Origin of the sequence: Mesorhizobium tianshanense (assembly GCF_007830515.1) — a bacterium.
GTDB classification, from domain to species: domain Bacteria; phylum Pseudomonadota; class Alphaproteobacteria; order Rhizobiales; family Rhizobiaceae; genus Mesorhizobium; species Mesorhizobium tianshanense.
The window spans coordinates 1-84755 of the sequence record NZ_VLKT01000035.1 but is presented as its reverse complement, the minus strand read 5'-3'; the positions used below and the strand labels follow the sequence as shown (position 1 = coordinate 84755).

The following is an 84755-nucleotide window of genomic DNA, read 5'->3' as shown; positions in this document are numbered from 1 at the left end:
CGTCTCGATCTCGCCGCGCGGCGCCTCATAGGCCGCCCGCGCATAGGCGTCGTCGGCCGGCGCCGGCAGCGCCTTGCGATCGAGCTTGCCGTTCGGCGTCAGCGGCAGCGCCGCCAGCCGCACGAATGCCGTTGGCACCATGTAGTCCGGCAGCCGCCCGCTCACATGTGCGCGCAAGGCGCCGGCAAGCGCGCCGCCATCGTCCTCCTCCGCTCCGGCCTCGGGCGCGCACACGACATAAGCGACAAGGTGCTTGTCGCCGGCGCGGTCCTGGCGCGCCACCACCACCGCCTCACGCACCCAGGCATGCTCGCAAAGCCGCGCCGCGATCTCGCCCGGCTCGATGCGGAAGCCGCGGATCTTCACCTGGTCGTCGTTGCGGCCCAGGAACTCCAGATTGCCGTCCGGCAGATAACGCCCCAGGTCCCCGGTCCGGTACATCCGGGCGCCTGCCTCATCGCTGAACGGATCGGCCAAAAACCGCTCCGCCGTCAGCTCGGGGCGGTTCAGGTAGCCACGCGCAACGCCTGCCCCGCCGATATAGAGCTCACCCACCGCCCCGAACGGGACCGGCGCACCATGCCCGTCCAGAAGATAGATCCGCGTGTTCGCAATCGGACGCCCGAGGGGAGGCAATTGGGGCCAGCATGATGGGTCAGCTGCAAGCCGGTGCTCGGCAATGACGTTGATTTCTGTCGACCCGTATTGATTGATCAATCTCGCCTTTGGATGTGCTTCGAAGAACGCCCTAAGCCGTGGAGTGGCCTGCAATTGCTCACCCGCTGTATAGATCTCACTTAGAGAGGGCAGCTGCACTTGCTGCCCGCCCCAGACCTCCGCAAAATGGTTCAATGCTACGAATGGAAGGAAAAGCCGCTCGATCGCCTCCCCCTTCACGAATTCGAGCAAGTCGGAGAAGTCCCTACGGGTTTCTTCCCGCACGAGCACGAGCAGTCCACCCTCCTTCCAGCAAATGAACAATTCCTGGGAGGACACATCGAAGTTCAGGGTCGCGAATTGAAGTGTGCGTAGTTTTGACGTGCCAACCCCCGCGAGCGAATTCACAAGCGAGCCGTGGGACATTTCGACGCCCTTGGGGGTTCCGGTTGAGCCGGAGGTGTAGATGACATAGGCGAGATGGCGTGAGGTCAGGCCAAGCGTGCGCGGCTCCGGGTCCGAAGGCGGCCGCTCGGCCCAGGCCGGGGTGGCCGTATCCAGATCGACCACGCTGACATCGGCCAGCGCCTCGGCGCCCAGTGCGGTTCGGCCGGCGGCATCGCAAAGTAGCAGTTGCGGTGCAGCATCGTCGACAATCTGCCGCAGCCGCGCCGAGGGATAGGCCGGATCCAGCGGCAGATAGGCACCGCCCGCCTTCAGGATCGCAAGCACCCCCACCACCATGGCCGGGCTGCGCTCGACGCAGATCGCCACCGGCTGGTCCGGCTTCACCCCAAGCCCGATCAGATGGTGGGCCAGCCGGTTGGCGCGGGCGTTGAGCTCGCCATAGCTCAGGCGCTCGTTCTCATGGACCACCGCCACCGCCCCCGGCGCCTGGCGCACCTGCGCCTCGAACAGCTCATGGATGCACCGCTCCGACGGATAAGGCGCCGCCGTCCGGTTCAACTGCTCCAGTAGATACGTGCGTTCGTCGGCCGGCAGGATGTCGATGCGGCCGACCGGCTGCCCCGCATCGACCATCACACCATGTAACAAAGTTTGCAAATGCTGCGTCATGCGGTCGATCTGCTTCGGCGCTAATCGACTGGCATCAAAATGCCAACGAAAGCTCCCATCCAGAGCGCAAACCTCAAAGGTCAGCAAATCACCGGACAGGGTTGTCTCAGAACTCGCGTTCGAAGCTAGATTGCCAGCGGCAGAACAGCTATCTGCTGTAATCGTGATGCCAATCGACCAGGGCCGGCGCAATTGTAGCACCTCCACATCCCGCAATGTCGGGCAGCGCGCGATAAGATCCTGGGCAAAGCTAGCGTGCGCCCTAAGCTGAGCGAATTCGGCCGCCACCGTTTTGCGCATTTCCTCAAAATCATGTGCAAGATCAATGGTAACTTCCATCGGCACGACAGAGGCGATAAGCATCTCCACCGCCTTCAAACCGGCTTGCGATCTATCCGATGCAGGCGTCCATCCCAGTTGAAGCTCTGCTTCTCCCGTGATGCGGGCGAGATAGATCAGCCAAGCCGTTACCAAGTATTCCGTGCGATCGAGTGGCGACAGTTTAGCCAAAGCACTTGGAATGCCCCCCGAACTCGACTGCCATCTGGGCGGCGTCTCAGCTACGGACGACGACACGAAGGGAAGCTGCGATGTTTTAAACTGCTCTAGCCGCTGTCGCCAAAAATCCTCCCGAGGCGCCAGCAATTCATGGGTGGCAGTTATGCTCCGCACGTGTTCATCGCTCAAGATCGGCAGGCGACTACCTTCATCCAGATTGGAGTGCCTAGCGAGGGCGCTCGCGTCCAGCACCTGCCCGTCGGGGCCGCCAAAGCAAACATCGACATCCTGCGTACCCGTCGCCACACGCCAATGGCTGGAGTGAACTTCAAGCAGGCAACCTGCCGGAACGCCCGAGCGTCGAGCCAGCACCTCCACGCGTCTGACTGTGACAACCTCTTCGCCTATGAGAGCCTTGGGCAGACACAATGGATTGGGATGATATGGCCCAAAGTCCAGGGCCCGCGTCATCGCTGACAGGTCTTGCGCGGATCGATCCCATCGCAGACAGCCTGCCGCATCTGGGCGTCGATGTCTCGGAAAATAGCTTCGGTTCACCAGCGCTTGCGGATAGCCAGTAAGCTTCCCGCTCTTGAGGCCAGTCAAAAGCTCGCGGAAACCCTCGACTGCAGCTTCATAGCATTTGAGGTTCAAGCTCAACGCCGTATCGGTGGGCGCAATCAGCACTTGGCGCTGAACCACGACGTCACCCGTATCAACACCATCATCGATACGATGCCACGTGATGGCATGTTCGGTCTCTTGCGCCAGCAGCGCCCAGGACGTCGCGTGCGTTCCCGCATATCGTGGCAATGGACCGTCGTGGTAATTGAAAGCACCTTGACGCACCCGCCCGAACACATCCACCGGCAATATGAACGGATTGGCAACGGAGAAAATCCAATCCACCGGCTCGGTGTTCAGGAACGTCGAGAGCTCTTCAACAGTCGCAACGCACAAGATGTTGGCGCGAGCCGCCCACTCTGCGAATATGGCGTCACCACACAGGGCCGCACCAATGACGTGGCCCATCTCCATTGCCAGCTGAGCGCACCTAACTGCGAGCGTACCACTGCCAACAAAGACGCTGGAGGAGATTGATCGCGCTGCAGGATGCCTATCCCGATCGCCTGGTTCGCAAGCGCTTGCGCGCGCCGGAGAAGACCGATATGCCATCTTCACCCCTCCAGCAGTTCACCCACCAAGCTGGGCAGTTCCCGCCCTAGGCGCCGCCCCACGTGATCGGTCACACTGGTTCGGATCTGCTCGGGGGCGCCCACAATCGCTTGTGTAATCTGGCGTGCATTTGCGGTAACGAAACTCTTGCGCGGAGCCAGATCTTCCCAATGTCCCTGCCAAGCTCCCACGTCACCAAATATCGTCGCCGGCAGTATCGCAGCTGCCACCTTAACCTCGTCTGAGCTTCCGATGAGCGTGATCATCGGACGGCTTCTCCTCAGTCTATGCGCCTTTTTAGAGGACGACGCATGTACCGTGCCAAAGGTGAAATCGTTCTCAATCAATATGATAGCAATAATACTGCTATGTCACTTATCCGACATTGCCGGACATCGTACCATTGAGCGCGCTGTCAATCGGCACAAGCCTTCCGGAATCTCGCCCGATGTTGCATTGGAAGGTGTTCGAAACGAATACGTTCGCCTGATGGGAGCGGTGTGAATCGAGAGGTTCATGCACCGTTCTGCGAGAGGCCGGCAGGTGAAATTCCTCCGGCCTACTCACCCGGGGCTTTCCACGAAGATGTCCCGGCTACGCGGCGGCAGCCCGCGTGGACAGCGATGCCGTTCTGGCGTTCCGCATGGTCATTGGAAACCGCGACATTCACGGGAGCGCTTGAATGTTCCTCGCAATGAGCGGCGGTTTATATGAGATCTGGCGTTTGTTCGCCTTGCTCAATATGCCGAGCCTGCCGGGTCGTTGAGCTTGTGGCGCTCGGTTCCGTTGAGGGGCGGGTTGAAGATACTGACGAGGATCAGGTCCTTGTCCCGGCCCCCGCGCAGAAGATGCTTGTCATGCTTGTCAAGCACATAGATGTCGCCCTTGCGAATGGGGAAGACATTACCGTCCATGTCCTCGACCTCGCCCTCTCCGGCGATGCAGTAGCAGGCTTCGAGATGATTACGGTATTGCAGAAGCGAGACGGTGTTAGCGCGCACTACGGTGTGGCAGATGCTAAAGCCCATGCCGTCCTTATCCGTCAGGAGGCGGTGGCTAGTACCATTGCCCCAATCGACGAAGTGATCGGTCGCTTCAACATCCTGCAGGCTACGCACAATCATAGCGCTATCCTTTTGTATTCCGGAGCCGAGCCGGAGTCGGGCGCGTACTACCGTGATGTTCCCACTTCTGCGCGGTATCGCCGCCGGCGTTGGCAATGCCGTTGATGATGTTACCGGCCACATAAAGTGTTTTCGGTCGCAGATCTGGCAAGTTGTTTCCTTCCTTTGCTGTACCTTGCGACACGAATACGGCTCCGAAGCCTGTTAGCTAATGAGCAAATCTCGTGCCACCCTGGCAGACAGATAAGGATAAAATTTGTGGCTGTTTTTCAGATAGTTAGAGAGTGACGGATTAGCAGGGCAGTGAAGATAACCTGACAAACTGCCAAGAGATGGCGGACACAATGCTGTCCGGTACGGTCAAACGCGCGAAGAGAACCGGCAGGACGGTGCGGCTGACCTTTGTCGTTGATCCCGCCAGGGAAGAGCCGCAGATCGAAGTCAAGGATGCGGCTCCAACGCAGCCCGATGCACTCGTCCTCGCCCTCGAGACGGCAAAGATACGAGGCGCGGAGCGCGTCGCCGAGATCCTGAAGGGCGCGGGCCGGCTCGGTTGTTACGAACTCTGGCTGATGACCGGCAAGTGGACCGGCGGCGGCCGTCACACAAATGATCCGCTTCCGGCGTCGATGGAGATTCTGCAATGAACTTTGTACCGCCTCGCCGCTCAGAACGAACGATTCAGCACGCGCGCTTCAAGCAACCTTGCTCCAAGGATCGCCTGTTTCGAATTCTCTCGATTGATGGCGGAGGAATCCGAGGCGTCTTTCCAGCCGCGTATCTCGCAGAAATCGAGAGGCGCTTCCTCGGAGGACAATCAATCGCCAGCTATTTCGACATGATCGCCGGCACTTCAACCCGTTTTGTTGCAACAAAACCCTCGCCAGTTGTCGCCGTCCGCCACATGCGGGCAAGTGTCAGTGGACGTCTCGTTCGCCACCTGTCAGGTTATGGAGCTGAAGGAAGTGCATCGCACATTGCGCGGCGAACGTGCTCCGCAGGGATTTCCGGCAGAAGCTCTGTTGCGGTGGGGCCGAACAAGGGGCGTACTTCTTGCCGGGCCTGCGCCAACACCAGAGTGCGTTCAGGGTCCGAGACAAGCTGTGCTTCGAGTGCTTCCCGTAACCACACGAAAACTCATTCCCGACCGCCTGTGCCGATGATCCGGGGATACGCCAGGACGCCGGCTTGATTTATGCGAGAGTCTGCCGATTACGTCGCTGTATGGGTAGCGCGCCACAACTTGAGACGGTTTTGATCGAGCTGATTGTCCAAGCTGCAGACTTTCCGGCGGCTAGCTTCGATTCCGTAGCAGGTGACTGCGCCGATAAATCTGGAGGGCGAATACTCTTCAATGTTCGCGTTGAGAGCCATGCGGACGTTCAGCGGCTTGCCGCGATCGCGATCAAATCAGACGGAGGGGTGACTCCTCTGCTTTTGCTGTTGGATCGTACGGGGACGTCGATCAAGATCCATGAGGTGGCGGTTGAAGACTACCCATTGGTAGTCTCGATCGCCCGTTGGGCCAATCAGCCCCTTCACTCGCAAGCAATTACCAGCGTTAATGTCGAGGTTATCCTGCTCCTGGAAGCTGTCGTATCGGAAGCACGGCCGGATTAGCGGATTAGCTGAATTGTGCACCCAGCCGATGTTGGCCGGGCCTCAGCGTTGTGAAGGGTCCTTCCCCTCCTGCTGCTTAGCGCGTTCCGCACTGCCAATTATGCGACTACGGAAGAACAGAGCACGAACATCTGACCGCAGAATGTCTTTGCTGCGAACAGCAATGCGGCATCGAAGGTCTCGGCTCGCCGTTAGCGAACTGGCGGCTTACGGCGTGCGAAAAACGATAGCGGACGTTCAACCGAGAGAAAGGTCTCAGAATGCCCCTTCAGGGGACGTTCGAAAGGTGCGCTTGCGAGCCGCAAGCCAGCATTATACTCGGAACGATTTGATTCGAAAGACACGCGTGTCTCCAACGCCGGTCGTAAAGCGCTGGCGATCGAAAGTCGCCGGCGACACGTACCAGGCCTGGTTCACCCTGTACGACGCGCTGAATGCGGCGGCGGCCACGGTCTGAATCTTGTTTCCGGTTAGGCCTATCTCGAAATTCAGCCCGTCGCGGACAGACCACGCCTCGTAGCGCTCTGCCAGGGCTTGGAGGACCATGGCAGGGTCACCGGCGTTGCACGTTCGGATGTTGCCGCTATCTTGCCCGCGCACCGCGACCTCGGCAGCGATCTGCGCGATCTTGGAGCGCGAGTTCTGCTTCTCGCTTACCATCACCTCGATGAGGTCATAGTCGCGCTCCTCCACCAGTTGGATTAGCCGTTCGTGCTTGGAGGATGCGAACGCAAAGAGCCCTCTTAAACGTGTGCCGTCGGAATCATCTGGCAGCTGCGGTGTAGAGCGGTACGGCCCGTCTTCCCCAGTCAGGACACCTTTGAGGGATAGCAGCAGTTGGTGATGGTTGTCGGAGGTGAATGCCTTCACCACCTCGTCCAGGTCGGCCTCCAGCGGGAAGTAGTGTTCCGCGGCGGTGTAAGCGACATCGACGCGACTCGAACTGATCAACGCTTCCCGTATCAACTTGAAGATCGCTGGTTTGGCCAGGCCAGTGACATCGATGACGGATCGCTCGCCGAGCGAAATCGAGGCACCTTTTAGGAAGTCGGCGTAGTCGATGATGCGAACACTGGCCCCGGACTCTTCGACCAGCTGCAGTATATCATTCGAGTATCCGGGCTCGGGATAGCGCAGAGCGACAACCTGCCGTGGCCGGGTGGCTGCGAGCAGGCGGGCGGCCGAAGCCTTAGTACGTTCTTCGAACCCCAGGGCGAGCATCACGACCGTGTCAACGCCGCCTATCGAAAGCTGCGTGAAATCCAACTCCTCGATCGTCGGCAGGGGCAGATGTGAGTCCTTAAGCAAGCGCTCGGTCGTCGTCAAATCCTTCTCTTCAGGAAGCTTGGGCATTGGGAGCGTGAGGTCCAGTGCACCCTGGCGCGTTCTCGATCTCGAGGAGGCGGCAATGGGCGCTTCGACCTCTTCGGCGTCGTCGCCAGCTTCGGAAGCCGATCGCAGATTCCTCATCAGAATCGCCTTGCCGTCCGCGGGGTTGGAAAGCCAGTCCTCAAGGTCCTTCCCGGACAGCTCGAAACGATCGCGCTCCGCCAGACCGATGAAATTCACCAAACCGTAGATCTTCCGGAAGGTGAGCTTGAATTGCTGAGTGGGGTTCGAGTCGCGCGTCTTGGTGCGGGCCGCCCCGCCGGTGAATACGAACACGCCCGCGTCCACTAGCTCGCGCAGCCGTGCCATCTGCTCGTCTGGATCGCCGGTGGTGATCCGCACGTAGATGCTCGCGTACTGCCTAAGGCGCCGCCGGCCGCCGCGCTTTCCGGACTGGATCAGCAGCTCATGGGCGGCTTCCGCGAAGGACTGGGCGACTGCTTTTAAGTTTCCTTCCCGCCGGTCAAGCAGGTAAAGGTGCCGGGAGCAGTAATCCTGGAAGACGTTATTTTGAACGTCGTCCGCAACTGGGATACGTCCCCCCGAGCGCGTGAGCATGTTCTCATAGATGGTAATTACGCTCCCGATGTCCCCGACGCACACGGCCGTCAGTGCCGTCAGGCCCCTGTAGACTCGCTTGCGGTCGTTGGAGTCCGGCTTTGAGCTTGCGATGATCTCCGCTATCTGCTCACGCGGTACGTCGCCCAGCACTTCGGACGGGCGGCCACGGGGATGCCCCGGGTAGAATCTAGCCCGCTGCTGCAGAATCATCTCCACGAATGGCTTGCCCTCGCGGTCCTTCAACCGCTGATTGACCTCCGCGCCGAGGTCAAAGGTGGCGAAGTCTCGCCAGTGCGCGGCCGGGTTGACGGTGCCCGGCGACTTGAGGCTGAGGAAAATGGTCTGCGCCTCGGACGTCATCTTGAAGGCGCAGTTGGGGTTCTGAAAGATCAGGGCTGAAAGCACATCCTCGACGCGATCCGGTTCCATGTAGCGAGTGGATACATCGTCGAGCAGGAACAGCACTTGAGCCGAGGTCCAGAGCGTCGACGCGTTTCGGATTGATTCGGCAAGATTAACGAACGCGTTGGCCGGATGCGAGGCTAGTCGAATATCGCTGTCGCTGCGGCTGAGGTTCACCAGCATGCTGCTGAGGTGCCGCTCCAGCTGTTCGACGGTCGCCAAGTCCGCCCTGGCGGGGCTGGGATCAAGAGCGGCCAGGACTGCGGAGAGGAGCACGGCATGGGCATCGTGCCTGACCTTTTGTGGGGAAATGTCCCGCAGGTGCGCCAGCGCGCGGGCGGCCTCGAGCGCATAGGCGACAAAGAGGCGGGGAAACAGATCCCTAGTCTGCGACTCCGTGCTCTGGCCCACGTTGAGCAGGCGCTGGGCCGATACAAAAAGTCCGACGTAATTATCCTTCGCCAGGCGCGTCATGACGTCCGCGTCGGACTCATCCGCATGCCGCGCCGCACGCGCATGAAACTGCACAGCACGAAGCAGCAGCGTTTTGCCGCAGCCGCGCATACCGGTCATCACCAACGGGCCGGGCGCACTGATCCGCGCGAGCCAAGTGCCATCCGGATCGACGAGGAGCTGTGGGACGTGCCAAGCGTCCAGCGTCTGGGCGTTGTACGATGCATTGAAAGTTTTCAGCACAAGCGGATTGCGCCAGGGCCGCCAAGGCTCAGATGTCTTGAAGTACTGCTCCTCGATCAGATGAACGAAATCATCGGCATCTGGAGTTCGCTGGTTCTCAAGTGCGGGGACGATGCTCTGGGCAATCATCTGAAGCGCGTTGGCCACCCGGCTATCCAAGTCACTGATCGTGTCGGGTTCGCGGAGCAAAACCTCCGTCAAGGCTTGGATGTGCCGCCCGATCCAGTGCAAATCGCCCAGATAGCCGTTCCCCGACCTGCGGTCAGGCGCGACGGAGCCCAGATCGATCGCCACGACCCGCACGGACGCATCCATAGCGCCCTGGCGGTACTTCCCTGGCGTCAGCCGCCCGACGATGATGTTTGAGGCGTGGAGGTCGTTGTGGTTGACCAGCCGGCTCTCTAGCTCAGCCTTGAGCCGGAAGAGGTCGGCGGCGACCTGGGCTGCCGTGCCCGCCAGTAGCTTCTCCGCCCCTGTAAAGAGGTCGGAAAGCGGCGCCCCTTCAACGTAGTCCAGGACCGCGACGTGGCAGGTCGCCGAAAAGTCCCCGAAGACTACGTCCGCGTCGAAGACATCGGAGATGCCGACCACGTACTCCGCGCCGTCGGCCACTTGCGCATGGCGCGCGCTCTCGGCGTTGAAGTCCTTTTTGAAGTACGTGTAGAGAGACGTAGGACTTACCTTGAGAACATGCTTTGTTTTCAAGGCGCCGGTCTTCTCGGCGACGTAGGTGCAGGCATAAAATCCCCGCCCGAGAGGCTTTATGATCCGATACGAGCCTATGGTTTCAGGCGACGCGCTAAGGGGAAAGCCAAACGGACGGTTGCAGGTTGGACAGCATTGCTCGAGCGCCTTCTCCGCAAAGTCGTTGGCGGGGCAGGCGAAACAACAGAACTTGGCCAGCTCGGGCATTGATGCATCCCACGGTTTGCTCGTCCTTTGGTAACATGATGCGAATGCATTCGCACAGACACGCGGCAAAGGTGACGCGCATCTCAGAAGGGCAGCGAACACTTGCCAGTGGCTACCCCCGTCTCGACCAGGATGCCGGGCTGGACCAGCAGCCTCACGCCTGCAAGATGCGGAAGGCCGTGTCTCCCTTAGGTTCGCCCTGGAACGCCATGACGGTCGTCTCAGCGGCCACGAACAGCGATGATGGACCACCAGCGGTGCTCTAAAGCTCGGACTGAAGTGCCACCCCAGGCGAGAGTCTCGCTCGCGTCCTCGGAAGCAGCCGAGCAGGATAGAGCTCACGATGAGTGTCGAGGGCTGATGTCACCCGACGCGGTGGGCGCTATAGATCGATGAAGTCGACGCCCACACGCGACAGGTGTTGACCGGCCGCCAGCAGAAAACGGGTGGCGAACGTCCCCCGAAGCTGCGCGACCACGGTGAACGCGGTGCCGCCTTCACTATGGGCGGCTGGCGCGGGCTCTCCGGCCTCGGCTGGCGCCTCAATCACCGCCTCTGCCGCCGCAGTGGGCGGGGCCGCTCCAACCACTGTCGGGCCGAAGGCGCTCGGTGCCATCGTGTACGCGAACCATCCAGTCAGCATAGGAGGGGCTTTTCCATCGCGGACGACGCCGGCGCCATTTGGAAGCAGAATCACCTTCAGCGAAGGCTGTCGGTTGAGCGCGTTCAACGCCGTCAGCACGGCCGGCCCCTTTTCCGTGGCGATGACGATGTGCTCGCCTGTGGAATATTTGTCCGTCGATGGCCGCGGGCTCAGCCGGATAACCTGCATAAGCACCGGCCCGGTCTCCCTCGGTTCGAGGTCACAGGCTGGCGAGACGCAGAGCCAATAGTGAGCCCCATCTGATTGTAGAACCGAGCCCGTCGTAATGTGGCCACCGCGGAATTCGTCGGACATCATGAAGGCGTTGACGGCGGGCAGGACCTTCTCCTGCCAGTCGCATGCCGTATCCGCGGCTACGTGGGCCAGCTGCCGCGCCCTGACATGGCGGCTGCTCTCACCCGGCCCCGGCGCGCTGAGCGCAGTCGACAACCGCGCCGAGAGCATGTGGGTTGCGGTCTCGGTGATCTTCAAGTGCGTTGCCAGCCTACGGCGGATGAGGTCGACGAACCGGTCGATAAGGCTCTGAGCCGAGCCTGCCACCGCGACAGCCTCCATCTTGCCGGCGGCCGCGTCGTCGGATTCGAGCAGATAGAGACCGAGACCGAGGCACAGGTTGTCGTCCAACCAAGCCTCATGATCCGCGACGGCTTCTAGTTCCAAGGCGTTCTGGATCTCTGATAGCACGAGACGGTAGAAGTTCGGACGCCATGCTCGTAGGGCTGCACCCACCCGGTTCCAGACGTAGTTACCCTCATCCTGTTCGGCACCCGCCTTCAGCTTGTCGACGACGGCAACGAAGCAGCTGCCGCAGTGGATCCACATCGTGCCTGCAACGCCGAGGTCGCACCGAAGCTCAAGGATTGGCCCCTCGGCAGGCGTGTAACCCTCGGAAACCTGCTGGATCCAGCGTCTCGCAATGTGACTGGTCAGCGGCCGAAGGCTGCGCAGGTGCATGCCAGCCTCGGCCATGGCGGTCTGTATGTCCGCTTTCCACGGCGTCTCGCCGCGGGTGAGGTAGGCCACCAGCCCTGCCGAGTCGACCTCGCGGAACTCCTCGCGGTCCAGGATTGCCGCAGCCTCGCCTAAGACCTCTGCTGTCGGAACGAGCTTCGGATCGGGAGGCGCGACGCCCCGCATCGCCGCTGCCGCCGCCAGGGCGACCTTAGTTAGCGGATCGTTGGTATATAGTACGACTAGATTGAAATGAGCCGAGACGGCGAGGTGCCGAAGGATCTCCAGCGCTGTCTTGGGCCCGCCTGCGCCGAGCTGGTAGTCCAGCACGACCAAGTCACTTTTCCGAGCCTTGTCGATCAGCTCCAGGTCAGCATCCTCCGGATTCCGCCAGTTCTCGATGTCGCAGATGAGCCCGCGTTGATGGAAGAAGCTGTAGAGGTTGGCCGCCCGCCTGAACTCTTTGAAGTCGTCCTTGAGGTTCGCCCCGTGCATCTGAAGATAGGTCGGAAATTGGTCGTCGATCAAAACCGCGGTTCGGATCGCGTCGTCGCGAAAGCTCCGCACCACCGCGTCGGCGAAGTTGGCTTCAAACTGCGCCGTTTCCATCGCCCACCCCCCGAAGTTCGATGATGAAGTTGGCGCCCGGCAGGACGTGGGGGTCCGAGTCCTCGGCATACCTTATCGAGTGACGCCCAGCCTCCAGGTTAACTCGACTCAGATACAGTCCGACCCCCCTACCGGACGAACGCTTCGTGAAGAAGAGCTGGAAAAGTCGCCAAACGTCGTCGCGATCAACGCCCGGTCCCGTATCGGCGACCACTATCTTGCCGTCAACGAAGTCGAGCCGCACCACCCGCTCCGACGATCTCGCCACCCAGTAGATCGCGTTGTTCACCAGATTGATGAACACCGGGAAGATCCGTGATCGCATCTCTGTGAAGCCGATTGCGTCGAATGCGGGTGTCGTCTCGAACAGGATCTTGTTGTCCTCGAAGGTCGAACCGAAGAACTCGCGGACGTAGTCGCCGATCAGCCGACCGGTCATGCGTTCGCGGATCCGCGCCCCGGCGAGCTGCAGGGGCGACAGGAATCGCAGCTTCTCAGTCAGCGCCCTGTGCGCCTCGAGCGCCTGCCGGTACGCCTTGCTGCCCTTCACCTCGGACGGAAGCATCTCGAGGTTCCGACTTACCTCCCCATCGAGCGACTCGAGCTCGTGGCCGATGATCTCTACCGTGATTCCGAGCTGGGCGACTGCGTTCAGATCTCGGACCCTGCGGTCAAGATCCTCCCGATCCTCGTCGACCGCGGCCAGCGCGGTCTCGATGTCGACGCCTTCCACTATACTGCCGACGTTGCGGATGATCGGGCGATAGCGCTCGGCGAATTCCGTCTCCAGCTGGAGACGGTTCGTCTCCAGCAAGGCCAGGACATCGGCGAGGTTCGTCGCCTTTGTGACGTCGCGGACGATGGGCGCGGTCGCCCGCTCGTAGCGGGTGTGGTCGTCTGCCAGGTTGGCCGTCCATTGCTCCATCAGGGCGCGGAAGCCTTCGCGCACCTCTCCCTGATAGCCCTCGAGCACCACGTCGAGCGCTTTTCGATGATGGAGCTGCACGGCACGGGCCACCTCCTTCGGCGATGCTGCGCCCTGCGCCGCCTCCAGTGCCCGGAGCGCCTCCTCCGATAACCGGACCAGATCGGTCGCCTCGTCGATTTCGTCGCGCAAGTTGCGATAAGTCTGCTCCGCCTCGCCGAGATTGTTCGGGACGTCGAGAGGCGTGACTTCGGCGATCTCGGCGCGGGTACGCTCGAGCTCGCCTCTCAACAATGCGAGCGCGTCGCGGTCGGGGAGTGTGTTCGCGTCGTCGAGCTTGTCAGCCACGTTCCGGGCTCGTTGGCTGATCGAAGGCATCCTTACGCTGGCGGAGGCCAGATATTGCCGAAATGCCGACTTTCGCGCCTTGCGGGCCTGATCCGCCGCCTTCTTGCCCTTCTGATTGCGCTTCTGGGCCTCCGCGATGCGCTCCGGTCGCTCGGGTGCGTCCGTGCCAAAATAGTCCGCGGCAAGCTTGATTAGTAGGTCTTGGACCAGCAGCCGTAGTTCCCGACTGGCGCGGTTCTCGACCAACCCTTCACGACCAGCCTTATCACGAAGTCCCGGATTATTGGCTCTGCTGAAGGCCAATCGGCCAAAGCTTCTCCGATGGGCCCAAAAGTACCGACCAGCGTGCTTTTGCCGCTTTTCTTCGAGCGCGAAAAAGTCCGCGTCGGCCGAGCCGTATGGCATGACACGCAGTCCATCTCGATAGACCCTCACACCGCCGTATTTGTCGACCTGATCCGCGAGGTCCTTATGCCGTCGCGCATTGTGGGTCGAATTTGCCGCAAGCTGCTCGAACGTTCCAATCGCGAAGTCGAATGCTCCCGGCTTGTCCCCCCGCCCCTTGGGCAGTGGCCGTTGCGGGGGGATGATCCGCTCACCGAGGTCTTGACCAAAGGCGCGGACGACACCTCGGAACACACCGTTGTCGTCGAAGCGGCCCTCGACCGTATGTTCGAGCTGGTGGAAGTCATCCAGATCAAACACGTCGGTCGACGACAAGACGCGTCGCGGAGTGGCACCGCGGAACGTAAGCACTTCGTATCCAAACTCGACCGGATGATCAGTCAGAGTATCAGTAAAGCCCGTGAGGATGTCGGTCAGGCGCTCCTTAACGTTCTTGGCTTCCTGATCCTCGTGCGATGCGTCTAGCCACACTGATAGCTCATGGTGTGCTCCGAGCAAATACAGAGCGGTGCCTTTCGCCGAGAGGTCGGCCGTGACCGGCCACTCGTCGAGATGTCGCTGATGGAGCGGAATATCCTTCCAGAACTCGACGATACAGTCCGCCGTCGAGACCTTACCATCGGCCTCCTCATCGTTGGCGAACCGTCGCCATGGCTCGGTGAGCTCGCGGATTCCGTCATTGCCGACGGGGCCGAGGTTGTTCAGGACGACTTCGACCATCCGCGGCAACTCGGTGAGGACGGCGACGTCGTCTGCGAATGTGCGAACTGGGATTATGATCTCATCGAGCGAGAGGAACGGGTTCTCAAACAGCCGCCAATCAACAAGAACGGCCGTAAGGCTGCCCCCAAGCTGTTGAGAAAGTACCAGTGTCGCCGGCGCCAGAAAAGCGGCGGACAGTCGGCCGATACCCTTCTCACCCTGTCGCTGGCGGGCGGGCCCCTCGAAGTCGGCCGGGGGTGGCTGGGGCGGGCCGTCGACTTTGGACTCGGTCCCGATCACCAACCATCGGTCGACAAAATCGGATGCGGACATCCCGACCCCATCGTCGAAAACCGCCGCCACCGCGGTCGCTCCGTCGAAGATGTTCAGCGACACATTTGTCGCGTAGGCGTCCCAGGCGTTCTTCCACAGCTCGCTCACCGCAGTCGGCGCGTCGGCGATTTGACCGCGGCCGAGGTGGTCGATCGTCCGCGCCCGCGTCTTAAATGAGACGTTCGACGTCGAGGACGTTGCTATCGGCTCGATCGCGACGTCCTCAGCCATGCGCGACGGCCGATGCACCAGCGAACTGCGGGGCATCCCGCGCGTCCGGCTCCGCGATGGAGGCAGTCAGATGTCGTGAGAAGAACTCTGCGAGCCTTGGAGGCACCGCGTTTCCAATCATTCGGGCGATAGGCTCGATCATATGGGTTGGATAGAAGACGTAGTCGGCCGGAAACGACTGGAGCACCGCGGCCTCGCGCAGCGAAATTCCGCGCAGCTGCTGGACGTCGAAGTGTCCGAACCGGCCATTGGAGATGCTGTGGCACTTGGTCGTAATCGTTGGCGACGGGCGATCGGGGCTCATCCGAGTGTAAACATCGGTGAAACATCGCGTCTGGAGCTTAGCGTTCACTTTGCGATGACAGGCCAGCGACAGGTCCCCGTCTGGCGTGTTTTCCATATAGATATTCGACACGCCTGGCAGGGCCGCCGAGAGGCGCTTCAAGTTTAAGTCGCTTAACGAGCGAGTTTTGTGATTGGGAATCGTCGGGTCGGTCGCGCCAGCCGTCAGGGGCGGGAGATGGCCGATCGCAGTCTGGACCGTCTTGACGACGTTGTCTGGGTCCGCCTCAGGCACGATCAGATCACCCAGGCCGCCGTCGGTGAGAAAGGCAGGGTTTGCCAGCTCGCGCCGAGCAGCGACGAGGATGGAGCGCCGCCGGTACTGGGGAACGCCGAAGTTAGATGTGCAGAGGACCTTGCTGCCCGTAGCGTATCCAAGCCCGCCCAACTGCGCCTTGAAGTCGTCCCAGACGCCGCCGTACTTTGGGTCGCCGATGCCTTGGACGTTTTCGGACAGAACCATCTCCGGCCGGAACCGCGCTACGAACTTGGCCGCCTCGGTCAGGAGGTTGCTGTCGCGCTCACGACCAGCCTTGCGGGCTTCGCTCAGCTCCTTGCGGGAGAGCTTCGTGAACGGCTGGCAGGGCGCGCAGATGGCGAAGAGGAGGGGCGTGCCCGGCACGCGACCGCGGTAGTGCTCGATCAGCCGCTCGAGGTCGCCCTCCAGCTCTGCGTATTCGCCATCCGGATATGCGTCGGTGACGGGAAAGATGTCCCGCCGCAGGAACTTGGGGGGCGCGTAGTCGATGGTCGCATTCGAATTGTTCTCGACGTAGGTCTCCCGGCAGCGCGTGTCCTTGTCCACGCCAGCGATGACGTAGCCGCCCGCGTCGATCAGTCCGCGCGTAGTCCCGCCCGCACCGCAGAAGAAGTCCACGGCGAGAAAGTCCGGGCACCGTTTGACGACATCCTTCTTGGCGAGATCGGTCATTCCACCCCCCCGACGGAGTGGGTGGAAGCCGCGACCGCCTTGATGCGATCAACCTCGCCCTGATCGAAGATGCGCCAGCCGTTCCGATCGCGCCGCGCCGCGTCCGCGATCTTGCCCAGCTTGATCCACCGGAGGAGGGTGGGCTTCGAGATGCCAGCGGCGGCCGCAGCTTCGGCTGCGTGCAGATGATCAGTTTGCATTGTGGCACCCTCGACTGCTATTGACTATAGTCAACAGTGGTCGGGGTCAATATCGTCTCAATGGTCAAGATCGCCCTCGGGCGCCTGCCGACCGTCAAAGTCGAGCCCCTCGATGATCGTGTGCCAAGATCTCCGTCCGCAGCCGCCGCCGGAAGCTGACGAGGAGTCGGACGCTCCGCCGACACCAGCGCGGTCCGCGCTCATGGGGCGTGTTCGGGGGAAGAACACGACGCCGGAGATGGTCGTGCGTCGAGCTGCCCATCGCCTGGGGCTCCGCTTTCGTATTCATCGTCGCGACATGCCGGGCACGCCGGACATGGTGCTCCGTAAGCATCGCCTGGTGATCTTCGTTCACGGCTGCTTCTGGCACCGGCATGAAGGATGCCGACGATGCACGACGCCGAAGACCAGAGCCGAATTCTGGCGCGAGAAGTTCAGGAGGAACGTGGAACGCGATCACCGCCACGTGGACGCGCTCCGAAAGCGGGGATGGAACGTCCTGATTATATGGGAGTGTGAGACGAAAAATCCGAGAGAGCTGGACGTACTTCTCATCGAAGCGACCACGGACCCGACGAGCTAAATGGAGCACGTTGAACGTCCAAGCACATTGCAGACGCGGATGTCTTGAATCTGGAGTGTTCCCAACGTCCGCTCAAGAAACGGCAAAGCTCAACATCCAACTTGGGCGCATTGCCGGCAGCGTTTGGGCCGCAACCGGACAGACAACTGTCCGACGGCCTGACTGCGAAAGTGGGTACCTCTAAGCGGCCAACAAGGTTTCCGGGCCTGGCAAGCAAACCTTAGCGATTGGCCAGCGCGATGCAGCCACGCCCCTCGAAGTCTACGGCCTCGCGTAGCTCGGAGCGAGAAAGTATTGCTGCCGCCTCCCAAACCAGACTAGGCGGGCAGGAAGATCATAGGCCGGATAGTCTATGAGGTCCGGCCAGTTTGGATGTGGGCGGTTCCTGCGCGGAGTCGCATGGTCCGTCTTGAACCACCTGTTCATAAACGTGACGCTGCGCGGCGGCAGCGCCTTCGTCTTCTTCTCGTTCAGCGGCAGCTGTAGGAAGCGGGCGTGCAGCCACTCGGCGTAGTCGAGTGTGGCCTTGGTGACCTTCAGCTTCTTGCCAGACGGCTCCGCCGTCGCGATCTCGCCGAGCCACATCTGGCGCTCGCGAGTCACATTCTGGAGCTTGTGATGGTCCTCCTTGAGGCGCGTGTGCACGTTGTTACCGATTCCGATGTACTGCATCGCCCGCGCCCGCTGGTACGGCTGCCGCCCCAAGCACATGTAGAGTGCGTGCGCGTAGTCGGACCTCGCAGCCTCCCACGCGCCGCCCAGATCGTAGGAGCCGAACCAGTCAACCGCAATCATTAGGTGTTTCGGCATGCCTATCTTCCCGCCGCGTCCAGGAGAAGACGCCGTATTCGTTCGGCCTCGCTCCCAGTGCAAAGCCTGCGATCGAACGCAGCCTCGTCCTCATGTCCGTACGAGAAGATAGGGATGCGCTGTTCGAGCGTCTGAACCAGGGTGATGCAGGGCCTTGCTGTCACCAAGACCCGATGGATCACGCCTGCCTCAAGCTTGTAGGTGGCCCGCGCTGCGACCTCGAAGGAGGCGATCGCGTGGAGCCGCCCCCTTCTCCCCGATCGCGTCAGGATGGACTTCTGCCCTTCATAGGCAACCGCGTATTCCACATCGGGACCCTCCGCCTCCTCTTCGAACCGGAACAGCTCGCTACGCATCCTTCCTGCGATCATCAAGGATTCGATGCCGAACGAATGCTGGTGGCGGTCGTTCTCAGGCCGATCCGGCCCGTCCGGAAGCCATATATGGACGCGCCGTGTCCTCCCTTCGCCTGCGCCGTCCTGGAGGTAGAAAAACCCAAGAGGGTGCAGGCGAAACTCGCGGGCTCGCCCCGCGGCCTTGGCTAGCTCCTTCATCCGTAACGGTGCGGGCGGGTCTTGACCAGCCGCGCCACCTCCTGCTGAAGCCCGTCAACGTTGTCGACCTTTATGCTGAACGCACTCAGCGTCTTCGCGTCGCAGCTCTTCTCCTCCAGCTTCAGGCCGGCGAACAGTTCCTTGTCCCACGTCACCTCGCGGGAGACGTCTCGCTCGTTCGTCACAGTGCTTCGGAACATGTCGTAGAACTCGGAGCCGTAGTCGAAATAGAGCGCCGACTTCTTCTTGTCGTCCTGCGTCAGGATTGCGCCGTTGTCGGAAAGGTCGACGCGGAACGCCGGGAGAAACCGGGACAGGTGAATCTTGATATCGAGGTGTTTGTTGTTCGAGGACACGATCGCGCAGGCCATGCACGTCGCCAGAACGTTGGGGAGGAGTGGGTTTTCCCCGGCCTCCTCGCCGAGCGCCTTCAGGATGTCCCGATAGGACTTGACCAGCCGCTCGTCGTCGGGGTCGGGCAGCAGCACATCGACCACGATGTTCCGCTTGTTTTCGCGGGCCTGCTTATTCAGCTCCAGCAGCGGATAGGACCGGAAAAAAGAACCGGACCTGCCCCAGAACATGTAGTGGCGGACATCCTGCGGCAGCGCGCGCATGCGTTCGCTGATGTCCTGTGGCCGCGTGACGTTCACCTCGCGCACGACCGTGTTCGCGCCAATGAAGTAGACGTAAAGCACGTAAAATCCGAGGATAATGAGGGACCCCGCGACGATCTCGATCAGGACTGAGACAATGATCTCTTTTGTGATTGCCCACGTGAAGTTCGTCTCCGCAACCCAAATCATCAGTAGGCAGATCGCAATGAGGACGCTGAACCCTAAGAAAAACCTCTTGCGTGCATAGCTTGATGTCAGATCATCAAAGAAATCGACCGCTGTTATCTTCGATGCTCTCAATTCGAGGCCCCCCGGTTCAGCAGAGCGTAAGGCTGTCTAGGCATCTGCACAATATGAGTGCCGAGAAAGCACACAGAGCAATCAGGAGGCCGCTTCGGCCCAGCCGGTAGAACCAGCGGTGGACGAGGTTGAGGTAGACTTCTTCGCACAGCCGATGCTCCGATCGGATGCCAAGGCAATAACAATGATCAGCATAGGGTTCATCAACCCGGATCGATCGATGGCCGACTCATGTCGCTGTAATAAGGACGCAGATGCTTGCGGATATCCGCCAGATCGACGAACCGTCGATCGATCGAGCAAGGAATTGAACTGTGGGGCCGACATGTTGGGCGCGTCAAAGCCTCTCGGTCTCATTGTTGGGAAAGCAAGTCCATGAGTGTCCGAAACTTGTCGCATATTTCAGACTTGCGCCTTGCCACCGTCCGAAACTTGTCGCATATTTCGGACATGACTACAGTCGAAGCCGATAGCGACCTTCGCTCGCGCCTGCTTGCACGGATCGAGTCCAAGCCCGATGAGGTCTGGACCCCGGGCGACTTCGCCGATCTCGGCGCACGTGCGGCAGTGGACAAAACTCTGCAGCGCCTGACCGCTGCCCAAGAGCTGCGCCGGATCGACCGTGGCCTCTATGACCGGCCGCGTACGAACAGTCTGACCGGGCGAGCCACCGTGCCGGACTATCGCGCCGTCATCCGTGCCGTGACCCGCCGCGATAACGCGCGCGTTGTCATCGACGGCATGACGGCCGCCAACGACCTTGGCCTCACGACCGCCGTGCCCGCCAGGATCGAAGTGCTGGTCGACGCGCGATTGAAGCCGATCAAGCTCGGCAGCCAGGAAATCCATTTCAAGTACGCAGCCCCAAGCCGGCTCTATTGGGCGGATCGGCCAGGGATGCGGGTCGTCCAGGCCTTGCACTGGATGCAGGACATGCTGACCCGAGACAGCGAACGAAAGCGGATCCAGACGACGTTGCGCCGCCTGCTTGCCGACCCCAAGCACGGCGAGGCGATCCGCGAGGATCTGCGCGCTGGTCTCTCCGCTGTGCCGATCTGGATGCAGGAGTTCCTGCGCGAACTCCTCAGCCTAGCCGCTCGGCACGAGGGCAAGCCATAAGCACCGACGCCTACCGCCAAATCATCGCAGCGCCGCCACGTGACCGGCTCGACCTGTTCCTCGCCACGGCCAATCGCATTGGTGCCCCGGTCGGTAATGTCGAAAAGGACTTCTGGGTCTGCTGGACGCTCAATGCGCTCTATCACGAACGGCCCGCGGGAGAGCCGCGGCTGCTCTTCAAGGGCGGCACGTCCCTGTCGAAAGGCTATGACCTCATTAAGCGCTTTTCCGAGGACATCGACGTCACCGTGTTCCGCGACGACCTGGAGGAGCCAGCCTCGGTTGAAGAACTTGAGGCACTGTCGAACAAGAAGCGCCGCGCCAAACTCGACGCCATCCGGGACGCATGCCGTGCCTATATCTCTGGCCCCCTGCGCGAATTTCTCGCCGCTCAACTTGCGGATGTTACCAACGGGATCGGCCGGGTGGAGATCGATGAAGCCGATCCCGATGGGCAGACCCTGCTGCTCTGGTATCCCGAGGTGGAGCCGCGTGACGGGGCATATGTCCGACCGGCGATACGTCTCGAATCCGGGGCGAAATCGGCGCTCGATCCCCACAGGCCCATCACGATCACCCCCTATGTCGCCGAGGAAGCAGCAGGCATCGACTTTGCCGTGTCCGACGTGACCACGATCGAGGCGACGCGCACCTTCTGGGACAAGGTGGTGATCGCCCACGGGTTGCGCCGCTGGTATGAGCGGCGCGGCGAACTGCGGCAGGAAGGCCAGCGCGTTTCGCGGCACTATTACGACCTGCATTGTCTCCTGCAGTCAGAAACCGGCAAGTCCGCGCTCGCCGACCTCGATCTCGGCGCCGATTGTGTGCGACACGCGCGCATGTTTTTCGATCGTCCTGACTATGATCTTGCTTCCGCAGTGCCCGGTAGCTTCGCAGTCGCGCCGGCGCCCAAGATGGTCGATGCGCTCGCGCGCGACTACATCAATACGACCGCCATGATCTTCGGCACTGCGCCGAGCATCGAGGAGATCCTGTCATCGGCCGCTGGGATCGAGAAGAACATCAACGACCGAGCCTAGTCCCCCGGTCGACGACTGAGCCATAGGTGATGGCGCCGGCAGTTGCGGCCCGATTAGACGTGCTAACTTGTCGATGACAATTTCGTCGCTGGCATTGAACTCTGTGAAAAGCACCTCCTCGCCCAAGAGCAGCAAGGTGTTGTCCCACCGGGTCTCAAGTTTGGGCGACCACGAATTTTGGGCGACAGTGGTGCAGAGGCCGCATATCGCTGCTTAACGCCACTGACCGGATCGATGTCCCAAATTTGCCTACACATTTCGGACATCGACGCCCTGGGCGGCAGATTGGTCATGGAAAAGCCGGCCGTAAAGCCCAGTGGCCGTAGCGTCGGCAGCGTCCAGCTATTCCTCAATATCGACGCCGACATCCTCATGGCCGCCAGCCAACTCTGGCATGATTTCACCAGCCAGCAACTTCTCTTTGCTCAGCAATCCGGCATCCTCGAGCGCCTCGAAATCCGGCAGATCGCGCAGCGTGTCGAGCCCGAACTCCAGCAGGAATTCTTTTGTGGTCACATAGGTGTAGGGCGCGCCGGGCGTCGGGCTGCGCGGACCGGAAGCGATCAGGCCGGCACCGCGCAGATGGCCGATCAGGTCGCGCGAAACTTCCTTGCCGAAGAACGATGACAGTTCTCCGCGCGTGATCGGCTGGAAATAAGCCACGCACATCAGCACCAGCACCTCCGCCTGCGTCAGGTTCACGGCCTTCTCACTGCTGCCGACAGCCGCACGGATGGCGTCGGCATAAGCCGGCCGGGTCAGGTGCCGAAAACCGCCGGCGACGGCGATCAGGTCGTACGGGCGCCCGCGCAGCTCTTCGCGAATGTCGTCGATCAAAAGGTCGATGCTGCAGCTCTTGCCGACGATACGGGCAAGTGCTTCGCGACCGACCGGCTCGCTGGCCGCGAAAATGGTTGCCTCGACGCGGCCCATCCATTCCCGCCAGCGCGCCTCCGGCGGCAGGTGATCGAGCTCACGGTCGAACAGGCGGTCGCCTGATCGATCGTCATCTGGCCGACCCTTCCCTCGTCTGCGCGTCGCTTCCGTCATGTCTTCAGAGCCCGTAGATACGGAAGGTCGGGCGGCCGGACAGCTCGCGCACGGCGCCGAGATCGACGAGTCGGTCGAACAGGCGCCGCAGGCCGCGGTCGCTCATCCCAGCGATTTCTTGCGACGCCACGAGCCCATCGTCGGACAGGAGCTTTTCGACAACGGCGTCCGCCGCCTTGGCCCGGAGTTTCGGCGCGACGGCGAGCAACCGATCGGCTCGACGCCCGAGTTCCGCGGACAAATCGATCGCGCGCAGCGCGGCCCGCGCCTGGGCGGCGAGCAGACTCTTCGCACGGTCGGCTTCATCCTCGATGCTCGCCGCCGCTGTGACAGTTGTCGAACGGCGGATGCGGCCGGGACTTGAGCCCAAGGCCACCTCCGCGCCCAGCAACGGCATCGCATGGGCCCAGCCCGACCGCTGCGCCAGCAGGGCGTCGGCGAGCCAGGCTCCGACGGCGCGCCCAAAACCGTGTCGTTCGGCGGCCATGAACGTACCTGTCAGTATTGCGACCATTCCGGCACCGGCGGCGAGCTGCCGAAGCTCGTCCGCCAGATCGCTGACCACCTCGTCATTTTGTCCGTAGCCGAACTCTTCCAGCACCGCAGCGAGGTTTTTCTCCGTCAGAAGATCCTCGGCGGGCCGGGCTGCCAGCCGGCGCCAGGCCACAAGCATCCGGCCGGCGGGCCCGACATTGTCGCCCGGTCGTGTGAGCAGCACGGCGTCGCGCAGCGCGCTTTCATCCTCGACGCGGCCCGCCTGTCGTGCCGTTGCCGCGGCCGCCGCAAGTGCGAGGCGCTGCCGCCAGGCCCCGGCCCACCGCTCCTGCCGGCGCACCACCGCATCGAGCGCGCCGATGGCGGCACCGGCAGCGAGTGCGACGTCCTCAAGGGCATTTAGCCCCACGCCTTTTCCCGCAAGGCTTTGCGCATCCGGGACAGCCCGGCGCAACCAGGTCGGCACCGTTACCATCGGCACGGTCGAAGCGGCGCCGGCAAGCGTGGCGTAGTGGCGTAGGGAAGGTTTGGGACGCAGAATCATCGAAAACAGGATGAATCATCGCGGCGCTTATAGCAATCATTTTATGCCCTAACCGCCGCGCTTGTCGTGGACAAATAACGAACGATAATATTGCATTATCAGTCGTTTTGGCCTTTATAGAAGAAATGATAGAAGAAATGGACGTTTTCGTCGAGCAGAGGCCCAAAAAACACCCTCAGCGACCCTCCGGAGCGTCCCACAGCACGGCGGCCGGAGATGATCGATCGGACGCGCGGCTGCCGGCCGAGCCTACAGTGCCGATCGGTGACCACGGTCTTGATAGTGAGTTGCCCGACATCGTCGATCTCGTCATGGAGATGGGCCGGCCGGCCGATGATACCTCGGACGGGCCGCCATCACCTGCCCTGCCGGCCGCTGCGCCAAATCGCGTGCCGGCGCGTCTGGAAACACTCGCAGATCACGCGCGAAAATACGTCGAGGCAGCCAGTTCGGCCAACACCCGGCGCGCCTACGCCGCCGATTGGAAGCATTTTTGCGCCTGGGCGCGCCGCCAGCATCTCGATGTGTTGCCGCCCGATCCGCAGGTCGTCGGCCTTTACATCACGGCCTGCGCGTCCGGTAAGGTAACGGGCGACAAGAAGCCGAACTCCGTCTCGACAATCGAGCGACGTCTCTCTTCGCTGACCTGGAATTTTTCTCAGCGTGGCCAGCCGCTCGACCGCAAGGATCGCCACATCGCGACCGTCATGGCCGGCATCCGCAACACCCACGCCTCCCCTCCCCGGCAGAAAGAAGCCATTCTCCCGGAGGATCTGATTGCCATGCTGGAGACGCTCGACCGCGGCACGTTGCGCGGCCTGCGCGACCGCGCGATGCTGCTGATCGGCTTCGCCGGCGGCCTGCGCCGTTCTGAGATCGTAGGGCTCGATGTCGGCCGCGATCAGACCGAAGACGGCCGCGGCTGGATCGAATTTTTTCCCGACAAGGGCGTGCTGGTGACACTGCGTGGAAAAACCGGCTGGCGCGAGGTCGAGATCGGCCGTGGTTCATCGGATGCCACGTGCCCCGTCGTTGCCCTCGAGACCTGGCTTAAATTCGGCCGCATCGCCCACGGGCCGCTGTTTCGAAGGGTGACGGGGCAAGGCAAAAAAGTCGGCGCCGAACGGCTCAACGACCAGGAGGTCGCCCGGCTGGTCAAGCGTGCTGCCCTAGCGGCCGGCGTGCGCGGCGATCTTTCCGAAGGCGAACGGCAAAAGCTGTTTGCCGGCCATTCGCTGCGCGCCGGCCTTGCCTCCTCGGCCGAGGTCGACGAACGCTACGTGCAGAAGCAGCTCGGCCACACGAGCGCCGAGATGACCCGCAAGTACCAGCGGCGGCGTGACCGTTTCCGCGTCAACCTCACCAAGGCGTCCGGACTCTGAAAAGCCCCCTCCCCTCCCCGTCTGACGCGTAACGTGACGGTCGGACGGCGCGAGAATTTCATTCTGAGCGGTTCACTTGCAATCGAGAGCAAAGCCGACACCGGGCCGGCTTATTTTTTGTAACACGTTATGCTAAATAGAGGCATGGATACACCCAAGCGCCCTCGGGGCCGCCCCCGCAAGCCGGACGCGCAAACCCCCGCCGAAAGGCAGCGCGCCTATCGTGCGCGATTGGCCGCGGCCGGCAAAGCGCCCCCCGTCCGACATATCGGCGACGTTGCGTTCGACCCGGAGACACAGATCGTCGTCGAGCGCGCCTTCTTCGAGGAGCAGCGCCATACTTTACATAACGCGTTACTCAAAATAGAACGTCTTGATGAAGACCGCGCCCGGCTCGACAGGCGAAATGTCTATCTGGAAGGCGAGCTGAAGCGGCTGGAGCAACTGCACACCATCTCCCTGAAGGAGATTGTCGTGCTCAAGCAATCTCTGGCCGTAAAAAAATAGGCGGGGTTGAAGGCCTCGGGCGCCGGCGCCGATCGTTGGCGTAGCGGTTCCGGATTAGACCTCGTCTCCAAGCTCTGATTGCCCCCCTCCTCCGACTGGAGCCGTAAGGCAACAATCGCAAGGGTGGATTTTTTGAGCTCAGCGCTTCGATTGAAATCGGGAAGCAAAACCGACAGCGGCAAGAATCATCGTTTAGAGACCCGGTTGCGGCGCCGACCTCCATCTCCATCAGCCGCTCGGCGGCAAAACGATCATTCTCGCGCAGAAGTTCGACGTCAGGGTCTTCACCACGAGCGTGCGCAGGTTCATCATGTCATCGGTGGTTCCTGCGAATCAGGTTGGCTTGAGCAACCTGACCCTACCGGGTCGATGACCGCCGCTACGCCGCTTGCTCGCTACAGCGCTGAGGGCGCGCTCGCAAGCGACTTCGTCACCGCCGATCTACACCACGCGGCGGGCATGATCGAGAACAGCTCTCGGTGCCGACCTCTGATGCGTTGGCTCCGCGCGAATCTACATGGGACGCCGAACGACAATGCCTGTCAGCTTTAAAGACATATTGTTAGCTTTCGAGTTCGTCAGCGCTGGGAGCACGGGAGAACATCAGGCATTTCTGTGCAAGCAGTCCGGCACGCTCTATTGGCATTCCGAATTTACGGGCGACTCGGATGAATTGCCGGATGATATCGAGGACAGTGACAAATACGTCCAAATACCTGACAAGCGAGAACTCGACCTAGGCAAACCGCTCGTGCTGGACTTCGCCCGCCAGTTCCTGCCAGACGACGTCGGTGGTCTTCAGCAAATTTTCAGGAAAAGAGGCGCTTACGCAAGATTCAAGGATTTGTTGCAGCGAAGGGGTGCCCTCGATCGGTGGTACGATTTCGAAGCGAATGCGGAGGAAAGAGCGTTGAGGATGTGGTGCGATCTCAATTCGATCGAGGTCGGTGACTGATAGCGCCCACGAAATGCGCCGCGACACTTCAACGCCGCGTTGCCGAGGCCGGGCTCTATCCGAAATGTTTCTCCGCCCACAGCCTGCCCGCGCGGACAGTTCCAGTCAGTGAGGCGCTGCAGGTGAAGCGCGCGTTTCGGCGATCTGACGATTTTCCCCAGATAGCGCTCGCAATACAGCTTCCGGCTCCCGCTCCATGATCCGAAGCAGCGTGCGCGCAGCGCCACTGGGCTGCCTCTTTCCCTGCTCCCATTTCTTATAGCCGGACGGACTGGTCCCGAGCACGGTCGCCATCTGGTCCTGTGTAAGCTCCAGCCTCTTGCGGATCGCCTTCGCATCAACTGTGCCGACATCGACCGCATGCACCTGCATTCCCGGAACGTCCTTGCCCTGAGCGTGAGCCAGCGCCTCGGACATCGCCTGGATCAGATCCGCTCCAAACTTCGTCATCTCGCTCATATCTTGCTCCTGTTCGCTGCCTTGATCGCTTTCGCGAACGCGGCTACAGCCTTGGCCTCTTCCGGCTTCAAGTCGGTCTTCTCGTTCTTTCCATACGCCAGAAGCGCATAGATTGGCGCCTCGTCGCTGTACCAGTAGTAAATCACGCGGGCTCCACCGCGTTTGCCCTTTCCCTTGGCGCCGAAACGCCATTTGCGAACACCACCCGCACCGGGAATTTCATCACCCGCTTGGGGGTTGGCCGCCAGGAAATCGATCAGTTCCCTGCGCTCCTGTTCGGTGAAAAGTTCAGCGGCCTGCTTGATGAATAGCGGCGTCTCGGCGACAGTCTGCATGCTGCTCCTATAACCCAATGGGTTAGTAAATGGCTTGTGCATAGGGAAAAGTCAAGGAGTGTTTCGCGACACTTGTTGCCGCCAAGCGCTTCCAAACGATCGTTTGTTGATATCTTCGGTGTTTGTACAACCCTCTTCCCGATGCTGAGAGACGCCCAATGGCCCGTGAAGCGCAAAATCGACGCTCCGGTCGACCACAGGGCCGGCAAATCGGCTACGCGCGCGTGTCGACGGACGAACAAGCGACGGAAGCGCAGGAAATTGAGCTACGATCGGCCGGCTGCGACGTCGTCGTTCAGGAACATGGATCCGGTGCGTCGAGAGCCCGCCCTGCCCTATTGCGGTTGATCAGCGACATCCGCGCCGGCGATGTCCTGGTCGTTGTTCGTCTCGATCGCCTTGCGCGCTCTGTCAGCCATCTTCTTCAGGTCATCGAGGATCTGACCGACAAAGGCGCGCACTTCCGTTCTCTCCGAGATCCGATCGACACGTCGACGCCACAGGGCATGTTTTCGCTGCAGGTCCTCGGCGCCGTTGCCCAGCTCGAGCGTGCGTTGATTTCGGAGCGGACTAAGTCCGGCATCATCGCTGCGCGATCGAAGGGCCGGCTGCCAGGCAATCCTGGTATCCGGGAGCGCAGGCCCGAAGCCCTGGCGAGGATGACCGCGGTGCAAAAGGCAGCGTATGGCCGACGGATACAATCAACGATGAACCAGTGGCTTCCGACGGTCCGTCGGATGCGACCAGACCACAACTGGGATGATATCGCTCGGGTCCTGAAGCAGCGCGGCCTCGACTGGACGCCTGAACGGCTGCGGCGGGCAGTGAAGTGGCTCGTCACCGAGCGCCTAGCCGATCCCACCTTGCTAAAACGGGCGTCTCCGCAGCTTCCCGAAGATCGCCTGATGACCCTCGTGGCAGGGATTTCGCAATCCGCTGTCAGCTCGCGCCAGCCACGCCGCGCGATCGGATTCGGCAAGTGAGTTCCACCACACCATTCCGGCGGTTTCATCGGGCGTCGGTTCCCGGTCATGTTCGTTTTTCATGCCGTCGCATGCTCTCATAAGACGCTCGTCCCGACAAGCGCGCAGCGACCGCCTAAGCCGTAGCGCGGATCAAAACTGGCGCGCCTCATCATGATCCGCGCACCGGCTTGTCGAGACTGCGGCGCAACGCATCGCTAATTTCCAGACGCGATTCGGTGCGAAAGACCTTCCCCGCGGTTTCCAGATCGACGGCAGCCGCTTCAGCTCCGTTTCCGGCGGCTTTCGACGCCTCAAGCTTTGCCCGCAACAAGGCCATCACCATCGGCCAGACCGAGAACTTTCCGGCCTTGGCCCGATCGGTCAGGCTGCGCAAATAGCCGCCGGCGCTGTTGATCTGGTCCTGGCGCTGGTAGATCGCGGCAATGGTAATCGCCGCCTGCTGCTCACCCAACGCCGTTCGCGCTTCCTCCCAGGCGCTCGGGCTGATGCCCATGCTTGGCCGGGCAACCTCGGCTGCGGCCAGAAAGTCACGCCAGTTGCGGATTCCGCCGCCGCCCTTCACCAGCCAAAGCATGTTCGGGCAGGCATCCAGCACGATCCCCAACGGCAGCTCACGCTTCGGCAGGCTCCGTACGTTGTCGGTGTCCGCAACGTTGCCGCCCGCTTCATCCTTATTTCCTAAGCCATTTTCAGATTCAAATTTAGAGTCTGGTTTTGAATTCTGTATGTGGCGACCATTTCGGGACTCATTGGCGTCCACTTTCTGTGTTTTTACAAATGATTCCAATGCTTCACGCACTTCGGCCCAAAGGCCTTCAAGCTCCTCGGCGATGGCCTCGAAAGTCTGTCTGGGTGCGGTGCGTGGTATCTGGCCGACAATCGCCTGGTAGGCCTGCTGGACCCGGCCCCAATTCGCCGGCACGCCCTCCTCAATGCCGGCGTCGATCATCTTGACGATGTCGCGCCGGCATATGGTTAGCCGCTCCTTAACGAGACGAAACGCCTTCTTCTCAGACCTGACCGCTTCCGCAAGATCCTTGAACTCCTCAGCGCGCGCGACGATCGGCGAGATGTCGAAGCCATAGGCTTGCTCGATCTCGCCCCCCTGCCCTTTCCGGGCGAAACGCTTGCCGTTTGGGCTGTCGCGACGGATGATCAATCCACACTCGACCAGGACGGCCAGGTGCCGCCGTAAAGTCGTTGGCGGCATTCCGTTGGCGCGGCGGATAAGCTGCTCGTTTGATGGCCAGACGATCAGCTCGCCGTCGGCATAAAGCGCCGTGTCCGGATGGAACGACAACAGCGCGTCGAGAATGGCCAAAGCACGATCAGTGGCGCCCAGAGCGACCCTGGCGTCCTTGATGTCTTGGAAGACCTGCCACTTGTGCGCCACAGCGTCAGGTGAAACCGCCTTGGCGGTCATCTGGCTTGCAATATGGCCAAGCGTCATCGGCCGCCGCCCAAAGGGCGTCGTCGAGATATGCGTCTGCATTTCCTTTTACCTTTCGATGGGCAAAAGAAATTTGCTCGCCAAAACGACGCTTTCCCTATCGGGACTCTTGACTGCGATTCCTGGAAATGCGATTCTCTAAGCTGCGAGACTATAGAGAAGGTCTTCCGGAACGCCGTTTCGGGGGGCCTTTTTCTTTTGCGGTTAGAGGTGGTTCATCTCAATCGAGCTAGGCTCGGCCTTGATGGACGTCTCACTGTTGGTCGGCTTCGCCTCCTTCGCTTGTTTCAAGGAATTGGGTGTAAAGACGATCCAACTGGTCAGCGACATATTCCCCAAAGGCAGGCACCAGCTTCTCGTCGAAAATCAAAGCTGTTCGCCCGGCTTCTTGCCGGATCCGGGCCGCCTTTTTGCCCTTTGGCGTACTCCATACCTTTACCTTCTTCCTAGCGGGTGACTTCGAAACCGCCTTGAATACGAGGCCGAAGCGGGTATCGCTATCTGAGTTCCTGAACTGTTCCGACTCAAGCACCACGTTGATCGCGTCCATTGCCTTGGGTCTCCCGAGACACTCAGCAAGGGAGACCCAGCGCGATCGACCGGCTTTGGACGCCGGGCCGATCCGCGTGGCAAGGTTTATAGGTATGCTTCTGGCGACGGCGATGTAGCGGCTTAGGTCAGACTTGTCGGTGGAGAGCGCCGCAATGATTGTTGCACGATCAAAGCCCGCGTCTTCGAGCCGAAGCGCAAAGAGCGCCTTTTCAATGAAAGAGAGGTCGGCACGGTCGAGATTTTCCCGGCCCTGAGCCACGACCAATTCACGGTCCGTGAGATTTCGAACAATTGCAGAAACATCTCGCCCCAGATTTGCGGCAACGCGCAGTCGCCGCCTTCCATATACGATCTGATATCTACCGGCAGTCTCAGGATGGGGTCGAACAAGGATTGGAACTTGCTGCCCCTCTTCCGAAATGCTCGCCTCGAGCTGCTCGAACTTCGGATCGATCGCAGCAGGCAATCGATCCGCGATCGGTGACCCGTCGATCGCGGAAGGATGCAGGGACACGACGGCCTCGCCCGAAGCCAGCTGGTCCTGTAGCCGAGCTGCGGTTTTTGCTCCCTCAGCCATCTCTTGTAGCGACGAACCCATTGCGGAGATCGCGCCGGTGCGCACACGAACGGCTGACTTGTCCGTGGCAGACTTCTCGTTCGCAGTTGGCTTCTTGAGGAACAATGAGTCGATTGCGTCTTTGCGGCTCATGGCATCGGTGCCTTCAGATTATTGCCCAGGCATCGCTTTCCCAACGGAAAAAGCAGTTCGTTGGGAGCTCCCAACACACCGCGGCTACTGCGCACGGGCCCGCGATACATGGGCCGAAAAAGACTTGAAATGAAGTAATGCAGCCCATTGGGGCCCGTCTGGAAACGATAAACGGCATGTCTGTTGGGAGCTCCCAACATCATCAGCGGAAGGACGTTGGCGGCCATCATGACCGCCCCCACGCGGTCTTGATCAAAGCCTCGATCTCGGAGTTCACTGCATCGAGAGATTCCATGGCCCGGTCGTACGTCGATCGTGTCAGATTCTCTCGGCCGATTTCATAGAGCGTCTGCTTCGTCAGGCCGGCATCGGATACCGCCGCTGATTTCACCATCGGATTGGTAAGAACATGATCGTCAAACATATTGCGCAGCAGCGCAGCGACCTTCGTCTGCGGCGCATCCTGGGGTTCAAACCGGGTCAAAAGATAGCGGATGAAATCATACTGGAGATTTCCCCCGGCCTCCTTCACGACGCCGAGAAGATCACGGGTCATGAGCAGGAACTGACTCATGGAAGCAACATCAAGCATCTGGGGATGCACTGTGATGACCATTGATGTCGCAGCACACAAGCCGCTGAGCGTCAGAAACCCAAGCTGGGGAGGGCAGTCAATAACAACGACGTCGTATTCATCGGCGACCTCGTCGAAAGCCTGAGCGACGCGGGTGAAGAAAAGCCCGTCGCGAGCGCCGCGATCAGTCAAAGCTTTAGGGGTGGTGTGCTCAAACTCCATAAGCTCCAGATTTCCAGGAACGAGATGAAGGCCATCAAAGTAAGTCGGCCGGATAACTTCTTTGAGCGGCCGCTTCGAGCCGTCATACCGGATGGCTGCGTATAATGTTTCGTTCGATCCCACATCCGTTTCTGGAAGAACGCCGAGTAGTGCCGAGAGGCTGGCCTGTGGATCAAGGTCCACGGCAAGCACTCTGTAACTCTGCAGCGCGAGATACTGTGAAAGATGAGCTGACGTGGTCGTCTTACCGGAGCCGCCTTTGAAATTGGTCACAGCGATGACCTGCAAGTGTTCCGAACCGCGCCGATGAGGTACAAACTCGATGCTTTCGCGTCCACGAGTAGAGCCCGCCAGCATATGCCGGATCTCATTTATCTGACCCAGTGTGTAAAAGCGTCTCCCGTTGCTGGCGAGCTCCGGTTGTGGCCCTTCGCCCGCCAAGGTCATCTTCCGAAGGGTCGAATCAGATATTTTCATGAGGCGTGCTGCTTCACCCGATGTGAATTTGCGCAAACTCTTGTGTGATGTCGGAGGAAATAGGGCCTCGCTCATAGCCTGGAGCTGAGAGCTTAGCTGTTCAGCGTGCTCACCAATGGTAACATCTACCGAAGGGCGATCATTTCGGGATATGGCAACAGCTTTGCTCACGGTGGAATCTCTTGTCACGGTTAAACGGCATGTAATGCCATTTTTCCGTGACGATTACTGAATGCGTGTTCGGTTGCAAGCCGTTTTTGGTTAATCAAAAGTTAACGCGATTTTGCCTGCTTCAGGCCAAGCGGGGATTCGTCGATAAATATCTGCTAGTTAGCCTGATTCCTGCTGTGTGCCGGAGTGAGCGGGAAATGCAGATCTGCACCTCTTCATCAGCACTTTAGTCCCTGCCTGCCCTTGCATTTCCGTAGCTAGACCATCGATTCGGCAGAATCACCGGCTGCAGATCTGCACGTAGGCACAAGCCCGACGAGATGTTTTGTCTCCGCATGACCTGTTCATGCGGAGATCATGATGCGGATACTGACCGTCTCGCCCGACCAATACGAACGCCATCCAAGTTTGCTGAAACAGATGTACCGTCTCCGCGCAGCGGTGTTCGGTGGTCGTCTTGAATGGGACATCTCTGTCACCGAGGGGGAGGAACGCGATCAATACGATGGTTTGAAACCGACTTACGTTCTGGCGATCACCGGGAGCGGGCGGGTCGCCGGTTGTGTCCGCCTTCTTCCGGCTTGCGGGCCGACGATGCTTGAGCAGACTTTTCCCCAACTGCTCGAAAAGGGTTCACTCGCCAGGCATCCAGGAATGGTCGAAAGTTCGCGCTTCTGCGTCGACACGTCCCAGACCGCGGGCAGGGAAGGGGGCCAATTACATCTTGTGACGCGAACCTTGTTCGCCGGCATCATCGAATGGTCGATGGCGAACGGTTACAGCGAGATCGTCACCGCGACCGATCTCCGCTTCGAGCGGATCCTCAAACGGGTCGGCTGGCCGATGCGGCGGCTCGGCGATCCTGTTGCGATCGGCAACACCATCGCCATTGCTGGAAGCCTGCCGGCCGATCGCGTCAGCTTCGAGCAGGTCTGCCCTCCGGGCTACCGTTCGATCCGTCAGAGCAACAGCGCACCCGTCAGGAGCGCCGCGTGACCCAACTGCGCTCCCATACACGTCTCGTCCGCAAACTTCAGGACGCCCTCGGCGACCAACTCTGCGTCGCACTCGACGACGCGACGGTGGTCGAGATCATGCTCAATCCCGATGGCAAGCTGTTTATCGAACGCCTGGGTCATGGCGTCGCTTCAGCGGGCGCGATGAGCCCGGCTGCGGCAGAGGTGATCATCGGCAGCGTCGCCCACGCGCTGCAATCGGAGGCCGACGACGAGCAGCCGATCATCTCCGGCGAACTGCCGATCGGCGGGCACCGCTTCGAGGGCTTGCTGCCACCGGTCGTTTCCGGACCGGCCTTCACGATCCGGCGGCGCGCGTCGCGGCTGATCCCGCTTTGCGAATACGTGAAGTCGAAGGCTATGACCGAGGCGCAGGCCTCTGTCCTGCGCAGCGCGATCGCCTCTCGCATGAACATCGTGATCTCCGGCGGCACGGGCTCAGGCAAGACGACGCTTGCCAACGCGGTCATCGCCGAAATCGTCGCAAATGCGCCGGGCGATCGGATCGTTATCCTGGAAGACACCGCCGAGATCCAATGCGCCGCCGAGAACGCGGTATCGCTCCACACGAGCGACACGATCGATATGGCTCGGCTCCTAAAGAGCACCATGCGGTTAAGACCTGACCGGATCATTGTCGGCGAGGTCCGCGACGGCGCGGCGCTCACGCTGCTCAAGGCGTGGAACACCGGGCATCCCGGCGGCGTCACGACCATTCACTCCAACACGGCGATGTCGGCCCTGCGCCGGCTCGAGCAACTGACTGCGGAAGCGAGCCAGCAGCCCATGCAGGAGGTGATCGGAGAGGCCGTCGATCTCGTCGTTTCCATAGAACGGACGGGGCGGGGGAGGCGGGTCCGCGAGGTTATCCATGTCGAGGGCTTCAGCAACTCCCGATACAAGACCGAACACTACGCCCAGATCGACGAGGATAGCCATGTCGCGTAAGACACAAATCACCTGGGCCTTTGCGGCGTTGGCCGCCTTCTCCTGCGTCAGCCTGGTGGACCCGGCCCTTGCTTCCTCAGGCGGCGGCCTGCCTTGGGAATCTCCCCTGCAGCAGATCCAGCAGTCCATTACCGGGCCGGTCGCTGGCTTCATTGCACTCGCCGCCGTCGCGATCGCCGGCGGCATGCTGATCTTCGGCGGCGAGCTCAACGATTTCGCGCGGCGGCTCGTATATGTCGTGCTCGTCGCCGGCATCCTGCTCGGCGCCACGCAGATCGTCTCCCTGTTTGGCGCTACGGGCGCCTCGATCGGAGAGGTGCTGTCACAGGCCTCGACTGCAGCGGCAGGGGAGGGGGCGGATGGCTGAGTCCGGCGCCAATCTCGCGCGTTCACGCGTGCATCGGGCGCTTTCGCGCCCCAACCTGCTCATGGGAGCTGACCGGGAGCTGGTTCTGCTTACCGGCCTCGCTTCGGTGATCCTGATCTTTGTCGTGCTGACCTGGTATGCGGCGCTCTTCGGCGTGGCGATCTGGCTGGTCGCCGTCGCGGCCCTTCGCATGATGGCGAAGTCCGACCCGATGATGCGGCGGGTCTATCTCCGTCACATTTCGTACAAGGCCTACTATCGGGCGACATCGACGCCATGGCGCAGGTTCTGAGGCGCTCGTGGTCGCACTCAAGTCTTTCCGCCAATCAGGACCATCCTTCGCCGATCTCGTTCCCTATGCAGGTCTCGTCGACAACGGCGTCATTCTGCTGAAGGACGGTTCGCTGATGGCCGGCTGGTACTTTGCCGGCCCCGACAGCGAGAGTTCGACGGACACCGAGCGCAACGAGATCTCGCGGCAGATCAACACCATTCTCGCTCGCCTCGGATCGGGCTGGATGATCCAGGTCGAGGCCGTGCGGGTGCCGACTTCCGATTACCCCGACGAAGCTGACTGCCATTTCCCCGACCCGGTCACGCGGGCCATCGATTCTGAGAGACGGCTCCACTTCCAGCGCGAAAGCGGACATTTCGAGAGCCGGCATGCGCTAATCCTGACGTGGCGGCCACTGGCACCGCGGCGCTCTGGCCTCGCACGCTACGTCTATTCCGATCCGGCAAGCCGGTCGGCATCCTACGCGACGACAACGCTCGACACATTCCGCGCCTCGATCCGCGAGATCGAGCAATATCTCGGCAATGTCATCTCCATTCAGCGCATGGCGACGCGCGAGGTGGACGAGCGAGGCGGATTTCGGGTGGCCCGCTATGACGAGCTGCTCCAGTTCGTGCGCTTCTGCATCACAGGCGAAAACCATCCTCTTCGTCTGCCGGACATCCCGATGTATCTCGACTGGCTGGTCACAGCCGAGTTGCAGCACGGTCTGACCCCGCTGGTGGAGAACCGCTTCCTCGGGGTTGTCGCAATCGACGGCCTGCCGGCGGAAAGCTGGCCGGGCATCCTGAACGCGCTCGATCTGATGCCGCTGACCTATCGTTGGTCATCGCGCTTCGTCTTTCTTGACGAGCAGGAGGCACGGCAGAAGCTGGAGCGCACCCGCAAGAAATGGCAGCAGAAGGTGCGGCCGTTCTTCGACCAGCTCTTTCAGACCCAAAGCCGCTCGGTCGACCAGGACGCCATGATGATGGTGGCCGAGACCGAGGACGCCATCGCCGAGGCCTCCTCCCAGCTCGTCGCCTACGGCTACTATACGCCGGTGATCGTCCTGTTCGATGAAGTCCAACCGCGCCTTCAGGAAAAATGCGAGGCGATCCGCCGTCTCATCCAGGCCGAGGGGTTTGGCGCGCGCATCGAAACACTGAATGCGACCGACGCTTTCCTTGGGAGCCTGCCCGGCGTCTCCTATGCCAATATCCGGGAGCCGTTGATCAACACGCGCAACCTTGCCGACCTCATCCCGCTGAACTCGGTCTGGTCGGGCAGCCCGGTGGCGCCATGCCCTTTCTATCCGCCCGGGTCACCACCGCTGGTGCAGGTCGCGAGCGGGAGCACACCGTTCAGGCTGAACCTGCATGTAGATGACGTCGGCCACACGCTGATCTTCGGCCCGACGGGGTCGGGCAAGTCGACGCTGCTGGCGCTGATCGCCGCACAGTTCCGGCGCTATGCCGGAGCCCAGGTCTTCGCCTTCGACAGGGGTCGCTCGATGCTGCCGCTGACGCTCGGCCTCGGCGGCGATCATTACGAGATCGGCGGCGAGGCTCGCGGGGGAGGGGAGGGGGCGTCACCGGCGCTGGCCTTCTGCCCGCTTGCCGAGCTCTCTTGCGATGGCGCCCGTGCATGGGCAGCCGAGTGGCTCGAAACGCTCGTCGCCCTGCAGGGCGTCACCGTCACGCCCGACTATCGCAACGCCATCTCCCGGCAGATCGGTTTGATGGCACAGTCGCGCGGTCGCTCGCTCTCGGACTTCGTCTCCGGCGTGCAGATGCGCGAGATCAAGGATGCACTGCACCACTACACGGTCGACGGCCCCATGGGGCAGCTTCTCGACGCCGAGCAGGACGGTCTATCGCTGAGGGCGTTCCAGTGCTTTGAGGTGGAGGAGCTCATGACCATGGGCGAACGTAACCTCGTACCCGTCCTGACCTATCTCTTTCGTCGCATCGAGAAACGCCTGACAGGAACGCCCAGCCTCATCGTGCTCGACGAGGCCTGGCTGATGCTCGGGCACCCGACCTTCCGCGACAAGATCAGAGAATGGCTGAAGGTGCTGCGCAAGGCCAACTGCGCCGTCGTCCTCGCCACGCAGTCGATCTCCGACGCCGAACGCTCCGGCATCATCGACGTGTTGAAGGAAAGCTGCCCGACGAAGATCTGCCTTCCCAACGGCGCCGCGCGCGAACCGGGAACGCGCGAGTTCTACGAGCGGATCGGCTTCAACGAACGCCAGATCGAGATCGTCGCAACCGCTCTGCCGAAACGCGAATACTACGTCGCCTCACCGGAAGGCCGCAGGCTCTTCGACATGGCGCTAGGTCCGGTCGCCCTCTCCTTTGTCGGAGCGTCGGGCAAGGAGGACCTCAAACAGATCCGTGCGCTTCATTCCAAGCATGGGGCCGCGTGGCCTCTCCAATGGCTCCAACAGAGGGGGATTGCCGATGTCGCGTCATTTTTTCCAACATCGTAGCGCCCGTGCTGCGGTTGCCGCGGCGCTGATGCTGGGCGCTGCCGTAGCACCGCCGGTCGCGTATGCCGGCGGCGTGACGGGGCAAGCGACTGAATGGACCCAGCTCGCAAACAATGCCGAGCTCGTCAGCCTCGTCGGCAAGTCGGCCGAGCAGGTCAACAACCAGATCAAGCAGATCACCCAGCTTGCCGAGCAGATCCAGAACCAGCTCAATATCTACAACAACCTGCTCCAGAACACCGCGCAGCTTCCTAACCACATCTGGGGACAGGTCGAGAACGACCTGAAGGGCCTACAGAACATAGTGGCGCAGGGGCAGGGCGTCGCCTTCTCCATGGGCAATATCGACGACGTATTGAAACAGCGCTTCCAGAGCTTCGCCGACATGAAGAGCAACCTGCCAGATCGCACAGGCTTTTCGTCGACCTACCAAAGCTGGTCAGACACCAACCGCGACACGATCGGCGGAACGTTGAAGGCGGCGAACCTCACGGCGGAGCAGTTCTCGAGCGAAGAATCCACCATGTCCTCGCTGCGCTCGATGTCGGAATCGGCCGACGGCCAGATGAAGGCGCTGCAGGTCGGCCATCAGATCGCCACCCAGCAGGTCGCGCAGATGCAGAAGCTGCGCGGGCTCGTCTCGCAACAGATGACCATGATGGGCACATGGTTCCAGTCCGAACAGGCGAGACAGGACCTCGCCCAGGCCCGCCGTGAGCAGTTCTTCAACGCGCCCAACCGTGATATTCGCAGCGGCCAGACGATGGAGCCGCGCTGGTGAGCCCGCGCATCCTCATCGCGGTCGCAGTGGCGGGCATCGTCGCCTTCGGGGCCGGCATGATGATTTGGGTGGTCGTGCAACCGGACGCCACGACTGAAACGCCGGCGGCGGCGCCGGGCGCGGCGCAGCGCGAGCACCGGGAGCGCTTTTTCGGCGGCGATCCGGATCGCGATGTGCGCGGCGGGCAGGAGATGAAACCGCGATGGTGATTGTCCATCCCTCCCGCGCGCTCGAAACGGCCTTCATCGTGATCGCCATCGTGCTGCTCGCGAGCGCGCCGGCGCTTGCACAGCAAGGTTCGGTCCTGACAACACTGGAGAACCAGGTCGTCACCGCCGCAAAGGGCTGGGAGACGACGGTGATGGACGCGGCACGCTCCCTGTTCTGGCTTCTCGCCAGCATCGAAGTCGGGATCGCCGCGGTCTGGCTGGCGATTAACGCGGCCAGCCTCGACGCGTGGTTCGCCGAGCTGGTGCGCCGGATCATGTTCATCGGCCTCTTCGCCTTCATCCTCGATCAGGGACCTGCCTTTGCCAAAGCCGTGGTGGACAGCCTGTTCCAGATCGGGGCCGGCGGCGGCTCGGCTTCGCCCGCCAACATTTTTGATGCCGGCATTCGTGTCGCCTCCAAGATGTCCGAACAGGCGAAGTTCGGCCTGTTCGAGGACAACGCGCTCGCCATCGCCGCGGTCTTCGCAATGGTCGTTGTCGTCGTCTCGTTCTCTCTGGTCGCCGCGATCTTCGTGGCCGTCATGGTAGAGATGTATGTCGGACTTCTGGCCGGGATGATCATGCTTGGACTGGGAGGCTCCTCCTACACCAAGGACTTCGCCGTCCGGTATCTGGTCTACGCGTTTTCCGTCGGCATGAAGTTGATGGCGCTCGTGATGATCGCCAAGATCGGCTCGGACATCCTGCTCGGCCTGGCCGAGGCGCCGACCGCGACCTCCGACCAGTTCATCACCACGCTCGCCATCGCAGGCATTTCGGTCGTCGTGTTCGTCATCGCCATGTACGTCCCCCCGATCATGCAGGGCGTGGTCCAGGGCGCGTCCATCGCCGGCGGCATGGAAGCGATCCGGCACGGCGCGCAGGCCGCAACCTTTGCCGCCGGCGGCGCCTTCCTCGGCGCGAGCGCCGCGTCCAGGGGCGCGCAGACGGCGAGCGACGCACGAGCTGGCGGGTCGTCCATGGCGGGTGCTGCACTTCGTGGCATGGCGTCAAGCATCGGCAGCGCCGGATGGGCCGCCGGCTCGGCGGCAAAAGAAAAGGCGATCGCCTCGCCCGGAGCCTATGCGGGCTCTCTCCTGGGGCTTGCCAATGCCAAGCTCGACCAGAGCAGGCAATCGGGCGGGCGCACATCCTCTCGGCCTGTGCTGCCGCCGATCGACGACAGTAAGTGAGGAAACCGCTCGGCATGGCCTCAGGCAACCCGCCCGAAAACCCCTATCTTGCCGCCCGACAGGAGTGGAACGAACGCTATGGCTCCTATGTCAAGGCCGCCGCCGCCTGGCGCCTTGTCGGCATCGCCGGGATGTCCATGGCGGTAATCGGCTTTTCCTACGCGCTCTTCCAGAGCACGCAAGTCAAGCTGGTGCCGTACGTCGTCGAGGTCGACAAGCTCGGCACCGCCTCGAGCGCCGGCTTTCCGGAACAGATCGAGTATGCCGATCCCCGCGTCGTCAGGGCAACGCTCGGCAGCTTCGTCTCGAACTTTCGGAGCGTGACGCCGGATGCGGTCGTGCAGAAGCAGTATATCGATCGCACCTATTCGCATCTGAGAACCTCCGATCCGGCCACCGAAAAGGTCAACGCCTGGTTCCGCTCCTCCTCGCCGTTCGAGAAGGCGAAGACCGCGACGGTCGCCATCGAGGTGAACAACATCGTCGCGCTGTCCAACCAGAGCTACCAGATCGACTGGACCGAGTTCGAACGCGACCGCAAGGGCAAGGAGACCGCCGTTCGGCGGTTCCGCGGCGTTGCCACCGTCACGCTTACGCCTCCGCAGGACGAGGCCATTATCCGTTTCAACCCGATCGGTCTGTATCTGCGCGATTTCGACTGGACTGCGCAGCTTTGAAAGGCATGCCCCGCATATGAACTTCAGAACCAAAATAGCCCGGGCCACGCTGAACGCCGTCGTGATCGTATCCACGACGATGGCGTCGCCCTTCCTCCTCTCTTCGGAAGCCCTCGCCGATGGAGTGACTGCCAATGAGGCGAAGGGTATCGGGATTTCCGGCCAGTGGCGTGGATCGCGCGGCCTCGTCACGAAAGGCGCGGACGGAAAGGTCGTCTTTCTCTACGGCGAGATCCAGCCCTCGGTCGTATGCTCGCCGCTTCAGGTGTGCGACATCGAGCTTGAGGCCGGCGAGGCTGTGCGCGATGTTCTCGTCGGCGACACGGTACGCTGGAAAGTCGAGCCCGCGACCTCCGGTGCCGCCGGCGGCCAGGCGATCCACCTGATCGTCAAGCCATCGGAGCCCGGCCTCATCACCTCGATGGTGGTGACGACTTCTCGACGCACCTATCACATTCAGCTTAAGTCGCATCAGACGCAGTACATGGCGCGCATCGGTTTTGAATATCCCGAGGACGTGTCGAGGAAGCTCGCCGACGTCAACGCCCGCATGGAAGCGATCGCGATCCCTGGCGCCGGGATTCCAGCCGAGCAGCTGCAGTTCGGCTATTCGATTTCGGGCAGCACAAGATGGCGGCCCAGCCGCGTCTATAGCGATGGCATCAAGACCTACATCCAGTTTCCACGCTCGATCTCCGGCCAGGACGCGCCGGTCCTGTTCGTCGTCTCCGGCGGCCAGAACCGCATCGTCAATTATCGCATGAAGAACGACATGATGATCGTCGACTATCATGTCGACAAGGCGGTACTCGTCTCCGGCGTCGGCTGGAAACAGGAGAAGGTCACGATCCGGCGGGGAGGGCGATGATGTCGATTTCCCGCTCGTTTCGCTCCCTCGCCATCGTGGCTGCGCTCGCGGTTTTCCTTTCCAGTTGCCAGAGCCTTGGCTCGGACGGCCTCGTCGCCAGCAACGCGCCAGCCGACATCTCCGGCCCGGCCGCAAGTTCGATCGCCGGCGATATGGTGAGCCGCCTTGCCGAGCACGTCGGGCCGGGCACCGGAACCATCGCGTTGAAGCAGGATGGTTCGCCCTTCGGGCAAGCTCTGGAGGTGGCCCTCAAAGGGTGGGGATACGCGGTCGTCACCGACCAGACGACCGACAGCGGCACGACGATCCTCCCGCTTGCCTATGTTGTCGAGCCGTTCGAGGGCCAGATCCTCGCGCGGCTGTCGACGAGCGGTGTCGAGCTCGGTCGTGCCTTTGAGGTAACTACGACGGGCGCTTCGCCGGCGAGCCCGCTCTCCGTGATGCATCGCGGGTAGGAGGGAGCCATGGTGCAATCTCTTAAACTCGGCGGTGCGCCGAGCGCGGAAACAGAGGCTGGCATCCGCCGCATCAATCGACTGCCGATCATCATGGTGATCGTGCTCGTCATCGCCTTCCTCGGCGTGATCTTCTACGGTCTCACGTCGCGCGGCCTGCTCGTCCGCCAGAATTCCGGCCCGGGCGACGGTTCTGGCAATCCGGCGTCGACTTTCGCGGATCAGCTCAAGCGAGGTGTAGGCGACGCCATCATCGGAGAACCACAGCAAACGACGACGCTGCAGCCGACACCTGTTGAGACACAAGGTGAGGAGCGCTCCGTCAACCCGTTCACGCCACAGCCGGGCCGCAGGGAAGAGGCACGGCCGGCACAGGAGCTGGAATCCGAACAGGTCTGGCGCGCCCGCCTGCAGCGAGAGCAGGAAGAACAATATCTCCGGGAGCGGCATCGCCAGAGGATGGCCCGGCTTCAGGCTAATGACGCGGCCTATGACTCGCCGATCGCGGTCGACCGCGGCAAGTTCGACGGGCGGGGAGGGGACACGACCGCTGCGGCCGCCACGACGACGAACGGAATTTCCACCGCGACGACGCCTGGCGCAGCATCCGACCTATATGCGGCAGCTCTGCGCGCTGGTCTCGGCGGCGTAGACCCCGATCCGAACGGCCAGCGCGCCAAGGAGGACTTCTTCAACGCGGATCTCAAGGAACTCGGCTACCTTCCGAACCGTGTTGTCCCGCGGCAATCGCCTTATGAGCTCAAGCGTGGTTCGGTTATTCCCGCGACATTGATCACCGGCATCAACTCCGACCTTCCCGGTCGCATCACTGCCCAGGTGAGCCAGAACGTCTATGATTCAGCAACTGGACATCGCCTTTTGATCCCGCAGGGAACAAAGCTGTTCGGACGCTACGACAGCAAGGTGTCGTTCGGCCAGAGCCGCGTGCTTGTCGTCTGGACGGACATCATCTTCCCGAATGGGTCTACGCTCCAGATCGGCGGTATGGCCGGCACTGATGCTCAAGGTTATAGCGGCTACCGCGACAAGGTCGACCGGAAGTGGCTTCAGACCTTCGGTTCAGCCATCCTCATCGCGCTGATCGGCACGGGCATCGACGTGGCTGTCCCGCAGAGCTCGGCGCTCGCCACGCAGGACACGGCCTCGGATGCCGCAAGACGAAACTTCGCCGAGACATTTGGGCGTGTTGCCGATCGAACCATTCAAAGAAACATGGACGTGCAGCCGACGCTCGAGATCCGCCCTGGCTATAAGTTCAATGTGCTCGTCGATCAGGACGTAGTTTTTCCGGGCATCTACAAAGGTTGACGACGGGATGTGATGGCGGAGCGGCCTCGGTCGATGTCAATCGGCGTGGGGTTTCCGCGCCGATCGGCACGGTAACGCATTGAAATCTCAGTGGCGGGTGGGGTCACGCTGTGGCGCCGGTTCACAGCCTGACGCACCTGCCGCCGGACAGGTCCAGCCGTTCCGCAATGACCAGCAGCTCGCGGGCCGTGCGCAGCAAAGTCTCACGAGCCGCACGCTGATCGGCGAGATGCTTGGGATAGCGCAGCCGCTTCGAGGCCTCGGGCCCGTCATGGTGACGCGCTACGACCTTCGGGTAGTTGAATAAGTCCTCGAACATGCCTCGGATCTCCAGTGAGGTGGGAAATCCGATCACCTATATCCAGTTTGTTATGTGGCGCTCGGCATCCTCACCGGCCTGCCGCCTCTGGCCGGCGGCGGCCGACGCCACATCTCTACCGAAGCCACATTACGCATCCGGCTCCTACCTCGGGGGCAAAGCGTACACGCGGCCAAGGATGAAGGATACGCGGTCGTGGGAGCCAATCATTGGCTAGCCGTATCATTCGCTCCCAGATCAAGCGATCTCTCTCTGGCTCCTCCGCCGAAGCGTCTGGGCCCAGAGCCGGATGGTGTGGTCGCGAAAGGCACCGAGCGACCGGAAGTTGGTCGGTACGGCGTGATACGCATAATAGCCGGTAAGCACCTGCTTTAGCTCTTTAGCCATCGTCCCTGCTCGGGAATGGGCCAATGCATGCGCCAAACTCATGCTCGCCGGGCCGACTTGTCAGCAGACGACAGAAACCGCTCAACGGCCGCGCCTTAGTAACCGCTTCAAGCTCAAACCGGCCAACAAGATGTAAGGCGGCATGGCGAGCGAATAGTGACCACAGTTTAATTCCAAAATATTTGGCCTAGCCCCGGCGTCCTTCAGCCTCTGCATGAACCTCTCCGACAGCTCTGGCAACACCACTTTGTCTCTCTTAGCCAACACAACCTGAAGATCGAGATCAGGCCGTGCCAAACTATGCGCGTAATTCTCCAAGTTAAGTGGACCCCAGGCCCTTCTGAGATCGGTCAGCTCAATCTCAGGCTCAAGGCTATCGCGTATCGATCGTGTCGCCCGGCCCGTCCAAACCATATCCGCTAGACTCCCCGCCGTCAGAAACAACGAGGCTTTTGACACAGCCGAGTCGTGTGCCGCGACTATGGCCGCAACCCAGGAACCTAAGCTCATTCCGAGAACCGAAATCTCTCGATAGCCTTCGCTTTTCAACCAACGTATGAGTTTTCGCCCATCCAACACTGCCTGCCTTACAGATTGGATCGTTCGACCGAGATTAGGGCTAAGCATATAGTCGGCGTGCACGGAGCCGGGACGGCTGCGTTCGAAGTGATAAGGCATAGCAATCTCGACAACCGTGATGCCACGCTGCGAGAAAAAGTTGGCAATCTGACGATTCCGGGCGCTTGCATTCCAATGGCGAAAAATCACCATCGCCTGATCGAACGACCCGCTTTCTGTGATTTTCGCCGAGACGACATTGTTCTGTTCGATATCAGTAGAAATGTCCGATGGAAATTTGAGCCACCCATCTAGCCTTTCAAAACCCTGATCACTCACACTCGGCTCATCGAAAAAGGCTGGATCAGCCACGGCTTGGTCCGCAAGGGCACAGAATTCCTCGATACTTGTTATCTTCTTCGCACCTGGAAAGGCGCGTTCCGCGTCAAGGACGAAATCCGTTGGTTTCTTCCCTTCCTCACCGCGTCGCGCCCGTCGCTCATCCCAACGATCAAGCCAACTATGATACACTCTGATCGTTTCCTAACTCACTTGCTCGCCATCGACCAAACCCTGGATCAAACAGGCTGTATATCGCGAGCAGCACTCCAATGCCCAGAAGGATCGAAAAGCCAGCAAATGCATCGATCAGCAAGTAGCCAGCCACGAGTAACGCTACGATCGCTGACATCCTCCACAAAGGCATATAGAACCGACGTTCGACACCTAAACGGATGGAGCCGTACAGAAATACAACACAGGCCGAAATAGCGATAAGAAGGCTACTGTAATGGGTCGGCCTACGATAGCTGATCCCGGCGCTCACATCATTGCGCCCATAGAGGGCGGAAGACATATCGCCGACCAACCAAGCCACAACATTCTCTCCACGCGATGTCAGGTAAGCACTCTGGACCTTCATGACTATGGCGATCAGAACCCCCAAAACAGTACACCGAAAAATTCCACGCATAACCCTGAGGCTGGCTTCATTGAGCTCGTGTTGATAGTCCATCTCCGGCCTATTACTCGTTGCTTCTCCATTTCTCCAAAGATCATGGATCACCGTATAAAGCAAAATGAGCCCTACGAAGAACAGATAAAAGCACAGGCACATGTATAGGTAAGCGAGCCCCGTGAATACGACCGCTTCCGGCACCGATATGACCTCAGGGCGCACAATCGCTAACGAGCCCCAATCCGTCGCATAGTTGCCACCGCCTTGCATCAACGGGATCAAACACACGCCGATCCACTGAAAAAGACCGGCGAACAGCACACAAATCAAAAAAACCGCCCAATATGAATACGAAGAAGCTTCTACACTGCGCGCCCAGGCATCGTCGCTTTCCATCTTGTCGCCCTGCGCTACAAGCTTTGGGCGGCCTTCGTCTTTCCAAAAGGTCACTAGCTCGGTCACGAAGGCAAAAAACAGTGGCAAAAACACCATGAAGACGAATGTCCAATTCGCTGTCCAAAGAAACCCAACCTGCTTGACGACGCCATCCGCCCGGCCATATGTCACGCTGTGAATCCCCGTAATATACGACAAAAACCCAAGAGCGGTGACACCCGCAAACACCGACGCCGGTAAATTCAGGGGAGATCCGTGACTAAAAAACGCCTCCGATTTCCTCGCCAAACTAAAACGCCGCCTCGGCCCCTTGGCGTCAGTATCCCGTGTCAGCTCTGCCGGGGAGTCTGTCTCGTCATCGAAGGTCGCAGTCAGTGCCGTATCTGGAATCTCCTGTGCAACGCTGCTTCCGGCTCTCTTCCATTCTCGTCTCTTGGCCGATAACCGCGATTGCGCCGCACTAAGCTCCATCTGCCATTCGCTAGTTGCGACCGGATCATCGCATCCAAAAATCCTCGCCAGCCAACGAATGTTGGCAGCGCTAATTCCCTTCTCGTTCTCTTGAAACCAAAGCTGCACCGTTCGCAGATCGACCCCAGCCCGGTTGGAACCAATCTGTGAAATCGCCTCGGCAAGAAGCTCGGGCGTCCATGGGCCTGCAGGAAACCCGTCTTTGCCCAACGGCCGACCCGCACCCGCCGCCGCCAATCTTTTGAATAATTCTTTGAAATCACTCCCGTCTCTCGGCGGAGGGAGAAATAACTTTCCGTTGCTAAACAATGACTTATAGGCTCTGGTTTCGTTCCGTTTCGCTAGGCTTCGTATCCTATCGTGCCTTCGTCCTCAATCAACGTATTTATCAACTCGATTTTGGCCGGCACGGGAGAGGATCGAATGACCGGCGACCCGCTGGAGAGGGCTGAACACGGTTGTTGCGTGGGTCATACGAGCTGAGCATGGCAAATGTCCCTACGCCGGGACGACCCTACGTCGGAACGAAGTGATCCGGTTTGTGACGGCTGGTCCGCTTTGCCGAACCGATCGTAGCGGGCGCACCACATGAGGAGTTGAAGGCCCGTTCTCGCCGCCTTGACTGGCCATCGGGGGATCACACCGAAATCGCCATGCGTTCATGGAGGAAAACGAATGCAGCACTGGCTGGATAAGCTGACTGATCTCACCGCAATTGAAGGCGATCAAAGCAACCTCAAGGATGCTCTGGCGGGCCTGGCTGAACAGATCGGCTTTGCCGGCTATGCCTATCTCAACATTCAGCCCGGCCATATGCTTGTGATTTCGAACTATCATGCAAAATGGCAGTCCGTGTACTTCGAACGAAACTATTCTGCGCTCGATCCGGTCGTAGGACGCGCGAAATCCATGAAGCGGACCTTCACGTGGAGCGGCGAGCAGGAGAGGCCGCGGCTTTCAAAAGCCGAGCGCTCGTTCTATGCGCACGCGGCCGATTTCGGGATTCGCTCCGGTATCACCATCCCCGTCAAGACGGCTAACGGTTCGATGTCGATGTTCACCTTGGCCTCGGAGAAGCTGGCGATCCAGCTCGACCGGGAGATCGACGCCGTTGCCGCCGCGACGGCGGTCGCCCAGCTCCATGCCCGCATCGCCTTCCTGCAGGCGACGCCCAGTGTCGAAGAGGCTGCCTATCTTGACCCCAAGGAAGCGACGTATCTTCGCTGGATCGCCGTCGGCAAAACGATGGAGGAAGTGGCGGATCTGGAGGGCGTCAAATATAACAGCGTGCGCGTCAAGCTTGCCGAGACCAAGAAGCGCTTCAACGTGCACACGACGACCCATCTCGCCGCTCTCACCATCCGTAGAAAGCTCATCTGATCCAAAGCTCAGTTTACCGACGCTGATGAGCGTGTTCACGACGCTCATCTGCACGTGCATCTCGATGCTGGCTTGATTTAACAGAGATGCTGAGCGCCACCGGCCGCTTTTCCAAACTTGTAGTCGTCAGGCAACGCCTGGAACAGTTGGTCGGCCTTTTCCACCAGGCGCCTGTGGGTGCGTACGGCCTCGATTGTGAGGGCTTCCAGATCGGCCAAGGGGAGACCACGCGTGAGCCCGACCACGGGTCGAAGCTCGAATTTTTCCTGCGATGTCTTAATGTCCGATTCCATTCCAGTCCCAGTCTTAGGTTCGTCTGCGGTGCGCCCCCGCTCGACAACGAACCCTTTGAACTCTAGCCGGGGTTAGAACCCGAGAGGAATCGGCCCTTTAGACCCCATGCTCCCTCCGCCCAGGTGCGCGTCACCTGCGCCCGGCCAGAATTCGACGGCAGTACGATATTTACTGCCACGACAACAGGAGGGAAATGATGACAACTACCTACTATATCGGACTGGATGTCCACAAACACACAATTTCCGCCGCGGTAGCTGACGCCGGCCGGGTGCAGGCGCGTTTCTTCGGGCAGATTGCCAACACGCCGGAGGGCGTCACAAAGCTGGCAGCGAACTGAGCAAGGACAATCCATTGTTCGTTTATTTGTGATGGCTCCTACTTTTCACGAGCGCCGATGCCCGACAGGTCGATCCGAATGCCCGCCTTGTTCGGGTCGGTAGAGGCGGCCTCGCGCGCAGGATCGGAATCGCCAGCCGCCGTTTTGTCGCCACGCTGCTCGGCGGTTTCGCCTTCACTCGCGGGCGTCGGCTGGGCCAGCTTCACCTCTGCAGGGTCCGGCGCCCTGAACACTGCCGTGCCTTCGAAGTAGCCCGTCTGCCAAGCGATGATCGCGTCGTCGAACACCTGTGGCAGGACCTCTTTGTCGGTGGGGTTGCCATACCATTTGGTGACGATCCGATAGACCTTGGCGAACAGCGCCGTGCCCGTCCGGAGGTTGGCGCAGGCATCGACGAGGTCGGGCTTCAGCTCGCCCGCCTCAACCACGCCGAGGCCGGCCGGATATTGCGTGATTCCCACGCGCACGATATCGCGACCGACATGCTGTCGGATAAGGTCCATCGCCTCGTCCGGCGTGGTTGGTTTTGGAACCAGCACGACCCGATTGCCCGACCGGACGGTGACGGTCAGTGGATCCTGCGACCCTGCCCGCTCAATGAACGTCTCGACGATCGCCGGCTTCAGAGCCCGGTCGGCGCATTGCTGGATGAGGGCGGCGTCGACCATGCCGGTTTCTCCTGTGCTCATGTGTTGAAGGCCGTCACCAATGGACGGTTGAAGAGCTTCGCCCAGGCGACCGCGCTCGCCTGCTGGATGGCGACGATCGAGGTGCCGGCGGTCCACCAACCGTTGCCGGTCGCCACAATGATGTCCGGGGCGTGCAGCATCGACTGGAGCGCTGGCCAGAGGATGAGCTGCTCGTAGCAGATCAGCGGAGCGATCCCCGTGCCCGCGAGCTCGACGACCGGATTGGCAAGCAAGTGGGCTCGCGCTCCGCCGCCCCGCCCTGTCCACCTTCGCCACGGCTGCCACATGGAAACCGGGACCGGCATGCGTTCGCGATAGAGGATGCGCGTCTCGTCGGCGGTGATCGCCACCATGACGTTGTCGTAGCCGCTGGCGTCGATCACGGCCGCGCCGGCGAGGACGGTGATGTCGGACCCGCGTAAGTCCTCCTGCCAGAGACGCGCAAGGGTCGGCGTCCAGAAGCCCAGCGCGCTCTCGGGAAAAACGATGAATCGGCTTCCCTCGGCTGCCCGAGCGCGAACCGTTGCGATCAGGCCACGATAATGCTCGAGCGAACTCTCACGCCCCAGGCTCTGGCCCAGTTTGAGATCGACGCCCTCCCATCCGTCCGGTAGGGAGGGCGCTGTCCACGTTGCGGCGGACCAGAGCCAAAAGCCTCCCAGGGCAATGACGGCTGCCGGCCAGTATCGCGATGTCATCATCGCGATACTGGCCGCAGTCGCAACCAGGCCGCACCATCCCCATCCTGGAAAGAGCACGCCCGCCGCCGTCATTGGGTGCGCCCATCCGGTGATGCCGAAGGGCGGCAGCCCCATCAGCACCGCCGCCGCCAGATACCGCACAGCCCTTCCATTTCCCGGATGCTTTGTCCAGAGCGCCGCATGCACGGTGACGAAGGAGGTCGAGGCCATCACCCACAGAAGGAGGCCCGGCCAGAGATCAGCTGCATAAAAGGTCGCCACGCCCTGCGGCAGGCCCCGTGAGGCGGCGAGAAAATAGCCTGCCGAGACGGCAACCGCGACCACGCGCGACGGCGACTTCGCCCAGAGCAGCGGGAAGATCATCGCGACCGGGAGGGTCAGCACAGTCCCGCTCCAGCCGACTGTGCCCACCACAATCGACAAGGCGACCAGGACCGGCCCGCGCCAGCGGTTACGGATCGAAAGTGAAGACGGGCCGGGCGAGGCCGAGAAGGCCGCTGTCCGGTACCGGCCCAAAATATCGGGAGTCATAGGAGCTCGCAAAAGATGAGTGGAGAAACAATTGACCCGGCGGCACGCTGCCTCCGGGATACGGGTCGATCGCCCGGCCCTCCCCGTCCGTCTTGCGGACGCGGGACGAGCCAAGCCGCTTGCCGTCGATCTCGACATCTTTGTCGATGTCGACGCGCTGGCCGGGGAGCGCCGCGACAGTCTTGATGAGAGGTGCGAAGCCGCCGGCGCACAACCCGCGCCGGAGATACCCGCGCTGCCGTGCTTTCTCGAACTGCGGCCCGGGCGGAGGGCAGATGAACACTACGTCCCCGACAGTGGCGGCTCGATGACGCGTCTCGATGCGCCAGATCCCGAGCGGCTCGCTTGGCGTGAGGTTCAGCCGAAAGCCGCCGGCAATACCGATCGCCGCCAGAGCACCGATGACGAAAATCGCTCCGAGTAACACCGTGATGCTGCGCCCCGTCATTGCTTCATCACCGGGCTCTGGCGCTGCGAGAGGGCTAAGTCCTCTGCCTGCTTCAGCGTTGCGGCCGTGCGCTCGTGGGCTTCGAGCTGCTGTGCGGTGCGCATCACCGGCCACGCTTCTTTCAGCCATTCCTTTTCCTGGGGCTGAAGCCCTTCGGCGAGCTCGTCGAAAAGCTGGCCTGCGGGATTGCGCGCGGCGTTGGTCAGCAGCGTGCGTTCGCCGAACCGTTCCGCCACCGCCTTGTTGAATCCGTCCACCTCGAGTTTGGTCTCGCGATTGCTGAGCGCGTAGCCCAGTGCTGCGGGAAGATCGTTGCGGTCGATCGCGTCACGCACCCGTTCCAGCATGCCACGCGCGGCAGGCGACAGCGCCGGAATGTCGATTGATACCCGCTGCCGCAGCGTCTTCTCCTCGCCCTCGATCCGCTGCAGGGCGCTCTCACGCATCTGAAGAAAGCGCTCGATGTCGTGCTTCAGCGCCGGCACGTTGACGTCGGCGACGCGGCGGGCTTCGCGGTCGGCTTTGCTGGCGAGAAGACCGGTCTTGCCGTTGAGCGAGCCGATCGATACCGGATTGATAGTGAGTTTCTGAAGCGTCTGCGATGCCGCTTGTCTGTCGGCAAGGACTGCGTCGAAGTTCATCGTCCGGAAGGCAGTCTCGGGATCGGCGAAGACGTAGCGGAATCGCGTCGAGACCTCCTCCCACTGCTTCTTGAGGGCGGGATCGTCTGCGATCCTCTGCTCGACAGCGTCGCTTAAGGGTATCGGGAACAGCTTCACGCCGGCAACCATCGGGCGGGCCTCCTTTCTCGTTCGCAATGTGGGGGTTTGCAGCAGGCCGAGGCGCTCGCCGGCCGTGCGAAGGCGAACCGCCAGACCGGCCAGTCTTTGCCTTTGACGCAGCGTCCAGTCGAGCCTGTCGCGCAACATCGTTCGGGCGACCTGGACGATGTGCAGGCCGCGGTTTTCGGCGAAGGCCAGCGCCTGCCGGTAGAGCGTGCCGTGGTCGTAATCGAGCGTGGTTTCCTTGGCGTTTCGACGTGACAGGATCTTCGTCAGTCCGCCATTGAAGGCGAAGGAACGGCGACCGTAATAGAGCTTCAGATCCTCCCGATGACGGGTCATCGCGACATAGGTCAGATGCCGGTCGAGCGAGAGCGAAGCGAGCACCTTCACCCGATCGACGGTGGCGCCTTGGGCTTTGTGAATCGTGGTGGCATAGCCGTGGTCGAAATTGTTGTAGAAGCGCTGCTCGACCGTCACCTGGCGGCGCTGATCGCCCTCCCCGACCATGACCGTGATACGGTTCGGCGCGGCTTCGACGACGCGCCCGATCATGCCGTTCTTGACGCCGAGCGAGCCCTCGTTTCTCAGGAAGACGACCTGGTCGCCGGCGTCGAAATGGCGGATGCCGTCGACCGTCCTGAAGCCATGACCTTCACCGAGGATACCGCGTTCAACCAGCTTCTCGCGCGCCAGCTCGTTGAGCATGCGCACGTCGCGGCGCAGATGGGCGAGGATCAGCGTGGTCTTCGCCGGATCGTAGTCGCGGTTCCAGTCGGCGATCAGGCTCTCGACAGCCTCAGCCTTCAGTTCCGAACCGAGCACCCTGCCCTCAGAGCGATATGCGGCAAGCGCCTGGTCGACATGGCCGCGCGCCAGATCGAGCGAGGCCTTGCGCATCCAGTCCTCGCGCTGGCGATAGATGGTCTCGAGCTCGGCATAGCCGATGCGGTCAACGATGGCGCGAAAGGCGGCGCCCGCCTCGATCGGCTGGAGTTGCTCGGGATCGCCGACGAGCACGAGCTTGGCGCCAGCGCTGACCACGGCCTCGACGAAGCCGGCCATCTGCTTTGAGGCGACCATGCCTGCTTCGTCCATAACGAACACCGTCTTGGCATCGAGCGTGTTCCGGCCCTGTTTCCAGCGCAGCTCCCACGACGCCAGCGTGCGGCTGGCAATCCCCGCTTCCTTCTCCAGCCCCTCTGCCGCCTTTCCGGCAAGTGCCGCGCCGACGACGCGGTATCCGGCAAGTTCCCATGCTTCGCGGGCCGCCTTCATCATGGTGGTCTTGCCGGCGCCGGCTCGGCCGACGACAGCGGCAATGCGGGCGGAACCCGCCACATGCTCGATGGCGGTTCGCTGCTCGTCGGACAGCCGCGTATGGCGCGCGAACGTCGCCTCCAGCACCCTCTCCGGAACGCCGTGCGTCTCGCGTGCGGAAAGCCAGACCGACCGCCGCGCCATCTCGGCTTCGAGCCGGATCAGCTCCCGCGTCGTGTAGCGCGCCGGCACCCTCTCTCCGGTTGCGAACGCGATCATGTCGCGCTGCAGGCGAAGCACGTCTGGGCTCTGGATGATGCGCGTCAGGAGCTGATGGAAGATACCGGGATCGTCGACATAGCGGTGCAGGACCTTGGCCGCGTCGCGTACATCGAAGACGCTCTTTTCGCGGGTAACGAGATCGAGCACAATCTCCGGACGGGCCTGAATGCGGCGCAGGTTCTCAGCCTTCCGCTCGTCCTGCAGATCGAGCCGCTCAAGCGACGGCTTCCATCCTTCGGCCGTTGCTTTGCGCTGGATCGCCGTGGCGCAAACGCCGACATGGATCGTCGGCACCAGTTCGATGCCTTGCTTCTTATAGGACCGGCCATCGATGCGAAGGTTGACGCCGTTCAGCGCCAGATGATGATTCTGCCGTTCGAACCAGGCATCCCGGAAGGCGTTGAAGTCCTGGGTGTCGCCAGCCCACAGCCCGTAAACGATCTTGCCGGTCTTGTTTCGCAGCGGCTGCCCATCGTCGCCGATGACCGCGACCTTCTTGGCGCCAAAACCGTCTTCGGTGAGCGGCCGCAGCGTCGTCATCAGGTGGATGTGCGGATTGCCCGGGTTGTCGTGATAAACCCAGTCGGCAACCATACCCTTCGACAGGATGTGCCTTTCCACGAAGTCGCGGATGAGCGCGATGTTCTGTTCGACTGAGAGCTCCAGCGGCAGGGCAATGGTGAGGTCCTTTGCGAGCTGCGCGTCGACACGCATCTCGAAGGCCTCCACCTTGTTCCAGAAGGCCTCCGCCGCACCAGTGACGGACCGGTCCGCGATCAGCTTGCGCGCCCATGGCGGCGCATCGGCCGGCAGCAGGAACTCCTCATGGACCAGCCCCTGCTTACGCGAATAGTCGATCGTCCTGGCCTCGCGTTCGTAGTCCATCTTCGCGCAGTGCCGGTAGGCGGCTGACAGCACCGCGCTGCGGCCGTCGCCGCGGCTGACGATGCTGACGGAAAAGTGGGCGATGGCCACGGCGACAAAAGCTCCCGAATGCGAACCTCGTTCGTCGGGAGCGGCGGGCCGTGTCAGGCCTCTACGCAACGCGTCGCATCAGCGACGTATAATTGCGCCCTTGGATCCGCTCCTTCGGAACGGCGGGATGATCCTCCAAAGTGTCGGCCTTGCCGACGTGCAAATCTGCACGTTCCCCAGGACGTGCGTTTGAGGAAGTCTTGCGGCGAAACAAACGCCACAAGATTTTAGGGAGACGCGACCGGAATGAAGAAGCCGTCATCGAAGATACGTGAAGAAATCGCCCGCCTGCAGGACCAGCTCAAGCAAGCCGAGACGCGCGAGGCCGAGCGCATCGGCCGGATCGCGCTGAAAGCCGGGCTGGGAGAAATCGAGATCGAGGAGGCGACGCTTCAGGGGGCGTTCGAGGAAATCGCCGGGCGCTTTCGCAAAGGCAAGGGACAGGCGACCGGAAAAAGGAACGCCGGTGACGGCAGGACCGACGGCGAAACGACCGCGAAGGTCGCAACTGGCGCGGCTGCGGGCAGCGGTAGCGAGGCTTGAGAGGATGCGCCGGAGCCAAGCGAGCGATGCCCGAAAGAAGGACACGCGCGAGAAGATCGAGCTCGGCGGCCTGATTGCGAAAGCTGGCCTGCGTTACGAGAAGCGAGCGCTGCTGCTCGGCCTGCTGATCGACGCAAGCCAGCGCATTAAGGGCGACGATGCGGAGCGGGCGCGCCTGACCGCAATTGGCGCAGAGGCTTTCGGCCGTGACGGCGAATAGGATCGCCCTCGCCCTGATCCCGGCGACGATGATGGTCGGGGTGACCATCATCATGCCTGGCATCGAGCACTGGCTCGCAGCCTTCGGCAAGACTGCCCAGGCAAAGCTGATGCTGGGGCGCACCGGCCTCGCTTTGCCTTATGTGACGGCCGCCGTCCTCGGCGTCATCTTTCTGTTCGCGGCCAACGGCGCCGCCAACATCAAGGCGGCGGGATGGGGCGTGGTTGCGGGCAGCGTGGGGACGATCCTGATCGCCGTGCTGCGCGAGACAGTCCGCCTTACGGAAATTGCCAGCAATGTCCCAGCAGGCCAGTTCGTCTTCGCATATGCGGACCCGGCGACGACGCTCGGCGCCTTCGCCGCGTTCCTCGCCGGCGTGTTAGCGCTGCGCGTTGCCGTGAAGGGCAATGCCGCCTTCGCGAAGCCTGCTCCGCGTCGTATCCATGGCAGGCGCGCGGTCCATGGGGAGGCGGACTGGATGGGCATGACCGAGGCCGCAACGATGTTTCCGGATGCTGGCGGCATCGTCATCGGCGAGCGCTATCGTGTCGACCGCGACAGCGTGATGGCTGTGTCGTTCCGGGCCGACGCGCGGGAGACATGGGGTGGGGGCGGCAAAGCTCCGCTGCTTTGCTTCGACGGCTCGTTCGGCTCGTCGCACGGCATCGTCTTCGCCGGATCCGGCGGTTTCAAGACGACGTCGGTGACGATCCCGACCGCGCTCAAATGGGGCGGCGGTCTCATCGTGCTCGATCCGTCGAGCGAGGTCGCGCCGATGGTCGTCGATCACCGGCGCAGAGCCGGCCGCAAGGTGATCGTGCTCGATCCGGCCAGCCCCGCCACTGGCTTCAACGCGCTCGACTGGATCGGCCGCTTCGGGGCAACGCGGGAAGAAGACATCGTCGCGGTCGCGACATGGATCATGACCGACAATGCGCGGGCTGCATCGGCGCGCGACGACTTTTTCCGCGCCTCGGCCATGCAGCTCCTGACCGCTCTGATCGCCGACGTCTGCCTGTCGGGGCATACGGAAGAGAAGGACCAAACGCTGCGCCGTGTCCGCGCCAACCTCTCCGAGCCTGAGCCGAAGCTGCGCGAGCGGCTGACGCGGATTTACGAACAATCGGAATCCGCCTTCGTGCGCGAGAACGTCGCGGTTTTCGTCAACATGACGCCGGAGACCTTTTCCGGCGTCTATGCCAATGCGGTGAAGGAGACGCACTGGCTTTCCTACCCGAACTATGCCGCCCTCGTCTCGGGCGACAGCTTCTCGACGGACGAGCTCGCGGGGGGCGGCACGGATATCTTCATCGCGCTCGACCTGAAGGTGCTGGAAGCCCATCCGGGGCTGGCGCGGGTGGTGATCGGCTCTTTTCTGAATGCGATCTATAACCGCAATGGCGAGGTCGCGGCTAAGACCCTGTTCCTGCTCGATGAGGTGGCCCGTCTCGGCTACCTGCGGATCCTCGAAACCGCCCGCGACGCCGGGCGGAAATACGGCATCAGCCTGACGCTGATCTTCCAGTCGATCGGCCAGATGCGAGAGGCATATGGCGGCCGCGACGCCAGCTCGAAATGGTTCGAGTCCGCATCCTGGATTTCGTTCGCTGCGATCAACGATCCGGAGACGGCGGAGTATCTTTCGAAGCGTTGCGGCGACACGACGGTCGAGGTCGACCAGACAAGCCGCTCCTCCGGAATGAAGGGTTCGTCGCGGTCCCGGTCGAAGCAGCTCACGCGTCGTCCGCTGATCCTGCCGCACGAGGTCATGCGCATGCGCGCCGACGAGCAGATCGTGTTCACCGCGGGCAATCCTCCGCTGCGTTGCGGGCGCGCGATCTGGTTTCGCCGCGACGACATGAAGGCCTGCGTCGGAACCAACCGGTTCCATCGGAGCGAAGGCGGTGACGGTGGCTGATTTGCCCAACGCCGATCGGGCTTCCCTCGTCCTGGACCGTAATGCCTGCTGCGAGAGGATCGTCACGCGAATGCGCCGAAACCGTTTTAATGGGTTCGGTGAGCGCCGCTTTTTCGGCGCGAGTAGAGCCGTCCGCCCATAGGCGGCTCGCCCAACACTTGGCTTTCGGAAGCAAAATCCTTCGCGCTGCGTGAAAGCAGATCATAACCCTGACCTGCCTATAACCACGCTCATCCCATAGGGAGGAACACGACCGTTTGAATAACATCGTTCGTTTCGGGAACAGCCCGAAGAAGAGAAATCCGGCACATGGGAAGAATTCTCCCGCGCCTATCGGCGGTTCGTTCCGCCGCCGCCGCAACCATCGGAACCGATCCGGCAGGACCTGGGCGTGGGCGATCGTCGCCCTGATCGCGCCGGGTCTATATGCCGCCGATCAATATCAGTTCGCCGATCGGCTGATGCTGGCTGTGACCGCACCACGGACGGATACGCTGCGCGCGACATTCCCCTATTGCACGGAAGGCCGCCGCGTGACCTGCGTCGTCGACGGCGACACGTTCTGGCTTTCGGGCGAGAGGATCCGTATCGCCGACATCGACACGCCGGAACTGAGCCCGCCGCGCTGCGAGGCGGAACGGCTCAAAGGCGAAGCCGCCAAGCGCCGGCTGCGGGAGCTACTGAACGCAGGCCCTTTCTCGCTGGTGGCAGGCTGGAGGGACGAAGACCAGCATGGACGCAAGCTGCGCACGGTGACACGCGATGGCCGCTCGATCGGCGACACGATGATCGATGAAGGTTTGGCCCGCCGTTGGAACGGTAAGCGCCGAAGCTGGTGCGGCTGATCCATCAAGACGTTGAATCAATGGTGACAGACCGATTCATGAAAGTCGTTGGACGCCGCTTCCGAAGGAAGCGAAAATCCGGCCATGTCGAATGAGGAAGCAGGCCCGGTTCATCTTCACCGCATCGATCCATCGCAGAACATGCGCCGGTTCTACTCGCTCGCGATCCAGCCGACATTATTCGGCGGCGCATCGGTCATGCGCAACTGGGGGCGGATCGGCACGAACGGCCAGTCTATGATGGAAACCTTCGACCAGGCTGAAGAGGCGACGATCGCCATGGCGAGGCTGCAACGGACAAAGCGGCGACGCGGCTACAGGGAATGAGCCGGCGCAGGAAGGCCCGTTGGAGGCGATACAGTGCTGGAATCCGCGAATTCCAGGGGTTTTCAGTGGATTCACGCAGATGTCAGAGCAGCCAACCCCTTTCCGAGGCAGGGTTTCGTTGTCATAGGTGATTGGGGCTTTCCAACAGAAGGTATTTTTAATGACAACGACCAACGAAATTGCCGACAAGATCGCATCCGAGCAGAGCCTGACCAAGGCTCAGGCCAAGACGATCGTCGAGAGCGTATTCAAGCAGATTGCCGACGCCGCCCAGAGCGGCGCTGAAACCAGCGTGCCCGGCTTTGGCAAGTTTAAGGTAAAAGAGACGCCTGCGCGCGAGGGGCGCAATCCCTCGACGGGAGCGACGATCAAGATCTCCGCGTCGAAGAAGCTGACCTTCACGCCGGCCAAGGCGATCAAGGATGCGCTCAACAGCTAAGCAGCGAGGGACCGATCATGTTCGGCCGCATCCGGCAGACCGAAAAGCACCGCATGCAGCCGATGCGGCACTGAAGAGACGCCTCCCTAGAAGGGAGGTTCGGCGCAAATCTCGCCACAGGCTTCCGCAAGCATCACCTCGCGCTCGGCGAGGGCCAGTTCCAGCTCCGCCTGGATCTCGCGGCGCTCGTCGCGATAGACGGCGTTCCGCAGCTCGGCGCGCAATTCCTCGATATGCTGATCGATCGACATTGGTCGTCTCCTTGATGTTGGTGAAAGACGACATCGGCTGTCATGGCGGATCGGAGGGGTCAGGGATCGCGGAACGCGACCGGCAGAGCCGGCGAGTGGGGGAGCCGAAATGCGCTAGCATTTTGGGGGAACCGCTCGTCCTTGAGGCCTTCGGGCCGACATGGCAGGCTTGGGCGTTCTGAGCAGACCCCCGCTCCACCCGGTTGGCGCCAGAAAAGCCGGAACCAGGCTCGATGCCTGGTTCCGGCTTTCCGATACCCACGAGGAACCCCGCCTTGCGGCGAGGTCCTCTTCGGGGCGATCAGTCCCGGTTGGGGCGAGACCAGATCAGCTGCAGGCCTTCCTCGCCTTCCACCTCGATCAGGGTGGCGTAGATTGGAGCGGGGAAGCTCGGGTCGTCCAGCTTGACCGAGAGGTAGTCGCGCTCGGTTTCCCTGGAAACCTTCTGCCAGGCCGCACCTAGCTCGACTGCACCCGAGAAGATGCGGAAGTGGGGACCCTTGTCGGAGGGGTTGTCGATGCGGACCAGCTTGGCCTTGACGTTGAGGTTGAGCGTCTTGATCGTGCCCGTAAAACCGTTGCCCGAGGAAGTGAAGGTGCCGATGGTAGCCATGATGTCGTCTCCGTGAGTTTCTCGGGCCGCGACCATCGCGACCTCGATGGCGGTCGACCGACCGGAGGCGATCGGCCCGCACCCCGTAGGGGCCGCAACGCAGTGAAGGGCAGCCAGGGCGGGATTTTCTTGCCTCGCGAGGAATGATGGCGAAGCCAGCAGGGGAAGAAAGTCACGACCGGCTGTTGCGGGTTTGAGAACGAGGCGGAGCGAAGCGAAGACGGCCTTCGGTCAGACCAGCCACATCGAGGACGCAGGTGGTGCGCCCTTCCATGAAACCGCCGGCCAGACGACAGGCGAACCCTATCGGCATGATCACCGCAACTGCAGCCACGGTGAGGCGCCATCAAACCCGTCCCTCCCCGTCAGGCGACATCGCATAACGATAGACCGTCCAACCGAAAAGGGAGGCGACCGTCCCCTCACTTCGGTCGGTTGACGACCGGCCGACTGGCGAAAACTCCGAGGGTCCGGCGTCTGCCCCTTCAAGATGGATGGCCGCTGCACGGTCGTGGAAATACCCATCTCGGGCTGGACGTCGGCACGGGCCGGCGGATCTGACTCGGCCCGCTGGGCTACTACCCGAACTGACCGGTGCCATGACGGGGTCTTCAGCTGGCGTGCGCTGATCGAGGCGAAAGAAACCGAGCTGCCCGTGAAGCGCGGCCCCTACAAAAGCGTCACTGACTTCCTATCTAAGATATGCTATGTTCGGAACCGACGTGTTTGAAGGCGCGTTTACAGTCGGAGACATTTTTTTTAGGTGAGGCTCGGTCTGTCTTATTGACTTGGTAACCGCTGACTCCTAATCATCCCAACAGGCTGCTTCGGCAGTACGGAATAAACTAGTGAGTCAGCCGATCCTCTATGCACCGCATAGCGGTGCTTGGGTCGGCTGGCTCCAAAGTTTTTTTGGGCATGTTTCAGGCACGTTTTGCCATCCTCTTTGACGGCGGCTTTGTCACAAAGAAGCTGCAAGAGAAGCTTAAGCAGCCCGCATCGGCTGATGACATCGTGGCATTGCGCGATGAAATTCGCGGCCATGATGAATTAAAAAGCTACGAACTCCTTCGGACATACTTCTACGATGCACCGCCGTCCGTGGAATCGATCCCTATGCCGGTTTCAAGTGAGCCAAAGCATCTTGCGGAAACTGAACGCTATAAGCACGCACAGAGCTTATACGACCAGCTTGAATTGAAGCCTGGATTTGCGCTTCGAATGGGCGAAACGCGGGTTAATCCATTCCAGTGGAAAATAAAGCAGCGAGCGGTGAAGCAGCTTCTAAAAGCGCCGCGCGAACTAGTGGATAAAGACTTCGACGTTGATATCAATCAGAAGGGCGTTGATATCAGAATTGGCCTTGATATGGCTCGGCTGGCCTTGCGGGACATGGTACGTGCGGTGGTCGTGGTTACGGGAGATAGTGACTTCGTGCCTGCCTTTAAGTTCGTCCGGCGCGAGGGTGTCAAGGTGATGCTCTGTACACTCGGCCATAAAGGAGCGCGGCGTGAACTGAAGGCTCACGCTGATTTCGTCATCTCCTAAATTTCAAACTGACCCACTACCCGGTACGAGGATTGCACAACGAGCCGAAATGCCCATGGGCGGCCATCAGCGCGAACGTGGTGGACTGGACCCCTGCCCCGAGGCTGAGCACACGAAGGCGGATGGGGGTGGCGCCGCGCCACCCCCGACATCGATCGGAGAATGCAGCATCATGCAGCCTCCGCGATCTGTGTCGCATTCGGCTGGAGATCATGCAGATAGTTGACCGCACGCTGGGCATGGGCCGCCGCGGCAAAGATGAATCGCTTCTGGTTCCTGAGAATTTCGAGCCAGCTTGCCAGGTAGCTGGCATGATCAGGCCGCGGCTCGAGCTCTGGCACGATGCCGAGGTCAGCTGCTAAAAAGCAGCCGCCGAGGTCGGCCACGAGTTCTTCGTGAGCCCGGAACGAGCGATCCTTATGATAACGCGAGAGGTTGCGATCAAGCCGCTTTTCCGACCCGACCCAATGGGTCATCTCGTGTCCGAGAGTGGCATAATAGCTGGCCGCGTCGCGGAAATTCTCGAACGGCGGCATTTGCACGATATCGAGAGCGGGATTGAAATACGCCTTGTCGCCACCGTGGCGGATGACGGCCCCGGTATTTGCGAAGAAGGCATCCGCATGTCCGATCCGCTCCACCGGATCGGACACCGGCGCGGGATTGCCGTAATACTGCGCGGGCAAGCCTTCGATCTGGTCGGCACAAAACACCGTATAGGCCTTGAGGAACGGGATCCCGCGCTCGACCTCTTCGCCATGGGCATCGGTTTCGGTGCGTACGATGCGGCTGGCATAGACAACCATCGAGCCGGTCTCGCCTTTGCGGACATGACCGCCCAGCTCGACGCTCTGCTTGAACGTCATCCAGGTCGGGGAAACAAAACCCCTCGAAACCGCCTCAGACCAGAGAAGCAGGGTATTGATCCCCTGATACGGCAATCCATTGTGGCGCAGCGGGCGCGTGATACGCCCCGTGGCGTTCTCCGCGCTCCACGGCTTCACCCACGGACGCACGCCCTTTTCCAGCTCCGCGACGATACGGTCGGTGATCTTCGCGTAGATATCGACGCGGGATTTGTTGCTCTTCCTGTCCATTTTCCGGACCTCCATTCGAGGCCGCGCCAATCGCGGCCGTCACGAGGTCCGACAGCGCAGGACCGCAGGTCCGCGAACCCGCAAAAGAGCAATCGGAAGGAAGGGACACGTCGCTTGAGGGCCGCAACGTTAGTGAAGGACGGCGAAGCCGTTTCGCGGAACGAGGACCGGAGCAGGACCAACATTCGTGACGACCGCGGTTGGCACGGCCGCATCAGGTGGTCTGCCTGCTTTTCTCATCTATTGCTTTTTAGGCCCAATCGGCCCGAGGCTGGGAAAATGGCCAGGTTGACGAACAAATGTGGAATATTGATTTCGGCATTCGCTCGCGCCAAAGTTTGGATGTTGCAAAAATCAGTCGCAAAGAGCCCGAAGCCGTCATCTGGCCTCGGTGCTCCAATGTCGCCGCTAACGCCGGATGACGATAATCCCGGCCAGTGCGATGAGAACGATACCGAGCATGGAAGCCACATCCAAACGTTCCGAGAACAGCACGACGCCCCATAGCACTGCGAAGGCCAGATAGGAAAAGTCCCAGGTCGAGATGATCGAGGATGGTCCCAACTGGTAGGCGATGGCCGTGCCGACGCTGCCGATCAGCATCGTCATGCTCAAAAACCAGATCAGCGCCCATTGGGTCCAGCCCATTGGAAGCCACTGGCCCATGAACAGGCTTTGCCCGCCCTCGCTCCCTGCCATGACGGTCGCCAGGCTCGCGCCACCCCCGAGAACGACCGCTATCAGGTTGAAGATCAGCGCCAGAACGAAGGGGTTTTCGCCACGGCTCCTGGTGCGCGTCAGCACCATCGCCAGAGCGTAGAGAATCGCGGAAACCAGTGGCATCACGGCATGGATGCTAAGATCGCCGGCCTGCGGCTTCAGCATGAGCAGCACACCGACGAAGCCGAGGGCGACTCCGACCCAACCCTGCACCCCGACAGGCTCCCTGATCCAGAAAGCCGCAAAAAGGATGATGAACAGCGGGATCGTGTAATAGACCGCCGCGGCAATCGAGAAGTCGAGGCGTGGTAGCGAAGCGTAATAGATCAACAGGCTCGACAGAAGCAGGCTGCTGCGCACGATGGCCCAGCCCGGATAGGCTGGGCGCAACGATACCTGCGGAAAACGCCATTTCAGGATCGAGATCAACAAGGGCAGCGTGACGCAGGAGCGCAGGAAAATGAACTGCGACAGCGGCATGTCCGAGATCGTGACCTTAATGATCGCATCCGCGATGGAAAGCGTCAGGTCAGTGAAAACCATCGCCGCAACGGCGATGCCCACCCTGTCAGCCTTGGGGGCCGTCTGACTGATCGACATTTTCGCGTCCCCTTCTTCCTGCGCCGAGGCTACCGAGCCGAGAACGTTCTAACAATCGTCATTATATGGAAACTTTGTCCGTCCTATTGTACAATGAGTACCACATGAATGAGGATGCTGGCTTTGGACAGCGTGAACGACATGATCCTTTTGGCCGAAGTCGCCGAAACGGGCAGCTTTACCCGTGCCGGAGGGCGGATCGGGATGCCCAAATCCACGGTCAGCCAGCGCATAGCCCAGCTTGAGGCACGTCTGGGACTGCGGCTCCTCAACCGTTCGACCCGGCACGTAAGCCTCACCGGCAGCGGCCAGGTCTATCTCGAATACTGCCGCCGCGTTCGCACAGAAGTCTCGGCCGCGAACATGGCGATGACCAATCTGAAGGAACAGCCTGTCGGGACGCTGAAGGTCACCTGCCCCGAGGTAACAGCCAGCTATTTCATGCCGACCTTCCTACACGGATTTACCACACAGTTTCCCCGGATCGCGGTCGAGCTGATCGCCACAAACCGGCATCTCGACATCATTCGCGAGCGGGTTGATTTCGCCTTTCGCGTTGGCACGACCACAGGTCAGGACCTGATCGTGCGGCGTGTCTCCTCGATCAAACGAGTTCTCGTCGCCGCTCCGGCCTATCTGGCGGCTGGCAGTCCTCTTCGGGAACCGACCGATCTTCTACATCACCGCTGCCTGGTGCATGATGCGCAGCCCGAATGGGTGTTCTCGTCAGACGACACACCGATCGTCCTGCGGCCGCCGCCGGCCGCGACCTCGGATTCTATGGGGTTCCTGCTGCAATCCTGCATCGCGGGCGGCGGAGTCGCACTCCTTCCCGCTTATGTGTGCCAGCCGTCCGTCGCGGTCGGCCGCCTCGTGGAATTGCTCCCGCGCTGGGAAATTCCACCCTATGAAATGATGCTGATCTTCCCCAACCTGAAGAACCAGTCCAAGGCACAGGCCGCATTCCGCGACTATGTGAATACCTTCGACTTTTCAGCGTTTGTCGTTGGGCGATAGCCGGAACTTCCCGAGTCTGACGCCATCGGTTGGAAAAATGGTCAATCCTGTCATTATCGTGCCGTATGATCCAGCATGGCCCGCTGTTTTTGCTCAGATCAGAGATGAGATCGCGCCAGCTCTTGGGACAACGGCGCTAGAGATTGAGCATATCGGAAGCACTTCGGTCGCCGGTTTAGCCGAAAGCCCATAATCGACATGGACGTGGTGATTCCAACCGAAGCCGACCTTTCTCTTGCAATCAGCAAGCTCTCGAAAATTGGATATACGTATGAGGGTGAGAGGGGAATTGACGGGCGTCACGCCTTTACTCAGCCGAGCAGGTTGCCGGCGCATCACCTCTACGTATGTGCAGCGGCCAATCCAGAACTCGGGCGGCATATAGCTTTTCGCGACTGCCTGCGCGCCAATCCCGACGTGGCGAAAACATATGGGCTTCTCAAGAAGCGCCTTGCCGACAGGTTCGGCTCTGATCGAGAAGGCTACAGCAACGCCAAAACGGCGTTTATCGCCGAAGTACTGTCAAAGCGGTCGCGGAACTCCTGACTTTCCAGCCCGGACTACGGGTGGTGCGCTTCGCTGGCGGCAGATCTCGAATCTCGATGCCGAGCTTCCAGAAATTCCAGTATGATCGGCTCGACTGCCTCGACAGAGATACCGAACTTGTCAGGCACCGCGATGCCGAGGGTTGCCTCCAACACGGCAACCGAAGAGGTAATCCGCTTCTGAGCGCCGGCGAGCGCATCGCAAACCCGCTGTGCTTCGAGCTCGTCGGACAGGGGCGCGATGATGGCGCAGGCATCGACAAAGAAGGTCGGGCGGAGCCGAAGCTCCGCCCGGTGGCAGTTAGCCCAGAGCCGCCATCTGCAGATCGGCCGCCTGCCGGCTGACGCCCTGGCCGGGGTTCTCGACCTGTCGCTCGTAGGGCCTCCAGCTCTCGCCGACGATGTGCTCGTAGGCGGCGACGGCGCCCTCGGCCGCCATGCGCAACGCGTGGGCTTGAAGGCCCATGTCGGCGGCGAACTCGCGCTTGCGCTGTGCATTGCTGTCGAAACCGACAGGACCGTCGAGGTCCTCGTCGCGGGTGTCGTTGGCGAGCCTGGCTGTGGCGTCCTTGGCCTCGGTGACGGCCTTCGAGTAGAACTGGCCTGCTCCATAGGCGGAGCCGACGTAGGAGCCGACGATCCTCTGCAGGTGGATCTGCATCGCCTTGTCGGAAAGTCCCTCGGAGAGTGTGTCGGCACCATCGATCAGGCTGCGCTCGTGGAATTCGCGGATGCCGTCGCTGTCGAGGACGGGGAGGCCAAAGCTTTCGGAGATGAGCGTGGCCTGGTGGCCATCCGGGCAGCAGAGCCGGACCATTTCGAGGGTGGTGCCCTTGCGGAGCTGGACGACGCGGGCCTTGGTCCTGGGGGAGCGGGTTGAACTGGACATTGAGCTTACCTTTCTAGCGATGCCCGTCAGGTGTTCCGGCCCTTGCCGGTCTTCCCTGCGGGTGCGGTCAAAAGGAACCGGCGAAAGCTGGACGCTTCAGGGTCCGGGACCTGCCAGGCGAGCGAGGTCGGCTTGCGGAAAAGCGGGGGCCAGTCCTTCACTGGTCCCTGCGCAGGACGCGGGCGGGCCTTGCCGAGATCGGCGGGTTCCGGCCGCTCCGCGGCGCGATAGCGGCCTTGAAGGGGCCAGCCGCCGGTTCAGACCGCAGCAAACCCGCCGGAAAGACCGGCAAAGGGATGAAACCGAACATCGGCACGCGGGGGGAAATGCACTGTTCAATTCCGCCGCCACACGATCCGCCTGCCCGCCAGGCTGCGCGAGGGACGACAGTGGTTTGAACTTCGGCTCCTGCCGGTATAGGTGGTGTGCGCCGGTCCGCCGCCGCGGATCAGATCTTTGGCCTGCTCCCACGTCGGACTCAGCGCACTGTATTCAATCCCGCGGCGAGGGCAGCAATGACAGATCAGAACGACGACTACGTCTATGACGACACGACAGGGGAATGGAGACCAGCTTCGGAGATGGCGGCAATTGCAGCTCTGCCGGGAATATTGAAGTGCGCGATGCCGCCGGCAAGGTGCTGGCCGACGGCGACTCCGTCGCCCTCGTCAAGGACCTCAAGATCAAAGGCGCTGGCAGAGCCTGAAGCAGGGCACGGTCATCAAGTCGATCCGCCTCACCGACAATCCCGACGAAATCGACTGCCGGCAGGACGCGATCAAGGGGCTGGTGTTGCGAACCGAATTCGTACGCAGGCGCTGACCAGACACCAGTATCAGGCGCGCAGCAGGTCCGGCGGGATTCTGTCACGCAGTGCTGCGATCGCAACGTCCTGCCTTGCCAGTTTGCGCGATAGCGCATCGATCTCGTGCTGCCTTTCCTGTGTGATCGCGGCAAGGTTCGATCGATACCGTTCCAGAAAGGTCCTGGCATCGGCAGGTTTTAGGCGCCGGTGGCCGGCACGCTGGGGCTTGAGCTGCGGAATGATCGCCGTCATCCGCCTTATGATCTGCCGGTCGATCATATCGAGCTGGCGCTGTGTCTGGCGCCGTGCCTCCTCCATGCGAAAGAGCTGCGCGCGGCGATCGGGGACAGACATTATGTGCCCCTTTCCCGCCAATCCATGAAGCTCGATGGCCCGCCATAGACACGATGGCGCGCAACATCGATGACGAATCCAAAGCGGCCGACATGGTACTCGTCGGTCGGAACGAGAAAGCGACGTTCCTCCGTGCCCGATCCACGCTTGCCGCCAGGGGTCGCGATAACCTCGGTGAAACCGGCCTGGTGTTCGCAACGGATCGCCGACACCACGACCCAGTCATCGGTATGCTTCTCGAAGAATGCCCGCTCGTCCTTTTTCGCGGATTGGCCGGGTTCGAGCACCCTCCCGTGGATCGCCTCCCAGGCGTCCGGATACCAGTCGCGGATCGTCTTTTCCGCACACGACTTCTCGAAGTCCGTGAAGAGCTGCGGGAAGGCTTGGGCGACGGCCGCCCAATGGCAGTCCTCTTCATACCAGCCGCCATCGGCACGGAGCATGTCATGGACTTTGCGATTTCGCTCCGCCGACAGATGGAACCCGCCATGGCCTGCCGTTGAGTGAGCCACGACGCCCTCGGCATAGACGGTCGCTCCCTGCGACGTTCCCCATGGCGTGTGGGCGCGGGAATGGATTTCGCGACGGCCGAGCGCTACGCGCTGCTGCTGGTGGAGAGCGTTCTCCTCGACATGCGCGCGAAACGCCCCCTCGTCGGCAAGCTCGCCGGCATGGCCGTAGAAATCGCTGCGCGTCCATTCGGCCATGGGCCGGCGGATACGCCAGCCCGTGACAAGATAGTGCCGGCCGTTCCGGGCCGGAACCATGGCGAGCGCCGTTTCACCGACAAGCGCAACGGGATAACCGTCGGCGCTGCGGCCAAAACAAACCCCCGGATAGCCAGGGGCCTCGTCGTCTCGTATCCGGGGAGTGGCCACGCTCATGCCGCCGCCCTCCCCTCGACGGTATCCGCGGCCATGGCATCGGCCGTCACCTCTTGCAGCACGGCTCGCGGATAGCCGTGCTGCGTCAGCCATTCCTCGGCATCCGCACGATGGCTGGCGAGATAGACCAGTTCGGCGTCTTCGCCGTCGCGGTCGAGCACCAGGACCGAGCCGATAGCGGGCCGCTCCTTGACCGCGAAGTTGAGATCGCCGTTCACCGAAAAGGTTTGGTGAACGCGCAGGACGATGGTGCCCTGACTGCCATAGTCACCCTTGTGCAGGGTAATGGATGCCGGCAGCGCGGTGTTGCCGACGCGGGTTTCGGCCTGCTTGCGGATCAGCCGGCCGCCACTGTTGCGGTTCTCCCAGGCGGCGAGCTTGTCGCGATGCCGCTCGGGCGGGCGTGGTGTTCCATCGCGATAAGTTACCAGCGAACCGAGTGGAACGAGGTCATAGATCAATTGAGCCGACATGATGGGTCTCCGGTGCTCATGGTGAAAACGAAACCGCCGCCGGTGAGGTCACCGGCGGCGGTAATGCGATCGGAAGGAAGAAGGCGCGCTGCTACTCGGCGGCCTCGCGGAAGCCTTCAGCTTCATCGTCGCCGGCATAGTCGTGCGGCGGCTCGACGGGCGCATCGCCGTCGAGCTCGTCCTGGTGCTCCGGCGTGCCGTCGTCCTCAGGCTGTTGCCTGGCCTCGTTCATCTTCAGCCAGGAGGTCAGCTTTTCCGGGGTGGGCGCAAACAGCGCCGACGGGTGGACGAAGCGGCCTTCCTTGAAATGCTCGACCAGGGCCGCGCGGGTATCCTTGACCTTCTGACGGGGCAGGACGGATGTATCCGCGCAGGCGGCTTCCAATGCCTGCCGCGACAGGCATGACAGGAAGTCCTGCGTCCCCATGTTGGCCAGGAAGTTGTCGGCGGCGATGACGTCGCCGGCGACACGGGCGACAACGCCGCTGTCCGAGCGATTCTCCCTGCAGGACAGAACGTCGATCAGCAAGGACCGCACGGCAATACGCAGCGTGTCCATGTCGAATGCGAGCCTGCCCTCCTGGTCGAACAGGCGCGCGGCATGTTCGCCGAGGCCTGCGGCCCCGTAATGGGAGATGTCGCGGGCACCGGATGCCACCGTCACATTCTGGCCGGCGAAGGCGAGAACGAGCAGCGCCATCAGCGTGTCGTCCTCGATCGGTGCGCGCGACAGCGCCTCGTGCAGCGCGTCGGTACGCAGGTCGCCGATCATCTCGATGCCCTTGCGGGTGACATCGGGACGGGTGTTCACGACGATCGGAGCATCGTCACCCTCGGCAACAGGCTGTTCGCCCTTCTTGGGCTTTTTGGCCGCCGGCATGCGGTACGCGACCGACTGCACCTTGCCGTCGCGGTCGAGATACATGGCGGTGTGATCGGACTTCGAAGGCTTGCCGTAGACACGCTCGGCCTTGGGCGGCAGCTTCGGCTCGCCCCACTGACCGGCTTCCACGATCACGCCGCGCTTGGGCAGAGTGTTTGCCATCCACTCCTGCTGCGCGCCAAGGAAGGCCTCGACATCCGTCGTATAGCGGCTGTCCTCGTCGGCCGGAGCGAACAGGTCCTCGACCCAGGCAATGCCATAGGCCTGCGCCAGGTCGTCGCCGAAGCTGGCGTCGCGCGCATACATGCGGCGCTTCGTCAGGCCCTGCGCCACGCTCCACCACGACACCTGGGGATCGGCCTTGGACGGCTTGTGCTTCTTCCAGACCTCCTTCTGCTCATCAAGCGAGGCCGACGCGATGGTGCGCAACTGCTGCTCGTTGGGCGTGTCGCCCTTGGCCATCTGGTCCAACATGGCCGGCAGAACGTTGGCGAGCAGGCGCAGCTTCCTGATCTGGCGGACGGGAAGCGCTAAAGCGACGGCGATCGCCTCCTCGGTCCAGCCGAGCGCGACCAGCCGCTCAATCGCGCGCCATTGGTCGACGGGATTGAGCTGCTCATGCGCCAGCGTCTCGGCCAGCGACCGCATTGCACCAGCATCCTCGGCGCGATCGACCACCAGCACGGCGATCTCTTCCAAACCCGCGGCAATCGCCCTGTCTCACACGACGATGTCCGGCATCGATGACATAGCCGTTGCCGCCATCCGCTTCCGGCGCCACGACAGGCGGCTGCACGATGCCGACGGCGCGAATCGTGGCAAGCAGCAACGCGTCGCCCTGCGGGCTGGACTTCGAGCGACGCGCCTTGTCAGGGTTATCCTTCAGCGCGCGCGGATCGACAAATTTCAGTTCCATGGGATGCTCCTTCAAGGGGTTTGCGGACACCGCCGTTCGCTGCGTCCTTCCTCGTCTTCTTGCCGAAGACATCCCCCGGCCCGCGGAGCGGGCGGGCCGGTGCAACTGCGGCCGAGCATCCCTGCCGGGCCGATCAAGCGGGGCTTACAGCCCTGCGCAGAGCGATCGGCCGGGATCGCGAGCGGCGCGGTTGAGCGCCAGCGTCAGCGGCCCGCCCGATCTGCGAGCGGGCCATTGTTACCCCTTTCCTCTTTGCTTCTTTCCTTCCCCAGAGGATGGGAGCTAAAACCGAGCGGTGCGGCGACGCGGCCGCCCCCGGCGCCAAGCCCACACCGAGGAATACCGACGCGCCTCGATCATCGCCTGCACACGCGCTGCTCGAAAACGGGCATCGAGCGTGCCGACGATCTTGTGGGCTGCAACGATCTGCGGTCTGGTGCGTGCCGCAAGGACGAGACGCTGCCGGTCCAGAGCGACAATGACGGCATGCCCGTCGGCCCGTCCCGGCATTAATCCCCACAACAGGCGCCGCTCGACGCCAGTGCGGGGCCCGACCGGGTCCGTGCCGGCAAAATCGAAGAACACCGGGACAGCGCTATCGAGCCAGTCTCGCGGAAAGCACTCGTGGGGAACCGGCGTTGTATAAATCCCTTGCCAGGGTGAGGGCCGAATTGAGCGTCGACCGTCCTCGAACCGTGGCAAGTCTCGCTTCCTGCGCGTTCCATCGACGATCCAGGCCATATTCCGATGGAACGCCTCGCGCGCCTGCCGCTCCAGCGGACGTATGTGCGAGTGCTGGAACTCGAGGGCCAGGCCGAGCTCGGTCCGCACGTCGGCGATATGCCGCTCACCTGACTTGTCGCGCAGGATAATCTCCTGCCAGGGTTCCGGGAATTGGCCCTTCCAGTTTCGGTGCCATAGCGTTTCCGGCTCCCACCAAGGATCGCAGGTGCGTTCCCCACGATGGGCCCAATGATGGATTCGCTGATCTCCGCATTTTGCGATCATCGGCTGCCCGCAGCCAGGGCAGGTACCGGAAAGGCCTGGTTCGGCTTCGTGCCGTTCTTCGTTCACCAATGCGTACCGCATGGAATCTCCATAGGCGTTGAGGCGGCCGCCATTCGGGCAACAGCCAATTGTTGTTCTTGATGGAAATCACTGTGCAGCGCGGCCAGCATGTGCTGGTGCTGTTTCTTCTTATCTTCAGCGTGGCCGGCAATCCCGGTCGCCGGTTATCAGGACGGCTAAGTGAATGCCTGGCGCCGTCATTAGCTCAGACCCGCGCAATGTACCAAAGCCGGTCATCCCGTCAATGCTTTGAAGTACTTGACGAGAGACGCCTTAAGTTCATCAGGCCGCGGCCGTTAAAACCGGCTATGCTGCGTCGCGCTGGACCTGTCCTCGACATGCAGCCCGAGCGACTTCTCCGCGAACTGTCGTCTCTGCTCGCCGACAAAGGCGAATTCACCGCCCTCTCGGGAGCGGTAGGACGCAAGACGACGTTCGGCATCGGCGAGATCCGGCACATCGACAATCTCTTGGTTGGCATCAGGGTCCCTCGACTTGAACAAGGCATCCTGTAGACAGCCGAGTTGTCGGCGGAAGCGTCAGGAGCTCCGAAAAGGTGGCTCAGGTCATGCTAGAAGACGAGCGAAATTTCGCATCCTGTTAAATCCGTCCACACCGGCCTAGGCGCGCTAAGCCGTCGATTCAGTGACGCCTGAACTGGTGCAAGGGCCGACCGATTTGATAAGTAAAACGAGTTTGCGACAAAGCCGCAAAATGAGCGAGAGGGTGAAGGTTCTCTGCGAATTACCTATAGCTTGCAAACAACTAAAGGCCACGCTAAACAATCGCCGACATCAAGAGTTGGACTGACGTCCAACGCCAACCTGCTGACCGAGCAAGGTGGCGCTTCCGCCAGGAAGGATGTGGCCGAACCGGCAACCAAACGGATCCCGCCACGCGTCAGTCTGCTCACATGCTTGGAGTAGAGTGATGCAAGGGGATAGTAAGTCCGATCTTCCACTGGTGACCCAATCCTGTGACGAGATTCACTATGTGGGCTCCTGTTACTGGAAAAAGCGGTTTGGCCGATCAGAGTGGTCTAACATATATGTTGTCGCTCATCGCCAGCTGCAGCCTGAGCACGATAAACCAAAGGCCAGTTGGACGCATGTTTACAGGATTGTCGAAGACATCCGGATGGGGCGATCGCTCGTTTACCTTGAGGCTGTGTTGCAGGGCGAATGCATGATCGGGGGCTTAGCTGCGGCCAAACAACTCGTCGAAATTTTCAGCAATGCAGCGCGGCTAGACGAAGACCTGCGACGATCGGCCAGAATTGAGGGGACTGCGTAAGTGGCTCAACAATTTGTCACGGTGCAAGATCCATAACTTTTGTCAAGCGCGCGTTAGCCGAGATCGGCCGAGGTTGGCTTAAAAAGGTCCGAATTCTTCACGGACGACGAAAGCTCTCTGCAGCCGTAAGTCTTCAGGTGGGGCGAAGCGACACCGGGTATACTGCTTTGCGCTGGGCCTGTCCCTCGACATCCAGCGTGAGCGACTTCTCCACCTCCGCGAGCTGCCGGCGCTTCTCAGCCAGTTCACCGGAGAATCCGAACTCGCCGCCCTCACGCGAGCGATAGGAGGTGAGCCTTCGCTCGGCATCCTCAAGACGCTGGCGGTATCGTTCCTGCTCGCCCTCGAAGCCGGCCAAGGCATGCTCGAGCCGGGCGATGGCGCCAAGCGGCGCGGTCGTGACAGGGAGCTCGATTTCATAATCGGCGCCGGTGCGCATCAGCATGGTGGCATAGCGGTAGCTGTCCTTGCCGAAACGCTCGCCGGAATATTCGAAATCGAACCCGCCGATGGAGGCGATAGTGGTTACGCCTTCTTGGCTGTGCTGCACGAGAGTCAGGATTTCCTTCATCAGCGCACGACCGGCGAGTGTGCGCTCCGTGAACGCGTCGCCCCCGACCACCATGCTGAACCCATCGCCGGTCGTCGGCACGAAGCGCTCGATATCCTTCCCGACCTCGCCGATGCGCCGGGTCGAGTATTCGATATCGCGCTCGGCATCGCGGATCTGCCGTCGAACGGCGTGCTCATCGTCAATGTGGGCCGCGCGAAGGCGCTCCAGACGGGCAATGTCTGCCTCCAGACCTGCCTTCTGCATCAGACGCGGATCGCCCGAGGCGATCGCCTTGGCCATCGCGAACTGGTTGGCCTGCCCCTCACCCATATCCTCCAACCGCCGGATGGAGGTGTCTCCGGAAAGGGCGACCGCGATGAACCGGGCCTTGCGCTCGTTGTTCTGCCACATCTGCGCGTCCATCGATCCCTCCGTGGCGTAGGCGAAGATATCGATGACATCGTGCTGGTTGCCCTGCCGCAGGATACGACCTTCGCGCTGCTCGATCTGGGAGGGAAGCCACGGCACGTCGAGATGATGCAGCGCCTTGAGGCGAAGCTGCGCGTTGACGCCGGTGCCCATCGTGTCGGTGGAGCCGACCAGGAATCGGACCTTGCCGGCCCGCACATCACCGAACAGGCGCTGCTTGGCTTGCGCCTTCTTGAAATCCTGCATGAAGGCAATTTCCGATGCCGGAACGCCCCTGCGGACCAGTTCGTCCCTGATCCAACGATAGGCTGAGAAGCCGCGGCTTTTCTCGACGCTGATCGTGCCGAGATCGGAGAAGATCATCTGCGCTGCGCCCGCAAGCTCGAACGGCTTGCCGTCGGCGCGGACATAGGTGTTTTCCGCTGTTTCTTGCCAGATGCGGAAGGCGTTCGCGATGAGGTCGTTGAGCTTGTTGTCCGGTTCATTGTCATTGTCCGGATCGACCAGGCGCAGGTCGATAGCGGCGTGGCGGCCGTCTGTGATAACCGAGAGCAGGATGTCGTCACCTGGTTCCGGCGGCCGTTCGCGTTCCTCGATGGCCTTGATGCGGGCGTCGAGTACCATCTGGTAGCGCTTGAAGGCGGCAGACGGCTTGGCGGTGATGATCTGGCGTGCGCCGGTCGAGAGCGTGGGAACCTTGACGTATTGCCGAAGGTCTTCCGGCATCACCACATCCGCGAAGGAGCGGAACATTGCGATCAGCTCCGGCACGTTGACGAAGGTGGCGAAGCGCGTCACCGGCTTGTATTTGCCGGATGGCTGCAATTCAAGTTCAGTCGTGACGTCGCCGAAGGTCGAAGCCCAGGCGTCGAACTCGTGCAGGCCGCGCTGAAGCAGCGCCTCGTAACCGAGATAGCGCTGCACCGAGAACATCTCGCCAAGCGTATTGGTGATCGGCGTGCCGGAGGCCAGCACGAGCGCCCGGCCCGGATTCTTCGTCTCCACGAACCGGGATTTGACATAAAGGTCCCAGGCCCGCTGCGAACCGTTCGGATCGACACCCTTCAGCGTGCTCATGTTCGTGGCGAAGGATAGTTTTCTGAACTCCTGCGCCTCGTCGACGATGATCTGGTCGACGCCGATCTCGGCAACGGAGAGGAGATCGTCTTTGCGGGTGGAAAGCGCCTCTAGCCGCTCCTGCAAGCCCTCCTTCAACCGTTCGAGCCGCTTGCGCGAGACGCGGTCATCGTTCTCGACCTTCGTCAGCAGGTCTTCGTAGAGCTCCAGCTCATCATGGATCATCTGCTGTTCGAAGGCGGACGGCACGCCGATGAACCGGAAGGCGCTGTGCGTGATGATGATCGCGTCCCAGGCCGCCGTCGCCGCACGCGACAGGAATCGCGCACGCTTGTCCTTGGTAAAATTCGATTCGTCGGCGACAAGGATGCGGGCGTTCGGGTAGAGCGCCAGGAACTCGCGCGCCGCCTGCGCGAGGCAATGTCCGGGCACGACCTGCATCGCCTTGGCGATCAGGCCGAGACGCCGCTGCTCCATGATGCTTGCTGCCATGGTCATCGTCTTGCCGGCGCCGACGGCATGGGCGAGATAGGTCGAGCCGGCCGAGACGATGCGCCAGATGCCGCGCTTTTGGTGCCCATAAAGAGAAAAGGCGCCGGAGGCGCCTGGAAGTTGCAGGTGATCCCCGTTGAATCTTCGGGGGGCGATGTTGTTGAAGCGGTCATTATAGACCCGCGCCAGCCGGTCGGTCCGGTCGGGATCGGACCAGATCCAGTTCTGGAAAGCGGTCTTGATCTTCTGCAGCTTTTCCTTGGCGGCTTCCGTATCCACAACATTGAGCACGCGCTTTTCAGCATGGCCCTCCTTCACCGTATCGAAGATCTGCGGCACTCGGCTGTTCAGCGCGTCGGCTATGAGCTCGCCGGCATGACGGCGATCGGTGCCCCATTCGGACGAGCCGGCCGCCATCCATCCCAATTGCCGCGCCTCTACGGTCCACGACGCCAGTTCCGGCATATGATGGATCCTGATCTCGGCACCCATCGTCTCCTTGACGAAGGCGGCAACATCGGCAGCGGGAATCCATGGTGCCCCAAGACGGGCGGTAATATCGGAAGGCCGAAGATCGGCCGGCTGAACCTCGACCAGAGCACGGACATTGCGCTCGAAGTCGGGATCGAGCGCTGCGGCGGCTTCGGCGACCTTCAGCTTGTCGCGGACATGGCCGGACAGATAGGCGTCGGCCATCTGCCAGGAGCCGTTAGCCGGGTCGCGGAAGATGGCGCTGCCAAGCTCCGCGGCGACATCGTCAGGATCACGATGCAGCAGCTCGGCGATATGGTCGAGATCGACTCGGCCACGTTCGTTGAGGACCACAGCGAGAGCGTCGGCGGCGCTGGCGATCACCGGCGGGGCGGGCGGCGAGATCACCCGCTCGGTGAAGATCGGACCGGGCCGGGCCGTGTCGTTTTCGAGATCGTAATCCTCGATGGAGACCACCAGCCAGCAATCGGGATCGTCGAGGAAAGGCTGGAGGTTGGGGCGGCGATGGCTCTCGCGTGTCTCGCCGGTCTCCGGATCCTCGGTGATCGAGACGGTGGTGTGGTTGATCGGGCCGAAGTCGCGGACGAAGCTCGACCAGGCGATGCGCAGTTTGACCTGCAGGTCCTTCCAGGGCCGGTCGAGTTCCTGGGCCTTCAGCACCTCGCGCACCGCGTCGCGGATCGGGATCAGCTTGCGGATAATCCGGACATGCTTTTCGGGGATGCCGTTTACGCCGCGGCCCTTGCGGACCTTGACCGCGACGGACTCTCCGTCGATTACCTGCATGAGGCCTCGGCTGTTGTCGAAGAAGAAGCTGCCTTCGCGCACTTGGCCGTAGGACGGCAGATCGACAGCGTCCTGATCGGCCGCATCCTCCAGATCGAACTCGATCTCGGTGGGCTCGCCGTCATAGCGGGCTTCCGGAAGGAGACTGACGGCGGCCGACAACGCCGCGTCGAGGTCATCGCTCTCGCGGGGAAGGCATGTGTAGGTCTCGCCAAAGGCTCGGCAAGTCATCGCATGCGTGCCGAGCACGAAATCCGGGTGCTTCGCGAACCATCGGTTGACGCGGATGGCGCCCTCGTCCTCCGTCGCGGGCCGGACCTCCTCGGTGTCGAGCCACGACAGATCGCCCTCTGGCTCACCGGCCTTGCGCTTGCGGAAGAAGAGGATGTCGACCACGACGTCCGTGCCGGCGTCGGCCCGAAAACTGCCCTCGGGCAAGCGGATCGCAGCGATCAGGTCGGCCGACTTCGCGATATGCTCACGGGCGGTGCTGTCGGATTTGTCCATGGTACCCGAACTGGATACAAACGCGGCGAACCCGCCTGGCTTCAACAGGTCGACGGACCGGGCGATGAAGTAGTCGTGCAGCCTGAAGGACAGCGAGCGATACGCGCGGTCCGAACGAACGGTCCGGTCGGAGAATGGCGGATTGCCGATGGCGAGGTCGAAATTCGCCGGCAGCTCCGTGCGGGCGAAATCGCCGGTGACGATGCGCGCCCGCGGCTGCAGCAGTCGGCAGATGCGTGCCGTGACCGGATCGAGTTCGATCCCGGTGACATGGGACACGTTACGCAAAGACCCCGGCATCAGCGCCGGAAAGAGACCCGTGCCGACGCCCGGCTCCAGCACGCGGCCGCCGCGCCAGCCGAGGCGCTGGAGGCCTGACCAGATCGCCCGGACGATGAGCTCCGGGGTAAAATGGGCATACTGGGTGCAGCGGGCAAGCGAGGCATAGTCGACCCCCCCGACGGCATCCTCCAGATCGGAGCCGATCTCGTCCCAGCCTTTGTGGAAGTCGATCTCGCCGGGGCGGCGGAAGACGCCATTGGCAAGGTCGGACGCGCCGAAGCCTGTGAACCGGATCAGCCGCTCCTGCTCTTCGCTCGTAGCCGGGCGCTCGTTCGCCTCGATCTCGGCGGCGAGCCGGATCGCGGCGATGTTGTCGCGCGCGCGCTCCTTCCAGCCCCGCGCCAGGCCACGGCTATCGGCGAGATGGAAATTTGACCCGCGGGCGCGGCAAGCCGTGGATGGCCGCCGTACGACTGCCGCGATCGGCATCGCGGGCGCCGGCGACGACGGATCGGGATCGTCGTCACCGTCGGGCTCGACAGTGTCGCCAAAGGCCGTCACGCCGAGGCCGAGGCCGGACGACAGCGCATGTTGCCGAAAAGGTCGATGGTGAAGGGATCGTCATGCGTCATGGCTGTTTCTCCTGATTGCGGGCGCACGTCGCCGTTCCGCTGGAAGGCTTCAGCCGGCCGGACGTGCGCGGAATGTGGGGGATTGGGATGTTGGACGGCCGCCGGACGGCGCCCGTCGACGGACCGCTAGTCTCGCTCGATCACGTAGAGCTGCATCGAGTCCTGCAGGAACGCGATGCCCAGATGTGTGCAGCCGGGACTGGCTGCGATCAGGGCCTCAAGACCTTCGGCGTCGAGGAAATCCACGCCGTCATCGCCGCCGAAGGTCTGGCGTTTGACCTCGAACCAGTCGTCGCTACTGCGTGGATCGCATTCCTCGGCGTAGGCGACGAGCGGCTTCGCCCCATTGGCGAGTTCGCCATTGGAGCAGAGGTAGACTCCGTGGTCTCCGACGAGCCAGAGGCCGGGCTTCCGGCTGTCGGCGGATAGTCCGAAGTGGGGATCACGGAACCCGCCATTGGCTTTCGCGTCTGCAATCCCGCGAGCGATGACCTCACGGACGGCGGTGATGGTGAAGGTCAACATCATCTCACGCCTCCCTCACGCCGCGATTGCGTCGGGAAGATAGCGCAGATGCACGGGCAGCTTCGCCGCGATCTCCACATCCGTGAGGGCGTCCAGCAGCTTCAGCGTGGTGCCCTGGCGGCCGCCATAAAACATCACTGTGCGCTTGCCGCGGTCGCGTTCCGGCCAGCGCTCACCGGCGTAGCCGCGATAGTCGTCGTGGGTGCTGGACCAGATGTGCTCCAGGCGCTCCTCGCGGGTCATCGCGCGAACGGGACGGGTTTGGCGTTCCACGATCACATCGCGCATCCGCTCGGGTGAGCCCTTGTCGGACAGGTCGCAATAGCCGTGAAAATACCGCATGCGGTCATCGATCCTCAGCGTGAAGAATACGCTGGTGATGCTGCCGGTGAGGAACTCTCGCATGGCAAACATCTCGCCACGCATCCAGAGCGGCGGCAGGATCTCGAACATGTAATCGTGCTCGGCCTCTGAAAGCTCGAACCATTCATCCCGATAGAGACCGCCGGCGTCGTCCTCGAAACAGTTGGGACGTTGGGCATGGCGGTCGAACATGCGGAACATCTGCCGGCGATCGGCTATGCCTTCAAAGACTTTTCGGATTGGAGAGAGGGTCATGGGTGTGCTCCTTGTCACGCCGTCGGGCCAGAGCGCGGCTCATCCTCTCGATGTCGCCATCCACTTCAGCCCTTCCTGACCCCTCCCCGCGGCCGCCTCTCCGTCCGGCCGGGTCAAGGGCCGCGCAGCTTTACCCTTGACGCGGCTGGCGGGCATGCGGCAGCCGGCCTTCCCCCTACTCCTTTTCCTCCCTTCCCCTCTTTCCCCGACCGCGCCTTGAGCTCAGCGTTCCAGTCCTCCTCCTGCGGCCGGAGACGTTCGAAGCCGCAGCTAGCCTCGCCGGCGACCACTTCGAGGCGATCCGCGTAGGTGTCGCCCTGCGCGTTGTTGTCGGTCGCGGCGACCAGCAGCACTCCTTGCCGCGCCGCAAGGGTCCAAATCGCTGTGTCCGTCGCCGGCGACCATCCGCCGCCTGTGCTGAGATAGAGGCTATCGCGGCGAGTACTCTCCAGCGCGGCGAGACTCATGGCGTCGATCGCCGCTTCGGTCACGCAAAGGCGCAGCGCGTGTACCGGGCCGAACCGGAACAGAACCTTCGCACCTCCGGTCGAGAAGCCGCGCCACTCCGGCCCGCGCTCCTCCCAGCCGGTAACGGCGCCCTCGCCGTCGCGGTGGGCGGCCCATATGCTGCCGCGCGGGCCTTCGCGCAGCAGATCATGACGGATGGCGGCGCTGATCACGGCTTCCGGAAGATGGCGGTCGTCGCGCAGATAGCGCCATGTCATCGATCCCGGCCAGGGCTTGCGGCGGGCGCTCCAGCGTTCGGCAACGCCGAGATCGGGCTTGCGATGCCGGGCCTGCCTCTTCCACGCAGGCTCGCGCGGCTCGTAGCCAACCAGCCGGGCGACGTGCAACTTCGCTACCGCGAAACCGACCCCATGCAGATGGGTCATCAGCGAGAACACATCCCCCTTCGCGTCGGAGAGCGGATCGAACCAGCCCTTCCCTTCGTGGATCACGATGACGATCTCGTCGCCCTGCCGGTATTTGATCGCACGTCGGGTACTCTCCTTCAGGTCGATCGCGTAACCGGCCTGATCCAGCGCGGCCGCGCAGGCCACCCTGTTTCGAAGTTCATCGAGTTCGTCCTGTTCCATGTCCTTCTTTCGTGCGCCGCAGGCGCCCGCCTTTCTTTCAGGTTTTCATTCCCGCACTTTGCGGGACGCCTTCCGGATGCCGCGAAGAGAAAAGGCGGCAAGGGCGCGGCTGGCAATGTGTGTTTTTGCACCTCGCGCCGCCCACCGCGTGCCAGCCGCGGCGAAGCTTCCCTTGCCGCCGCAAGCTCGCAAGCGGCACCTCCGGGAGGAGGAAGCCGGCTCAATGAGCCGGCCCGTATTCGAATGGATCATATTCGGCGAGGGTCTCGACCTCGTCGTCTTCGAGTTCGGCGCTCGGCAGGACGCCGAATTCGTCGCCGGAGCGAAAGAGCGTGATCGGCACCATGAGGGTGCGGGCGAGCTGGAAGGCGTGGTTTTGGGCGAGGGAAAGATCTTGCGACATCTGAAGGCTCCATCTTGGGAGCGGGCCAATTCCCGCTCGATGGCTCCGTCAGTGTCCGTCCCCGGTCGCGATCACCGCGAAGGCTTTAGCCGAGCGGCCGCAGCTTGCTAGCGGACCCCCCGTGGGTTGATCGTGGAAGATCCGGGGACGGACCAGGAAGCCATCACCAGAGAGCGGGATTGGATTGCCTCCTGTGGGGAGCGCCTACGAACGCAGACCTTGCGAGCCGCGAGGCTCCGACAAAGCTTCTGTACCGTGCCGGGGAACCAGTTCGTCACGATTTGTCTCCAGAAGCTTAGGCTTACGCAGAGCGCACAGCGACACTCGTGACGGCTCACGACCCGTCTCAGTGCTTTCTGGTCGACGAAAACGACGGCTCAATTTGACCGGCTACGGTCATTCGCTGGTTACAAACGTCGGGCATTGGGGACTTTTATCGTGAGCCCGGAAATGTCTGAACTCGATAATATCCTTAACGTGGCGATCAAGCTTGCCGAGGCTTCATCTTCCTGTGCCAAAGAAGCCTGGCTGGGAGATATAGCTGTAACCTACAAGGCTGACGGGTCTTCGTTGACCGAGGCCGACCTGTCCATTGAAGCCACATGGCGGGATCGAATACGCCAGCAGTTTCCCGCACACGGAATACTTGGCGAAGAATATGGATCGGATACCGGGACCAGCGCTTTCACGTGGGTTCTCGACCCGATTGACGGCACGCGCCAGTTCGGAACCGGACTGCTGAATTTTGCATCCCTGATCAGTGTTTGCCGGGACGGCAATCCCATTGTCGGGATTATCGACTTGCCATTGATCGATGCTCGTTACATCGCGGCAGAAGGCAGGGGAACGATGTTTGACGGGCGTTCGGTCCGCAGTAGCAGGCAGCGGGAAATTCAGACCGCCAGGATCAGTCTTGCCAACCCCGAGAGCTTCACCGGCGATGCCGCCCAGGGTTACGAGCGGTTGCGCGCCTCCGGTAGGCTCAAGGTGTTTGACGGGGGAGCGCCTGCCTATGGTGCTCTTTCCAGAGGGTTGATCGACGTCTGCCTGAACGGGACCGATCTCGACGCTTACGATATCTGTGCTCTTTGTCCGGTTGTCACCGAGGCGGGTGGTGCAATCTCCGACTGGGCGGGGGACTCGCTGACACTTGCCTCCAGCGGAGCAATCGTGGCGTGCGCGTCATTCGAGCTTCATGCGACCGTCCTGGAGATGCTGGGGCAGGCTTGACGTGAATGGCAGCAAAGTCCGAACTCGGTCGTTTCGCGACGCTGTGCTGCCCTTAATTGCGCCATTGACCGGCTGGCAGTTGAGCGTCCGTCAAATTAGTCGCCCGTGAACAATCCGGGTTCTAGGCGGTGACCGGCTTGGGCCGGAGTTGAAGCAGAGCGATCAAGAGCGACAAAAAACCCTTCAGCCACCTGAGCAGGAGGGAGAAGTTGTAGCCTGCGGCGGCCAGGATGGCGTTGACGGCGTCGCCCTGCTGGCCGGCGAGGTAGTTGCGGCCCATTCTGTGTTCGCTCTTGATGTGGCCGATGACGGGCTCGACCGCCGACCGCCGCCGCATCTGGCGCTTGATGGCTGGGGTGACGCGGCGTTTCTGGCCGGTGGTGAAGACCCTGAACTTGTGGCTCTGCGGTGCGTTGTGGCCGCGATAGCCGGCGTCGGCGAGGATGCGGCCGATCTCGTTGCCGATGGTCTTTTCCATGTCGGGGATGACGCTTTGCAGCGTGTGGCCGTCATAGGGATTGCCGGGCAGTGCTTTTGCATGCAGGGCGAACTGGCCGCCCTCGGAGCGCTTCAGCGTGGTGGCCACCGACACCTTCACCCCGAACTCGTAGGGCATATGCGCCTTGCCCTTGCCGATGCATTCTACCTCGTGTGCGTGCAGGCTGTAGATCTTGCGGCCGCGCTGGCGCTGGCGTTGCTCGAGAACGGTGGTCGCCTGGTAGAGCGGCCATTTGAAGAGCGCGTCCAGCCCCGCATCGCCGGCGATCTGGCGACCGATGTCGCGAATGGTCCGGCCGAGATAGGTCTTGAGCCTGCGCAGCGCCTTGTTGGCCCGCTTGAACTGCTTGGCGTGGGCATAGCGCTGGTGCTTGATCAGCGCCAGCTTGCCGACCCGCACATAGGTCTGGCGCAAATTGAGCCCCGTCTTCCTGGCCAGCCGCACCAGCCGCTCACGCGCCCGGTGGATGAGCTTGGCGTCGGTCGGGAACATCACGTTCTTCGGCTGCACGGTGGTGTCGACGATCACCTGGCGCGTGTCGGACGGCTTCATCGCCCCGGCCTTGACCGCGATGCTGAGGCTTTCCTGCAAGAGCGCCACGATCCGCTCCTCGCCCATCCGGTCCCGCCAGCGCGTCATCGACGAACGGTCGAAGGGCAGCGCGTGGCAGAAGAACTCCTCGCCGCACAGATACTGGAAGTAGGGGTTCTCCACCCAGCGGGCGCACAGCACCTCATCTGACAGGTTGAAAGTGTGCTTGAGGATGGCCAGCCCCGCCATCAGCCGGGTCGGCAGTGGCGGCATGCCCGGTCCGTCCGAATAGACGGCGCCAAAACGCTCCTCCAGCACCGGCCAGTCGATCGCCTGCGCCAGCCGCACCAGCTCGTGCTTCATGTTGATGATCTGATCGAGCCTGGAGCGGAACAGATCCTGCTTTCCCGTCTCGCGCTTCTCGCGTGGCCTGGACATTCGCCGTCCCCTCGATTCGCCGCCGCCGAACCGAGTGAATCACGCTCCGCAGCACAAGGGAATCGCAAAACGAATTGCAGGAAAACAGCGCCCATAAACCGCTAATCTTGCAATTCCAAAGCCGCTCTCCGCCTCAATCAACATGCCACATCAACGGCTTGCGGATAGTTCACGGTCGACAAATTAAAGGTCGGCCGTCGGCCGATCATAGGCTGCGGCCGCTTTCAGAGTACTGCCGAGCCTGACCAGAAGACCGGCGCGCGCTGCCTAGTAGGGCTGGTAGTCGGCATCGGTTCAGGCCGGCCACATGGCGTGGGAGGCGTTCAGTTTCCTCATCACCTGATGCTCCCGCAACCAGGCCCACAGGCGTTCGATGTTCGGCCAGTTGCTCGGAACCCTCTCAACTTGGGGATGCCAGGCCACCAGCATGACGAGATAGATGTCGGCCAGCGACAGCTGGTCGCCGACCAGCCAGTCCAGGCCTTCGAGGGCGGCATCGATAATGGCAAAGCCGCGATCCATTTCGGCAACCGCAGCCTTCTTCACCGCTTCCATGCCGCTGGGGTCAGCCGTGTAGCGATCGGTGTGGTAGAACCGCCGGTCGGCCGAATAGATGACTGACGACATGAAGATCATCCAGCGCAGGAAGTCGGCGCGGCCGGGTGAGTTCACCGCCGGCGCCAGGTTCGCCTGTGGGTGGCGCTCGGCGAGCAGGATGCAGATCGCCGCCGACTCGGTCATCGAGCTTCCGTCCGGCAAGATCAGGACCGGGACCTGGTTCAACGGGCTGATGTCGAGAAAGGCCTGGTCGGGCGGGTCCGACTTCGGAACATCGATCTGGTCGAAAGCAACGCCCGCCAAAGCGAGCGCCGCCTCGACGACAAAGCCGCCGGTGTTGGCACGCGTATAAAGCTTGTACATCAAATCCTCCGCGAGCCAATGCAAGGCCGGCGACGATCTGAACCGAAAGCACCGCGCTGCTCAAGCGAGCGACGGCCGCCACAGGTGTTTTTTAAGCAGTCCAGCGAGCTGCGATCTAGATATCCTTGGCGTATGTTGGTGGAACCTGTCGATGTGCTTGTGGTCTGGAAGCTCGATCGCGTCGGGCGTTCGAGCGAGATCTGATCCGCGAGCGCACCATGGCCGGACTCGCGGCGGCCCGGGCTCGGGGGTGCAAGGGAGACCGGAAGTTCGCTCTCGCCAAAGCGCAGGCACGCCTCGCCCAGGCCTCTGTGGCTCAGCGTGACACATCGGTTTCCGATCTGTGCAAGGAACTCGGGATCAAACGCGTCACCCTCTACCGGTATGTTGGCCCAAAGGGCGAACTCAGGAACTACGGGAGGCGTGTCCTCGGCTTGGCGTAGAATTTTGCCCCCTCCTGCAAATTTTTTCATCCGCCGGAAGCGAGAGTCCGGTTGTGATCTGAGTCTAACCCCGATGTGGCAGACCTCGTTCGTCCGTCACATGCGCGGCAAGATTGGCGCTCTTTTGCTGCGACCCCAGAGGATGAAGGCAACAAGGGCAAGCAAGAGGAAGTTGAGCGGGAGGGCTGCGAATTCGCCGCGCGTAGCATGGAAGATAATGGCGGAAATTTGCAGCAAGGTGCAGCCAAGCGCTGCTAGCCTGAAAAATTCACGGCGGGTTGGCGGATGTGGTTCAAGCCGTTGAAATGACCTAGGATTTGGTTGCTAAGGCCGATCCGAATCATTTCCGGAGACCACACCCGCCATGAATGATCTTACGCTGCCGCTGAGCGGCTTGTCATCAGTGGGCGGCAAGTCCGTCGTCGCCCGTTTCGACGGCGGCATGCTGTCGTCGGACAGTGGCGTTCTGGCTCTAGCAGAGGTGGAGAAACGACTGCGGGTGGCCGACCGTCTGGCGCGCTGCATC

General features: G+C 61.8%; 76 protein-coding genes, 10 pseudogenes and 1 riboswitch. Of the genes and pseudogenes, 40 read left to right on the top strand and 46 right to left on the bottom strand.

Annotation, left to right across the window (positions count from 1 at the left end; all coding sequences use genetic code 11):
* On the bottom strand, nt 1-3264 hold a 3264-nt coding region (locus IQ26_RS25245; protein ID WP_162458063.1), incomplete at its 3' end, for an amino acid adenylation domain-containing protein.
* Nucleotides 3265-3410: 146 nt separating this feature from the next.
* On the bottom strand, nt 3411-3674 hold the full coding sequence (locus tag IQ26_RS25240) for a hypothetical protein (protein ID WP_145721004.1): 264 nt from the start codon (nt 3672-3674) through the stop codon (nt 3411-3413).
* Between the two features lie 304 nt (nt 3675-3978).
* Between IQ26_RS25240 and IQ26_RS41570 the strand changes: the two are divergent.
* Nucleotides 3979-4088, top strand: a pseudogene (locus IQ26_RS41570) (IS630 family transposase); the annotation flags it as partial.
* A gap of 57 nt (nt 4089-4145) precedes the next feature.
* Here the strand turns inward: IQ26_RS41570 and IQ26_RS25235 are convergent.
* The gene (locus tag IQ26_RS25235; RefSeq protein ID WP_145721003.1) at nt 4146-4532 is read right to left on the bottom strand and encodes an ectoine synthase; all 387 of its coding nucleotides are present in this window, start codon (nt 4530-4532) and stop codon (nt 4146-4148) included.
* Nucleotides 4533-4876: 344 nt separating this feature from the next.
* Between IQ26_RS25235 and IQ26_RS25230 the strand changes: the two genes are divergently transcribed.
* Together IQ26_RS25230 and IQ26_RS40550 are read left to right on the top strand one after the other, a co-directional pair.
* The gene (locus IQ26_RS25230; protein ID WP_145721002.1) at nt 4877-5179 is read left to right on the top strand and encodes a hypothetical protein; all 303 of its coding nucleotides are present in this window, start codon (nt 4877-4879) and stop codon (nt 5177-5179) included.
* A pseudogene (locus IQ26_RS40550) lies at nt 5176-5391 on the top strand (CBASS cGAMP-activated phospholipase); the annotation flags it as partial. The gene IQ26_RS25230 and the pseudogene IQ26_RS40550, both read left to right, overlap by 4 nt.
* Before the next feature lie 20 nt (nt 5392-5411).
* On the opposite strand, the pseudogene IQ26_RS40545 reads toward IQ26_RS40550, so the two are convergent.
* Nucleotides 5412-5660, bottom strand: a pseudogene (locus IQ26_RS40545) (aminoglycoside adenylyltransferase domain-containing protein); the annotation flags it as partial.
* Nucleotides 5661-5786: 126 nt separating this feature from the next.
* Here IQ26_RS40545 and IQ26_RS25220 point away from each other — a divergent pair.
* Nucleotides 5787-6152, top strand: coding sequence for a hypothetical protein (locus IQ26_RS25220; protein ID WP_145721001.1), 366 nt, complete (start codon nt 5787-5789; stop codon nt 6150-6152).
* A 312-nt stretch (nt 6153-6464) separates the two neighbouring features.
* On the opposite strand, the gene IQ26_RS25215 is transcribed toward IQ26_RS25220, so the two are convergent.
* The 5 genes from IQ26_RS25215 to IQ26_RS25195 all read right to left on the bottom strand — a co-directional run bounded on the left by IQ26_RS25215 (nt 6465) and on the right by IQ26_RS25195 (nt 16753).
* Nucleotides 6465-10112, bottom strand: a complete 3648-nt coding sequence (locus IQ26_RS25215; protein ID WP_145721000.1) for an ORC-CDC6 family AAA ATPase — start codon at nt 10110-10112, stop codon at nt 6465-6467.
* A gap of 382 nt (nt 10113-10494) precedes the next feature.
* Nucleotides 10495-12336, bottom strand: a complete 1842-nt coding sequence (locus tag IQ26_RS25210; RefSeq protein WP_145720999.1) for a response regulator receiver domain — start codon at nt 12334-12336, stop codon at nt 10495-10497.
* Nucleotides 12317-15280: an ATP-binding protein gene (locus tag IQ26_RS25205; RefSeq protein ID WP_162458062.1), complete on the bottom strand. Its 2964-nt coding sequence runs from the start codon at nt 15278-15280 to the stop codon at nt 12317-12319. Before IQ26_RS25205 ends, IQ26_RS25210 begins: the two co-directional genes overlap by 20 nt.
* Complete coding sequence (locus tag IQ26_RS25200; RefSeq protein WP_145720997.1) at nt 15273-16553, bottom strand: DNA cytosine methyltransferase; 1281 nt, start codon at nt 16551-16553, stop codon at nt 15273-15275. Before IQ26_RS25200 ends, IQ26_RS25205 begins: the two co-directional genes overlap by 8 nt.
* Nucleotides 16550-16753, bottom strand: coding sequence for a MerR family transcriptional regulator (locus tag IQ26_RS25195; protein ID WP_145720996.1), 204 nt, complete (start codon nt 16751-16753; stop codon nt 16550-16552). Before IQ26_RS25195 ends, IQ26_RS25200 begins: the two co-directional genes overlap by 4 nt.
* Nucleotides 16754-16865: 112 nt before the next feature.
* Between IQ26_RS25195 and IQ26_RS25190 the strand changes: the two genes are divergently transcribed.
* Nucleotides 16866-17336, top strand: coding sequence for a very short patch repair endonuclease (locus tag IQ26_RS25190; protein WP_145720995.1), 471 nt, complete (start codon nt 16866-16868; stop codon nt 17334-17336).
* A gap of 261 nt (nt 17337-17597) precedes the next feature.
* On the opposite strand, the gene IQ26_RS25185 is transcribed toward IQ26_RS25190, so the two are convergent.
* The 4 genes and pseudogenes from IQ26_RS25185 to IQ26_RS40540 all read right to left on the bottom strand — a co-directional run.
* A complete protein-coding gene (locus IQ26_RS25185) occupies nt 17598-18146 on the bottom strand; it encodes a hypothetical protein (protein ID WP_145720994.1) in 549 nt (182 codons plus the stop codon).
* Nucleotides 18147-18148: 2 nt separating this feature from the next.
* Nucleotides 18149-18700: a hypothetical protein gene (locus IQ26_RS25180; RefSeq protein ID WP_145720993.1), complete on the bottom strand. Its 552-nt coding sequence runs from the start codon at nt 18698-18700 to the stop codon at nt 18149-18151.
* On the bottom strand, nt 18697-19506 hold the full coding sequence (locus tag IQ26_RS25175) for a hypothetical protein (protein WP_145720992.1): 810 nt from the start codon (nt 19504-19506) through the stop codon (nt 18697-18699). Before IQ26_RS25175 ends, IQ26_RS25180 begins: the two co-directional genes overlap by 4 nt.
* A 199-nt stretch (nt 19507-19705) precedes the next feature.
* Nucleotides 19706-19916: pseudogene (locus tag IQ26_RS40540) on the bottom strand (transposase); the annotation flags it as partial.
* 151 nt (nt 19917-20067) lie between these two features.
* On the opposite strand from IQ26_RS40540, the gene IQ26_RS25165 reads away from it, so the two are divergent.
* Nucleotides 20068-20736: a DUF6088 family protein gene (locus IQ26_RS25165; protein ID WP_145721011.1), complete on the top strand. Its 669-nt coding sequence runs from the start codon at nt 20068-20070 to the stop codon at nt 20734-20736.
* Nucleotides 20733-21776: a nucleotidyl transferase AbiEii/AbiGii toxin family protein gene (locus IQ26_RS25160; protein WP_145721010.1), complete on the top strand. Its 1044-nt coding sequence runs from the start codon at nt 20733-20735 to the stop codon at nt 21774-21776. The genes IQ26_RS25165 and IQ26_RS25160 overlap by 4 nt, the downstream gene beginning before the upstream one ends.
* A 342-nt stretch (nt 21777-22118) precedes the next feature.
* On the opposite strand, the gene scpB is transcribed toward IQ26_RS25160, so the two are convergent.
* Together scpB and IQ26_RS25150 are read right to left on the bottom strand one after the other, a co-directional pair.
* The gene (scpB, locus tag IQ26_RS25155; RefSeq protein WP_145720991.1) at nt 22119-22826 is read right to left on the bottom strand and encodes an SMC-Scp complex subunit ScpB; all 708 of its coding nucleotides are present in this window, start codon (nt 22824-22826) and stop codon (nt 22119-22121) included.
* 4 nt (nt 22827-22830) lie between these two features.
* Entirely contained in the window at nt 22831-23796 is a 966-nt protein-coding gene (locus IQ26_RS25150; RefSeq protein ID WP_240547214.1) for a DUF1403 family protein, read from the bottom strand.
* Between the two features lie 206 nt (nt 23797-24002).
* Here IQ26_RS25150 and IQ26_RS25145 point away from each other — a divergent pair, with 206 nt between their 5' ends.
* The 3 genes from IQ26_RS25145 to IQ26_RS25130 all read left to right on the top strand — a co-directional run bounded on the left by IQ26_RS25145 (nt 24003) and on the right by IQ26_RS25130 (nt 26709).
* Entirely contained in the window at nt 24003-25247 is a 1245-nt protein-coding gene (locus IQ26_RS25145) for a site-specific integrase (protein WP_145720989.1), read from the top strand.
* A gap of 144 nt (nt 25248-25391) precedes the next feature.
* Complete coding sequence (locus tag IQ26_RS25140) at nt 25392-25754, top strand: hypothetical protein (RefSeq protein ID WP_145720988.1); 363 nt, start codon at nt 25392-25394, stop codon at nt 25752-25754.
* A 535-nt stretch (nt 25755-26289) separates the two neighbouring features.
* A complete protein-coding gene (locus IQ26_RS25130; protein WP_145720986.1) occupies nt 26290-26709 on the top strand; it encodes a hypothetical protein in 420 nt (139 codons plus the stop codon).
* Nucleotides 26710-26814: 105 nt separating this feature from the next.
* Here IQ26_RS25130 and IQ26_RS25125 read toward each other — a convergent pair whose 3' ends face one another.
* Both IQ26_RS25125 and IQ26_RS25120 read right to left on the bottom strand, forming a co-directional pair.
* Nucleotides 26815-27168: a helix-turn-helix domain-containing protein gene (locus tag IQ26_RS25125; RefSeq protein WP_145720985.1), complete on the bottom strand. Its 354-nt coding sequence runs from the start codon at nt 27166-27168 to the stop codon at nt 26815-26817.
* Nucleotides 27165-27545 (bottom strand): type II toxin-antitoxin system RelE/ParE family toxin, encoded by a 381-nt coding sequence (locus IQ26_RS25120; RefSeq protein WP_240547213.1) that lies wholly within the window; start codon nt 27543-27545, stop codon nt 27165-27167. Before IQ26_RS25120 ends, IQ26_RS25125 begins: the two co-directional genes overlap by 4 nt.
* Before the next feature lie 116 nt (nt 27546-27661).
* Here IQ26_RS25120 and IQ26_RS25115 point away from each other — a divergent pair, with 116 nt between their 5' ends.
* Nucleotides 27662-28486 (top strand): recombinase family protein, encoded by an 825-nt coding sequence (locus IQ26_RS25115; RefSeq protein ID WP_145720984.1) that lies wholly within the window; start codon nt 27662-27664, stop codon nt 28484-28486.
* Between the two features lie 151 nt (nt 28487-28637).
* Here IQ26_RS25115 and repC read toward each other — a convergent pair whose 3' ends face one another.
* The 3 genes from repC to repA form a co-directional block, all read right to left on the bottom strand.
* On the bottom strand, nt 28638-29981 hold the full coding sequence (gene repC / locus IQ26_RS25110; protein WP_145720983.1) for a plasmid replication protein RepC: 1344 nt from the start codon (nt 29979-29981) through the stop codon (nt 28638-28640).
* A 211-nt stretch (nt 29982-30192) separates the two neighbouring features.
* Nucleotides 30193-31200 (bottom strand): plasmid partitioning protein RepB, encoded by a 1008-nt coding sequence (repB, locus tag IQ26_RS25105; RefSeq protein WP_145720982.1) that lies wholly within the window; start codon nt 31198-31200, stop codon nt 30193-30195.
* Nucleotides 31201-31426: 226 nt separating this feature from the next.
* Nucleotides 31427-32644, bottom strand: a complete 1218-nt coding sequence (gene repA / locus IQ26_RS25100; RefSeq protein WP_145720981.1) for a plasmid partitioning protein RepA — start codon at nt 32642-32644, stop codon at nt 31427-31429.
* Between the two features lie 360 nt (nt 32645-33004).
* On the opposite strand from repA, the gene traI reads away from it, so the two are divergent.
* The 12 genes from traI to trbI are packed head-to-tail and all read left to right on the top strand — an operon-like array spanning nt 33005 to nt 43255.
* Nucleotides 33005-33640 carry an acyl-homoserine-lactone synthase gene (gene traI / locus IQ26_RS25095; protein ID WP_145720980.1) on the top strand — a complete coding sequence of 212 codons (636 nt, stop codon included), beginning with the start codon at nt 33005-33007 and terminating at the stop codon, nt 33638-33640.
* Nucleotides 33637-34608 carry a P-type conjugative transfer ATPase TrbB gene (gene trbB / locus IQ26_RS25090; RefSeq protein ID WP_145720979.1) on the top strand — a complete coding sequence of 324 codons (972 nt, stop codon included), beginning with the start codon at nt 33637-33639 and terminating at the stop codon, nt 34606-34608. Before traI ends, trbB begins: the two co-directional genes overlap by 4 nt.
* On the top strand, nt 34598-34975 hold the full coding sequence (locus IQ26_RS25085) for a TrbC/VirB2 family protein (protein WP_145720978.1): 378 nt from the start codon (nt 34598-34600) through the stop codon (nt 34973-34975). Before trbB ends, IQ26_RS25085 begins: the two co-directional genes overlap by 11 nt.
* On the top strand, nt 34968-35267 hold the full coding sequence (locus tag IQ26_RS25080; protein ID WP_145720977.1) for a conjugal transfer protein TrbD: 300 nt from the start codon (nt 34968-34970) through the stop codon (nt 35265-35267). The genes IQ26_RS25085 and IQ26_RS25080 overlap by 8 nt, the downstream gene beginning before the upstream one ends.
* 7 nt (nt 35268-35274) lie before the next feature.
* The gene (locus tag IQ26_RS25075; protein ID WP_145720976.1) at nt 35275-37743 is read left to right on the top strand and encodes a conjugal transfer protein TrbE; all 2469 of its coding nucleotides are present in this window, start codon (nt 35275-35277) and stop codon (nt 37741-37743) included.
* Nucleotides 37715-38524 (top strand): P-type conjugative transfer protein TrbJ, encoded by an 810-nt coding sequence (gene trbJ, locus IQ26_RS25070; protein ID WP_145720975.1) that lies wholly within the window; start codon nt 37715-37717, stop codon nt 38522-38524. The genes IQ26_RS25075 and trbJ overlap by 29 nt, the downstream gene beginning before the upstream one ends.
* Nucleotides 38521-38733: an entry exclusion protein TrbK gene (gene trbK, locus IQ26_RS25065; protein ID WP_145720974.1), complete on the top strand. Its 213-nt coding sequence runs from the start codon at nt 38521-38523 to the stop codon at nt 38731-38733. The genes trbJ and trbK overlap by 4 nt, the downstream gene beginning before the upstream one ends.
* Nucleotides 38727-39926 carry a P-type conjugative transfer protein TrbL gene (gene trbL / locus IQ26_RS25060; RefSeq protein WP_145720973.1) on the top strand — a complete coding sequence of 400 codons (1200 nt, stop codon included), beginning with the start codon at nt 38727-38729 and terminating at the stop codon, nt 39924-39926. The genes trbK and trbL overlap by 7 nt, the downstream gene beginning before the upstream one ends.
* Nucleotides 39927-39940: 14 nt before the next feature.
* Complete coding sequence (locus IQ26_RS25055; RefSeq protein WP_145720972.1) at nt 39941-40603, top strand: conjugal transfer protein TrbF; 663 nt, start codon at nt 39941-39943, stop codon at nt 40601-40603.
* Between the two features lie 16 nt (nt 40604-40619).
* Entirely contained in the window at nt 40620-41471 is an 852-nt protein-coding gene (trbG, locus tag IQ26_RS25050; RefSeq protein ID WP_145720971.1) for a P-type conjugative transfer protein TrbG, read from the top strand.
* A complete protein-coding gene (trbH, locus tag IQ26_RS25045; RefSeq protein WP_407660229.1) occupies nt 41471-41926 on the top strand; it encodes a conjugal transfer protein TrbH in 456 nt (151 codons plus the stop codon). The genes trbG and trbH overlap by 1 nt, the downstream gene beginning before the upstream one ends.
* 9 nt (nt 41927-41935) lie before the next feature.
* Complete coding sequence (gene trbI, locus IQ26_RS25040; protein ID WP_145720969.1) at nt 41936-43255, top strand: IncP-type conjugal transfer protein TrbI; 1320 nt, start codon at nt 41936-41938, stop codon at nt 43253-43255.
* 121 nt (nt 43256-43376) lie between these two features.
* Here trbI and IQ26_RS25035 read toward each other — a convergent pair whose 3' ends face one another.
* The 3 genes from IQ26_RS25035 to IQ26_RS25020 form a co-directional block, all read right to left on the bottom strand.
* Complete coding sequence (locus IQ26_RS25035; protein WP_145720968.1) at nt 43377-43574, bottom strand: hypothetical protein; 198 nt, start codon at nt 43572-43574, stop codon at nt 43377-43379.
* Between the two features lie 468 nt (nt 43575-44042).
* On the bottom strand, nt 44043-45050 hold the full coding sequence (locus tag IQ26_RS25025) for an RcgR family putative quorum lactone hydrolase (protein ID WP_145720967.1): 1008 nt from the start codon (nt 45048-45050) through the stop codon (nt 44043-44045).
* Nucleotides 45040-46653 (bottom strand): RcgA family putative transporter, encoded by a 1614-nt coding sequence (locus tag IQ26_RS25020; protein ID WP_145720966.1) that lies wholly within the window; start codon nt 46651-46653, stop codon nt 45040-45042. The genes IQ26_RS25025 and IQ26_RS25020 overlap by 11 nt, the downstream gene beginning before the upstream one ends.
* A 366-nt stretch (nt 46654-47019) precedes the next feature.
* Between IQ26_RS25020 and traR the strand changes: the two genes are divergently transcribed.
* Nucleotides 47020-47724 carry an autoinducer-binding transcriptional regulator TraR gene (gene traR / locus IQ26_RS25015; protein WP_145720965.1) on the top strand — a complete coding sequence of 235 codons (705 nt, stop codon included), beginning with the start codon at nt 47020-47022 and terminating at the stop codon, nt 47722-47724.
* An 18-nt stretch (nt 47725-47742) separates the two neighbouring features.
* Here the strand turns inward: traR and IQ26_RS25010 are convergent.
* Nucleotides 47743-48017 (bottom strand): annotated as a pseudogene (locus IQ26_RS25010) (transcriptional repressor TraM); the annotation flags it as partial.
* Between the two features lie 197 nt (nt 48018-48214).
* Between IQ26_RS25010 and IQ26_RS39520 the strand changes: the two are divergent.
* A complete protein-coding gene (locus IQ26_RS39520) occupies nt 48215-48358 on the top strand; it encodes a hypothetical protein (RefSeq protein WP_208760209.1) in 144 nt (47 codons plus the stop codon).
* Between the two features lie 38 nt (nt 48359-48396).
* On the opposite strand, the gene IQ26_RS25000 is transcribed toward IQ26_RS39520, so the two are convergent.
* Genes IQ26_RS25000 through traA form a run of 4 tightly spaced genes read right to left on the bottom strand, consistent with a single transcriptional unit; the run spans nt 48397 to nt 54026 of the window.
* Nucleotides 48397-49026, bottom strand: a complete 630-nt coding sequence (locus IQ26_RS25000) for a TraH family protein (RefSeq protein WP_145720963.1) — start codon at nt 49024-49026, stop codon at nt 48397-48399.
* Nucleotides 49027-49043: 17 nt separating this feature from the next.
* Nucleotides 49044-50279: a conjugal transfer protein TraB gene (locus tag IQ26_RS24995; protein ID WP_145720962.1), complete on the bottom strand. Its 1236-nt coding sequence runs from the start codon at nt 50277-50279 to the stop codon at nt 49044-49046.
* Nucleotides 50200-50727, bottom strand: a complete 528-nt coding sequence (gene traF / locus IQ26_RS24990; RefSeq protein WP_145720961.1) for a conjugative transfer signal peptidase TraF — start codon at nt 50725-50727, stop codon at nt 50200-50202. Before traF ends, IQ26_RS24995 begins: the two co-directional genes overlap by 80 nt.
* Entirely contained in the window at nt 50724-54026 is a 3303-nt protein-coding gene (gene traA, locus IQ26_RS24985; RefSeq protein WP_145720960.1) for a Ti-type conjugative transfer relaxase TraA, read from the bottom strand. Before traA ends, traF begins: the two co-directional genes overlap by 4 nt.
* A gap of 246 nt (nt 54027-54272) precedes the next feature.
* On the opposite strand from traA, the gene traC reads away from it, so the two are divergent.
* From traC to IQ26_RS24955, 6 genes are all read left to right on the top strand, one after another.
* Complete coding sequence (gene traC / locus IQ26_RS24980) at nt 54273-54569, top strand: conjugal transfer protein TraC (protein WP_145720959.1); 297 nt, start codon at nt 54273-54275, stop codon at nt 54567-54569.
* Between the two features lie 4 nt (nt 54570-54573).
* Nucleotides 54574-54789, top strand: coding sequence for a type IV conjugative transfer system coupling protein TraD (gene traD, locus IQ26_RS24975; protein ID WP_162458061.1), 216 nt, complete (start codon nt 54574-54576; stop codon nt 54787-54789).
* Complete coding sequence (gene traG / locus IQ26_RS24970) at nt 54776-56707, top strand: Ti-type conjugative transfer system protein TraG (protein ID WP_145720958.1); 1932 nt, start codon at nt 54776-54778, stop codon at nt 56705-56707. Before traD ends, traG begins: the two co-directional genes overlap by 14 nt.
* 461 nt (nt 56708-57168) lie before the next feature.
* Complete coding sequence (locus IQ26_RS24965; protein ID WP_145721007.1) at nt 57169-57552, top strand: thermonuclease family protein; 384 nt, start codon at nt 57169-57171, stop codon at nt 57550-57552.
* A gap of 84 nt (nt 57553-57636) precedes the next feature.
* Nucleotides 57637-57879: a WGR domain-containing protein gene (locus tag IQ26_RS24960; protein WP_145720957.1), complete on the top strand. Its 243-nt coding sequence runs from the start codon at nt 57637-57639 to the stop codon at nt 57877-57879.
* Between the two features lie 160 nt (nt 57880-58039).
* Nucleotides 58040-58318 (top strand): HU family DNA-binding protein, encoded by a 279-nt coding sequence (locus IQ26_RS24955; protein WP_145720956.1) that lies wholly within the window; start codon nt 58040-58042, stop codon nt 58316-58318.
* An 86-nt stretch (nt 58319-58404) separates the two neighbouring features.
* Here the strand turns inward: IQ26_RS24955 and IQ26_RS39800 are convergent, their stop codons facing one another.
* Both IQ26_RS39800 and IQ26_RS24950 read right to left on the bottom strand, forming a co-directional pair.
* Nucleotides 58405-58569, bottom strand: coding sequence for a hypothetical protein (locus tag IQ26_RS39800; protein WP_167522702.1), 165 nt, complete (start codon nt 58567-58569; stop codon nt 58405-58407).
* Nucleotides 58570-58870: 301 nt separating this feature from the next.
* Nucleotides 58871-59182, bottom strand: a complete 312-nt coding sequence (locus tag IQ26_RS24950; RefSeq protein ID WP_145720183.1) for a DUF736 domain-containing protein — start codon at nt 59180-59182, stop codon at nt 58871-58873.
* Nucleotides 59183-60049: 867 nt separating this feature from the next.
* On the opposite strand from IQ26_RS24950, the gene IQ26_RS24945 reads away from it, so the two are divergent.
* Nucleotides 60050-60730: an NYN domain-containing protein gene (locus IQ26_RS24945; protein WP_145720955.1), complete on the top strand. Its 681-nt coding sequence runs from the start codon at nt 60050-60052 to the stop codon at nt 60728-60730.
* 170 nt (nt 60731-60900) lie between these two features.
* Here the strand turns inward: IQ26_RS24945 and IQ26_RS24935 are convergent, their stop codons facing one another.
* On the bottom strand, nt 60901-61827 hold the full coding sequence (locus IQ26_RS24935; protein WP_145720953.1) for an ArdC family protein: 927 nt from the start codon (nt 61825-61827) through the stop codon (nt 60901-60903).
* Between the two features lie 408 nt (nt 61828-62235).
* Complete coding sequence (locus tag IQ26_RS24930) at nt 62236-63147, bottom strand: DMT family transporter (RefSeq protein ID WP_145720952.1); 912 nt, start codon at nt 63145-63147, stop codon at nt 62236-62238.
* Nucleotides 63148-63255: 108 nt separating this feature from the next.
* Here IQ26_RS24930 and IQ26_RS24925 point away from each other — a divergent pair, with 108 nt between their 5' ends.
* Genes IQ26_RS24925 through IQ26_RS24915 form a run of 3 tightly spaced genes read left to right on the top strand, consistent with a single transcriptional unit; the run spans nt 63256 to nt 64710 of the window.
* Nucleotides 63256-64164 carry a LysR family transcriptional regulator gene (locus IQ26_RS24925; protein WP_145720950.1) on the top strand — a complete coding sequence of 303 codons (909 nt, stop codon included), beginning with the start codon at nt 63256-63258 and terminating at the stop codon, nt 64162-64164.
* Between the two features lie 37 nt (nt 64165-64201).
* Nucleotides 64202-64357 carry a GrpB family protein gene (locus tag IQ26_RS41565; RefSeq protein WP_145720949.1) on the top strand — a complete coding sequence of 52 codons (156 nt, stop codon included), beginning with the start codon at nt 64202-64204 and terminating at the stop codon, nt 64355-64357.
* Nucleotides 64354-64710 (top strand): GrpB family protein, encoded by a 357-nt coding sequence (locus tag IQ26_RS24915; RefSeq protein ID WP_338101637.1) that lies wholly within the window; start codon nt 64354-64356, stop codon nt 64708-64710. Before IQ26_RS41565 ends, IQ26_RS24915 begins: the two co-directional genes overlap by 4 nt.
* A 300-nt stretch (nt 64711-65010) precedes the next feature.
* Here the strand turns inward: IQ26_RS24915 and IQ26_RS24910 are convergent, their stop codons facing one another.
* A complete protein-coding gene (locus tag IQ26_RS24910) occupies nt 65011-65598 on the bottom strand; it encodes a hypothetical protein (RefSeq protein ID WP_145720947.1) in 588 nt (195 codons plus the stop codon).
* A 515-nt stretch (nt 65599-66113) separates the two neighbouring features.
* On the opposite strand from IQ26_RS24910, the pseudogene IQ26_RS24905 reads away from it, so the two are divergent.
* Nucleotides 66114-66420, top strand: a pseudogene (locus IQ26_RS24905) (alkylphosphonate utilization protein).
* Nucleotides 66421-66433: 13 nt separating this feature from the next.
* On the opposite strand, the gene IQ26_RS24900 reads toward IQ26_RS24905, so the two are convergent.
* From IQ26_RS24900 to IQ26_RS24875, 5 genes and pseudogenes are all read right to left on the bottom strand, one after another.
* Complete coding sequence (locus IQ26_RS24900) at nt 66434-66757, bottom strand: hypothetical protein (protein ID WP_145720946.1); 324 nt, start codon at nt 66755-66757, stop codon at nt 66434-66436.
* On the bottom strand, nt 66757-67641 hold the full coding sequence (locus IQ26_RS24895) for a DUF7007 domain-containing protein (protein WP_145720945.1): 885 nt from the start codon (nt 67639-67641) through the stop codon (nt 66757-66759). The genes IQ26_RS24900 and IQ26_RS24895 overlap by 1 nt, the downstream gene beginning before the upstream one ends.
* Nucleotides 67638-68114 carry a hypothetical protein gene (locus IQ26_RS24890; protein WP_145720944.1) on the bottom strand — a complete coding sequence of 159 codons (477 nt, stop codon included), beginning with the start codon at nt 68112-68114 and terminating at the stop codon, nt 67638-67640. Before IQ26_RS24890 ends, IQ26_RS24895 begins: the two co-directional genes overlap by 4 nt.
* A 91-nt stretch (nt 68115-68205) precedes the next feature.
* Nucleotides 68206-69913, bottom strand: a pseudogene (locus tag IQ26_RS24885) (ParB N-terminal domain-containing protein).
* A gap of 282 nt (nt 69914-70195) precedes the next feature.
* Complete coding sequence (locus IQ26_RS24875; RefSeq protein WP_145720943.1) at nt 70196-71002, bottom strand: competence protein CoiA; 807 nt, start codon at nt 71000-71002, stop codon at nt 70196-70198.
* 59 nt (nt 71003-71061) lie between these two features.
* On the opposite strand from IQ26_RS24875, the gene IQ26_RS39220 reads away from it, so the two are divergent.
* Nucleotides 71062-71496, top strand: coding sequence for a hypothetical protein (locus IQ26_RS39220; RefSeq protein WP_156090952.1), 435 nt, complete (start codon nt 71062-71064; stop codon nt 71494-71496).
* 271 nt (nt 71497-71767) lie between these two features.
* A riboswitch (SAM-I-IV-variant riboswitch) is annotated at nt 71768-71874 on the top strand.
* Between the two features lie 533 nt (nt 71875-72407).
* Here the strand turns inward: IQ26_RS39220 and IQ26_RS24865 are convergent.
* The 5 genes and pseudogenes from IQ26_RS24865 to IQ26_RS24840 all read right to left on the bottom strand — a co-directional run bounded on the left by IQ26_RS24865 (nt 72408) and on the right by IQ26_RS24840 (nt 80167).
* Nucleotides 72408-77524: pseudogene (locus tag IQ26_RS24865) on the bottom strand (Eco57I restriction-modification methylase domain-containing protein).
* 126 nt (nt 77525-77650) lie between these two features.
* Nucleotides 77651-78049 carry a DUF3085 domain-containing protein gene (locus IQ26_RS24860; protein WP_145721006.1) on the bottom strand — a complete coding sequence of 133 codons (399 nt, stop codon included), beginning with the start codon at nt 78047-78049 and terminating at the stop codon, nt 77651-77653.
* 15 nt (nt 78050-78064) lie between these two features.
* Nucleotides 78065-78667 (bottom strand): DUF1419 domain-containing protein, encoded by a 603-nt coding sequence (locus IQ26_RS24855; RefSeq protein WP_145720941.1) that lies wholly within the window; start codon nt 78665-78667, stop codon nt 78065-78067.
* A gap of 113 nt (nt 78668-78780) precedes the next feature.
* Entirely contained in the window at nt 78781-79764 is a 984-nt protein-coding gene (locus IQ26_RS24850; RefSeq protein ID WP_145720940.1) for a DUF3991 and TOPRIM domain-containing protein, read from the bottom strand.
* A gap of 220 nt (nt 79765-79984) precedes the next feature.
* Nucleotides 79985-80167 (bottom strand): hypothetical protein, encoded by a 183-nt coding sequence (locus IQ26_RS24840; protein WP_145720938.1) that lies wholly within the window; start codon nt 80165-80167, stop codon nt 79985-79987.
* Between the two features lie 450 nt (nt 80168-80617).
* Between IQ26_RS24840 and IQ26_RS24835 the strand changes: the two genes are divergently transcribed.
* Nucleotides 80618-81397: an inositol monophosphatase family protein gene (locus IQ26_RS24835; protein WP_145720937.1), complete on the top strand. Its 780-nt coding sequence runs from the start codon at nt 80618-80620 to the stop codon at nt 81395-81397.
* A gap of 121 nt (nt 81398-81518) precedes the next feature.
* Here IQ26_RS24835 and IQ26_RS24830 read toward each other — a convergent pair whose 3' ends face one another.
* The gene (locus IQ26_RS24830) at nt 81519-82865 is read right to left on the bottom strand and encodes an IS5 family transposase (protein WP_145720936.1); all 1347 of its coding nucleotides are present in this window, start codon (nt 82863-82865) and stop codon (nt 81519-81521) included.
* 294 nt (nt 82866-83159) lie between these two features.
* Nucleotides 83160-83786, bottom strand: coding sequence for a glutathione S-transferase family protein (locus IQ26_RS24825; protein ID WP_145720935.1), 627 nt, complete (start codon nt 83784-83786; stop codon nt 83160-83162).
* Between the two features lie 188 nt (nt 83787-83974).
* Between IQ26_RS24825 and IQ26_RS24820 the strand changes: the two are divergent.
* Nucleotides 83975-84229, top strand: a pseudogene (locus IQ26_RS24820) (recombinase family protein); the annotation flags it as partial.
* 96 nt (nt 84230-84325) lie between these two features.
* On the opposite strand, the pseudogene IQ26_RS24815 reads toward IQ26_RS24820, so the two are convergent.
* Nucleotides 84326-84487, bottom strand: a pseudogene (locus IQ26_RS24815) (DoxX family protein); the annotation flags it as partial.
* Nucleotides 84488-84593: 106 nt separating this feature from the next.
* Between IQ26_RS24815 and IQ26_RS24810 the strand changes: the two are divergent.
* On the top strand, nt 84594-84755 hold a 162-nt coding region (locus IQ26_RS24810; RefSeq protein WP_208760210.1), incomplete at its 3' end, for a transposase.

Bases quoted from the DNA above. Each gene is read 5' to 3' on its own strand.
- IQ26_RS25240 (WP_145721004.1), bottom strand. From the start codon at position 3,674: ATGATCACGCTCATCGGAAGCTCAGACGAGGTTAAGGTGGCAGCTGCG.
- IQ26_RS25235 (WP_145721003.1), bottom strand. From the start codon at position 4,532: ATGATTGTGCGTAGCCTGCAGGATGTTGAAGCGACCGATCACTTCGTC.
- IQ26_RS25230 (WP_145721002.1), top strand. From the start codon at position 4,877: ATGCTGTCCGGTACGGTCAAACGCGCGAAGAGAACCGGCAGGACGGTG.
- IQ26_RS25215 (WP_145721000.1), bottom strand. From the start codon at position 10,112: ATGCCCGAGCTGGCCAAGTTCTGTTGTTTCGCCTGCCCCGCCAACGAC.
- IQ26_RS25210 (WP_145720999.1), bottom strand. From the start codon at position 12,336: ATGGAAACGGCGCAGTTTGAAGCCAACTTCGCCGACGCGGTGGTGCGG.
- IQ26_RS25205 (WP_162458062.1), bottom strand. From the start codon at position 15,280: ATGGCTGAGGACGTCGCGATCGAGCCGATAGCAACGTCCTCGACGTCG.
- IQ26_RS25200 (WP_145720997.1), bottom strand. From the start codon at position 16,553: ATGACCGATCTCGCCAAGAAGGATGTCGTCAAACGGTGCCCGGACTTT.
- IQ26_RS25195 (WP_145720996.1), bottom strand. From the start codon at position 16,753: ATGCAAACTGATCATCTGCACGCAGCCGAAGCTGCGGCCGCCGCTGGC.
- IQ26_RS25190 (WP_145720995.1), top strand. From the start codon at position 16,866: ATGATCGTGTGCCAAGATCTCCGTCCGCAGCCGCCGCCGGAAGCTGAC.
- IQ26_RS25185 (WP_145720994.1), bottom strand. From the start codon at position 18,146: ATGCCGAAACACCTAATGATTGCGGTTGACTGGTTCGGCTCCTACGAT.
- IQ26_RS25180 (WP_145720993.1), bottom strand. From the start codon at position 18,700: ATGAAGGAGCTAGCCAAGGCCGCGGGGCGAGCCCGCGAGTTTCGCCTG.
- IQ26_RS25175 (WP_145720992.1), bottom strand. From the start codon at position 19,506: ATGATTTGGGTTGCGGAGACGAACTTCACGTGGGCAATCACAAAAGAG.
- IQ26_RS25165 (WP_145721011.1), top strand. From the start codon at position 20,068: ATGACTACAGTCGAAGCCGATAGCGACCTTCGCTCGCGCCTGCTTGCA.
- scpB (WP_145720991.1), bottom strand. From the start codon at position 22,826: ATGACGGAAGCGACGCGCAGACGAGGGAAGGGTCGGCCAGATGACGAT.
- IQ26_RS25150 (WP_240547214.1), bottom strand. From the start codon at position 23,796: ATGGTAACGGTGCCGACCTGGTTGCGCCGGGCTGTCCCGGATGCGCAA.
- IQ26_RS25145 (WP_145720989.1), top strand. From the start codon at position 24,003: ATGGACGTTTTCGTCGAGCAGAGGCCCAAAAAACACCCTCAGCGACCC.
- IQ26_RS25140 (WP_145720988.1), top strand. From the start codon at position 25,392: ATGGATACACCCAAGCGCCCTCGGGGCCGCCCCCGCAAGCCGGACGCG.
- IQ26_RS25130 (WP_145720986.1), top strand. From the start codon at position 26,290: ATGCCTGTCAGCTTTAAAGACATATTGTTAGCTTTCGAGTTCGTCAGC.
- IQ26_RS25125 (WP_145720985.1), bottom strand. From the start codon at position 27,168: ATGAGCGAGATGACGAAGTTTGGAGCGGATCTGATCCAGGCGATGTCC.
- IQ26_RS25120 (WP_240547213.1), bottom strand. From the start codon at position 27,545: ATGCACAAGCCATTTACTAACCCATTGGGTTATAGGAGCAGCATGCAG.
- IQ26_RS25115 (WP_145720984.1), top strand. From the start codon at position 27,662: ATGGCCCGTGAAGCGCAAAATCGACGCTCCGGTCGACCACAGGGCCGG.
- repC (WP_145720983.1), bottom strand. From the start codon at position 29,981: ATGCAGACGCATATCTCGACGACGCCCTTTGGGCGGCGGCCGATGACG.
- repB (WP_145720982.1), bottom strand. From the start codon at position 31,200: ATGAGCCGCAAAGACGCAATCGACTCATTGTTCCTCAAGAAGCCAACT.
- traI (WP_145720980.1), top strand. From the start codon at position 33,005: ATGCGGATACTGACCGTCTCGCCCGACCAATACGAACGCCATCCAAGT.
- IQ26_RS25085 (WP_145720978.1), top strand. From the start codon at position 34,598: ATGTCGCGTAAGACACAAATCACCTGGGCCTTTGCGGCGTTGGCCGCC.
- IQ26_RS25080 (WP_145720977.1), top strand. From the start codon at position 34,968: ATGGCTGAGTCCGGCGCCAATCTCGCGCGTTCACGCGTGCATCGGGCG.
- trbJ (WP_145720975.1), top strand. From the start codon at position 37,715: ATGTCGCGTCATTTTTTCCAACATCGTAGCGCCCGTGCTGCGGTTGCC.
- trbL (WP_145720973.1), top strand. From the start codon at position 38,727: ATGGTGATTGTCCATCCCTCCCGCGCGCTCGAAACGGCCTTCATCGTG.
- IQ26_RS25055 (WP_145720972.1), top strand. From the start codon at position 39,941: ATGGCCTCAGGCAACCCGCCCGAAAACCCCTATCTTGCCGCCCGACAG.
- trbG (WP_145720971.1), top strand. From the start codon at position 40,620: ATGAACTTCAGAACCAAAATAGCCCGGGCCACGCTGAACGCCGTCGTG.
- trbH (WP_407660229.1), top strand. From the start codon at position 41,471: ATGTCGATTTCCCGCTCGTTTCGCTCCCTCGCCATCGTGGCTGCGCTC.
- trbI (WP_145720969.1), top strand. From the start codon at position 41,936: ATGGTGCAATCTCTTAAACTCGGCGGTGCGCCGAGCGCGGAAACAGAG.
- IQ26_RS25035 (WP_145720968.1), bottom strand. From the start codon at position 43,574: ATGTTCGAGGACTTATTCAACTACCCGAAGGTCGTAGCGCGTCACCAT.
- traR (WP_145720965.1), top strand. From the start codon at position 47,020: ATGCAGCACTGGCTGGATAAGCTGACTGATCTCACCGCAATTGAAGGC.
- IQ26_RS39520 (WP_208760209.1), top strand. From the start codon at position 48,215: ATGACAACTACCTACTATATCGGACTGGATGTCCACAAACACACAATT.
- IQ26_RS25000 (WP_145720963.1), bottom strand. From the start codon at position 49,026: ATGGTCGACGCCGCCCTCATCCAGCAATGCGCCGACCGGGCTCTGAAG.
- IQ26_RS24995 (WP_145720962.1), bottom strand. From the start codon at position 50,279: ATGACTCCCGATATTTTGGGCCGGTACCGGACAGCGGCCTTCTCGGCC.
- traF (WP_145720961.1), bottom strand. From the start codon at position 50,727: ATGACGGGGCGCAGCATCACGGTGTTACTCGGAGCGATTTTCGTCATC.
- traC (WP_145720959.1), top strand. From the start codon at position 54,273: ATGAAGAAGCCGTCATCGAAGATACGTGAAGAAATCGCCCGCCTGCAG.
- traD (WP_162458061.1), top strand. From the start codon at position 54,574: ATGCGCCGGAGCCAAGCGAGCGATGCCCGAAAGAAGGACACGCGCGAG.
- IQ26_RS24965 (WP_145721007.1), top strand. From the start codon at position 57,169: ATGCTGGCTGTGACCGCACCACGGACGGATACGCTGCGCGCGACATTC.
- IQ26_RS24960 (WP_145720957.1), top strand. From the start codon at position 57,637: ATGTCGAATGAGGAAGCAGGCCCGGTTCATCTTCACCGCATCGATCCA.
- IQ26_RS24955 (WP_145720956.1), top strand. From the start codon at position 58,040: ATGACAACGACCAACGAAATTGCCGACAAGATCGCATCCGAGCAGAGC.
- IQ26_RS39800 (WP_167522702.1), bottom strand. From the start codon at position 58,569: ATGTCGATCGATCAGCATATCGAGGAATTGCGCGCCGAGCTGCGGAAC.
- IQ26_RS24950 (WP_145720183.1), bottom strand. From the start codon at position 59,182: ATGGCTACCATCGGCACCTTCACTTCCTCGGGCAACGGTTTTACGGGC.
- IQ26_RS24945 (WP_145720955.1), top strand. From the start codon at position 60,050: ATGCACCGCATAGCGGTGCTTGGGTCGGCTGGCTCCAAAGTTTTTTTG.
- IQ26_RS24935 (WP_145720953.1), bottom strand. From the start codon at position 61,827: ATGGACAGGAAGAGCAACAAATCCCGCGTCGATATCTACGCGAAGATC.
- IQ26_RS24930 (WP_145720952.1), bottom strand. From the start codon at position 63,147: ATGTCGATCAGTCAGACGGCCCCCAAGGCTGACAGGGTGGGCATCGCC.
- IQ26_RS24925 (WP_145720950.1), top strand. From the start codon at position 63,256: ATGAGGATGCTGGCTTTGGACAGCGTGAACGACATGATCCTTTTGGCC.
- IQ26_RS41565 (WP_145720949.1), top strand. From the start codon at position 64,202: ATGGTCAATCCTGTCATTATCGTGCCGTATGATCCAGCATGGCCCGCT.
- IQ26_RS24910 (WP_145720947.1), bottom strand. From the start codon at position 65,598: ATGTCCAGTTCAACCCGCTCCCCCAGGACCAAGGCCCGCGTCGTCCAG.
- IQ26_RS24900 (WP_145720946.1), bottom strand. From the start codon at position 66,757: ATGTCTGTCCCCGATCGCCGCGCGCAGCTCTTTCGCATGGAGGAGGCA.
- IQ26_RS24895 (WP_145720945.1), bottom strand. From the start codon at position 67,641: ATGAGCGTGGCCACTCCCCGGATACGAGACGACGAGGCCCCTGGCTAT.
- IQ26_RS24890 (WP_145720944.1), bottom strand. From the start codon at position 68,114: ATGTCGGCTCAATTGATCTATGACCTCGTTCCACTCGGTTCGCTGGTA.
- IQ26_RS24875 (WP_145720943.1), bottom strand. From the start codon at position 71,002: ATGCGGTACGCATTGGTGAACGAAGAACGGCACGAAGCCGAACCAGGC.
- IQ26_RS39220 (WP_156090952.1), top strand. From the start codon at position 71,062: ATGGAAATCACTGTGCAGCGCGGCCAGCATGTGCTGGTGCTGTTTCTT.
- IQ26_RS24860 (WP_145721006.1), bottom strand. From the start codon at position 78,049: ATGTTGACCTTCACCATCACCGCCGTCCGTGAGGTCATCGCTCGCGGG.
- IQ26_RS24855 (WP_145720941.1), bottom strand. From the start codon at position 78,667: ATGACCCTCTCTCCAATCCGAAAAGTCTTTGAAGGCATAGCCGATCGC.
- IQ26_RS24850 (WP_145720940.1), bottom strand. From the start codon at position 79,764: ATGGAACAGGACGAACTCGATGAACTTCGAAACAGGGTGGCCTGCGCG.
- IQ26_RS24840 (WP_145720938.1), bottom strand. From the start codon at position 80,167: ATGTCGCAAGATCTTTCCCTCGCCCAAAACCACGCCTTCCAGCTCGCC.
- IQ26_RS24835 (WP_145720937.1), top strand. From the start codon at position 80,618: ATGTCTGAACTCGATAATATCCTTAACGTGGCGATCAAGCTTGCCGAG.
- IQ26_RS24830 (WP_145720936.1), bottom strand. From the start codon at position 82,865: ATGTCCAGGCCACGCGAGAAGCGCGAGACGGGAAAGCAGGATCTGTTC.
- IQ26_RS24825 (WP_145720935.1), bottom strand. From the start codon at position 83,786: ATGTACAAGCTTTATACGCGTGCCAACACCGGCGGCTTTGTCGTCGAG.